105 protein-coding genes, 3 tRNA genes and 3 rRNA genes (1 of these 111 running past the window's edge) are annotated in these 112997 nt (G+C 71.4%); 48 read left to right on the top strand and 63 right to left on the bottom strand.

Going from position 1 to position 112997, the window contains the following annotated elements; genetic code table 11:
- Positions 1–47: 47 nt before the first annotated feature.
- The 4 genes from rrf to tyrS form a co-directional block, all read right to left on the bottom strand.
- A 5S ribosomal RNA gene (rrf, locus tag ASG88_RS15235) occupies positions 48–164 on the bottom strand.
- Between the two features lie 200 nt (positions 165–364).
- A 23S ribosomal RNA gene (locus tag ASG88_RS15240) occupies positions 365–3467 on the bottom strand.
- A gap of 372 nt (positions 3468–3839) precedes the next feature.
- Positions 3840–5354, bottom strand: a 16S ribosomal RNA gene (locus tag ASG88_RS15245).
- Together the 16S, 23S and 5S rRNA genes form the textbook arrangement of a ribosomal RNA operon.
- A 670-nt stretch (positions 5355–6024) precedes the next feature.
- The gene (tyrS, locus tag ASG88_RS15250) at positions 6025–7290 is read right to left on the bottom strand and encodes a tyrosine--tRNA ligase (RefSeq protein ID WP_056888309.1); all 1266 of its coding nucleotides are present in this window, start codon (positions 7288–7290) and stop codon (positions 6025–6027) included.
- Positions 7291–7379: 89 nt separating this feature from the next.
- Between tyrS and ASG88_RS15255 the strand changes: the two genes are divergently transcribed.
- Together ASG88_RS15255 and ASG88_RS15260 are read left to right on the top strand one after the other, a co-directional pair.
- Positions 7380–8804 carry a serine/threonine-protein kinase gene (locus ASG88_RS15255; protein WP_056888310.1) on the top strand — a complete coding sequence of 475 codons (1425 nt, stop codon included), beginning with the start codon at positions 7380–7382 and terminating at the stop codon, positions 8802–8804.
- A 31-nt stretch (positions 8805–8835) separates the two neighbouring features.
- A complete protein-coding gene (locus tag ASG88_RS15260) occupies positions 8836–11232 on the top strand; it encodes an ATP-binding protein (RefSeq protein ID WP_056888311.1) in 2397 nt (798 codons plus the stop codon).
- A 14-nt stretch (positions 11233–11246) separates the two neighbouring features.
- Here the strand turns inward: ASG88_RS15260 and ASG88_RS15265 are convergent.
- Positions 11247–11320, bottom strand: a tRNA-Ile gene (locus tag ASG88_RS15265).
- A 428-nt stretch (positions 11321–11748) separates the two neighbouring features.
- Here ASG88_RS15265 and ASG88_RS15270 point away from each other — a divergent pair.
- Positions 11749–12312: a DUF1269 domain-containing protein gene (locus ASG88_RS15270; protein WP_056888312.1), complete on the top strand. Its 564-nt coding sequence runs from the start codon at positions 11749–11751 to the stop codon at positions 12310–12312.
- Positions 12313–12383: 71 nt separating this feature from the next.
- The gene (locus tag ASG88_RS15275; RefSeq protein WP_056888313.1) at positions 12384–13133 is read left to right on the top strand and encodes a thermonuclease family protein; all 750 of its coding nucleotides are present in this window, start codon (positions 12384–12386) and stop codon (positions 13131–13133) included.
- A gap of 6 nt (positions 13134–13139) precedes the next feature.
- Here the strand turns inward: ASG88_RS15275 and ASG88_RS15280 are convergent, their stop codons facing one another.
- The gene (locus ASG88_RS15280) at positions 13140–14168 is read right to left on the bottom strand and encodes a molybdopterin-dependent oxidoreductase (RefSeq protein WP_235534876.1); all 1029 of its coding nucleotides are present in this window, start codon (positions 14166–14168) and stop codon (positions 13140–13142) included.
- A gap of 193 nt (positions 14169–14361) precedes the next feature.
- The gene (locus ASG88_RS15285; protein WP_056888315.1) at positions 14362–15336 is read right to left on the bottom strand and encodes a GNAT family N-acetyltransferase; all 975 of its coding nucleotides are present in this window, start codon (positions 15334–15336) and stop codon (positions 14362–14364) included.
- 61 nt (positions 15337–15397) lie between these two features.
- Between ASG88_RS15285 and ASG88_RS15290 the strand changes: the two genes are divergently transcribed.
- The 3 genes from ASG88_RS15290 (at position 15398) to ASG88_RS15300 (ending at position 22496) form a co-directional block, all read left to right on the top strand.
- Positions 15398–16132, top strand: a complete 735-nt coding sequence (locus ASG88_RS15290) for a PIG-L deacetylase family protein (RefSeq protein ID WP_056888316.1) — start codon at positions 15398–15400, stop codon at positions 16130–16132.
- Positions 16133–16224: 92 nt separating this feature from the next.
- Positions 16225–16848: a YdcF family protein gene (locus ASG88_RS23345; RefSeq protein ID WP_268791453.1), complete on the top strand. Its 624-nt coding sequence runs from the start codon at positions 16225–16227 to the stop codon at positions 16846–16848.
- Between the two features lie 194 nt (positions 16849–17042).
- Positions 17043–22496, top strand: coding sequence for a peroxidase family protein (locus ASG88_RS15300; RefSeq protein ID WP_200956470.1), 5454 nt, complete (start codon positions 17043–17045; stop codon positions 22494–22496).
- A 99-nt stretch (positions 22497–22595) separates the two neighbouring features.
- Here the strand turns inward: ASG88_RS15300 and ASG88_RS23130 are convergent, their stop codons facing one another.
- On the bottom strand, positions 22596–22763 hold the full coding sequence (locus tag ASG88_RS23130) for a hypothetical protein (protein WP_157559767.1): 168 nt from the start codon (positions 22761–22763) through the stop codon (positions 22596–22598).
- A gap of 113 nt (positions 22764–22876) precedes the next feature.
- On the opposite strand from ASG88_RS23130, the gene ASG88_RS15305 reads away from it, so the two are divergent.
- Positions 22877–23272 (top strand): phage holin family protein, encoded by a 396-nt coding sequence (locus ASG88_RS15305; protein WP_056888318.1) that lies wholly within the window; start codon positions 22877–22879, stop codon positions 23270–23272.
- A 58-nt stretch (positions 23273–23330) separates the two neighbouring features.
- Here the strand turns inward: ASG88_RS15305 and ASG88_RS15310 are convergent.
- The 3 genes from ASG88_RS15310 to dnaG form a co-directional block, all read right to left on the bottom strand.
- Positions 23331–23406, bottom strand: a tRNA-Asn gene (locus tag ASG88_RS15310).
- A 49-nt stretch (positions 23407–23455) separates the two neighbouring features.
- The gene (locus ASG88_RS15315; RefSeq protein WP_056888319.1) at positions 23456–23959 is read right to left on the bottom strand and encodes a hypothetical protein; all 504 of its coding nucleotides are present in this window, start codon (positions 23957–23959) and stop codon (positions 23456–23458) included.
- On the bottom strand, positions 23956–25860 hold the full coding sequence (gene dnaG, locus ASG88_RS15320) for a DNA primase (RefSeq protein WP_056888320.1): 1905 nt from the start codon (positions 25858–25860) through the stop codon (positions 23956–23958). The genes ASG88_RS15315 and dnaG overlap by 4 nt, the downstream gene beginning before the upstream one ends.
- Before the next feature lie 86 nt (positions 25861–25946).
- Here dnaG and ASG88_RS15325 point away from each other — a divergent pair, with 86 nt between their 5' ends.
- From ASG88_RS15325 to ASG88_RS15340, 4 genes are read left to right on the top strand one after another with little or no spacing between them, the layout of a single operon-like run.
- Entirely contained in the window at positions 25947–26351 is a 405-nt protein-coding gene (locus tag ASG88_RS15325; RefSeq protein ID WP_056888321.1) for a phage holin family protein, read from the top strand.
- Positions 26344–26589: a DUF3618 domain-containing protein gene (locus tag ASG88_RS15330; RefSeq protein ID WP_200956471.1), complete on the top strand. Its 246-nt coding sequence runs from the start codon at positions 26344–26346 to the stop codon at positions 26587–26589. The genes ASG88_RS15325 and ASG88_RS15330 overlap by 8 nt, the downstream gene beginning before the upstream one ends.
- Positions 26586–27674 (top strand): YihY/virulence factor BrkB family protein, encoded by a 1089-nt coding sequence (locus tag ASG88_RS15335; RefSeq protein ID WP_056888613.1) that lies wholly within the window; start codon positions 26586–26588, stop codon positions 27672–27674. The genes ASG88_RS15330 and ASG88_RS15335 overlap by 4 nt, the downstream gene beginning before the upstream one ends.
- Positions 27671–27991, top strand: coding sequence for a hypothetical protein (locus ASG88_RS15340; protein WP_200956472.1), 321 nt, complete (start codon positions 27671–27673; stop codon positions 27989–27991). The genes ASG88_RS15335 and ASG88_RS15340 overlap by 4 nt, the downstream gene beginning before the upstream one ends.
- A 3-nt stretch (positions 27992–27994) precedes the next feature.
- Here ASG88_RS15340 and ASG88_RS15345 read toward each other — a convergent pair whose 3' ends face one another.
- The 6 genes from ASG88_RS15345 to ASG88_RS15370 form a co-directional block, all read right to left on the bottom strand.
- Positions 27995–29263, bottom strand: a complete 1269-nt coding sequence (locus tag ASG88_RS15345) for a deoxyguanosinetriphosphate triphosphohydrolase (protein ID WP_056888323.1) — start codon at positions 29261–29263, stop codon at positions 27995–27997.
- Positions 29264–29395: 132 nt separating this feature from the next.
- Positions 29396–30319 carry a hypothetical protein gene (locus ASG88_RS15350; RefSeq protein ID WP_157559768.1) on the bottom strand — a complete coding sequence of 308 codons (924 nt, stop codon included), beginning with the start codon at positions 30317–30319 and terminating at the stop codon, positions 29396–29398.
- Positions 30320–30526: 207 nt separating this feature from the next.
- A complete protein-coding gene (gene dusB / locus ASG88_RS15355) occupies positions 30527–31678 on the bottom strand; it encodes a tRNA dihydrouridine synthase DusB (protein ID WP_056888325.1) in 1152 nt (383 codons plus the stop codon).
- A gap of 22 nt (positions 31679–31700) precedes the next feature.
- On the bottom strand, positions 31701–32354 hold the full coding sequence (locus ASG88_RS15360) for a hypothetical protein (protein WP_056888326.1): 654 nt from the start codon (positions 32352–32354) through the stop codon (positions 31701–31703).
- Positions 32355–32406: 52 nt separating this feature from the next.
- On the bottom strand, positions 32407–33807 hold the full coding sequence (locus ASG88_RS15365; RefSeq protein ID WP_056888327.1) for a glycine--tRNA ligase: 1401 nt from the start codon (positions 33805–33807) through the stop codon (positions 32407–32409).
- A gap of 89 nt (positions 33808–33896) precedes the next feature.
- Positions 33897–34211 carry an antibiotic biosynthesis monooxygenase gene (locus ASG88_RS15370; RefSeq protein ID WP_056888328.1) on the bottom strand — a complete coding sequence of 105 codons (315 nt, stop codon included), beginning with the start codon at positions 34209–34211 and terminating at the stop codon, positions 33897–33899.
- Between the two features lie 77 nt (positions 34212–34288).
- Between ASG88_RS15370 and ASG88_RS15375 the strand changes: the two genes are divergently transcribed.
- Genes ASG88_RS15375 through ASG88_RS15390 form a run of 4 tightly spaced genes read left to right on the top strand, consistent with a single transcriptional unit; the run spans position 34289 to position 37455 of the window.
- On the top strand, positions 34289–35245 hold the full coding sequence (locus ASG88_RS15375; RefSeq protein ID WP_056888329.1) for a metal ABC transporter substrate-binding protein: 957 nt from the start codon (positions 34289–34291) through the stop codon (positions 35243–35245).
- Positions 35239–36042, top strand: a complete 804-nt coding sequence (locus ASG88_RS15380) for a metal ABC transporter ATP-binding protein (RefSeq protein ID WP_056888330.1) — start codon at positions 35239–35241, stop codon at positions 36040–36042. Before ASG88_RS15375 ends, ASG88_RS15380 begins: the two co-directional genes overlap by 7 nt.
- Positions 36039–37073, top strand: coding sequence for a metal ABC transporter permease (locus ASG88_RS15385; RefSeq protein ID WP_056888331.1), 1035 nt, complete (start codon positions 36039–36041; stop codon positions 37071–37073). The genes ASG88_RS15380 and ASG88_RS15385 overlap by 4 nt, the downstream gene beginning before the upstream one ends.
- The gene (locus ASG88_RS15390) at positions 37060–37455 is read left to right on the top strand and encodes a Fur family transcriptional regulator (protein WP_056888332.1); all 396 of its coding nucleotides are present in this window, start codon (positions 37060–37062) and stop codon (positions 37453–37455) included. Before ASG88_RS15385 ends, ASG88_RS15390 begins: the two co-directional genes overlap by 14 nt.
- Positions 37456–37471: 16 nt before the next feature.
- On the opposite strand, the gene ASG88_RS15395 is transcribed toward ASG88_RS15390, so the two are convergent.
- The 5 genes from ASG88_RS15395 to ASG88_RS15415 form a co-directional block, all read right to left on the bottom strand.
- A complete protein-coding gene (locus ASG88_RS15395) occupies positions 37472–38251 on the bottom strand; it encodes an isoprenyl transferase (protein ID WP_056888333.1) in 780 nt (259 codons plus the stop codon).
- A gap of 28 nt (positions 38252–38279) precedes the next feature.
- Positions 38280–39008, bottom strand: a complete 729-nt coding sequence (gene recO, locus ASG88_RS15400; RefSeq protein WP_056888334.1) for a DNA repair protein RecO — start codon at positions 39006–39008, stop codon at positions 38280–38282.
- 17 nt (positions 39009–39025) lie between these two features.
- A complete protein-coding gene (locus ASG88_RS15405) occupies positions 39026–39883 on the bottom strand; it encodes an alpha/beta fold hydrolase (protein WP_056888335.1) in 858 nt (285 codons plus the stop codon).
- A 29-nt stretch (positions 39884–39912) separates the two neighbouring features.
- A complete protein-coding gene (gene leuA, locus ASG88_RS15410) occupies positions 39913–41649 on the bottom strand; it encodes a 2-isopropylmalate synthase (protein WP_056888336.1) in 1737 nt (578 codons plus the stop codon).
- A gap of 215 nt (positions 41650–41864) precedes the next feature.
- A complete protein-coding gene (locus ASG88_RS15415; protein WP_056888337.1) occupies positions 41865–42623 on the bottom strand; it encodes a class I SAM-dependent methyltransferase in 759 nt (252 codons plus the stop codon).
- A gap of 92 nt (positions 42624–42715) precedes the next feature.
- Between ASG88_RS15415 and ASG88_RS15420 the strand changes: the two genes are divergently transcribed.
- The 4 genes from ASG88_RS15420 (at position 42716) to ASG88_RS15435 (ending at position 45240) form a co-directional block, all read left to right on the top strand.
- A complete protein-coding gene (locus tag ASG88_RS15420) occupies positions 42716–43201 on the top strand; it encodes a flavodoxin family protein (protein ID WP_056888338.1) in 486 nt (161 codons plus the stop codon).
- Between the two features lie 15 nt (positions 43202–43216).
- On the top strand, positions 43217–44059 hold the full coding sequence (locus ASG88_RS24085; protein ID WP_056888339.1) for a septum formation family protein: 843 nt from the start codon (positions 43217–43219) through the stop codon (positions 44057–44059).
- A gap of 171 nt (positions 44060–44230) precedes the next feature.
- Positions 44231–44713: a GNAT family N-acetyltransferase gene (locus tag ASG88_RS15430; RefSeq protein ID WP_056888340.1), complete on the top strand. Its 483-nt coding sequence runs from the start codon at positions 44231–44233 to the stop codon at positions 44711–44713.
- Positions 44714–44808: 95 nt separating this feature from the next.
- A complete protein-coding gene (locus tag ASG88_RS15435; RefSeq protein ID WP_200956473.1) occupies positions 44809–45240 on the top strand; it encodes an HIT family protein in 432 nt (143 codons plus the stop codon).
- A gap of 12 nt (positions 45241–45252) precedes the next feature.
- On the opposite strand, the gene era is transcribed toward ASG88_RS15435, so the two are convergent.
- From era to ASG88_RS15465, 6 genes are read right to left on the bottom strand one after another with little or no spacing between them, the layout of a single operon-like run.
- Entirely contained in the window at positions 45253–46242 is a 990-nt protein-coding gene (gene era / locus ASG88_RS15440; protein ID WP_082600528.1) for a GTPase Era, read from the bottom strand.
- Positions 46239–47015, bottom strand: coding sequence for a siderophore-interacting protein (locus ASG88_RS15445; protein WP_056888342.1), 777 nt, complete (start codon positions 47013–47015; stop codon positions 46239–46241). Before ASG88_RS15445 ends, era begins: the two co-directional genes overlap by 4 nt.
- A complete protein-coding gene (locus tag ASG88_RS15450) occupies positions 47012–47338 on the bottom strand; it encodes a hypothetical protein (protein WP_056888343.1) in 327 nt (108 codons plus the stop codon). The genes ASG88_RS15445 and ASG88_RS15450 overlap by 4 nt, the downstream gene beginning before the upstream one ends.
- Entirely contained in the window at positions 47331–48638 is a 1308-nt protein-coding gene (locus ASG88_RS15455; protein WP_056888615.1) for a hemolysin family protein, read from the bottom strand. Before ASG88_RS15455 ends, ASG88_RS15450 begins: the two co-directional genes overlap by 8 nt.
- The gene (gene ybeY / locus ASG88_RS15460) at positions 48638–49105 is read right to left on the bottom strand and encodes an rRNA maturation RNase YbeY (protein ID WP_056888344.1); all 468 of its coding nucleotides are present in this window, start codon (positions 49103–49105) and stop codon (positions 48638–48640) included. Before ybeY ends, ASG88_RS15455 begins: the two co-directional genes overlap by 1 nt.
- A complete protein-coding gene (locus ASG88_RS15465) occupies positions 49102–50121 on the bottom strand; it encodes a PhoH family protein (protein ID WP_056888345.1) in 1020 nt (339 codons plus the stop codon). Before ASG88_RS15465 ends, ybeY begins: the two co-directional genes overlap by 4 nt.
- A gap of 148 nt (positions 50122–50269) precedes the next feature.
- On the opposite strand from ASG88_RS15465, the gene ASG88_RS15470 reads away from it, so the two are divergent.
- Both ASG88_RS15470 and ASG88_RS15475 read left to right on the top strand, forming a co-directional pair.
- The gene (locus ASG88_RS15470; protein WP_056888346.1) at positions 50270–52426 is read left to right on the top strand and encodes an aryl-sulfate sulfotransferase; all 2157 of its coding nucleotides are present in this window, start codon (positions 50270–50272) and stop codon (positions 52424–52426) included.
- Positions 52427–52476: 50 nt separating this feature from the next.
- Positions 52477–52752 (top strand): hypothetical protein, encoded by a 276-nt coding sequence (locus ASG88_RS15475; protein WP_056888347.1) that lies wholly within the window; start codon positions 52477–52479, stop codon positions 52750–52752.
- A gap of 19 nt (positions 52753–52771) precedes the next feature.
- Here the strand turns inward: ASG88_RS15475 and ASG88_RS15480 are convergent, their stop codons facing one another.
- The gene (locus ASG88_RS15480) at positions 52772–53971 is read right to left on the bottom strand and encodes a hypothetical protein (RefSeq protein WP_157559769.1); all 1200 of its coding nucleotides are present in this window, start codon (positions 53969–53971) and stop codon (positions 52772–52774) included.
- Entirely contained in the window at positions 53968–54327 is a 360-nt protein-coding gene (locus ASG88_RS15485) for a histidine triad nucleotide-binding protein (protein ID WP_056888349.1), read from the bottom strand. The genes ASG88_RS15480 and ASG88_RS15485 overlap by 4 nt, the downstream gene beginning before the upstream one ends.
- 75 nt (positions 54328–54402) lie before the next feature.
- Between ASG88_RS15485 and ASG88_RS15490 the strand changes: the two genes are divergently transcribed.
- Positions 54403–55335 (top strand): Gmad2 immunoglobulin-like domain-containing protein, encoded by a 933-nt coding sequence (locus ASG88_RS15490; protein WP_056888350.1) that lies wholly within the window; start codon positions 54403–54405, stop codon positions 55333–55335.
- Between the two features lie 3 nt (positions 55336–55338).
- Here the strand turns inward: ASG88_RS15490 and ASG88_RS15495 are convergent, their stop codons facing one another.
- Genes ASG88_RS15495 through hrcA form a run of 3 tightly spaced genes read right to left on the bottom strand, consistent with a single transcriptional unit; the run spans position 55339 to position 58293 of the window.
- Positions 55339–56079 (bottom strand): 16S rRNA (uracil(1498)-N(3))-methyltransferase, encoded by a 741-nt coding sequence (locus ASG88_RS15495; RefSeq protein ID WP_056888351.1) that lies wholly within the window; start codon positions 56077–56079, stop codon positions 55339–55341.
- Positions 56080–56092: 13 nt separating this feature from the next.
- Complete coding sequence (gene dnaJ / locus ASG88_RS15500) at positions 56093–57268, bottom strand: molecular chaperone DnaJ (RefSeq protein ID WP_056888352.1); 1176 nt, start codon at positions 57266–57268, stop codon at positions 56093–56095.
- The gene (gene hrcA, locus ASG88_RS15505; RefSeq protein ID WP_056888353.1) at positions 57265–58293 is read right to left on the bottom strand and encodes a heat-inducible transcriptional repressor HrcA; all 1029 of its coding nucleotides are present in this window, start codon (positions 58291–58293) and stop codon (positions 57265–57267) included. The genes dnaJ and hrcA overlap by 4 nt, the downstream gene beginning before the upstream one ends.
- A gap of 82 nt (positions 58294–58375) precedes the next feature.
- Here hrcA and ASG88_RS15510 point away from each other — a divergent pair, with 82 nt between their 5' ends.
- The 3 genes from ASG88_RS15510 to ASG88_RS15520 all read left to right on the top strand — a co-directional run bounded on the left by ASG88_RS15510 (position 58376) and on the right by ASG88_RS15520 (position 60576).
- Positions 58376–59236 (top strand): MBL fold metallo-hydrolase, encoded by an 861-nt coding sequence (locus ASG88_RS15510; RefSeq protein ID WP_056888354.1) that lies wholly within the window; start codon positions 58376–58378, stop codon positions 59234–59236.
- Positions 59237–59284: 48 nt separating this feature from the next.
- On the top strand, positions 59285–59635 hold the full coding sequence (locus tag ASG88_RS15515) for a hypothetical protein (RefSeq protein ID WP_056888355.1): 351 nt from the start codon (positions 59285–59287) through the stop codon (positions 59633–59635).
- An 83-nt stretch (positions 59636–59718) separates the two neighbouring features.
- A complete protein-coding gene (locus ASG88_RS15520) occupies positions 59719–60576 on the top strand; it encodes a DUF3097 domain-containing protein (RefSeq protein WP_056888356.1) in 858 nt (285 codons plus the stop codon).
- Between the two features lie 89 nt (positions 60577–60665).
- Here the strand turns inward: ASG88_RS15520 and hemW are convergent, their stop codons facing one another.
- The 5 genes from hemW to ASG88_RS15545 form a co-directional block, all read right to left on the bottom strand.
- Complete coding sequence (gene hemW / locus ASG88_RS15525) at positions 60666–61883, bottom strand: radical SAM family heme chaperone HemW (protein ID WP_056888357.1); 1218 nt, start codon at positions 61881–61883, stop codon at positions 60666–60668.
- An 83-nt stretch (positions 61884–61966) separates the two neighbouring features.
- Entirely contained in the window at positions 61967–62896 is a 930-nt protein-coding gene (locus ASG88_RS15530) for an intradiol ring-cleavage dioxygenase (RefSeq protein ID WP_056888358.1), read from the bottom strand.
- Between the two features lie 127 nt (positions 62897–63023).
- Complete coding sequence (locus tag ASG88_RS15535) at positions 63024–64844, bottom strand: AMP-dependent synthetase/ligase (RefSeq protein ID WP_056888359.1); 1821 nt, start codon at positions 64842–64844, stop codon at positions 63024–63026.
- A 126-nt stretch (positions 64845–64970) separates the two neighbouring features.
- A complete protein-coding gene (locus ASG88_RS15540) occupies positions 64971–66173 on the bottom strand; it encodes an NAD(P)/FAD-dependent oxidoreductase (RefSeq protein ID WP_056888360.1) in 1203 nt (400 codons plus the stop codon).
- Between the two features lie 115 nt (positions 66174–66288).
- Positions 66289–67218, bottom strand: a complete 930-nt coding sequence (locus ASG88_RS15545; protein WP_056888361.1) for an aminoglycoside phosphotransferase family protein — start codon at positions 67216–67218, stop codon at positions 66289–66291.
- A 23-nt stretch (positions 67219–67241) separates the two neighbouring features.
- Between ASG88_RS15545 and argS the strand changes: the two genes are divergently transcribed.
- Positions 67242–68966, top strand: coding sequence for an arginine--tRNA ligase (argS, locus tag ASG88_RS15550; RefSeq protein ID WP_056888362.1), 1725 nt, complete (start codon positions 67242–67244; stop codon positions 68964–68966).
- 3 nt (positions 68967–68969) lie between these two features.
- On the opposite strand, the gene ASG88_RS15555 is transcribed toward argS, so the two are convergent.
- On the bottom strand, positions 68970–69386 hold the full coding sequence (locus ASG88_RS15555; protein ID WP_056888363.1) for a MerR family transcriptional regulator: 417 nt from the start codon (positions 69384–69386) through the stop codon (positions 68970–68972).
- A 64-nt stretch (positions 69387–69450) separates the two neighbouring features.
- On the opposite strand from ASG88_RS15555, the gene ASG88_RS15560 reads away from it, so the two are divergent.
- Positions 69451–70287, top strand: a complete 837-nt coding sequence (locus ASG88_RS15560) for an NAD(P)/FAD-dependent oxidoreductase (protein ID WP_056888364.1) — start codon at positions 69451–69453, stop codon at positions 70285–70287.
- A 169-nt stretch (positions 70288–70456) separates the two neighbouring features.
- On the top strand, positions 70457–70906 hold the full coding sequence (locus ASG88_RS15565; RefSeq protein WP_157559770.1) for a hypothetical protein: 450 nt from the start codon (positions 70457–70459) through the stop codon (positions 70904–70906).
- A 26-nt stretch (positions 70907–70932) separates the two neighbouring features.
- Here ASG88_RS15565 and ASG88_RS15570 read toward each other — a convergent pair whose 3' ends face one another.
- Positions 70933–71331, bottom strand: a complete 399-nt coding sequence (locus ASG88_RS15570; protein WP_056888366.1) for a PGPGW domain-containing protein — start codon at positions 71329–71331, stop codon at positions 70933–70935.
- A gap of 76 nt (positions 71332–71407) precedes the next feature.
- Positions 71408–72241: a helix-turn-helix domain-containing protein gene (locus ASG88_RS15575; RefSeq protein ID WP_056888367.1), complete on the bottom strand. Its 834-nt coding sequence runs from the start codon at positions 72239–72241 to the stop codon at positions 71408–71410.
- A gap of 51 nt (positions 72242–72292) precedes the next feature.
- On the opposite strand from ASG88_RS15575, the gene ASG88_RS15580 reads away from it, so the two are divergent.
- Entirely contained in the window at positions 72293–72868 is a 576-nt protein-coding gene (locus ASG88_RS15580; protein WP_082600531.1) for a TIGR03086 family metal-binding protein, read from the top strand.
- A gap of 38 nt (positions 72869–72906) precedes the next feature.
- Positions 72907–73992, top strand: coding sequence for a DNA glycosylase AlkZ-like family protein (locus tag ASG88_RS15585; RefSeq protein ID WP_056888368.1), 1086 nt, complete (start codon positions 72907–72909; stop codon positions 73990–73992).
- Between the two features lie 3 nt (positions 73993–73995).
- Here the strand turns inward: ASG88_RS15585 and ASG88_RS15590 are convergent, their stop codons facing one another.
- From ASG88_RS15590 to ASG88_RS15610, 5 genes are read right to left on the bottom strand one after another with little or no spacing between them, the layout of a single operon-like run.
- Positions 73996–74514: a HutD family protein gene (locus ASG88_RS15590; RefSeq protein ID WP_056888369.1), complete on the bottom strand. Its 519-nt coding sequence runs from the start codon at positions 74512–74514 to the stop codon at positions 73996–73998.
- Positions 74514–76433, bottom strand: coding sequence for a translation elongation factor 4 (lepA, locus tag ASG88_RS15595; protein WP_082600533.1), 1920 nt, complete (start codon positions 76431–76433; stop codon positions 74514–74516). Before lepA ends, ASG88_RS15590 begins: the two co-directional genes overlap by 1 nt.
- 30 nt (positions 76434–76463) lie before the next feature.
- Positions 76464–77603: an RNA polymerase sigma factor gene (locus tag ASG88_RS15600; RefSeq protein WP_056888370.1), complete on the bottom strand. Its 1140-nt coding sequence runs from the start codon at positions 77601–77603 to the stop codon at positions 76464–76466.
- 5 nt (positions 77604–77608) lie between these two features.
- A complete protein-coding gene (locus ASG88_RS15605) occupies positions 77609–78022 on the bottom strand; it encodes a YciI family protein (protein WP_056888371.1) in 414 nt (137 codons plus the stop codon).
- Positions 78023–78056: 34 nt separating this feature from the next.
- Positions 78057–78644 (bottom strand): GNAT family N-acetyltransferase, encoded by a 588-nt coding sequence (locus ASG88_RS15610; protein ID WP_056888618.1) that lies wholly within the window; start codon positions 78642–78644, stop codon positions 78057–78059.
- 40 nt (positions 78645–78684) lie between these two features.
- Here ASG88_RS15610 and ASG88_RS15615 point away from each other — a divergent pair, with 40 nt between their 5' ends.
- From ASG88_RS15615 to rpsT, 4 genes are all read left to right on the top strand, one after another.
- Positions 78685–79089, top strand: a complete 405-nt coding sequence (locus tag ASG88_RS15615; RefSeq protein WP_056888372.1) for a hypothetical protein — start codon at positions 78685–78687, stop codon at positions 79087–79089.
- Positions 79090–79108: 19 nt separating this feature from the next.
- Complete coding sequence (locus tag ASG88_RS15620; protein WP_056888373.1) at positions 79109–80047, top strand: phosphotransferase; 939 nt, start codon at positions 79109–79111, stop codon at positions 80045–80047.
- Positions 80044–81027: a hypothetical protein gene (locus ASG88_RS15625; protein ID WP_056888374.1), complete on the top strand. Its 984-nt coding sequence runs from the start codon at positions 80044–80046 to the stop codon at positions 81025–81027. Before ASG88_RS15620 ends, ASG88_RS15625 begins: the two co-directional genes overlap by 4 nt.
- 188 nt (positions 81028–81215) lie before the next feature.
- The gene (rpsT, locus tag ASG88_RS15630) at positions 81216–81476 is read left to right on the top strand and encodes a 30S ribosomal protein S20 (RefSeq protein WP_056888375.1); all 261 of its coding nucleotides are present in this window, start codon (positions 81216–81218) and stop codon (positions 81474–81476) included.
- A gap of 99 nt (positions 81477–81575) precedes the next feature.
- Here the strand turns inward: rpsT and ASG88_RS15635 are convergent, their stop codons facing one another.
- The 5 genes from ASG88_RS15635 to ASG88_RS15655 form a co-directional block, all read right to left on the bottom strand.
- Positions 81576–82760, bottom strand: a complete 1185-nt coding sequence (locus ASG88_RS15635; RefSeq protein ID WP_056888376.1) for a delta-60 repeat domain-containing protein — start codon at positions 82758–82760, stop codon at positions 81576–81578.
- A 119-nt stretch (positions 82761–82879) separates the two neighbouring features.
- Positions 82880–83866, bottom strand: coding sequence for a DNA polymerase III subunit delta (holA, locus tag ASG88_RS15640; RefSeq protein WP_056888619.1), 987 nt, complete (start codon positions 83864–83866; stop codon positions 82880–82882).
- A gap of 13 nt (positions 83867–83879) precedes the next feature.
- Positions 83880–86150, bottom strand: coding sequence for a ComEC/Rec2 family competence protein (locus ASG88_RS15645; protein WP_235534877.1), 2271 nt, complete (start codon positions 86148–86150; stop codon positions 83880–83882).
- Positions 86151–86157: 7 nt separating this feature from the next.
- Positions 86158–87066 carry a ComEA family DNA-binding protein gene (locus ASG88_RS15650; RefSeq protein ID WP_056888377.1) on the bottom strand — a complete coding sequence of 303 codons (909 nt, stop codon included), beginning with the start codon at positions 87064–87066 and terminating at the stop codon, positions 86158–86160.
- Positions 87067–87169: 103 nt separating this feature from the next.
- Complete coding sequence (locus ASG88_RS15655; protein ID WP_056888378.1) at positions 87170–88021, bottom strand: DegV family protein; 852 nt, start codon at positions 88019–88021, stop codon at positions 87170–87172.
- 76 nt (positions 88022–88097) lie between these two features.
- Between ASG88_RS15655 and ASG88_RS15660 the strand changes: the two genes are divergently transcribed.
- Both ASG88_RS15660 and ASG88_RS15665 read left to right on the top strand, forming a co-directional pair.
- On the top strand, positions 88098–88979 hold the full coding sequence (locus ASG88_RS15660) for a helix-turn-helix domain-containing protein (RefSeq protein ID WP_056888379.1): 882 nt from the start codon (positions 88098–88100) through the stop codon (positions 88977–88979).
- 89 nt (positions 88980–89068) lie between these two features.
- On the top strand, positions 89069–90643 hold the full coding sequence (locus tag ASG88_RS15665; RefSeq protein ID WP_056888380.1) for a S8 family peptidase: 1575 nt from the start codon (positions 89069–89071) through the stop codon (positions 90641–90643).
- Between the two features lie 138 nt (positions 90644–90781).
- Here the strand turns inward: ASG88_RS15665 and leuS are convergent, their stop codons facing one another.
- Positions 90782–93256, bottom strand: a complete 2475-nt coding sequence (gene leuS / locus ASG88_RS15670) for a leucine--tRNA ligase (protein WP_056888381.1) — start codon at positions 93254–93256, stop codon at positions 90782–90784.
- Positions 93257–93448: 192 nt separating this feature from the next.
- Entirely contained in the window at positions 93449–94075 is a 627-nt protein-coding gene (locus ASG88_RS15675) for a TetR/AcrR family transcriptional regulator (protein ID WP_056888382.1), read from the bottom strand.
- Between the two features lie 209 nt (positions 94076–94284).
- Between ASG88_RS15675 and ASG88_RS15680 the strand changes: the two genes are divergently transcribed.
- Genes ASG88_RS15680 through ASG88_RS15690 form a run of 3 tightly spaced genes read left to right on the top strand, consistent with a single transcriptional unit; the run spans position 94285 to position 97753 of the window.
- Complete coding sequence (locus ASG88_RS15680; protein WP_056888383.1) at positions 94285–95079, top strand: SDR family NAD(P)-dependent oxidoreductase; 795 nt, start codon at positions 94285–94287, stop codon at positions 95077–95079.
- Positions 95080–95084: 5 nt separating this feature from the next.
- Positions 95085–96212, top strand: coding sequence for a DUF5938 domain-containing protein (locus tag ASG88_RS15685; protein ID WP_056888384.1), 1128 nt, complete (start codon positions 95085–95087; stop codon positions 96210–96212).
- Positions 96209–97753, top strand: a complete 1545-nt coding sequence (locus ASG88_RS15690; protein WP_235534878.1) for an acyl-CoA synthetase — start codon at positions 96209–96211, stop codon at positions 97751–97753. Before ASG88_RS15685 ends, ASG88_RS15690 begins: the two co-directional genes overlap by 4 nt.
- Position 97754: 1 nt before the next feature.
- Here ASG88_RS15690 and ASG88_RS15695 read toward each other — a convergent pair whose 3' ends face one another.
- Positions 97755–98204: a DUF4870 domain-containing protein gene (locus tag ASG88_RS15695; protein WP_056888386.1), complete on the bottom strand. Its 450-nt coding sequence runs from the start codon at positions 98202–98204 to the stop codon at positions 97755–97757.
- A 179-nt stretch (positions 98205–98383) separates the two neighbouring features.
- Between ASG88_RS15695 and ASG88_RS15700 the strand changes: the two genes are divergently transcribed.
- The 3 genes from ASG88_RS15700 to ASG88_RS15710 all read left to right on the top strand — a co-directional run bounded on the left by ASG88_RS15700 (position 98384) and on the right by ASG88_RS15710 (position 100985).
- A complete protein-coding gene (locus ASG88_RS15700; protein ID WP_200956474.1) occupies positions 98384–98914 on the top strand; it encodes an ArsR/SmtB family transcription factor in 531 nt (176 codons plus the stop codon).
- Complete coding sequence (locus ASG88_RS15705; RefSeq protein WP_082600538.1) at positions 98911–100158, top strand: MFS transporter; 1248 nt, start codon at positions 98911–98913, stop codon at positions 100156–100158. Before ASG88_RS15700 ends, ASG88_RS15705 begins: the two co-directional genes overlap by 4 nt.
- Before the next feature lie 65 nt (positions 100159–100223).
- Positions 100224–100985 carry an SDR family NAD(P)-dependent oxidoreductase gene (locus ASG88_RS15710; RefSeq protein WP_056888387.1) on the top strand — a complete coding sequence of 254 codons (762 nt, stop codon included), beginning with the start codon at positions 100224–100226 and terminating at the stop codon, positions 100983–100985.
- An 89-nt stretch (positions 100986–101074) separates the two neighbouring features.
- On the opposite strand, the gene ASG88_RS15715 is transcribed toward ASG88_RS15710, so the two are convergent.
- From ASG88_RS15715 to ASG88_RS15725, 3 genes are read right to left on the bottom strand one after another with little or no spacing between them, the layout of a single operon-like run.
- A complete protein-coding gene (locus ASG88_RS15715; protein ID WP_056888388.1) occupies positions 101075–102445 on the bottom strand; it encodes a DUF6226 family protein in 1371 nt (456 codons plus the stop codon).
- 9 nt (positions 102446–102454) lie between these two features.
- Entirely contained in the window at positions 102455–103129 is a 675-nt protein-coding gene (locus ASG88_RS15720; RefSeq protein WP_056888389.1) for a response regulator, read from the bottom strand.
- A complete protein-coding gene (locus ASG88_RS15725; RefSeq protein WP_056888390.1) occupies positions 103126–104094 on the bottom strand; it encodes a sensor histidine kinase in 969 nt (322 codons plus the stop codon). Before ASG88_RS15725 ends, ASG88_RS15720 begins: the two co-directional genes overlap by 4 nt.
- Before the next feature lie 177 nt (positions 104095–104271).
- Between ASG88_RS15725 and ASG88_RS15730 the strand changes: the two genes are divergently transcribed.
- From ASG88_RS15730 to ASG88_RS15745, 4 genes are all read left to right on the top strand, one after another.
- On the top strand, positions 104272–104676 hold the full coding sequence (locus tag ASG88_RS15730; RefSeq protein ID WP_056888391.1) for a hypothetical protein: 405 nt from the start codon (positions 104272–104274) through the stop codon (positions 104674–104676).
- A 199-nt stretch (positions 104677–104875) separates the two neighbouring features.
- Positions 104876–105574, top strand: a complete 699-nt coding sequence (locus ASG88_RS15735) for a response regulator (protein ID WP_056888392.1) — start codon at positions 104876–104878, stop codon at positions 105572–105574.
- 31 nt (positions 105575–105605) lie between these two features.
- Complete coding sequence (locus ASG88_RS15740; protein ID WP_056888393.1) at positions 105606–106967, top strand: sensor histidine kinase; 1362 nt, start codon at positions 105606–105608, stop codon at positions 106965–106967.
- Between the two features lie 162 nt (positions 106968–107129).
- On the top strand, positions 107130–107984 hold the full coding sequence (locus ASG88_RS15745; RefSeq protein WP_056888394.1) for an AfsR/SARP family transcriptional regulator: 855 nt from the start codon (positions 107130–107132) through the stop codon (positions 107982–107984).
- Between the two features lie 110 nt (positions 107985–108094).
- On the opposite strand, the gene ASG88_RS15750 is transcribed toward ASG88_RS15745, so the two are convergent.
- The 6 genes from ASG88_RS15750 to ASG88_RS15770 form a co-directional block, all read right to left on the bottom strand.
- A tRNA-Ala gene (locus tag ASG88_RS15750) sits at positions 108095–108167 on the bottom strand.
- Between the two features lie 48 nt (positions 108168–108215).
- The gene (locus ASG88_RS15755) at positions 108216–108872 is read right to left on the bottom strand and encodes a histidine phosphatase family protein (RefSeq protein ID WP_056888395.1); all 657 of its coding nucleotides are present in this window, start codon (positions 108870–108872) and stop codon (positions 108216–108218) included.
- Positions 108869–109309 carry a ribosome silencing factor gene (gene rsfS, locus ASG88_RS15760; RefSeq protein ID WP_056888396.1) on the bottom strand — a complete coding sequence of 147 codons (441 nt, stop codon included), beginning with the start codon at positions 109307–109309 and terminating at the stop codon, positions 108869–108871. The genes ASG88_RS15755 and rsfS overlap by 4 nt, the downstream gene beginning before the upstream one ends.
- Complete coding sequence (gene nadD, locus ASG88_RS15765; RefSeq protein WP_056888397.1) at positions 109306–109932, bottom strand: nicotinate-nucleotide adenylyltransferase; 627 nt, start codon at positions 109930–109932, stop codon at positions 109306–109308. The genes rsfS and nadD overlap by 4 nt, the downstream gene beginning before the upstream one ends.
- On the bottom strand, positions 109932–110081 hold the full coding sequence (locus ASG88_RS23565; RefSeq protein WP_199907456.1) for a hypothetical protein: 150 nt from the start codon (positions 110079–110081) through the stop codon (positions 109932–109934). Before ASG88_RS23565 ends, nadD begins: the two co-directional genes overlap by 1 nt.
- A gap of 77 nt (positions 110082–110158) precedes the next feature.
- A complete protein-coding gene (locus ASG88_RS15770) occupies positions 110159–111436 on the bottom strand; it encodes a glutamate-5-semialdehyde dehydrogenase (RefSeq protein WP_056888398.1) in 1278 nt (425 codons plus the stop codon).
- Positions 111437–111510: 74 nt separating this feature from the next.
- On the opposite strand from ASG88_RS15770, the gene ASG88_RS15775 reads away from it, so the two are divergent.
- Positions 111511–112997, top strand: partial view of a hypothetical protein gene (locus ASG88_RS15775; protein ID WP_157559771.1) — the 5' portion only. It continues 73 nt past the right edge of the window; 1487 of the gene's 1560 nt are visible here — the first part of the coding sequence; it begins with the start codon at positions 111511–111513; its stop codon lies off the right edge, out of view.

A 112997-nucleotide genomic window follows, 5' to 3' on the forward strand; every position in this document is an offset into this window, starting at 1 on the left:
AAATGGGAAAGAGGGGCCGCCTGGTGGCGGCCCCTCTCCCAATGTATGTCCGGCGGCGTCCTACTCTCCCACAGCCTCTCGGTTGCAGTACCATCGGCGCTGAAAGGCTTAACTTCCGGGTTCGGTATGGGACCGGGTGTTTCCCTTTCGCTATGGCCGCCGTAACTCTGGCGGAACACACACACCCCGTGATGCTTCGTGGGGGGTGTTCCAAGCTCTTGGTGTTTCGTATTCAGTTAACAGTCGGGTTCCCTGGCATTGACCAGTGTTGACCTACAAACGCCCCGATGGGGTGTGTGGTCTGGGAACTACATAGTGGACGCGGTCACCGAAAAACCAGTGTGTGATGTGTTTTGAACGGTGTTGGGACAAGCCCTCGGCCTATTAGTACCGGTCGGCTAGGCATTGCTGCTGTACACCTCCGGCCTATCAACCCCATGTTCTGTGGGGGGCCTTACCCCATAACGGGTGGGAAACCTCATCTTGAAACGTGCTTCCCGCTTAGATGCATTCAGCGGTTATCACTTCCGAACGTAGCCAACCAGCCGTGCCCCTGGCGGGACAACTGGCACACCAGAGGTTCGTCCATCCCGGTCCTCTCGTACTAGGGACAGCCTTTCTCAAGTTTCCTGCGCGCGCGGCGGATAGGGACCGAACTGTCTCACGACGTTCTAAACCCAGCTCGCGTGCCGCTTTAATGGGCGAACAGCCCAACCCTTGGGACCTACTCCAGCCCCAGGATGCGACGAGCCGACATCGAGGTGCCAAACCATCCCGTCGATATGGACTCTTGGGGAAGATCAGCCTGTTATCCCCGGGGTACCTTTTATCCGTTGAGCGACGTCGCTTCCACATGCCGACGCCGGATCACTAGTTCCGACTTTCGTCCCTGCTCGACATGTCTGTCTCACAGTCAAGCTCCCTTGTGCACTTACACTCAACACCTGATTGCCAACCAGGCTGAGGGAACCTTTGAGCGCCTCCGTTACATTTTAGGAGGCAACCGCCCCAGTTAAACTACCCATCAGGCACTGTCCCTGATCCGGATTACGGACCTAGGTTAGACATCTAGTACGACCAGAGTGGTATTTCAACGTTGACTCCACACTCACTGGCGTGAATGCTTCACAGTCTCCCACCTATCCTACACAAGCCGAACCAAACACCAATACCAAACTATAGTAAAGGTCCCGGGGTCTTTCCGTCCTGCCGCGCGTAACGAGCATCTTTACTCGTAGTGCAATTTCGCCGAGTCCATGGTTGAGACAGCGCCCAAGTCGTTACTCCATTCGTGCAGGTCGGAACTTACCCGACAAGGAATTTCGCTACCTTAGGATGGTTATAGTTACCACCGCCGTTTACTGGGGCTTAAATTCTCCGCTTCGACTTGCGTCTAACAGGTCCTCTTAACCTTCCAGCACCGGGCAGGAGTCAGTCCGTATACATCGTCTTACAACTTCGCACGGACCTGTGTTTTTAGTAAACAGTCGCTTGGGCCTGGTCTCTGCGGCCCTTCACGCTTCCCCACGCAAGGTGGTTCACGCTCCGGGCCCCCCTTCTCCCGAAGTTACGGGGGCATTTTGCCGAGTTCCTTAACCATGGTTATCTCGATCGCCTTGGTATTCTCTACCTGATCACCTGAGTCGGTTTGGGGTACGGGCGGCGCATAGCTCGCTAGAGGTTTTTCTCGACAGCATAGGATCACCCACTTCACCTAACGGCTCCGTGTCACATCTCAGACATATGGAATCCGGATTTGCCTAGATCCCGTCCTACATGCTTACCCGTGGACTACCATCGCCACGGCTGGGCTACCTTCCTGCGTCACCCCATCGCTTGACTACTACCAGATCGGGTCCCACGCTCCACCAGATCGCCTTCCCCGAAGGGTCGGTCAACCTGGCTTAGGGTGGTTAGCATCACCGGGTTCGTCATGGGCGCTACTTTGCCGGTACGGGAATATCAACCCGTTGTCCATCGACTACGCCTGTCGGCCTCGCCTTAGGTCCCGACTTACCCAGGGCAGATTAGCTTGACCCTGGAACCCTTGATCATTCGGCGGACGTGTTTCTCACACGTCATTCGCTACTCATGCCTGCATTCTCACTCGTGTGGCCTCCACACCTGGATCACTCCGGCGCTTCACTGCCCACACGACGCTCCCCTACCCATCCACACACCTGAACACCGATCAAGTCGATGCTAGATACACGCGTGAATGCCATAGCTTCGGCGGATGACTTGAGCCCCGCTACATTGTCGGCGCGGAATCACTTGACCAGTGAGCTATTACGCACTCTTTCAAGGGTGGCTGCTTCCAAGCCAACCTCCTGGTTGTCACTGCGACTCCACATCCTTTTCCACTTAGTCACCGCTTAGGGGCCTTAGCTGATGGTCTGGGCTGTTTCCCTCTCGACTACGGAGCTTATCCCCCGCAGTCTCACTGCTGCGCTCTCACTTACCGGCATTCGGAGTTTGGCTAACGTCAGTAACCTGGTCGGGCCCATCGGCTATCCAGTGCTCTACCTCCGGCAAGAAACACGCAACGCTGCACCTAAATGCATTTCGGGGAGAACCAGCTATCACGAAGTTTGATTGGCCTTTCACCCCTATCCACAGGTCATCCCCTCAGTTTTCAACCTAAGTGGGTTCGGTCCTCCACGTCGTCTTACCGACGCTTCAACCTGCCCATGGATAGATCACTTCGCTTCGGGTCTTGAGCGCGCTACTGAATCGCCCTATTCGGACTCGCTTTCGCTACGGCTTCCCCACACGGGTTAACCTCGCAACACACCGCAAACTCGCAGGCTCATTCTTCAAAAGGCACGCCGTCACCCTTACAGGCTCCGACGGATTGTAGGCACACGGTTTCAGGTACTATTTCACTCCCCGCCAGGGGTACTTTTCACCTTTCCCTCACGGTACTTGTCCGCTATCGGTCATCAAGGAGTATTTAGGCTTAACGGGTGGTCCCGCCAGATTCACACGGAATTTCAGGGGTTCCGTGTTACTTGGGGTAACGCTACGGAGCTTGTGTTTTACGTCTACGGGGCTATCACCCTCTACGGCCCGGCTTTCCAACCGGCTTCAACTTCCACACAAGTTTCTTACTCCGTGCAGGTACGGCAGCACCTGCCAAGCGGCCCCACAACCCCCCATACGCAACCCCTGCCGGGTATCACACGTACGAGGTTTGGCCTCATCCGATTTCGCTCGCCACTACTCTCGGAATCACTTTTGTTTTCTCTTCCTGTCGGTACTGAGATGTTTCACTTCCCGACGTTCCCTCCACACACCCTATGTGTTCAGATGTGGGTAACTGGACATGACTCCAGCTGGGTTTCCCCATTCGGACACCCCCGGATCACAGCTCGGTTGCCAACTCCCCAGGGCTTATCGCAGGCTCCTACGTCCTTCATCGGCTCTTGATGCCAAGGCATCCACCATGTGCCCTTCATAGCTTGTCTCAACAACGTCAAAACAAATCACTACAAAAGATTAATTAATGCTCGCGTCCACTATGCAGATCTCAAACAACAACCCCACCAACCCCCCACACGCCACCAACAGGTGACAAGCAGGGCAAAGGGAGGAACCAGAACCACCACTCCMCCACCACACACGCCGAAGCGCTMGAGCGGGAGGCCTGATGCTTCAGGACCCAACAGTGTGCCAACCCAACCCCCACCAACCAGACCCAACGTTCCACGCCCCAGCAAGCTGGAGTAGTACTAGCCAGACCCGGCCCRTGAAGGCCAAGCATCATCGACGATTCCACTAGTGAGACACCACCAACGCTGGACAGACATTCGCTGCCAGTCAGGGTGTGTGCTCCTTAGAAAGGAGGTGATCCAGCCGCACCTTCCGGTACGGCTACCTTGTTACGACTTCGTCCTAATCGCCAGCCCCACCTTCGACGGCTCCCTCCACAAGGGTTGGGCCACCGGCTTCGGGTGTTGCCGACTTTCATGACGTGACGGGCGGTGTGTACAAGGCCCGGGAACGTATTCACCGCAGCGTTGCTGATCTGCGATTACTAGCGACTCCGACTTCATGGGGTCGAGTTGCAGACCCCAATCCGAACTGAGACCGGCTTTTTGGGATTCGCTCCGCCTTACGGCATCGCAGCCCTTTGTACCGGCCATTGTAGCATGCGTGAAGCCCTGGACATAAGGGGCATGATGACTTGACGTCATCCCCACCTTCCTCCGAGTTGACCCCGGCAGTCTCCTATGAGTCCCCACCATGACGTGCTGGCAACATAGGACGAGGGTTGCGCTCGTTGCGGGACTTAACCCAACATCTCACGACACGAGCTGACGACAGCCATGCACCACCTGTACACCGACAAAAGGGGCCTCATCTCTGAGGCTTTCCGGTGTATGTCAAACCCAGGTAAGGTTCTTCGCGTTGCATCGAATTAATCCGCATGCTCCGCCGCTTGTGCGGGCCCCCGTCAATTCCTTTGAGTTTTAGCCTTGCGGCCGTACTCCCCAGGCGGGGCGCTTAATGCGTTAGCTGCGGCACGGAATCCGTGGAATGGACCCCACACCTAGCGCCCAACGTTTACGGTGTGGACTACCAGGGTATCTAATCCTGTTCGCTCCCCACACTTTCGCTCCTCAGCGTCAGGTAATGCCCAGAGAACCGCCTTCGCCACCGGTGTTCCTCCTGATATCTGCGCATTTCACCGCTACACCAGGAATTCCGTTCTCCCCTGCATACCTCTAGTCTGCCCGTATCGGAAGCAAGCACTGAGTTAAGCCCAGTGTTTTCACTCCCGACGCGACAAACCGCCTACGAGCCCTTTACGCCCAATAATTCCGGACAACGCTCGCACCCTACGTATTACCGCGGCTGCTGGCACGTAGTTGGCCGGTGCTTCTTCTGTACCTACCGTCACTTTCGCTTCGTCGGTACTGAAAGAGGTTTACAACCCGAAGGCCGTCATCCCTCACGCGGCGTTGCTGGATCAGGCTTCCGCCCATTGTCCAATATTCCCCACTGCTGCCTCCCGTAGGAGTCTGGGCCGTGTCTCAGTCCCAGTGTGGCCGGTCACCCTCTCAGGCCGGCTACCCGTCGAAGCCATGGTAGGCCATTACCCCACCATCAAGCTGATAGGCCGCGAGCACATCCCCCACCGAAAAACTTTCCACCCACAACCATGCAGTCAAGGGTCATATCCGGTATTAATCACCGTTTCCGGTGGCTATCCCAAAGTGRGGGGCAGATTACTCACGTGTTACTCACCCGTTCGCCGCTCGAGTACCACCGAAGTGGCCTTTCCGCTCGACTTGCATGTGTTAAGCACGCCGCCAGCGTTCGTCCTGAGCCAGGATCAAACTCTCCATCGAAAAACAAACCCCACACCAACCCAAAGGCCAGCACAGGAAAAGAGAGCCACATCCCCTAGCATCGAACAATCACTGACAAATATGTCAGAAATTATCGTTAACCAAAGAAACCACCACCACAACTTCAAAAGCTAGGAAAAGAGAGCCACATCCCCTAGCATCGAACAATCACTGACAAATATGTCAGAAATTATCGTTAACCAAAGAAACCACCACCACAACTTCAAAAGCYATGGTGACGGGGCATAACAAACTAATTCGTCGACTATGACACACTGTTGAGTTCTCAAACATCAGACGCATTACCGTGCTGCAACCAACTGGCTACGAGCTGCGGTGGCTTGTCCAACATTAGGCGGTGTATTTCCGGCGATGCAAATCGCTGGCTTTTCCCGCCTGTCCGCAGCGTTACGATCTGGTTTGCTCTGCACTCAGTGCGGAGCCGCCTCGATCGAGGTGGTGCGGTCGGTCTGCCCGGGGCCGGAAGCCCGGCCTTCTGGCCTTGCTCCCCGCCGCTCCCTGGCGACGAACAGAACATTAGACCGGACCCCACGATCGCGCAAATCGAAACCGTGTGACGGGGCGCACAATCACGTTTCCGCAGGTCAGAGGCCCTTTTGGGCGTGGACACGTGCGTGTCGCGCCCGTCAGGACCGGTGCTGCAGGCCCCTCAGACCACCTCGACGCCCGCGAAGTTCTTCTTGCCGCGGCGCAGCACGAGCCACGTACCGCCCAGCAGGTCGGCCTCCGACGGCACCCGGTCCGGGTCCTCGACGCGCTCGTTGTTGAGGTAGGCGCCGCCCTCCGAGACGGTGCGACGGGCTTCGCCCTTGCTCTTGGCCAGGCCGGCCTCGACGAACAGGTCGACGACGGTGGGCATGGCCGCACGGGACACCGACGCACTCCCGGCTTCGCGCACGGCGGCCGCAAGGGTCGACGTACTGATCGAGTGCAGGTCTCCCCCGCCGAAGAGCGCGGCGGCTGCGGCCTTGGCCTGCTCGGTCTCCTCCGCCCCGTGGACCAGCGTGGTCACCTCGTCGGCGAGGCGGCGCTGGGCGGCCCGCTTCCACGGCTCGTCGGCCGTCTGCTTCTCCAGCTCCTCGATCTCGTCGCGGGACAGGAAGGTGAAGATGCGCAGCATCTCCGCGACCTTCTCGTCCTCGACGTTGAGCCAGAACTGGTGGAAGGCGTAGGGCGACATCATCTCTGCGTCGAGCCACAAGGCACCGCCCTCGGTCTTGCCGTACTTGGTGCCGTCGGCCTTGGTGACCAGGGGCGTCGCGAAGGCGTGCGCCTGGTTGCCGGTGGCGCGCCGGATCAGCTCGGCTCCTCCGGTGATGTTGCCCCACTGGTCGGACCCTCCGAACTGGAGCGTCACCCCGTGGTCGCGGTTGAGCGCCATGAAGTCCATCGACTGCAGCAGGACGTAGGAGAACTCGGTGTAGCTGATCCCCGAGTCCAGACGGCGCTTGACGGTGTCGCGCGCCAGCATCCGGTTGACCGGGAAGTGCTTGCCGATGTCTCGCAGGAAGTCGATGACCGACAGCGAGGCCGTCCAGTCGTAGTTGTTGACGACGGTCGCCGCGTTGGGCCCGTCGAACGAGACGAAGCCCGAGACCTGGGTGCGGACCCGCTCGGTCCAGTCCTTGACGGTGTCCAGGCTGTTGAGCGTGCGCTCCCCCGAGTCCTTCGGGTCGCCGATCATGCCGGTGGCGCCGCCCACGAGGATGTACGGCGTGTGGCCGGCGTCCTGGAGCCGGCGCGCGGTGACGAGCTGGACGAGGTTGCCCATGTGCAGGCTGGGCGCCGTCGGGTCGAAGCCGACGTAGAACCGGACGCTCCCCTCACCCAGCGCCTCGCGCAGGGCGTCGATGTCGGTCGAGTGGGCGACGAGTCCTCGCCAGGCCAGCTCGTCGAGGACGTTCGGGGTCGACACGTGGGGTCCTTCCGGTGGGGGTTCACACCTAGCCTGCCAGACGGCGTCCCCACCTAGCATGTGTGATCTCCCCTGATGGAAGGCATGACGTGATCGCAGGCAGGTACACCCTCGAGCGCGAGATCGGTCGTGGCGGCACCGGTGCCGTCCACCTCGGTCGCGACGAGGTGCTCGGGCGACCCGTGGCCCTCAAGCGGATCGGGATGATCCCCGGGGCCGACGCTCCCGACCTCGCCCGTGCCGAGCGCGAGGCTCGACTGGCCGCGATGCTCAACCATCCCCACGTCGTGGGCGTCTACGACCTCGTCGTCGAGGACGACCACCAGTGGCTCGTCATGGAGTACGTCGAGGGCGAGACCCTGGCGCAGCGGATCCGGCGGGTGGGGCGTCTCGGGCACGCCGACGCGGCGTCGTTGATGTGGCAGGCGGCCGACGCCCTCGCGGAGGCGCACGCCCACGACGTCGTGCACCGGGACGTGAAGCCCTCGAACATCCTGGTGACCGCCGCGGGCCAGGCCAAGCTGACCGACTTCGGCATCGCGCGCGCCCAGGCCGATGCGAGCCTCACCCAGACCGGTCTCGTGACGGGCTCCCCCGCCTACCTCGCCCCCGAGGTGGCCTCCGGGTCGACCGCGACGGCCGCGAGCGACGTCTGGTCCCTCGGGGCGACGCTCTTCCACGCCCTGGCCGGGCGACCGCCGTACGACGTGGGCGAGAACCTCATCGGCGGGCTCTACAAGATCGTGCACGAGGACCCGCCGCGTCTCGACGACGCCGGACCGATGGCCACCGTGCTCGAGCACACGATGGTCCGCGACCCCGCCCAGCGCTGGACCATGGTCCAGGTCCGGGACCACCTCGACGCCCTGCGCCGCGGTGAGACGCCGACGCAGGTGGTGCCCGTCCCCGTCCCCGCGCCCGTCCCCCCTGCGTCCGAGGACTCCGCGGCGACGGCCGCACGCCCGACGACCCGGACCACCACGATCGCGCCCACGCCCCGGTCGGCCCGACGCCGCCGCTCTCCGCTCCCCTGGCTCGTCGCCCTGGCGGCCGCGGTCCTGGTGGGGATCCTCGTGGTCGCCGCGCTCCAGGACGATCCCGAGCAGCCGACCGCCGGCACCGACCCGTCCCCCTCGGAGACGACGGGGTCGCAGGAGCCGACGCAGGAGCCGTCGCAGGAGACGCCGACCGAGGAGGCGACCCGGCCGGCGACCCAGCGCGAGATGACCGAGTTCATCACCACCTACCTCTCCACCGTCACCTCGGACCCGGAGGCGACCTTCGAGATGCTGACGCCGGAGTTCCAGGCGGCCAGCAACGGCTTCGAGGGCTACTCGGGCTTCTGGGGGACCGTCGAGTCCGCGACGCCGCGCGACATCAGCGCGGACCCCGAGTCGCTCACGGTGACCTACACCGTGGACTACGTCATGCAGGACGGCGGCCAGAACACCGACGACGTGTCCTTGCAGCTGGTCCGGCAGGACGACACGTACCTCATCGCGGGGGAAGCCTGACGTCGTGACCCGGCCCTCCTAGAGTGCAGGGGTGGCGGACGAGGGGAACGGCATCGACGACGCGTGGTACCGCAGCATCGTCGAGGAGTCCCCGGACGGCATCTGGGTCTTCGACCTCGAGGGCCGGACCATCTACGCGAACGCCGCCGTCGCCGGGCTCGTCGGGATCGACCCGGCCGAGGTCGGGTCGCTGTCGATCCTCGACACGCTCGACGACGAGGGCCGGGCCCAGTTCCGGACGCACCTCGCCGCGCTCCGGGAGGGCCATTTCAACCCGACGGACGTCGAGTGCCAGTGGGTACGACGGGACGGCAGCACGCTGTGGGTGCTCGTGCGGGAGAGCGCCGTGCACGCCGCGGACGGCACCCTGACCGGTGTGCTGCACCGGGTCAGTGACTACTCGCAGCGGCGGGCGACCCTCACCGAGCTCACCCAGGCGCGTGCCGAGCTCGCCGAGAAGGTGTCGCAGTACGACCTGCTCCAGGGCGTGGCCAGCGCGGCCAACGACGCCAACAGCCTCGTGCAGATCCTGGGCCGCGGCCGGGACCTGCTGCTCCTGATGGACGACTGGGAGCGCGCGGTCGCCTTCCTGGTGCAGGGCGGCACCCTCACCCGCCTGCACCCCGTCGCCGACGAGCGGGAGCACGAGGTCGCCGACGACGAGGCCCATCCCGAGCGGGCCACCCGGGAGCTGGCCGTGGCGACGCGAGCGGCGCGCAGCGGCGTACCGGAGTGGGACGAGGACCGTGTCTCCCTGGCCTTCCCGATCAAGCACCTGGGTCGGGTGCACGCCGTCGGGGTGATGACCGCGACGCCCCCGCTGGAGCAGTTCGAGCTGATCGAGGGGATGGTCGCCCACGTCGTCCAGCAGCTCGAGCACGTGCTGGCCCGCGAGCTGGCCGAGCTCTCGCTGGCCGAGGCCCGCGACGCCGCGATGGCGGCCTCCCAGCAGAAGTCGGACTTCCTGGCGACGGTCAGCCACGAGATCCGGACCCCCCTCAACGGGGTGCTCGGCCTCGACGACCTGCTGCTCCGGACCCGGCTCGATCCCGAGCAGCGCCGGCTCGCCGACGGCATCCGCACGTCGGGGCAGCTGTTGCTCTCGCTCATCAACGACATCCTCGACTTCAGCAAGATCGAGGCCGGGCGCGTGGTGCTCGAGCAGATCGACTTCGACCTGCGGGCCGTGCTCGACCAGGTGGCCGGACCGATCGGGGGCGTCGCCGCCGCCAAGGGCCTGGACTTCTCCCTCACGTACGACGCGAGCGCACCGGATGTGCTCCGCGGCGACCCCACCAAGGTGAGCCAGGTCTTCGCCAACCTCGTGACGAACGCCGTGAAGTTCACCGAGCGCGGGAGCGTCCACGTGACGGTGCGAGCACACCGGCTCGGCGATCTGTGGCGCCTCACGGTCCGCGTCGACGACACCGGCATCGGCATCGACACCTCCACGACCGACGTCTTCGCGCCCTTCCGCCAGGCCGACTCCTCGACCACCCGGATGTTCGGCGGGACGGGGCTGGGGCTCGCCATCTCGCGGGAGCTGGCCCAGGCCATGGGCGGCGACGTGGGTTACACGAGCACCGCGGGCAGAGGGAGCAGCTTCTGGTTCACCGGGATCTTCCGCCCCGCGTCCGGGGCGGACCCGGTCACCCTCGCCGGGGCGGTCGCCCCGGAGCCGTCGGTGCCGGTGGCCCCGCTGCGGGTGCTCGTCGTCGAGGACAACCGGGTGAACCAGCTCGTCGCCACCGGCATGCTCACCGCTCTCGGTCACGCGGCGGACACCGCCGAGGACGGGCTCGCGGCGCTCGCGGCGCTGGACGACGCGTCGTACGACCTGGTGCTCATGGACGTGCAGATGCCGCGGATGGACGGCTACGCGGCCACCCGGGCCCTGCGGGCACGCGAGGGCGACGGGGAGCGGACGCTGGTGATCGCGATGACCGCCAACGTCGTCGCCGGGGAGCGCGAGCGGTGCCTGGCCGCGGGCATGGACGACTTCCTCACCAAGCCGGTCGACCTCGAGCACCTCACGCGCACCCTGGCCCACTGGTTCGCCGGCGAGGGAGCGCTCGACCTCGCCCGCCTCGACCTGCTGCGCGACATGGACCCCGACGACACGTCGTACCTCGAGCGGGTGACCGGGCGGTTCGAGGAGACCACCGCGTCGGCGGCCGACGACCTCCGCTGTGCGGTCGAGGCGCGGGACCCCGACGCGCTGCGTGCCCACGCGCACAAGCTCGCGGGCGGCGCGGCCAACCTCGGCGCCGTCGAGGTGGTCGCCCTGGCGCGGGAGCTCGAGGCCCTCGGCGACGCCGGTACGACCGCCGGGGCCGCGCCGCTGCTGCCTCGCCTCGCCACCGCGCTGGACCGGGCGCGAGCCGGGATCAGGGCCTACCGCGAGCGGTGGCTGGGGTCCGCGCCGTAGGACACGGACCGTCGTAGGGCGGGTGGGGCTCGAACCCACGACCCAAGGATTATGAGTCCTCTGCTCTGACCGACTGAGCTACCGCCCCGCGTTCACTGTCCCGCAGGTCGGACGCCGTCCTGAGCGTCCCCTTCGGGTCCAGTCGGAGTGGTCGACACGTCGTCGGTCCGCCGACAGTCCGCACGGGTGGCGAGCGCGACCTCTCCGAGCCGGTCGACGTAGACGTGCGCGTCGCCCGGGTAGAGGGACCATATCGGTCCAGCGTGACGGCGACGGAGGCGTGCCCCCACATGGCGGGGAGAACCGTCGGCGGGGCGCCGTGCTCGATGTGGGCGAGGCGCAGGTGGAGCGCAGGTCGTGGGTCGGAGCTTGTCGCCGCACAAGCCCCCAGGCACTCCTCGACCACGGCGCCACCCGACCACTGACGAGCTCGCAGGCGACCGCCCCACCCGGACCGGGTGAGGCCGTCGAGGTCCTGTCGTTCGACAGTGAAGGCCCCACCAACAAGGAGCGCCCATGTCAGACGACAGCAACACCCCCGACCGGGAGATGAAGGCTGCCGCCGTCTCCGACGGTGCCTACACCCTCCTCGTCGCCGACTTCAGCGACACCAGCACCGCGTGGGAGGCGTACGAGGCCCTCAAGTCCGTCGAGGACGGCCGCACCGTCGAGATCGAGGGCGTCATCGTGGTCAACCGCTCCACCGACGGCACGCTGGAGATCCAGAAGGCCACCGACCACAGCACGAAGTCCGGGCTCAAGTGGGGCGTGGTCGGCGGCATCGCGCTAGGCGTCATCTTCCCACCCTCGATCCTCGGCAGCGCCGCGGTCGTCGGCTCCGCCGGTGCGCTCGCCGGCAAGCTGCGCCAGCGCCACCACCACGGCGAGCTGGAGCAGCAGCTCGAGAACGCCATCCCACCCGGGCACTCCGGCCTGCTCGCGCTGGTCTCCGACCCCGGCGAGGTCAAGATCCGACGAGCGCTCGAGCGGGCCGAGGCCATCGTCGAGTCCACCATCGCCAAGGTCGAGGCCGACGACATCAAGGCAGCAGCCAAGGAAGCCCAGGAGAGCGACTCCTGACCGGGGAGCAGCGCTGAGCAACTTGCGGGTTCGCCGGACGCAGGCACCCCGACCGGGTGAGCATTCGACCCATGAGCCGCCTGCCCACCACCCTCACCCTGCTGCTCGCCGTCACGCTGTCGACGCTTGCCGGGAGCGTCGTGCCCGCGCAGGCGTTCGTCGACAAGGACTGCACGGACTTCGCCACCCAGGCCGAGGCACAGGCGTTCTTCCTGGCGGCCGGGCCGGGCGACCCGCACCGTCTCGACGCGGAGGGCGACGGACTGGCCTGCGAGTCGAACCCCTGCCCGTGCACGGGGTCCGCGCCGGTGCCTCTCGTGGGGCAGACGACCAGCCCGACGCCTACCCCGACACCTACCGCGACGGAGACGAGTGACACCGGCGGCTCCGTCAGCAGCGGTCCCGTCCAGCGGCACGCCGGCGTGGTCGTCAAGGTCACCGACGGCGACACCCTCAAGGTCCGCGTACGCGGCGTCGGGGTGCGCGACGTACGCATCCTGGGCATCGACACCCCCGAGGTCCACGGCCAGCGCGAGTGCGGCGGCGCTGACGCCTCGGCACGGATGTCCCGCCTGGCGCCGGTCGGCTCACGCGTCGTGCTCGTCTCCGACGCCAGCCAGGCGGACCGGGACCGCTACGGGCGCTGGCTGCGGTACGTCGCTCGCGCCGGCCGCGACGTCGGCAAGGCGCAGGTCCGTGCCGGGCTCGCGACGACGTACGTCTACCAGGGCAACCCCTTTGCCCGCACGCGGGAGTACCGCCGCGTCGAGGCCCGCGCCGAGCGGACCGGTCGGGGCAGCTGGTCGCGCTGCTGGTCCTGACCGGGGTCAGGCCACCCGCACCGGGTGGCGCACCACCGCGTCGAAGAAGTAGCCGTTGTCGTTGTACGCCGCGACGAGCGGCTGCGTGCGGCCGGCCGCGTCGATGGCGCGAGCGAGCAGCTCGTGGCTGCCCGGACGGGGACGGGCCCACTGGATCGACCACCGGGTCCAGCCCTGGTCCTGCCGTCCGGCGCGGTCGAGGACCGCAGGTCGCCACGACCGGCCGCCGTCGAGGCTCACGTCGACCCGACGGACGGGTGCCGCGCCGCTCCACGAGCGCCCGGTCAACCGCACGGGCTCGGCCGGCAGGGTCGCATCCCAGGCGAGCTCCCAGGCGGAGCGCACCGGGTTGACGTCGAGCGGGGGCGCGTCGGCCGGGAAGTCACCGCCGGTCATCCGGTACCACTTCGTGTTCCAGGGCGAGGTGAGCTCCGTGGTGGAGACCTCGAGGGAACCGAGCCACTTGATGCTGGCGATCCCCACCCATCCCGGGAGCACGAGTCGCAGCGGGAAGCCGTGGTCGGGGAGCAGCGGGTCACCGTCGACGCCCCACGCCAGGAGCGCGTCGTCGAGCGCCTTGGTGACCGGGAACGGTCGGCGTACACGGCCGTGGTCCACTCCCCCGGTGACGTAGGGGTCGTCGAGGCCCGTCGCCTGGATCGTGAGCGCCCGCGGGTCCAGCCCGACGGCCGCGAGCACGTCGCGCAGCCACACGCCGTCCCACCGGACGGTCCCGACGGAGCCGAGCGACCACGGCGTGCCGGCGGCGGGCTGCCCCTGCTGTGCGGCGAAGAAGCGGCGGCCGTTGCCGGTGCACTCGTGCACCGCGGTGAGCGACGCCTGCGGCAGGGTCTTCAGCTCGGCCAGGGAGATCGACACCGCCCCGCCCTCCGCGCGCGGGGTCGCGAGGCCGTCGCCGAAGATCCGCAACCGGTACGACGACGCGTCGATCGTCGGCGTCGACGTGTGGTTGCGCACGAAGAGGCGCTCCTGCGTGGTGCGGTAGCGGCGCGGGTCGACCGACTCCCAGCGCATCTCCGCGTTGGTGCCGAACGGCACGAACCACGCGGGCGGGATCGGCTTGAGGATGGGGCCGGTCGTGCCACGGCCAGCGAGGGACGCGCCACGGCGACGGCAGCGGCCGCCGAGGTGAGCGTGAGGAAGCCGCGGCGGCTGAGGGAGGCACTCGTCATGCCTCGTACTTTAGATGATCAAGTCAATCATTTCACTACACATTGCCGTCCGAGAGCTGCATCTCGTGCATCCGCTCGACGGCGCGGTAGCCGAAGGCGGTGTTGGTGCGGTACATCGCGTGGTTGTCGGGGTCGGTCCAGGTGTGGATCGCCACGCGCTCGGGGTGCTCGGCCAGCACGATCCGGAGCGTCGCTGCCTTGAGGGCCGCGCCGAGGTGGCGGCCGCGGTGCTCGGGCATCACCAGCGTGTCGTCCTGGATGGCGTGGTCGGTCCCGTGGCCGAGGTAGGTGAGCGAGTAGCCGCCGAACACGCCGTCCTCGCGCCGCCGGGCCGCCGCGACGATCGAGGAGTAGGAGCGTCCGGTGCGCTCCTCCCCCACCCGCAGCCGCTCGACGGTCATGTCCACCGGCTCGAGGTCGAGCTCGCCGACCGGCACGTCGTGGTTCATCCGGGTCCGCATCTCGCAGTAGGCGTCGACGTGCTCGTCGGGGCACCGGTCGCGCCAGGTGACGATCTCGTAGCCGCCGGGGTCCACCGCCGGCGGGGTCGCGGGCAGCGGGAGCAGCAGGTGGTCCTCCTCGTGCATGCTCCGGTAGCCCAGCCCGGTGGCGAACGCGAGCCCCGGCGAGTCCACACCCGGGACGGCGTACACCTCGCCGCAGGCGCTCGTGCGCCCCTCCGCTCCCCGGAGCCGGCTGGCCCCCTCGTGCAGGGCGCGACCCACCCCGCGACGGCGGTGCGCGGGCAGCACCGAGATCTCCAGGTCCGCGAGGTGGGTGTTGTCCTGGAGCGAGAACCCGAGGTCCGCGGACCCCACCACCTCCCCGTCGACGACCGCGACGAGCGGGAGGTAGCGGCGGTAGGCGCTGGGGTTGCGCCACGTGTTGAGGAGCGCGTCGTACGTGCGGGTGACGGCGTGCGGACGGTCGTGGCGGGCCACCGCCTGCTCGACGTCGTGGAACGCGCGGGTCGCGGCGTCGTCGTGCACGTCGAGCTGCTGGATCTCCATGCGCCCATCTGACCGCGTCGGGCCGGTCGCCCGCCACCGGTTTGAGTGCCATGCTCGACGCATGACCGACGTCGAGCAGCTCCCCGAGGACTGGCAACGCGCGCTGTGCATCGTGGCGCACCCCGACGACCTGGAGTTCGGTGCCGCGGCCGCTGTCGCCCGCTGGACCGGGCAGGGCAAGGAGGTCGCCTACTGCATGGTGACCAGCGGCGAGGCCGGCATCGACGGGATGCATCCCGACGAGTGCCGGTCGGTCCGCGAGGCCGAGCAGGTCGAGTCCGCGCGCCTCGTGGGGGTCTCGACCGTGGAGTTCCTGGGCCTGCCCGACGGCATCCTGGAGTACGGCGTACCGCTGCGGCGCACCCTGGCGGAGGTGATCCGCCGGCACCGTCCCGACGTCGTGGTCACCGGCAACTTCCGGGACACGTGGGGCGGGCAGTCGCTCAACCAGGCCGACCACATTGCCGTCGGTCGCGGCGTGCTCGACGCGGCCAGGGACTCCGGCAACCGGTGGATCTTCCCCGAGCAGCTCGACGGTGCCCTCGAGCCCTGGGGCGGCGTCCGCGCGGTGTGGGCCTTCGGCTCGCCCGAGGCCCGGCACGCGGTGGACACGACCGGGACCTTCGACGCCGGAGTGGCCTCCCTGGAGGCCCACCGCGCCTACATCGACGGCCTGGGCTGGGAGCACTTCGACCCCCGCGAGTTCCTCGAGGGCATGGCCCGCCAGACGGGCCAGGGCCTCGGGGTCGCGTTCGCCGCGCCCTTCGAGGTCTACCCGCTCGGCTGGGGCGACTGATCGCCGCTCCGTCCCGGACGTCGCTCGACGCGCTCGGCGTCGCGTCCGCCTGGCTGGCCCGTCGCGACCCGGAGGCCCTCCCCGACGTCGTGGTGCTGTGCGGCAGTGCCGTGCTGCGCTCCCTCGACGTGGCGGCCGACCTGATGGCCGAGCACCCGCGGGCCCGGCTCGTCGTCACGGGCGGGCGGGGCCACTCGACCCCCACCCTCTTCGCCGCCGTCCGGTCGTGGGGCATCGCCGACGACGGCTCGTCGGAGGCCGCGGTGCTCGCCGCACTGCTGGTGTCCCGCCACGGTGTCGACGCCGGACGGATCACCCTCGAGGAGGCGTCGGCGCACTGCGGAGAGAACGCCAGCCTCACCGCACCACTCCTCCCCGACGGCCACGCGGTGGTGGTCCAGGACCCGACGATGCAGCGCCGGACGCACGAGTCCTTCCTCCGCGCGCTGGCCGGTCGCGACGTGACGATCTCGAGCCGCGCGCCCTTCGTGCCCGTCGTGCGTCCCGACGGCGGGTACGACGACGCGGGACACCGCGCGTGGGGCATGGACCGCTTCGTGGACCTGGTCCTCGGAGAGCTGCGGCGGCTGCGCGACGACGAGCGGGGCTACGGACCGCGCGGCACCGGCTTCATCGGGCACGTCGACGTGCCGCCGGAGGTGGAGGCCTCGGCGCGCCTGCTCGGCGAGGCGTTCCCGGAGGCCGCCCGGGGCTGAGCCCGGACACCACCCCAAGCGGACAGCAAGCGGGGAGGTGGACCTTGTGAGCCTCACGTCCTCTCTCAAGGTGGTGCCTCATGAGTCGGATCCTGCGCAACGCGCCTGTCTCGGAACCAGACCCCAGACGGTCCGGTGCGGGAGGCCCACCCCGGCGGCGGTCAGGGAGTGGTCGCTTGCGCAGGTGGGTGTCGGTGGGAGCCGTCCTGGCCATCCCGGCGTCGTTCATCCTGCCCGTCACCCTCGCGCCGGCGGCTGACGCCGCCGCCGCGGAGGTCGGACAGGGCTTCACGGTGTCGCCCTCCGACCTCGCCTTCATCCTCAAGCAGATCAAGATCGCCGAGAAGCACGTCGCCGACACCACGCCGGCGACCGGCGCCTGTGGGGCCCTGCGCTCCCAGCTCGCCAGCCCGCTGGTGTCCTTCGGCCTGCGCACCGTCGACGGGTCGTGCAACAACCTGGTCGCCGGCAAGGAGCGCAGCGGCGCCGCGGACGAGGAGTTCCCGCGGCTCGCCGCACCCGTCTTCAAGCCGGCCGAGGACGCGCCGGCCGCCTTCGGAGGTGGGAGCACGTCGTACACCCAGAAGACGGGCAACGTCTTCGACACCCAGCCCCGCACGGTGAGCAACCTGATCGTCGACCAGACGTCGACGAACCCGGCCGCTATCGCCGCGGCGGGTTTCCCGGTGCGCACCCAGGGCAACCCGGGCGTCGTACCGTGCACGACGGACCCGGACCCGCTGGCCGACCCCCCGATCGCTGCCGTCCCGACGGACTGCACACCGTCCTTCGAGACGCTCTTCATCCCCAACGTGACCACGGACGTGGGCCTGTCCCCGCCGTACAACTCGCTGTTCACGCTGTTCGGCCAGTTCTTCGACCACGGCGTCGACCAGACGGTCAAGGGCGGCGGCACGGTCTTCGTCCCGCTCAAGGACGACGACCCGCTGGTGGCCGGCAAGGACCACAGGTTCGGCACCGTTGACGACCTGAACCCCAACCTGCGCTTCATGGTCCTCACCCGGGCGAAGAACCAGCCCGGCGCGGACGGCGTCATGGGCACCCCTGACGACGTCCAGAACGCCGACAACACCGACTCGCCGTGGGTGGACCAGAGCCAGACCTACACCTCGCACGCGTCCCACCAGGCGTTCCTGCGGGAGTACACCCCCAACGCTGCGGGACGACCGGTCCCCACCGGCAAGATGCTGGGTGGCGTGCTCGCCGCTGACGCGGTGGCCGGTGTCGACTCCGGCATGGCCACCTGGGCCTCGACGAAGGAGCAGGCCGCGACCCTCCTCGGCCTGCAGCTCACCGACAAGGACGTGCTCAACGTCCCGATGCTCGCCGTGGACGCCTACGGCAACTTCGTCCCCGGACCGGCCCGCGGCCTGCCGCAGTACGTCACCGACTCGGGTCTCGTGGAGGGCGACACCGCGTCACCGGTCCCGGTGCCGAGCGACGTGAAGTACTTCGACACGCCGTTCCTCACCGACATCGCGCACAGCGCCGAGCCCACGGCTGCCGCACTGGCCGTCGGGCCGGACAGCAACACCACCGCGGGTGAGCAGCTCGACGTCACCGTGCCCGCCGGGTCGTACGACGACGAGCTCCTCGACGCGCACTTCATCGCCGGCGACGGTCGCGTGAACGAGAACATCGGGCTCACCGCCATCCACCAGGTGTTCCACTCGGAGCACGACCGACTGGTCGACGACATCAAGAACACGCTCGCCACCGACACCACCGCCAGTGGCGTCGCCGCTCTCGCGGAGTGGCAGTCGACGGCGGGGGCGGACGGGTGGAACGGCTCGCGGCTGTTCCAGGCGGCGCGCTTCGTCACCGAGATGGAGTACCAGCACCTGGTCTTCGAGGAGTTTGCGCGCAAGGTGCAGCCGGGGATCAACCCCTTCGAGCCCTTCGCCTTCACCCAGACCGACCTCAACCCTGCCGTGCGCGCGGAGTTCGCCCACGCGGTCTACCGGTTCGGGCACTCGATGCTGACCGAGACCATCTCGCGTCGCAACGCGGACGGTAGCGACAACGACATCTCGCTGCTCGACGGCTTCCTCAATCCCCCGGCCTACACGGACGGTGGGAGTGCGGGCACGTTGAACGCCGCTCAGGCGGCCGGCAGCATCGTCATGGGCATGACGGACCAGACCGGCAACGAGCTCGACGAGTTCGTGACCGACACGCTGCGCAACAACCTGCTCGGCCTGCCCCTGGACCTCGCCAGCATCAACATGACGCGAGCACGGTCCGAGGGCGTGCCTCCGCTGAACGTCTTCCGTCGTGACGTCTTCGCCAGGACGAACGACGGCCAGCTCAAGCCCTACACGAGCTGGGTGGACTTCGGTGAGAACCTCAAGCACCCCGAGTCACTGGTCAACTTCGTGGCGGCGTACGGCCTGCACCCGACGATCCTCAGGGACGTCGACGGGCCTGACCAGATCCTCGTCGACGACCCGACCACGGCCGTCGACGAGTCGGCCGACAACGACGGCCCGGCGACGCTGAAGTCCCGAAGGGCCGCCGCGACCCGGCTCGCCAACCCGGTGCTCGGCGACACCGAGACCCCGGCGGACGCTGCTGCCTTCATGAACAGCACGGACGCCTGGGCGAACAGCGGCAGTCGCTCCATCACCGGTCTCGACGACGTGGACCTCTGGGTCGGCGGCCTCGCCGAGACGACGACTCCCTTCGGGGGCCTGCTCGGCACGACGTTCAACTACGTGTTCGAGAACCAGATGACCGACCTGCAGAACGGTGACCGGCTCTACTACCTGGCCCGGACGCCCGGCATGAACCTGCGCGCCCAGCTCGAGGGGAACTCCTTCGCCGAGCTGATCGAGCGCAACACGGACGGAACCCACACCCTCAAGGCGGACGTCTTCGCCACGTCGGACTGCAAGTTCCAGCTCGCGAACCTCGCGGGGACCCCGGCCGGCTTCACGCAGTTCGGGAACACGGTCGCCAACGACCCGACCACGGAGTGCGACGAGACGGCACTGCTCATCCGCCAGCCCAACGGCACGATCCAGTACCGGGCACGCAACACCGTCGACCCGCCCGGCATCAACGGCCAGAGCGTCTACAACGGGACGAACAACGTCGACCGCATCTATGGCGGCAACGACAACGACACCTTCTGGGGCAACCTGGGCAACGACATCATCGAGGGCGGTGGCGGAGCCGACGTGGCGCTCGGTGGCGAGGGCAGCGACATCATCACCGACCTCGCCGGTGACGACGTGCCCAAGGGTGGTCCGGGCAACGACGCGATCGACGCCGGGCCCGGTCTCGACATCATCATGGGTGGCAACGGCAAGGACTTCACGAACGGTGGGGCCAACGCCAACGAGACCTTCGGTGGCGCCGGTGACGACTTCATCATGCTGGGCCAGAGCCTCGACGCAGCATTCGGTGACAGCGGCCACGACTGGGAAGAGGGCGGTGACCAGCCGGACCTGATGCAGGGTGACAGCGGCAACCTCTTCTTCCTCGACGACTCGCAGGCTCCGGGCTCGGACGTCCTCATCGGCCAGGGCGGCGATGACGACTACGACATGGAGGGTGGCGACGACATCGGCGTCGCCGGTCCGGGCATCGAGAAGGTGGCGGCCGCCTCCGGCTACGACTGGCAGATCGCCGGCAGTCCCGGTCAGGGCGACCCGATCGCCCAGGACCTCGACCTGGCCCTGCCGATCGCACCGCTGGACATCCTGCAGGTCGGTGTCCGTGACAAGTTCAACGAGGCCGAGGCCCTCTCGGGAGGGGTGCTCGACGACATCCTGCGGGGTGACGACGTGGTCCCCAGCGCCGTGGGCGGCGGAGGCTTCATCGGCTGCGACGCGCTCGACCAGGACGGCCTGGACCGGATCTCCGGTCTCGACGACCTGGTGCCGCCGCTGGCCACACCGCGCACCGCCGTGGTCGCGGCATCCGCCTCCAACGACTGCCCGATCCTCAGCGGCACCAACGTGTGGGGCGACGGCAACATCCTCCTGGGTGGTGCGGGCAACGACCTGATCGAGGGACGGGGCGCCGACGACATCATCGACGGCGATGCCTACGTCAACGTCAGGCTCAGCGTCCGGACCAACCCGGCGGACGCCTCGACCGAGATCGGTACCACCGACCTCATGGAGAACCCCTACCTCACGGGAAGCACGACGACGCTGCAGGAGGCGGTCTTCAACGGGACCGTCGACCCGGGCAACATCGTTCTGGTCCGCGAGGTGCTGCCCAGCACGGGAGCCAGCGACGACACCGCGTTGTTCTCCGGTCCTCGTGCGGACTACGACGTCACCTTCGGGGCCACCAGCATCACGGTGGCACACACCCGGGGGGCGGCGACCGACGGGACGGACACGCTGCGCGGCATCGAGAAGCTGCAGTTCTCCGACACCACCATCACCCTGCTCACGCCCGCGGCCCCGGCCGCTCCCACGGCGGTCGCAGGGAACGCCTCGGCGACGGTCACCTTCGCCGCCCCGGCGGCCAACGGTGGTCCCGCACCGACCAGCTTCACGATCGTCGCCACACCGGCGACCGTGAGCGCGACCACCCCGGTGGTCACGGTGACGGGCATCGCGGCGCCGGGCAGCCGGGTCGTCACGGGCCTGGTCAACGGCACGGCCTACACCTTCCAGGTGCAGGCGGTGAACGAGTTCGGTCCCGGGGCCCTGTCCGCGGCCTCCAACACGGTGACGCCCACCGCTCCGGTGGTCACCACGGTCCCGGGGGCACCCACCATCGGGACCGCCACGGCCGGCAACGCCTCGGCCACGGTGACCTGGACGCCTCCCGCCAGTGACGGCGGCTCGGCGATCACGTCGTACCGCGTGCAGGTGCGGGTGGGGACCACCCTGATCCGGACGGTGACCGGCATCGCCCCGACGGCGACCAGCACGGTCGTCACCGGGCTGACCAACGGCACCGGGTACAACTTCCGGGTCCGGGCGGTCAACGCCGTGGGCGTGGGAGCACTCTCGGCGGCCAGCAACACGGTGACCCCGCAGGCCGCCACGACGGCACCGGCAGCCCCGACCATCGGGACGGCCACGGCCGGCAACGCGTCGGCCACGGTCCGGTGGACCGCCCCCGCCGACAACGGCGGTTCGGCGATCACGTCGTACCAGGTCGTGGTGAGGACCGGGACCACGGTGGTCAGGACTGTCACCGGCATCGCAGCCACGGCGACCAGCACGGTGGTCACCACGCTGACCAACGGCACCGCGTACAACTTCCAGGTGCGGGCGGTCAACGCCGTCGGCCCGGGTGCGTTGTCCGCAGCCAGCAACACGGTCACCCCGACGGCGGTCACGGCGACGGCGCCGGGAGCTCCCACGATCGGGACCGCGGTGGCCGGAGTGGCAGGAGGAGCGATCACGGCGACCGCCAACTGGGCGGCGCCGGCCAACACCGGCGGCTCGGCCATCACCGGGTACCGCGTGTTCGCCCTCCGGATGAGCGCCGCAGGCGCGGTGCTGCAGACGACCCAGTCGGCAGTGCTCGCCTCGACCGCCCGCTCGCTGGTGATGACCCTGCCGCAGACCGGCAACTACCGGTTCCAGGTGGTCGCCATCAACGCGATCGGCACCAGTCCGAGATCGGCCAGGTCCAACCTGGTCGCAGGGAGGTAGCCGGCGACACGACAAGGGCACCGGAGGCGAGGGACCCGCCTGACCTGCACGCAGGTCAGGCGGGTCCTCCGCGTTCCCGGACGGGCACGAGGTCCACTGTCAGCCGTCGCGGAGGAGCAGGTACGCCGACACGTACGCCGCCAGCGCGGCGGGCAATGCCTCGAAGTGCTCCGTGAGGGCCAGCGCGACCACCGTCGCCGCGCCGACCAGGGGAAGCGCGGCAGGCAGGTCGGTCGCCCCGCCCCCCGCCTCTCCCTGCCCGCTCATGGAAGTAAGTCTACTAACTTGCTCTTGTTGAGGCGAGGGGCCTCGCTGGAGGGCCGAAGGGTCACCCGAATCGGCCCACCCCGCGCGGCCGTCGCCGCCCCTAGGCTGCCGCCATGATCCGGTTCCTGGTGCGCACAGCCATCTTCATCGTCTCCGCGGCCGTCGGCCTGCTGGTGACCGCAGCCGTGGTGGACGGCTTCGACGTCACGGCCAGCGGGTTCCTCACCGCGGTCCTGATCTTCGCGGTGATCCAGAGCGTCCTGTCGCCCTTCATCGCCAAGGTCACCGCCCGCAACGCCGCGGCGTTCCTCGGAGGGGTCGGCCTGCTCTCCACGTTCGTGGCGCTGTGGCTCACGACCCTCATCGGTGATGCGCTCACCATCGAGGGCGGTGCGACCACGTGGCTCGCCGCCACCGTCATCGTGTGGCTGGCGACGGCGCTGGCCACCCTGTTGCTCCCGATCATCCTGGTCAAGACCGGTGTCGAGGCGGCCCGCGCCCGCAACTGACCGACCGGAATGCAGAAGGGCCCCCGACCCGTGTGGTGACGGATCGGGGGCCCTTCGCTGGCTCCCCCGGTTGGACTCGAACCAACAACCCTCCGGTTAACAGCCGAATGCTCTGCCAGTTGAGCTACAGGGGACCGCTGAGCGGCGTGAGAACCCTAGCAAGCCCCCCGCGGCGTTGAGAAATCAGGCCAGCCCCACGTCGCCGCGGGCCGCGACGAGGGCCTCGGCCGCGGCGGTGCGCACCGCCGGGTCGCCGGGGTCGACACCCTCGTCGTACTCGTAGAGCCACTCGATCGGCGCGTCGCCCCGCGGGGCACGACGACCGATGACGCGTACGCCGCGGCGCCCGTCGATCGGGACGTGGCGCTGCAGCACCACACTCGCGGTGACGCGCTCGCGGACGAGCTCGAGCAGCCGGCCCGGCTCGGTGAGCGAGAGGTCGTGCTCGACGCGCTGCTCGCCCCACGAGCCGACGAGCGAGACGCGCAGGACGTCGGTGTCGGCATCCCAGTCGGCGGCCTCGACCTGCTCCCAGGGGATCCGGATGACGTCGCCGCCGACGTCGAGGTACAACGCGTCGCGGGTGCCCGCGAGGACCCCGTCATCGACGGTGCGACACCAGGCCAGCACGCGCTCCCCCGGGCCGACGACCAGGTCGGGGGCGGACGAGCGCCGCAGCGACCTCACTGGGCCGTCACCTGCTGGTCACGCAGGGTGCGGCGGTGCTGCTCGAGAGCGACCAGCTCGCCGAACATCTTGTTGTAGTCGGCCTGGTGCTCGACGGGGTTGGTGCGCTGGAGGCGCGACTTGAGGTCGGCGATGCGCCGCATCGTGGTGAGCTCCTGGAGCCGGTAGACGTGCTTGGCGACGTAGGCCGCCTCCGGCGCGGCCGGCGTGAGGACCGGCTCGACCCCGAGCTCGGAGATGGCGGACGAGACGTGCGGGTCGGCCACTCCGGAGCGCAGCCGCGTGCTCCAGCCGTCGTCGCCGGCGGCCGCCGCCGGTCCGCCTGCCGCCGCGACGGCCTCCCAGACCGCACGGTAGACGGGGTGGCTGAAGTCGTCGGGCCCGAGCCCGTTGATCACCCGGCCCGTCGAGCCGGGGTGCTGGATGACGATCTTGAGCGTCTCGCGCTCGATGGAGAAGCGCGGGTCGCGCAGGCTCGGCAGCTGGGGTCGCTGCGGGGCCGGGGCCGCCTCCTGCTCGGGCGTCGTACGCCGGGAGTCCTGGCGCGAGTCGCTGCGGGCGGTGCCGGGCGCGGGCCGGTTGGCGGCGCGGCGTACCTCCGCACGGGCATCTTCGACGTCGACTCCGATCATCCCGGCGATCTCGCGGGCGAAGGCATCGACCTTGGACTTGTCGCGGATGCTCGAGACCAGGGCGGCCGCCTCCCGCAGGGCGTCGACCCGGCCGTCGGCCCGGTCGAGGTCGTACTTGGTCAGCACGTTGCCCATCACGAAGCGGTAGAGGGGCTTGCGCGTGGCGATGAGCTCGCGCACGGCGGCGTCACCCTTCTGCAGGCGCAGGTCGCAGGGGTCGAGGCCGTTGGGCTCGACGGCGACGTAGGTCTGGGAGACGAAGTTCTGGTCGCCGCCGAAGGCGCGCAACGCGGCCTTCTGCCCGGCGGCGTCGCCGTCGAAGGTGAAGATCACCTCGCCTCGGAACTCCTCGTGGTCGTGCAGGAAGCGCCGCAGCACCCGGGCGTGGTCGTCGCCGAAGGCGGTGCCGCAGGTGGCGACGGCGGTCTGGACGCCGGCCAGGTGGCAGGCCATGACGTCGGTGTAGCCCTCCACCACGACGGCCTGGGAGGACCGGGCGATCTCGCGGCGCGCCAGGTCGAGGCCGTAGAGGACGGTGTTCTTCTTGTAGATCGGCGAGTCGCCGGTGTTGAGGTACTTGGCGTCGATGCGGTCGTCGTCGAAGATGCGCCGCGCGCCGAAGCCGATGGTCTCGCCACTCCCCTCGCGGATCGGCCAGAGCAGCCGGCCGCGGAACGCGTCGTAGTGGGAGCGGCCCTGCTTGACGAGCCCGGCGGTGACGAGCTCCTCGTTGGTGAAGCGCCGACCGCGCAGGTGGCGCAGCAACGCCTCGCCGTCGCGCGGGGCGAAGCCGACACCGAAGGTCTCGGCGCTGGCCTGGTCGAAGCCCCGCTGGCCGAGGAACTGCCTCGCGACCAGGGCGTCGGGGGTGGCGAGCTGCTCGGCGTAGTACTCCTGGGCGATCTTGTGCGCCTCGATCAAGCGGCCGCGGGCGGGGCCGCGCGGGCGCTCCGCCTCGTCTCCGTCCTCGCGGCGCAGGACCACGCCGTACTTGTCGGCGAGCCGCTCGAGGGCCTCGGCGAAGGAGAGGCCGTCGATCTTCATCAGGAAGGAGATGACGTCACCGCCTTCCTGGCAGCCAAAGCAATGAAAGAATCCGCGCGAGGCGTTGACGTTGAAGGACGGGGACTTCTCGTCGTGGAACGGGCACAGGCCCTTGAGCGACCCGCCACCGGCGCGCTTGAGCGTGACGTACGACGACACGACGTCGTCGATGCGCGCCTTCTCGCGTACTTCGGCGATGTCGTCGTCGCGGATCCGGCCTGCCACGTGGCGGAGTCTACGTCCGCACAGCGCGCCACCCCCACGGGTGCGGCCCAGTTCCCATCCGGCCCGTCCTGGGGCACGTTGGAGGCATGACAGATCCACGGACGAACGACGACCCGACCCTGGGGGCGCTGGTCCACCAGCTCACCCAGCAGGTCCCCGACCTCATCCGTTCGGAGATGCGGCTGGCCCAGGCCGAGGTGGCCGAGAAGGGCAAGCGCGCCGGCGTCGGGATCGGCATGTTCAGCGTCGCCGGGCTGCTCGCGTTCTTCGCGATCGGCACCCTCATCGCCACCGCAGTGCTGGCGCTCGCGCTCGTCGTGGACGCCTGGCTGGCGGCCCTCCTCGTGGCGCTCGTGCTCCTCGCCGCGGCCGCCGTCGCCGGACTGATCGGCAAGAGCAAGGTCGCCTCCGCAGGCCCTCCCAAGCCGGAGCGCGCCATGGAGGGCGTCAAGGAGGACATCGCAACCGTGAAGGGTGGACACCGTGCCTGACAACAGGACTCCCGAGCAGATCGAGGCCGAGATCGAGGCCCAGCGGGCCCAGCTCGCCGACACCGTCGACCAGCTCACCGCCAAGCTCGACGTGAAGTCGCAAGCCCGGGCCAAGGTCGCGGACGTCAAGCACCGCGCCACCAGCGACGACGGCGCCCCGCGCCCCGAGGTGCTCGCAGCCGCCGGCTCGTTGCTGGCCATGGCCCTCGTCCTGGTGTGGTGGCGCCACCGCTCATGAGCGGCGACACGCGCACGTCGCGCCATGAGGCCACCACCCCGGACCCCGAGGACGACCGCAAGCCCGACAGCCCGGCGGACCTCGAGAAGCGGTCCTGGATGTACGTCGCGCGCAAGACGTGGCGTGAGTTCAGCGACGACCAGTGCACGGACCTGGCCGCCGCCCTCACCTACTACGCGGTGCTGTCGATCTTCCCGGCCGCCATCGCCCTGACCTCCCTGCTCGGGCTGGTCGGCCAGGCCGAGGAGTCGGTGGACACGGTCCTGGAGGTCCTGGACCCGCTCGTGTCCGAAGACATGTTGGGGACGATCGAGCCCGCGCTGAGCACCATCTCGCAGTCGCAGAGCGCCGGGCTCGCCCTGCTCCTCGGCCTCGCCGGCGCACTGTGGACGGCCTCCGGCTACGTCGGTGCCTTCGGACGGGCGATGAACCGCATCTACGAGATCCCCGAGGGTCGTCCGTTCTGGAAGCTGCGGCCGATCATGCTCATCATCACCGTGGTCGCCCTGGCCCTGATGGCGGCCGTGCTGCTGATGCTCGTCGTCTCCGGACCCGTGGCCGAGTCCATCGGCAACGTGATCGGGCTCGGCGACGCGGCCCTGACGGCGTGGGGCATCGCCAAGTGGCCGGTGCTGGGTCTCACCGTCGTGCTGATCGTGGCCCTGCTCTACTACGCCACGCCCAACGTGAAGCAGCCCAAGTTCCGGTGGATCTCCGTCGGTGCTCTCGTGGCGATCGTCGTGTGGGTGCTCGCGTCGGTCGCGTTCGGGTTCTACGTCGCCAACTTCGCGTCGTACAACAAGACCTACGGCTCCCTGGCCGGCGTCATCGTGGCCCTGCTCTACCTGTGGTTGACCAACCTCGCGCTGCTCTTCGGCGCCGAGGTCGACTCCGAGCTCGAGCGCGGCCGACAGCTCCAGGCCGGCATCGCCGCCGAGGAGGAGCTCCAGCTCCCGGCCCGCGACACCCGCACCATCCGCAAGGCGGAGAAGAAGGAGGCCGAGGACATCGCCCGCGGCCGCCGGATCCGCGAACAGCACGATGACACTCCCCCGCATGACCCCCACCGAGAGGAAACACCATGAAGAAGCTGTTGGTACTCGTCGCAGGCGGGATCGGCTACGTGCTCGGCACGCGAGCAGGCCGTGAGCGCTACGAGCAGATCAAGGGCATGGCCGTGAAGGTCAAGGAGGACCCGCGCGTCCAGGACGCCGCCCACCAGGCGGCGGACACCGCCAAGGCCCAGGCACCCGTCGTCAAGGACAAGGTCACCGCGGCGGCCAGCGCTGCCGCCGACAAGGTCAAGCCCTCGGGCAGCCACGACTCCGACCTGGAGTCGCAGCTCAACCCCGACAACGTGGCGCTGCAGGACAACCCGTACCCCCAGGGCAACCTGCCCTGACGGTCAGCCGACCAGGACGGCGTGGCGCGACACCGCGCTCGCATCGGTGAGCGACGCCACCTGGTCGACGACCACGCGGCGGCGGGCGGCATCGTCGTCCGCCGCCGCCCAGTCGTCGGCGAACGGACGGTCGAGCGCGTCGGCCCCCCGCTCCCACAGCGCCGCGAACAGCTCGGCCAGCAGCAGCCGCTGACGCTCCATGAGCGACAACCGGTCGGTGGCCTGCATGACGTAGTGGGCCGCGATCCCCTTGAGGATGCCGATCTCCACCAGGGTCGCGTGCGGAACCACGAGCTCGGCCCGGTGGCGCCCGAGCGGGCCGTCGGCCGCCGCGAAGGTGGCGGCCTGGACGCTGCCGCAGAAGCGGCCGATCAGGTCGCTGGTGAGGTTCTTGATCGCGGCGAGGTCGCGCCGCGTCCCGGCGTAGGCCGACGTGGGCCAGCTCTCCTGGCGTCGCATCGAGGCGAGCGCCGCGGACAGCTCGTCGTCGGTGGAGTCCGGGAGGTACCACGCACGGACCGTCTCCCAGAGCGCGTCGAGGTCGAGCCGGGTCAGCTCGAGGCGCCCGGCCACGATCCCGTCCTCCACGTCGTGCACGGAGTAGGCCACGTCGTCGGCGAGGTCCATGACCTGCGCCTCCACGCACTGGCGGCGTCCGGTGACGCCCTCGCGCACCCAGTCGAAGACCGGGGCGTCGTCGTCGTAGACACCGAACTTGACGACGAAGCGCGGCGTGCCGTCGGCGTGCACCCCGCCGGGACCGGGGGCCCCGTCACGGGACCACGGGTACTTGGTGCAGGCGTCGAGGGTGGCCCGGGTGAGGTTGAGCCCCACCGAGGCGCCCGAGGCGTCGAAGGTCTTCGCCTCCAGGCGCGACAGCAGCCTCAGGGTCTGGGCGTTGCCCTCGAAGCCGCCGCAGTCCTGGCTCAGCTCCGCGAGCACCCGCTCGCCGTTGTGGCCGAACGGCGGGTGGCCCAGGTCGTGGGCCAGCGCCGCCGTCTCGGTGATGTCGGGGTGGCAGCCCAGCGCGCGGGCCAGGTCGCGGGCGACCTGCGCCACCTCGAGGCTGTGGGTGAGCCGGTTGCGGACGAAGTCGTCGGTCTGCGGCCCGACCACCTGGGTCTTGGCCGCGAGCCGGCGAGACGCAGCGGCGTGCACCACCCGGGCGCGGTCGCGCTCGAAGGCGGTGCGCACGGGGGCGTCGACCCGCTTGGGCGGCTCGTCCACCACGCGGGCGCGGTCGTGCTCGTCGTACAGCTCGTCGGGTGTCATCGCCCGCGAGCCTAGTGACAACGACCGACGGGGCCCGACCCCGCTCCACCAGCGGCGTCGAACCCCGTCGTCACGTGCGGGTCGTGCGTGCGGCAGCGTGGCGCCGAAGGCGACACGCTCGCACCAAACAGATCAGTACACGGTGACGTGGACGTGGTCGTAGTGGTTGGCGGTCGTGGAGCCACGGTCGGACATGTAGCGCCAGCCCTCGCCGCTCCGCTCGACCGACCACATCTTCTGGGAGTAGATGATGTACTCGATGCCGAGCGAGGAGTAGTTGGCCCGAAGGAACTCGGCGATGGCCCAGCCGGTCTCGCCGCTGACCATGATGTCGATCGCGCGGCCCTCGCCGTGCTCGCCGTCGCTGCGCCACGTGCCGTACGACGTGATCTCGGGCCAGTTGGCACAGACCACGTCGTGGATCTCGTACAGCGAGGGGCTGCCGGCGTCGATGACCGAGCCGTTGGTGCACTGGCCGCCGAGGGCCGGGCCGGTCTCGGGCTTCTCGTCGGCGAGGTAGCCGGCGGTCACCCACCGGGACTGCCCACCGACGACGACCTCGACGCGGTCACCGTCCTTGCGGCCGGTCACGAGGACCTTCTCGAGGCCCTCGACGAGGCCGACGTTGCGGGCGTCGCCGTCGGCACTCGTCCACAGGTTGAGCTCGGTGGTCGTCCAGAGCCGGGTGTCGGCGCTCCGGACGGCCCGGAGCGTGGCCTGCTGCTCCTGGCGGGCCTCGCGCTTGGCTTCCTGCTTGGCTTCTCGCTTGGCGTCTCGGCGCGCCTCCTGGCGGGCCTCGGCACGAGCGTCCTGACGACGCTCGGAACGCGACACGACGTCACCGCGCGGGGCGACGCCCGAGGCGGAGATGCCGGCGGCGGCACTGCTCGACGAGGCGAGCAGGTCCTCCGCTCCGGGGACGGAGGGGTTGGAGGTCATGACACCCACGGCGACGGCGGAGAGGGTCGCGAGAACTGCGACGGGTCCGGCCACCTGGATGGCTGAGGGCATGGTGCGGCGGGCATTGGCGTCCCGCGTGTGGCGATGCTGAGCCACAGCGTTGATCCTTTGCTGTTGCGTGCAGGGGGATGCTGACCGACTCTCGAGCCTGTGAGGGCCTCGGGGGGAGAGGCGGGCAGAACGACGAGTGAAGCACAGGATTTCTGGCCTGTCCCAATTCTCGGTTGAGATTTCTACCGTGTCCCCGGTCACCGGGCCGACACCGCACCGCTTTCCCGCCGACACCACTCCGACACCGGAGCGTTATCCCCCCGTGACCTCGAGCGCGTCCTCGCGGACGTGGAGGTCGCGTCCGTCTGCGTCGTCGAGCCACCCCTCGGGCAGCACGACCCGCTTGCGCGGCGCCCCCTGCCGACCCCGTGGCGTGCCCAGCTCTCCGACCGGGAACCCCTCGTCCGGGTCGAGGTCGGCGAGCAGGTCGTCGAGGGTGTCGAGCGACGAGACCAGCGCCAGCCGGTGCCGGAGGTCGCCGCCGGCCCGGAAGCCCTTGAGGTACCACGTGACGTGCTTGCGGAACTCCTTGCAGCCGCGCTCCTCCCCCATGTGCTCGCTCAGCAGCTCGGCATGGCGGCGCATCATCGCCGACACCTCGCCGAGGGTGGGCAGGGTCGCCACCTGCTGCCCGGTGAAGGCGGCGGCGAGGTCGCGGAAGAGCCACGGCCGTCCGAGGCAGCCGCGACCGACCACCACACCGGCGACACCGGTCTCCTCGACCATGCGTACCGCGTCGGCGGCCTCCCAGATGTCGCCGTTGCCGAGGACCGGGATGTCGACGCTGGCCGCCAGCTCGGCGATGGCGTCCCAGTCGGCCTGGCCGGAGTAGGCCTGCTCGACGGTGCGACCGTGCAGGGCGATCGCCGCCACGCCGGACTCCTGGGCGATGCGGCCGGCGTCGAGGTAGGTGAGGTGGTCGTCGTCGAGCCCCTTGCGGGTCTTCATCGTGACCGGCACGTCGTACGGCGTGGCGGCTGCCACCGCCGCCTTGAGGATGTCGGCGAGCAGGCCGCGCTTCCACGGCAGCGCGCCCCCGCCGCCCTTGCGGGTCACCTTGGGGACCGGGCAGCCGAAGTTGAGGTCGACGTGCGCGACGCCGTACTCCTCGCACAAGACCTGCACGGCCCGGCCGACGTAGTGCGGGTCGGTGCCGTAGAGCTGGACGGACCGGATCGTCTCGAGCTCGTCGAAGACGAGCATCTTGCGCGTCGTCTCGTCGCCCTCGACGAGGCCACGCGAGGTGATCATCTCGCAGACGTACAGCCCGGCCCCCTGCTCCGCGCAGAGCCGCCGGTAGGCGGCGTTGGTGATCCCGGCCATCGGCGCGAGCACGACGGGGGTGTCGACGGTGACGGCCCCGCCGCCCGGGGAGCGCAGGGTCAGGGACGACGGCAGGGACATGGCCCCATTGTCGCGCGTGGGATCAGGGCCGGCGACGGGAGGGGCGCTCGCGGTCCGCGGGCTCAGGCTCGCCGGTCCAGGTGATGGCCTCCACGTCGGGGGTCGGCTGGAAGGCCATGGCGTCGTACGTCGACCCGGCGCGCGCGAAGAAGACGAGGCACTTGCTGCGGCTGTCCCCCGGCGTGAAGGCCCGGGGCAGCGGCCGGGACCGGCACGAGGCGAACGGCTCCTCGAAGCCCCACGGCGGCCCCAGGGTGTCGGAGGTGTCGAGCAGGTAGAGCGGCACGTCCAGCCCGCCGAGGTCGGTGTCGCCGACGTTGGCGACCGTCACGTCCACGTAGTAGGGCTGCGCCCCCGCGACGGTGCCGGACGCGACCAGTCCGTCGAAGTCCGCGGTCGCGGCCTCACGAACGGCGTCGACCCGCAGCTCGAGCACCCCCTCGAGATCCGCCGAGGACCTCCACACGACCGTCGCAGCGTCCCCGAGGGCGAGCACCGTGCCGGGCTCGGTGGTGGCGACGTCGGCGGCGGCCGAGTCGGCGGTCGGCTCGCCGGCCGGGGTCGATGCCCCGGCGTCCGGCGTACGGTCCCCGGGCGTCCCGTCGTCGGACGAGCACGCCCCGAGCGCGACCAGCGCGCCGGTGCACGCCCACGCGACCAGCCCGAGACGCCTCATGCGGGCATTGTGCACCCGCACTCCGGCCGGCGGTCCCGGGAACCGCCGCGGGTCAGCAGCCGATGAGCCGCTCGGCGAACCAGCGCGTGATGCCGTCGAGGCTGACCCGCTCCTGGGTCATGGTGTCCCGCTCGCGGACGGTGACCGCGTTGTCGTCGAGGGTCTCGAAGTCGACGGTGACGCAGAACGGCGTACCGATCTCGTCCTGGCGGCGGTAACGACGGCCGATCGCGCCGGAGTCGTCGAAGTCGACGTTCCAGTTCTGGCGCAGCTCGGCGGCGAGGGCCTTGGCCTTGGGCGAGAGGTCGGCGTTGCGGCTCAGCGGCAGGACCGCGACCTTGACCGGGGCCAGGCGCGGGTCGAGCTTGAGCACGACGCGCTTGTCGACGCCGCCCTTGGTGTTGGGGGCCTCGTCCTCGGTGTAGGCGTCGATGAGGAACGCCATCAGGCTGCGGGTGAGGCCGGCCGCCGGCTCGATGACGTAGGGCATGTAGCGCTCGTTGCTGGCCTGGTCGAAGTAGGACAGGTCCTTGCCGGAGAACTCGCTGTGCTGCTTGAGGTCGAAGTCTGTGCGGTTGGCGACGCCCTCGAGCTCCTCGAAGTCGCGGCTGGAGAAGCCGAAGCGGTACTCGATGTCGACGGTGCGCTTGGAGTAGTGCGAGAGCTTCTCGGCCGGGTGCTCGTAGTGGCGCAGGTTGTCGGGGTTGATCCCCAGGTCGACGTACCACTGCGTGCGCTGGTCGATCCAGTGCTGGTGCCACTCCTCGTCCTCGCCGGGCTTGACGAAGAACTCCATCTCCATCTGCTCGAACTCGCGGGTGCGGAAGATGAAGTTGCCGGGCGTGATCTCGTTGCGGAAGCTCTTGCCCATCTGGGCGATGCCGAACGGTGGCTTCTGGCGGCTGCTCGTCACCACGTTGGCGAAGTTGAGGAAGATGCCCTGCGCGGTCTCGGGGCGCAGGTAGTGCAGGCCCGACTCGTCCTCGATGACGCCGAGGTAGGTCTTGAGCATCATGTTGAAGTTGCGCGACTCGGTCCACGCGGCGCGGGTGCCGCAGTTGGGACAGGCCACCGACTCGTTGATGTCGACCGTGTCCGGGTCGTCGATGCCCTTCTTGGCCGCGTAGTCCTCCTGGAGGTGGTCCTCGCGGAAGCGCTTGTGGCACGACTGGCACTCGGTGAGCGGGTCGCTGAAGGTGCTGAGGTGGCCCGAGGCCTCCCACGTGCGCGTCGGCAGGATGACGCTCGAGTCGAGGCCGACGACGTCCTCGCGACGGGTGACCATGAACTTCCACCACTGCCGCTTGATGTTCTCCTTGAGCTCCACGCCCAGGGGGCCGTAGTCCCAGGCGGACCGGGTGCCGCCGTAGATCTCACCGCAGGGGTAGACGAAACCGCGACGCTTCGCGAGGGAGACGACGTTGTCCAGGGCGGTGGGGGCGGGCTTGGCCACGATGAATTCCTTGGGAGAGAGGACAGGCCGGCTGGCTGCCGGTCGGTGTCACCACCCTATCGACGGCCGGCCACGGGATTTCGCGGGGCTCAGGCGCGCGGGATGTCGACGTTGAGGTCGCTGCCGGGCTCGACGACCTCGTAGGCGCTGGGCTCGTCCAGCGCGCGGCTCAGCGTCGGCACGGCGTGCAGCTTGACGTCGTACGACGACAGCGCGCGGCGGTAGGCGCCCACGTGCTCCCAGCGGGTGGTGAGCACCCAGAGCTCGGGGTCGTCGACGTTGCGACCGACCGTGCCGGCGAGGTAGCCGGGCCGGGCGGCCAGCGCAGCATGGGCGGCGTCGATGCCCGCCCGGAAGTCGCCGGAGTCGGCGGTGGGGACACGGAACCTCGAGACGACCAGCACCCGCCGATCATAGGGACCGTGACCACGAGCGGTTCGCGGAGTTGACAATCATTCTCATTGTGCTGAGAATCGTTCTCATGTTGCCGTTCGCCACCCGTTCCCGTGTCCTCCCGCTCGTCGCTGCCTCAGCCCTCCTCCTTGCCGGGTGCGGCGGCTCGGACGGTGCGTCGGACGTGGGGTCCGACCGCCAGGCCGTGGCCGCGTTCTACCCCCTGGCGTGGGTCACGGAGCGGGTGGCGGGCGACGACTGGGAGGTCACCAACCTCACCCAGCCCGGCGGAGAGCCGCACGACCTCGAGCTGGGCATCACGCAGACGGCCGACCTCGACGAGGCCGACGTCGTCGTCTTCGAGCACGAGTTCCAGCCGGCCGTCGACGAGGCCATCGACAACGTCTCGGACGCGGTCGTCGTGGACGCCGCCGAGGCGGTGGAGCTGCGCACGTTCGAGGAGCAGCACGCCGACGACGAGCACGCCTCGGAGGAGGAGCACTCCGAGGGCGACGGGCACGACCACGGCGCCTCCGACCCGCACTTCTGGCAGGACCCGCTGCTGATGGCCGACCTGGCCGACGCGGTCGCCGACGGCCTGGCCGAGGTCGACCCGGACGGTGCCGCGGCCTACCGCGGCAACGCCGAGGCCCTGCGCACCGAACTCGAGGCCCTGGACGACGACTTCTCCGAGGTCCTCGCCTCGTGCGAGCGCGACACGGTCGTCGTGAGCCACGAGGCCTTCGGCTACCTCGAGCGGTACGGGTTGCACTTCGAGGGCATCGCCGGTCTCTCCCCCGACGCCGAGCCGACGCCGGCCGTGCTGGCCGAGCTCGAGGACCTCATCGCCGACGAGGGCATCACCACCGTCTTCTCCGAGCGCCTGGCCTCGCCGGCGATGGCCGAGAGCCTCGCCTCCGACACCGGGGTGGAGACCGCGGTGCTCGATCCGATCGAGGGACCCGGGGAGGGTGACGACGCGAGCGACTACGTTGCTCTCATGCAGCAGAACCTCGCCGCGCTCCAGCGAGCCAACGGATGCTGAACGCCGCGGGCACCCCGGTCGTCGAGGCACGCGACGTCACCGTCGCGATCGGCGGCCGGCCGGTGCTGCGCGGCAACGACCTGATCGTCCGGCAGGGTGAGTTCGTCGCCCTGATGGGGGCGAACGGGTCCGGCAAGAGCACGCTGGTGCGTGCCCTGATCGGCCTGCGCCCCCTGACCCAGGGCTCCGTCCTGCTCTTCGGCACCCCGCTGCACGACTTCGGGGACCGGCACCGGATCGGCTTCGTCCCGCAGCGGGGCACGGCCACCGGCGGGGTGCCGGCCAGCGTCCGCGAGGTGGTGTCCTCGGGCCGCCTGAGTCGCCGCCGCCTGCTGCGCCCCGCGGGCCGCGCGGACCGCGTCGCCATCGAGGACGCCCTCGAGGTCGTGGGACTGGCGGACAAGGCCGGCGACGGCGTCTCCACCCTCTCCGGCGGCCAGCAGCAGCGGGTGCTCATCGCCCGCGCGCTCGCGGGCGAGCCCGAGCTCTTCTTCCTCGACGAGCCGACCGCCGGCGTCGACCTGCCCAACCAGCTCGCGCTCGCCGACGCCCTGCGCACCCTGTCGGGCCGCGGCGCCACCGTCGTCCTGGTCGCCCACGAGCTCGGCCCGCTCGAGCCGCTCGTCGACCGGGCGGTCGTCATGCGGGACGGCCGGATCGCGTACGACGGCATCCCGCTCTCGCACGAGGACGTGCACGGCCACCACCACCCGGTCGACGCCCGGCACGACCACGCGCCCCACGTCGGCTCCCCCTTCGACACGATGTCGCACGACCCGCAGGAGGGTGGCCGATGAGCCTCGCCGAGCTGGCCGACCTCCTGGGTCGCGACTTCATGCAGCGCGCGCTGCTCGCGGCGCTGCTGACCGGACTGGCGGCGCCCGCCATCGGCACCTTCCTCGTGCAGCGCCGGCTGGCCCTGCTGGGAGACGGGATCGGCCACGTGGCCGTCACCGGTGTCGCGCTCGGGCTGCTCACCGGGGCCTCCCCGACGTGGACGGCGGTGGTCGTGGCGATCCTGGGCGCCGTGCTCATCGAGGTGATCCGCGAGCAGGGACACACCAACGGAGACGTCGCGCTCGCACTGCTCTTCTACGGCGGCCTGGCCGGCGGCGTGCTCATCACCGGCCTCGCCGGCGAGGGCGCCGCCAGCCTGCAGGTCTACCTGTTCGGCTCCGTGACGAGCATCAGCTCCACCGAGGTCTGGTACACCGCCGGGCTGGCGGTGGTCGTCCTGACGCTCACCCTCGGCCTGCTCCCGCAGCTGTTCGCGGTCGCCTCCGACCCCGACTTCGCCCGGGTCATGGGGCTGCGCGTGCGGTTCTACAACCTGCTCGTGGCGGTGCTGGCCGCGGTCAGCGTCACCGTCGCGATGCGCACGGTGGGGCTGTTGCTGGTCTCGGCCCTCATGGTCGTGCCGGTCGCCACGTCGCAGCAGCTCGCCCGGTCCTTCCGCACGACGCTGCTGGCCGCGATGGTCCTCGGCGCGGTCGCAGCGGTCGGCGGCCTGGTCATCAGCGCCTGGCTGTCCGGGCAGGCCACCGTGGCACCCGGCCCCTCGATCGTCCTGCTCGCGCTGGCGATGTTCGTCGCCACCTGGCCGGTCGGCGTGTGGTTGCGCCGGCGTCGTCGCCTCGCCGAGCCGTTCCCGATCCTGGCGGTCGACTCCCCCGACCAGCACCGGGTCGCCGGCCACACCGACGACGAGCACCCCCACGAGCACGGCGACGACTGCGGGCACCCCGCGGTCCGGCACGGCGACCACGTCGACTACGTCCACGACGGCCACCGGCACGCGCCCCACGGAGAGCACTATGACGAGCACTGACCGCCAGCCGCTGCGCCCCACCCGGCAGCGGATCGCCGTGACCGAGGCCCTCGCCTCGTTCGACGACTTCCGCAGCGCCCAGGAGATCCACGACCTCCTCGACCGGCGCGGCGCCAAGGTCGGGCTCGCGACGGTCTACCGGACCCTCCAGCGGCTGAGCGAGTCGCACGAGGTCGACATGCTGCGGACCGAGGACGGCGAGGCCGTCTACCGCCGCTGCTCCGACACGCACCACCACCACCTCGTCTGCCGCGAGTGCGGGGCCACGGTGGAGATCGAGGGCCCGGCCGTCGAGCGCTGGACCACCGCGATGGCCGCCGAGCACGGCTTCGCCGACGTCTCGCACACGCTGGAGATCTTCGGCACCTGCCCGCGGCACTGACCCCGCGGCGTACGCCTCAGGTCGCGTTGGGCAGCGCGCCACCGTAGCGGCGGTCGCGACGCGCGTACTGCTCGACGGCCTGCCACAGGTGGCGCCGGTCGACGTCGGGCCAGAGCACGTCGGTGAAGACGAGCTCGCTGTAGGCCGCCTGCCAGAGCATGAAGTTGGACAGCCGCTGCTCCCCCGACGTGCGCCACACGAGGTCGGCGTCGGAGAGCTCGGGCACGTAGAGGTGCCGGGCGAAGGTGCGGGCGTCGATCTTGTCGGGATCGAGGCGCCCCTCGGCCACGGCCCTGCCCATCGACCGGGCGGCGTCGACGAGCTCGGAGCGGCCGCCGTAGTTGACGCACATGGTGAGGGTGAGCACGTCGTTGTCGCGGGTCATCTCCTCGGCGACCCGGAGCTCCTTGACCACCGACTTCCACAGCCGCGGCGCCCGGCCGGCCCAACGGACCCGCACGCCGAGCTCGTGCATCTCGTCGCGGCGGCGGCGGATGACGTCGCGGTTGAAGCCCATGAGGAACTTGACCTCGTCGGGCGAGCGCGACCAGTTCTCGGTGGAGAAGGCGTAGGCGGAGATCGCCTTGACACCGATCTCGATGGCGCCCTCGACGACGTCGAAGAGCGAGCTCTCGCCCTGCTCGTGCCCCTTGGTGCGTGGCAGCCCGCGATCCTTGGCCCAGCGGCCGTTGCCGTCCATCACGATGGCGACGTGGCGCGGCACGAGGTCGGCGGGCACGGCAGGGGGCCGGGCGCCGCTGGGGTGCGGGGTCGGCGGTCGGACGCTTCGCTTCACGGGACGAACCCTAGTCAGGCGCGACGCGTCAGCGCTCGACGTACGCCATCGAGCGCAGCCCGCGCTCGACGTGCCAGGCGAGGTAGGCCGCGACCAGCGAGCTGGCCTCCTTGAGGTGGCGCGGCTCGGCGGCGTGCACCAGCGGCCAGTCGCCGGTGAGCAGGGCCGCGCCGAGGAGCAGCGTCTCCTCGGCCGGGGTGGCCGATCCGGGCAGCTTGCACAGCCGGCACAGCACACCGCCCGCCGACGGGTTGAAGTAGCGGTGCGGGCCCTCGACGCCGCAGGAGACGCAGTGGTCGAAGGACGGCGCCCAGCCCGCCACCGACAGCGAGCGCAGCAGGTAGGAGTCGCGCACCTGGCCGGCCTCGTGCTCGCCTCCCGCCATCGCGCGCAGGCCGCCGACGAGGAGCAGGAACTGCTGGACCGCGGGCTCCTTCTCCTCGGTGACCAGCCGCTCGGCGGTCTCGAGCATCACGGTGCCCGACGTGTAGCGCTCGTAGTCGAGCCCGAGCCGGGAGTGGAAGGGGTCGATCGTCTCGGCCTGGGTGATCGTGTCGAGGTTGCGGCCCTCGGCGAGCTGGAGGTCGACGTGGTTGAAGGGCTCCAGCCGCGAGCCCCAGCGCGACGACGTACGCCGCACCCCGCGCGCCACCGCACGGACCCGGCCGTGGTGGCGGGTCAGCAGGGTGATGATGCGGTCGGCCTCACCCAGCTTGTGGGTGCGCAGCACGACCGCCTCGTCGCGGTAGAGGGGCACCCGGCCATTCTGCCCCGTCAGGGGGTACGACGCCGCGCGCCCCGCGGGGAGTCCCAGCACGAGCGCGCGAAGCCGGCCGCCAGGGTGTTGAGCCGCTCGGGCGCAGACCGCCACTCCAGGATGCTGCGGGCCCGGACGAACTGCGCGTTCGGCATCTCCGCCGCCAGCATGGCGGCGTCGGCGGCCGGGTGGATCGGGTCGGCCGGGTGGCCGACGACCAGCGCCGGGACCTGGATGGCCCGTCGCTGCGCCGATGACGGCGCGACCCGTCCGAAGAAGATCCCGTGCACGGCGGCGGCCATCGGAGCCGCCTGCTGGTTGCAGGTGTCGAGCCCGATCCCCACCCAGAACGGCACCAGACCGCGCGGGACGGGCCGGGTCACCCAGCGCAGCGCCGAGACGGTCAGGGGCATGAAGCGGGCGGCGAACAGCAGCGGCGCGAAGGCCATGATCCCGGCCTCGAGGGCGTTGTCGAGGACCGGCATCTCCAGCAGCAGCCCGCGGACCCGCCCGGGGGCCAGCACCGCGACCTCGAGCGACACGTTGGCCCCCAGCGAGGTGCCGCCGATGATCGCCTGCTCGGCACCGAGGTGGTCGAGCAGGGCGACCACCTGCTCGCCGAAGGCGGTCATCGAGTAGGACAACGGGTCCGCCGGCCGGTCGGAGCGGCCGTGCCCGAGCAGGTCGAGGGTCACCACGTGGAGACCCTCGGCGGCGAGGGCGCGCGCGAGCGGCTGGTGCATCCGGCGCGGCATCAGCTGGCCGTGCAGGAGCACCACCCAGGCGTCGCCCGAGCCGTACTCGGTGTACTCGAGCCGGTCGCGTCCCCCGGCGTGCTCGAGGAAGAACTGGCCGATCCGCTCGCTGACCAACATGGCGGGCAATCTAGGGCATCCCGCGAGTGTCAGGCGCGGTTGACCGCGGAGATGACCGCCTTGAGGGACGCGGTGACGATGTTGGCGTCGAGCCCCACGCCCCACAGGACCTTCTCGCCGACCGCGCACTCGACGTACGCCGCAGCGATGGCGTCGCCGCCCGAGGACAGGGCGTGCTCGTGGTAGTCGAGCACCCGGACGTCCCAGCCCCGCTCGGCGGCCTGCGGGAGGCCGTTGATCGCGTCGACGAACGCCGCGATCGGGCCGTTGCCCTCGCCGGAGAGGCTGGTGAGCTCGCCGTCGACGAAGACCTGGGTGGTGAGCTGGTCCTTCTCGCCGGCGGCGCTGCTCGTGTGGACGGAGTCGAGCCACAGCGGGCGCTCGCGGTCGAGGTACTCGCTGCGGAACGCCTCCCAGATGGCGGCAGGCGCGACCTCGCCACCCTCGGTGTCGGTGCGCTGCTGGATGACGCGGCTGAACTCGATCTGGGCCCGGCGGGGCAGGTCGAGCTTGTGCTCGTGCTTGAGGATGTAGGCCACGCCGCCCTTGCCGGACTGGCTGTTGACCCGGATGACCGCCTCGTAGCTGCGGCCCACGTCCTTGGGGTCGATGGGCAGGTAGGGAACGGCCCACTCGTGGTCGTCGACGGGTACGCCGGCGCGCTCGGCGTCGGCCTCGAGGGCCTCGAAGCCCTTCTTGATGGCGTCCTGGTGGGAGCCGGAGAACGCGGTGTAGACGAGGTCGCCGCCGTACGGGTGCCGCTCGTGGACGGGCAGCTGGTTGCAGTACTCGACCGTGCGCCGGATGTCGTCGATGTCGGAGAAGTCGATCTGCGGGTCGATGCCCTGGGTGAGCAGGTTGAGGCCCAGCGTCACCAGGCAGACGTTGCCGGTGCGCTCGCCGTTGCCGAACAGGCATCCCTCGATGCGGTCCGCGCCGGCCAGGTAGCCGAGCTCGGCCGCCGCGACCGCCGTACCGCGGTCGTTGTGCGGGTGCAGGGAGAGGATGACGTGCTCGCGGTGGTGCAGGTGGCGGCCCATCCACTCGATGGAGTCGGCGTACACGTTGGGGGTGGCCATCTCGACCGTCGCCGGCAGGTTGATGATGACGGGGCGCTCGGCGGTCGGCTCGAAGACGTCGAGGACGGCGTTGCAGACCCGGACGGCGAACTCGAGCTCGGTGCCGGTGTAGGACTCGGGCGAGTACTCGTAGAAGACGTCGGTGCCGGGGACCAGCTCCTCGTACTTCTTGCAGATCTCCGCGCCGCGGACGGCGATGTCCTGGATGCCGTCCTCGTCGAGGCCGAAGACCACGCGGCGCTGCAGGGTCGACGTCGAGTTGTAGAGGTGCACGATCGCCTGCTTGGCGCCGCGCAGCGACTCGTAGGTGCGCTCGATCAGCTCCTCGCGGGCCTGGGTCAGCACCTGGATGACGACGTCGTCGGGGATCAGGTCCTCCTCGATGAGCATCCGCACGAAGTCGAAGTCGGTCTGGGACGCGGCCGGGAAACCGACCTCGATCTCCTTGTAGCCCATCTTCACGAGGAGCTCGAACATCTCGCGCTTGCGGGCCGGGCTCATCGGGTCGATGAGCGCCTGGTTGCCGTCGCGCAGGTCGACCGCGCACCAGCGGGGCGCCTGGGTCATCCGCTGGGTCGGCCAGGTGCGGTCGGTCAGGTCGACCGGGAGGAACGGCACGTAGCGCTCGTGCTTCATGCCGCTGGGCTGCTGGGGGTTCCGCTCGTGGGGCGGGGTGCTGATGATCATGAGGTCCTCGATGTCGCTGGTGACGGGCGCCGGTGCACAGCACGCTCTCCGCAGCGAGGAGGCCGGCTGGGTCAGGCCTCGCTGCGGCAGCGAAGAAGGAGGCTGCGCGTCATGATGCGTCCAGCGTAGCCCGGTCCCGTCGCGTGCGCCTCCCCGTCCTCCCGCCGTGAGACGCCACGCCGTGACGTACGACGTCGAGCGCCGGCGTACGACGCTCAGGCGCGGCCGCGGGCCGCGAAGGCGACCGCGGTGAGGTCGAAGGGGCCTGGCCCGAGCCGCTCACGGCAGGTGGCCCTCAGCTGCTCGCGGCGGACCGGGCCCAGGGCCGCGACGGACTCGCCCACCGGACCCACCCCGTGGAGGTAGGGCTCCCACCACTCCTCGAAGCTCGGGTGGGTGACGGTCACGGCCATCTCCGTGCCCTCCACGTCGCGCAGGCCCGCTCCCTCGAGGATCTCCACGAGCTGGCCCTCCCTGCCGCCCGGCAGCCCGCGCTCGCCCGGATGGTCGGGGTCGAGCTCGGCCAGGGCGCTCCACAGCGGCGCCATCGGCTCGCGCCGGCCGTGCAGGTCCCACACCGTCGCGCCCACCCGGCCGCCCTCACGGGTCACACGGGCCATCTCGGCGAGCCCACCGACCGGGTCCTGCATGAAGTGCACGACCAGGCAGGAGCCGGCGACGTCGAAGGACCCGGCGTCGTGCGGCAGCGCCTCGGCCGAGCCCTCGCGGACGTCGACACCGGGGAACCGGGACCGGCAGGCCTCGACGAAGGGCGGCGACGGGTCCACGGCCGCCACCTGCGCTGCGGAGAGACGCTCGACGAGGTGGCCGGTCAGGGCGCCCGGGCCGCAGCCGACGTCGATGGCCCGCTGCCCCTCGGACACCTCGAGCCAGTCGACGAGCATCCCCGCGAGGGGACGCGAGTAGCGGCCCATGAACCGGTCGTACGCCTCGCCCGCCACCTCGAAGGTCATGTCCCGCCACGCTACTCCTCGCGAGACCCGCCGTCGCCCCTCGACGGGCACATCCCGGCGCGGGCCCGCGACCGGCGCCGTAGCCTCGGCCCATGGCTCGCCTGCTCGTCGTCCACCACTCCCCCACGCCCCTGGTGCGGTCGCTGACCGACGCGGTGCTGGCCGGGGCGCGGGACGACGCGATCACCGGCGTCGAGGTCGTCGAGCGGGAGGCGTTGGCGGCCACTGCCGACGACGTCCTCGGCGCCGACGGCTACCTCCTCGGGACGACGGCCAACTTCGGCTACATGTCGGGAGCGCTCAAGCACTTCTTCGACACGATCTTCCTCGAGGCCGGCGGCGCACTGACCGACGACGGGTCCGCCTCCGGCGGCACCGGCGGCCGGCGGCCGTTCGGGTTGTGGGTGCACGGCCGCTACGACACGACCGGCGCGGTCAGGTCCGTGGAGTCCATCGTCCGTGCGCTGCCGTGGCAGCAGTCCGCCCCGGTGCTCGAGGTCCTCGGCGAGGTCGGCGACGCCGAGCGCGAGGCGGCGTACGAGCTCGGCGGTACGATCGCCGCGCTGCTGAGCGACTGAACGGACGGACAGGGTATGGCGCACCGCGGGCTCGTCACCGCCCTCCTCGCGACCGTCCTGGGCCTCGTCGTGACGGGGTGCAGCGGGTCGCCGCCCGCCCCCACGCCCTCGCCCTCGTCCACGCCCTCCGCGACGTCCTCTGCCTCGTCACCGTCGCCGACCGCGGTCGTCCAGCCGGAACGGCCGACCAAGGACGGCTGCCACCTCCTGACGTATGACCAGGCGATCGCGCCGGTCGTCGCCGGCGCCGACGTGCCCTGCGGGCAGCGGCACACGGCGCAGACCTTCAAGATCGGCCGCCTCGACCTGGTGAGCGACGGGCACCTGCGGGCGGTCGACTCCCCGGACGTCCAGGCCGAGGTCGCCCGGACCTGCACCGGGCTGCTCGGTGGGCACGTGGGCGGCTCGGTCGAGGACCGTCGCCTGAGCATGGTGCAGGCGGTGTGGTTCACCCCGTCCGTGGAGGACGCGGCCGCCGCTGCCGACTGGTTCCGCTGCGACGTCGTCGCCCTCGCCTCCGCCGGGGAGCTGCTCCCCCTCCCGCCGGACTCGCAGGGCCTGGTCGCGTCGTCCGACCGCTTCGACATGTGCGGCACCGCCGAGCCCGGCGCGGCGTCCTTCGAGCGCGTCGCCTGCAGCGTCGGCGACCCCGCGTGGCGGGCGATCTCGACCGTGGACCTGCCGGGGTCGGCGTACCCCACCGCCGCCCAGGCGGCGACGCGGATGGAGTCGGCCTGTGGCTCGGCGGCGCGCGCGCAGGCGGACGACCCGCTCGACTTCACCTGGTCCGAGGAGCGACCCACGCAGGAGCAGTGGGACGCGGGTCAGCGGTACGGCATCTGCTGGGTCCCGGTCTGACCTCGCCCCCGGTGGTCGCTCGGTGAGAGGTCGCGTCGAGTGTGCGTGGATGCACGGTCCGGCGCCTCCCGTCCGTGCTTCCACGCACAGTCATGACCGGCAGCACGGGACAGGCCCGTCGGGGACCGAATTCGGTGGCCCGGGCTCCCGCCGTTTGGCAGGGTCACACCCATGGCGACCATCGAGCGGCTCGGGCCCGACGACTGGCAGGAGTTCCGGGAGATCCGCCTGCGGGCGCTCGCGGACGCACCCACCGCCTTCGGGATGACCCTGGCCGACGCCGAGCACCAGCTCGACGAGGCCTGGAAGGCCCGACTCGACCAGGGCGACCCGATCCTGGCGGTGCGCGACGGTGACCGACTCGTCGCCATGGGCGCCGGCTGGCACCCGCCCGAGGACCCCGACCGGATGATGGCCTGGGGGATGTGGACCGCCCCCGAGGCCCGGGGCCATGGTCATGCCCGCGCCCTGCTCGGCTGGCTCGTCGAGCACGCGCGCACCCGCGGGGTGACCACCGTCGAGCTGCACGTCACGGACGGCAACGACACCGCCCGCCGTCTCTACGAGGAGCAGGGCTTCGTCCCGACCGGTGAGTGGACGCCGTTGCGCGAGGGGTCCGACCTCCGGATCGAGCTGCTCCGCCGACACCTCTGAACGCCGATCCCCCTCGGATCCCGCGGGCATCGGGCGGCAGGATGGGCACGGTGTGGAACCACGAACCAACCGGTTATGACTGCCCCTTCTGCCGCATGCAGGCGGGTCACTTCAACGAGCGCAACCAGCCGACCGACGTCGTCGCGGTGACCGGTCTGGCCTTTGCGCGGATCTCACCGAAGTGGTGGCCGGACAACCCCGGCGGCGCGCTGGTGATCCCCCGCGCCCACCACGAGAACCTCTACACGATGCCCACCGATGCGGGCCACGAGGTCTGGGACCTCACCCAGCAGGTCGCGACGGCCATGCGGTCGACGTACGGGTGCGACGGGGTCTCCACCCGGCAGCACAACGAGCCGGCAGGCAACCAGGACGTCTGGCACCTCCACGTGCACGTCTTCCCCCGCCACGACGACGACCGGCTCTACGGCCGGCACCGCGAGGCACGCTACGTGGACGCCGCAGCGCGTGCGCCGTACGCCGACCGGCTGGCCGCCGAGATCGGCCTGCCGCGCACCTTCGGGTGAGGGACGGTCCGGTCAGAAGCCGAGCTTGCGGAGCTGGCGCGGGTCGCGCTGCCAGTCCTTGGCGATCTTGACGTGGAGGTCCAGGTAGACCGGCGTGCCGAGCAGCGACTCGATCTGCTTGCGGGCGGCGGTGCCGACCTCACGCAGTCGGGCGCCCTTGTGGCCGATCATGATCCCCTTCTGCGAGTCGCGCTCGACGTAGAGGTTGGCGTAGATGTCGAGCAGCGGCTTGTCGTCGTCGCGGCCCTCGCGGAGGTTCATCTCCTCGACCACGACGGCGATCGAGTGCGGGAGCTCGTCGCGCACGCCCTCGAGCGCGGCCTCGCGGATCAGCTCGGCGACGAGGATCTCCTCGGGCGCGTCGGTCAGGTCGCCGTCGGGGTAGAGCGGCGGACCCTCCGGCAGCTGCGCGAGGAGCAGGTCCGCCAGCAGTCCGACCTGGTCGCCGGAGACGGCGGAGACCGGCACGATCTCGGCCCACTCGGTGTCGGTCTCGGCGCCCAGCTTGGCGATGTCGAGCAGGTGCTCGCCCAGCTGCTCGGGCGTGACCAGGTCGGTCTTGGTCGCCACCGCGATCTTGATGGTGCGGCGCACCTTGCCGAGCTCCTTGACGATGAACCGGTCGCCGGGACCGATCTTCTCGTTGGCGGGGAAGCACACGGCGACGACGTCGACCTCGGCCCAGGTCGTCTTCACCAGGTCGTTGAGGCGCTCCCCGAGCAGCGTCCGCGGGCGGTGCAGGCCGGGTGTGTCGACGAGGATCAGCTGGCCGTCGGCCCGGTGCACGATGCCGCGCACGACGGTGCGGGTCGTCTGCGGCTTGGAGGAGGTGATGACGATCTTGCTGCCCACCAGCGCGTTGGTCAGCGTCGACTTGCCGGCGTTGGGACGTCCGACGAAGCTCGCGAAGCCGCTGCGGAACCCCTCCGGCCGGGTGCCGTAGATCGGCCCGGCCGGCTCGACGCCACTGACGTCGAAGTCCTTGTCGTGCTCGTTGCTCATTCGATCTTCTCTCGCGCTGCGTCGTAGTCGGCCCAGATCTGCTCGTCACTCTTCCCTGCCGCCTTGCCGGCGCGCCAGATGGGTCCCGGATCGACTGCACGGGGCTGTCGCTGCTGGCCCCCGCCGCGCCAGTAGCCCATCACGTCGTACGCCGCCGTCGGCAGCGCCCGCTCCCGCATCAGGTGCTTGCGGATGGCCCGCATCTGGGCGGACTCCCCCGCCATCCAGAAGTAGCCCTCGCCCTCGGGCCAGTCGATGGAGGTGACGACGTCCGCCGTCGCGGTCTCGACACCCTCGGGGGGTGTGGTCCAGGTGACGTCGCCGCCCACGTAGCCGCGGATCGGCTCGTCCGGCGTCTCCACCCAGGCGGTCACGGGCACCGAGACCGTCTCGATGATCCGGGCGATCGCGGGCAGCGCGGTCAGGTCGCCGACGAGCAGCAGCCAGGCCGCGTCGTCCGGCATCGCGAACGACCCCTTGGGCGCGCTCACGGTCACCGTGTCACCGACGCAGTCCGTGGAGGCCCACTCGGTCACCAGGCCGATCTCGTGCACGACGACGTCGAGCACCAGCTCGCCGCCGGCCCAGGACCGCACGGTGTAGTAGCGGGTCTGGAACTGCCCGGGCACCGTGAGGGCCACCCACTCGTCGGGCACGCCGGTCGACGTGAAGCCGTCGAGACCGGGACCGCCGAGCACCAGTCGCACGAAGTGCGACGAGAGCTGCTCTCGGCGCAGGACCTGGGCGGCGTACGTCGCGGCGCGGACGCTCACCGCAGCGTCCCCCGGTGGTCGCCCACGTGCACGACGACGTCGGTGCCGGCGAACTCGTGGACGGCGGCGAGGTCGGGCGTCCCGTCGGCCGCGGTCAGCACGACGGCGGCCTCGAGGCCCCGCGAACCCGACGCGATCGCCATCGCGACGCAGACCTCGAGCGCGGTCAGGGACAGCGACTCCAGCGCCACCGTGGCGGCCGCGTAGGTCCGGCCGTCGAGGTCGCGCACCGCCGCGCCCTCCGCGGCACCGGTGCGGGCCCGGGTGGCGCGGGCCAGGGTCACGAGCTTGGCGTCCTCGGGAGGCAGGGGGGCGTCAGTCATCGTCGCGGGCTTCCTCGTCGTGGTCTTCGTGGTCACGCTCGGACACCGGGCTCACGAGCACCGTGCCGATCTTGTTGCGGCGTCCGGACACCCGCTCGGCCTCGAAGCGCAGTCCGTGCGCCTCGACGATCGAGCCGGGGATCGGGACCCGACCCAGCTGCTTGGCCATCAGCCCGCCCACGCTGTCGACGTCCTCGTCGTGCACGGAGATGCCGACCAGCTCGTCGAGGTCGTCGACCGGGTAGCGCGAGGAGACGCGGTAGGTGCCGTCCTCGAGGTACTCGACGTCGGTCTCCTCCTCGTCGTACTCGTCGGTGATCTCGCCGACGATCTCCTCCAGGACGTCCTCGATGGTGATCAGGCCGGCGGTGCCGCCGTACTCGTCGACGACGACCGCGATGTGCTGGCGCCGTGCCTGCAGCTCGGTCAGCAGGGCGTCGACCGGCTTGGACTCGGGGACCCAGTAGACCGGCCGCATGACCTCGTCGACGCGCTGGGTGAACTCCACGTCCGGCTGCTCGAAGTCGCGCCGGACCAGGTCCTTGAGGTAGGCGATGCCCACGATGTCGTCGAGGTTCTCCCCCACGACCGGCACCCGGGAGAAGCCGCTGCGCAGGAAGAGCGACATGGTCTGGCGCAGGTTCTTGTAGCGCTCGATGTAGACGACGTCGGTGCGGGGCACCATCACCTCGCGGGCGATGGTGTCGCCGAGCTCGAAGACCGAGTGGATCATCTTGCGCTCACCCGACTCGATGACCGCGGAGGCCTCGGCGAGGTCGACCAGCTCGCGGAGCTCGGTCTCGGTGGAGAACGGTCCCTCGCGGAAGCCCTTGCCGGGCGTGATCGCGTTGCCGAGCTGGATCAGCAGCCTGGGCAACGGGCCGAGCACGGTCGTCACGAAGGACAACGGGCCGGCCGACAGGGTCGCGACCCGTTGGTCGTGCTGGCGACCCACGGTGCGCGGGGCGACGCCGATCACGACGAAGGACACGACCAGCATCGCGCCGACGGCGGTGGCGTAGGCCGGCCAGAAGTCGCCGTCGTACAGGTCGTGGACCCAGAGGGCGACGAGCACGATGGCCGCGGTCTCGCACAGGAGCCGCAGCAGCAGCGCGGTGTTGAGGTAGCGGGCAGGGTCGTCGAGGATCGTCAGCAGGCGCCTGGACCCTGACGCGCCCTCCGCCACGAGCTCCTCCGCGCGGGCGCGCGAGAAGCCTCCGATGGCCGCGTCGGCGGCGGAGAAGAGCCCGGCCAGCACGACGAGCGTGGCTGCCACCAGCAGCAGCCAGATGTCACCGATCACTGGGGCTGATCAGGGGCCGAGGCCCGCCACTCCTCGAGGATCCGGGCCTGGAGGCCGAACATCTCCTCGTGCTCCGCCGGCTCGGCGTGGTCGTAGCCGAGGAGGTGGAGGATGCCGTGGACGGTGAGCAGCTCGATCTCGGCGACGGTGCCGTGCCCGGCCTCCGCCCCCTGGCGCTCCGCCACCGTCGGGCACAGCACGAGGTCGCCGAGGACCCCCTCCTCGGGCTCCTCGTTGACCTTGCCGGGCCGCAGCTCGTCCATCGGGAAGGCGAGCACGTCGGTGGGACCGTCCTTGTCCATCCACTGCCGGTTGAGCAGCGCCATGGTGTCCTCGTCGACCGCCTTGATGCACAGCTCGGCGAGGGGGTGGACGCGCATCCTGTCCATCGCGAAGCGCGACAGGGTAGAGAGCCGGCGTACGTCGAGCTCCTGCTCGGACTCGTTGAGGACCTCGATGCTCATCGGGTGGTCCCCCGCGGTCGCGAGTCGCGCTGGTGGCTCGGTCGCTCGGGCTGGGTGGCGTCGAACGCGTCGTACGCCGCGACGATGCGGCCCACGAGCCGGTGCCGCACCACGTCGTTGGCGGTCAGCCGGTTGAAGACCACGTCCTCGACGCCGTCGAGGATGCCCTCGACCACGCGCAGGCCGGACTGGACGCCGCCAGGGAGGTCGACCTGGGTCACGTCGCCGGTGACGACGATCTTGGAGCCGAAGCCGAGCCGGGTCAGGAACATCTTCATCTGCTCGGGCGAGGTGTTCTGCGCCTCGTCGAGGATGATGAAGGCGTCGTTGAGCGTCCGGCCGCGCATGTAGGCCAGCGGGGCGACCTCGATGGTGCCCGCCGCGAGCAGCTTGGGGATCGTCTCCGGGTCGAGCATGTCGTGCAGCGCGTCGTACAACGGGCGCAGGTAGGGGTCGATCTTCTCCGAGAGCGTGCCGGGCAGGAAGCCGAGCCGCTCGCCCGCCTCGACCGCCGGGCGGGTCAGGATGATCCGGCTGACGTCCTTGGCCTGCAGTGCCTGCACGGCCTTGGCCATCGCGAGGTAGGTCTTGCCGGTGCCCGCGGGGCCGATCCCGAACGTGATCGTGTGCTTGTCGATCGAGTCGACGTAGCGCTTCTGGTTGAGCGTCTTGGGCCGGATCGTGCGGCCGCGGTTGCTGAGGATGTTGAGGGACAGCACGTCGGCGGGACGCTCGGTGGTCTCGGCGCGCATCATCGAGATGATGCGCTCGACCGTCTCGGTGGTGACCCCCTGACCGGTGCGGATGATGGTCACGATCTCGTCGAGCAGGCGCTCGGCGAGGGCGACCTCCGCCGGCTCGCCGGTGAGGGTGATGCGGTTGCCGCGGACGTGGACGTCGGCCTTGAACGCGCGCTCGATGAGGCCGAGGTGCTCGTCGCCGGGGCCGAGGACGCTGACCATGTCGATGCTGTTGGGCACGACGACGGTGTGGGAGGGGTAAGGAGTCTCAGTCATGGGTGGCTCCATGCTAGCGAGCGCGGGCCAGAGCGCCCACCGAGAACCCCTCGAGCACGCCGGTCCTCCCCGCTCCGCCCTCGCGGCGGGCTGCCCGACCTCGCGGAAGCGGGTCCCGCCAAGGACGCCTTGACGTAGCGTGACGCCGGTGAAGCGACCTCTGTCGGGGCTGACGTGCCTCGTGATCCTGCTCGGCCTGCTGCTCGTCTCCCCCATGGGACCGGCAGCCTCGGTCGTCGAGGCACCGGTCCACACCGTCGCCGTGACGGGCACCGGGACGACCACCTACCCGTCCTTCTCCCACGGCACCACGCGCTACGGCATCCGGACGACCGCCGACACCGGCGGCGTCGTGACGGTGACGGCGTCGACGAGCGACCCCGCCGGCCGGGTGTTCGTCGACGGGTCACGTGCTGCCGGGCCCGTCGAGGTGCGGGACCTCGACAGCGGTGACGAGGTCTCGGTGATCGTCCGGGACGCGTCGGGCAGCACCGCATACTCCTTCGTCTACCTGCCGGCGCGCTTCCCGGTCCTGAGCGGCACGGCCGACGCAGGTATGCAGCCCGGGCACACGTTGATGACCCTCAACCCGTTCAGCGGCGTGCCGGCGCGGTTCATGACGGCCGTCGACGGCAACGGTGTCCCGGCCTACCTGTCGCCGTACACGGGCAACCGCCACGACTTCAGGCGTCACGCCGACGGCACGTTCTCCGTCAGCCAGGACGTCGCCCTGCCGGCCGGCAACGTCATCCTCGAGCTCGACGAGCAGATGCAGGAGGTCGCGCGTCGCACGACCGTCGGGCTGGTGAACACCGACTTTCACGACTACCTGCGGCTGCCCGACGGCAACCGCGTGATGATGGCCTACGAGCCCCGCGACGACGACTCCGGTCTCTTCGACGCGGTGGTCCAGGAGATCGAGCCGGACGGCGACGTCGCGTTCGAGTGGAACAGCGGGGACCACATCGACATCGCCGCCGAGGGCGTGGGAGACACGGATGGGGACTACGCCCACATCAACTCGGTGGAGGTGATGGACGACGGCGACTACCTGATCTCCATGCGCCACCTGAGCGTGGTGCTCAAGGTCGCGAGGACGGCCCACGACGGGTTCGCCCAGGGCGACATCGTCTGGCGGCTCGGTGGTCGCCTCAGCGACTTCGACCTCTCCTCCGACCCCCTGCTGGGACCCTGCGCCCAACACACGGCCAGCGAGGTCACGCAGCCCGGCGGCCCGACCACGATCATGGTCTTCGACAACGGGTCCTTCGACGTCTTCCCGCTCTGCGTCGACCCCGGGGACCCGGCGGGCCCGGCCGTGGGCCGCACCCAGAGCCGGGTGGTCGAGTTCGTCCTCGACGAGGAGACCGGGACCGCGACCGTCGGTCGTCAGTACGCACCAACGGGACGCTTCGCCCACTTCGCCGGCTCTGCCGAGCGGATGCCCAACGGCAACACCCTGGTCGGGTGGACCAACGCCGCCGACGGCATCGCGACCGAGCTCGACCCGGACTTCCGCCCCATCTGGGAGCTGGACTCCGACAACGGCTACGGCAGCTACCGCGTCCACCGCGCGACGGTCCCCGACACCACCGCCCCGACCGCGGGACTGACGTCGCCCCCATCGGGGGCCGTCTACGAGCACGGCCAGTCCGTCGTGAGCGACTACGGGTGCACGGACCGGGGCGGCTCCGGCCTCCAGGACTGTGTCGGAACCGTCGAGGAGGGCTCCGTCGTGGACACCCGGACGTCGGGCCGGCACAGCTTCACCGTCACCGCGACCGACGGGGCCGGCAACCGCGTCACGACCACGAGCTCCTACACCGTCCTGCCCGCGTCCGCGCCGAGCTCGACTCCCCTGCCCTCCCCGACCCCGACGCCCGATCCCGCACCGCGATCGGCACGCCCGGACGCGATCCTGGCCGTCGGCACGACGGTCGTGGGCGACGACGTCTACGGCGCCGGGCAGCGCGGTCGGGTCCGGCTGACCGATCGGCGCGACGTACGGAGGGTGCGGGTGCGCATCCAGAACGACGGGGAGGCCTCCGACCGCTTCACCCTGTCGGGGCCGCGATCGCGTCGGGGCCTGCTGGTGACGGTGACGATGGGTGGTCGCGACGTCACCCGTGCGCTGCGACGCGGCACGCTGCGGACACCGTCCGTGGCGCCCGGGCGACAGATGACACTGCGCGTCACGGTCGCGTGGGGACAACGGCGTCCGCCGGTCCGCGGCCGGGTGCTGCGGTTCAGCGGCGAGGCGGACGGCACGTCCGACGTCGTCCGGCTCGGGGTCACCGCCCGCTGACCGAGCGTCTCGGCCGCCCGCCGTGGGCACTGCGCAAGTACGGTGTCCCCATGCCGGGTGCCGACCGCGACGTCCACGAGTGGTACGACGAGGACCCCGACGACCACGACGACGACACCGAGCCGATGTGGTTCCCGGGCCAGCACCTCCCCGAGGACGCCCGCCGGATGGGGCTGACGCACCACACGGTCGAGGGCGCCCTGCTGGACTTCGGTGGCCGCCTCGACGCCTCCAAGCCGTGGCACCGGGTCACGGCGTGGGCGATGCTCGTGGTGTTCGGGATGCCGGTGGTCTTCGCCGTGCTCCGGCTGCGTTACCTCTTCTGAAGCCGTCCGGGCAGGGCGCTCAGGGCTTGCTGACCTGCAGCATCCCGAGGCACATCTCGTCGGTCGTGCCCTCGCCCCACACGACGTACCGGTCGGGCTGTCCCTCGAAGGACGGCAGCTCGTCGCGCAGCCACTGCACGTGCTTGCACGTGACCTCGACCGTGTCGCCGGGCTGGAGCGAGACCGGCTCGATGTCGCGGGCGCCCTGGTCGTCGAAGTCCCACACCGGGATGTCGAGCACCGTCTCGGCACGGTCGGTGCCGGGGTTGGTGACCACGCTGATCTCGCGGCCGAGCAGGTGCATGTGGCCGCCGGAGGCGTGGATGGTCATCGGCTCGTGCACGGTGCGGGTGCAGCTCTGCACCTGGCCGGGGTCGGGCTCCCCACCGCACAGCAGGTAGAGCACGTTGGCGGTCCGCGAGCCCTCGGCTCCGAAGCGCTGCATCACGTCCATCATCGCGGCGTCGCGGTCACACAGCGGCCCGTCGGCGTACGCCGCGCGGCACGGCAGCTCGACCGGCGCGGGGAGCAGCATGGTGTGCAGCTCCTCGAGGTCCCGGTCGCCGGGGGCGAGGCGCAGCTGGGCGGCCGAGGTGTCCGGCTGGGTGCCGGCGAGCAGGTTGTAGTGCACCTGCATGACGATCCGGGAGCCGCGGGCGAGCTTGACGCCGTAGCCCGGCTTGCGGACCGACTCCTCGCCGCCGGGCGCCCACGCCCCGATCCACGCGGCGTCGTCGACCTGCTGGAAGGCGTCGAGACCGGTGCCGCCGAAGCAGGTCCAGCCCTCGCCGTCCTCCTGCGCGTCCTTCTCCTCCGCGGCGTCGACCTGCTCCGCGGGGACCTGGAACAGGATCACGTGGTGGACGACCTCCGGGTTGCCCGGCTGCACCGTCGTGCCGGTCAGCCAGGTGTCGCGCTCGAGGCCCGGGTCCAGCAGGAAGCAGCGGTAGTCGTCGGTGCCCGTGCCGTACGGCGCGGAGGGGGTGTACGCAGCCGGCATCGTCAGGGTCTCGCGGCGCTCGCCCTTGCGCAGCGGCACCTCGGCGGCCGGCTCGGCGGACGCATGGTCGTCGTGGCCCGAGTCGGTCGAGGGCTCGGTGGCGTCGGCGCCGGCGGTGTCGGTCGCCTCATGGCCGGCCGGGTGCTCGTCGTCGGTGCTCGAGCAGCCCGCCAGGACGAGGACGACGGCGGCGACCAGCGCCGCGAGCCGGGTGCTCATCCGGGAGGCCACTGCAGCGAGCGCCCGCCGAGCACGTGCAGGTGGGCGTGGAAGACGGTCTGCCCGGCGCCCGCGCCGGTGTTGAAGACGGCGCGGTAGCCCTCGGTGAGACCCTCCCGCTCGGCGATGTCCGCGGCCGCCCGTAGCACGTCGGCGAGCCCGGCCGGCTCGTGGTGGGCCAGCTCGGCAGCGTCGGCGTAGTGGCTGCGCGGGACCACCAGCACGTGGGTGGGCGCCTGGGGGTTGATGTCGCGGAAGGCCACCGTCGTCTCGTCGGCCCGCACGATCTCGGCGGGGACGTCGCCGGCCACGATCTTGCAGAACAGGCAGTCGTCGGGACGTGCGGGCGCGGTCATGGCTCCCACCTTAGATCTGTGGTCCCCGGCGTGTAACCGAAACCGGTCGCCGTACGTCCCACTAGCGTGAAACGCATGCGCACCGCTTCCCTGGCCCTGTACGCCGCCCTCACCGTGGGGCTGGCCTCGGGCCTGTCCGCCTGCTCGGAGGACGAGCCCACCGACGACCCGGCACCCGCGGGGGCCACGGCGACCGAGACCCCGACCGACGAGCCGACCCAGGAGCCGGGCGACGAGGGATCGGAGTCCCCCACCGAGGGCGAGGGGGAGGCATCGGGCGAGGCCGCCGGGAGCGCCGTGCCCGTCTACTACGTCGGCGACACCCCCCAGGGGCCGCGATTGTTCCGGGAGTTCCAGCAGGTCTCGGGCGACCCGCTGCTGGAGGCGGCCGGACTGGTCGACGGCGGGACGCCCCTGGACCCCGACTACCGCACCGAGTGGCCCGGCGTGGGCATCGAGAGCGTGCAGGCCACCGACGGCGTGCTGCTCGTGACGATCCCCGGCGACGGCTTCACCGACCGGCCCGACGGCATGTCGAAGCGCTCGGCGCGGCTGGCGGTCCAGCAGCTGGTCTACACGCTCCAGGGGGTCCAGCAGGAGCGGGTGCCGGTGCAGGTCCAGCGCACCGGCAGCGACCCGGTGCTCTTCGGGATCAGCACCGAGGCTCCCTTCACCGCCGCCGACCCCATCACGGTCTCCGGCCTGGTCAACGTCACCACCCCCGAGCAGGGCGCCACCGTCGAGGGCGACACGCTCGAGGCGAGCGGCGTGGCGTCGTCCTTCGAGGCCACCGTGCCGTGGGAGATCCTGCGCGGCGACGAGGTCGTCCTCGACGGCTTCGCGACGGCGTCGGGCTGGATGGGCAAGCTCTACCCCTGGCAGGCGTCGATCGACGTCTCCACCCTCGAGCCCGGGGACTACACCTTCGTCGCCCGCACCGACGACCCCTCCGGCGGCGCCGAGGGTGCCGGGCCGCACGAGGACACCAAGGACTTCACCCTGGGCTGACGGTCAGCGCCAGCGGTCGGTGCGGGACAGCAGGGCGGCGACGGCGACGACGCCGGCGGTCGACGTACGCAGCACCTCGTCGCCGAGGCGGACGGTGAGGGCCCCGGCCGCCTCCAGCACCTCCAGCTCCTCGGGGGCGATGCCGCCCTCGGGGCCGACCACCACGACGACGCGCCCCTCGACGGGGACCTCCACGCTCGACAGCGGGGTCGTCGCGTCCTCGTGGAGCACCACGGCCAGGTCGGCCGCGGCCACCAGGTCGCGGACGGCGTCGGTCGACGCGAGCGGGGACACGGTCGGCAACCACGAGCGCCGGGACTGCTTGCCGGCCTCGCGGGCGGTGGCCTGCCACTTCGTGTGGGACTTGACGGCGCGCTCGCCCTTCCAGACGGCCACCGACCGGGCGGCGGCCCACGGCACGACCACGTCGACGCCCACCTCGGTGAGCACCTCCACGGCCAGCTCGCCCCGGTCGCCCTTGGGCAGCGCCTGCACCACGGTGAAGGCCGGCGACGGCCTGTCGGTGGCGGACACGGAGGCCACCTCGACGGCGAACACCCGCTTGCCCGTGGACCTGACCTCGCCGGTCACCGAGCGGCCCTCGCCGTCGGTCAGCACCACCCGTTCGCCGACGCGCAGTCGGCGTACGGCGACGGCGTGGTGGGCCTCGTCGCCGGTGACCTCGACGGCCGCGCCGACCACGACGCCGTCGAGCGACGGGACGAGATGGACCGGGAGGCTCATGCGACCGGGACCGTCAGTGCTGGTTGAAGGCGTCGCGCAGCCGGCCGAACATCGACTTCGCGGGGGCCTGGACGGCTCCGTCGGGAGACTCCTCGCCCCGGATGGCGGCCAGCTCGCGCAGCAGCTCCTCCTGGCGGGCGTCGAGGCGGGTCGGGGTGTCCACGGAGACGTTGACGATGAGGTCGCCACGGCCACCGCGGAGGCCCGGGACGCCGAAGCCGCGCAGCACCTGCTCGCTGCCGGACTGGGTGCCGGGCCGGATCTCCAGCTCGTAGTCGGTGCGGACGTCCGAGTCGTCGGCCGTCTCGAGGTCGGCCTCGAGCAGCGGCAGCGTCAGCGTCGTGCCGAGCGCGGCGGCGGTCATCGGCAGCGTGACCGTGCAGTGCAGGTCGTTGCCGTGCCGGGTGAACGTCGGGTGCGCGTCGACGTGGATCTCGACGTAGAGGTCTCCGGGCGGGCCACCGCCGGGACCGACCTCGCCCTGGTCGCTGAGCTGGACGCGGGTGCCGTGGTCGACCCCGGCCGGGATCTTGACGGTCAGGTTGCGGCGCGAGCGGACGCGGCCCTCGCCGGAGCACTCGCGGCAGGGGTCCGGGATGATCTGGCCGAAGCCGCGGCAGGCCGCGCAGGGGCGCAGGGTGCGGATCTCGCCGAGGAACGAGCGCTGCACCTGGGCGACCTCGCCGGCGCCGCGGCAGGTCTCGCAGGTGATCGGCGTGCTGCCCGGGGACGCACCGTCGCCGTGGCACGTCGTGCACACGACGGCCGTGTCGACCTTGAGGTCCTTGGTCGTGCCGAACGCCGCCTCGGCCAGCTCGACGTCGAGCCGGATGAGGGCGTCCTGCCCGCGTCGTACGCGCTGGCGGGGACCGCGGCCCTGACCGCCGCCGCCGGGAGCCCCGCCCCCGAAGAACGCGTCCATGATGTCGGTGAACGAGAAGCCCTGGCCCTGGCCGAAGCCGGCCTGGCCGCCGCCGAAGGGGTCGCCGCCGCGGTCGTACGCCGCCCGCTTCTGCGGGTCGGAGAGGACCTCGTAGGCGCGGGAGACCTCCTTGAACTTCTCCTGCGTCGCCGGGTCGGGGTTGACGTCGGGGTGGAACTGACGGGCAAGGCCCCGGTAGGCCTTCTTGATGGCAGCCGCGTCGGCATCGCGGGAGACGCCGAGCAGCTCGTAGAGGTCCTGGGTCACTGGTGTCCTTCGTCGAGGATCCGGGAGACGTACCGTGCAACGGCACGCACGGCAGCCATGGATCCGGGGTAGTCCATGCGGGTGGGGCCCACCACGCCGAGCGTGGCGAAGGCCTGGTCTGCGGGGCCGTAGCCGGTGGCCACGACGCTGGTCGAGGAGAGCTCGGAGTAGGGGCCCTCGTGGCCGATGCGCACCGTCACCGAGTCGCCGGTGGTGGCCTCGCCGAGCAGCTTGAGCAGCACCACGTGCTCCTCGAGGGCCTCGAGCAACGGTCGGACCGCGGTGTCGAAGTTGTCGCCGAAGCGGGCCAGGTTGGCGGCCCCGCCCACGGCGACGCGCTCGTCGTTGCGGTGGTCGGACATCGCCTCGGCCAGCGACGTGACGACGTCGCGGGTGATGGCGGCGGTCTCCGGGGTGACCTCGTCGGGGAGCCGGCCGAGCGCCTGGGTGGCGTCGGCGATCCGCTCCCCCGCGGCCGCCTGGTTGACCCGCGCCCGCAGGTCGGCGAGCTGCACGTCGGTCACCTCGGCGCCGAGCTCGACGAGCCGCTGCTCGACCCGCCCGGTGCTGAGGATCAGGATGAGCATCACCCGGGTGGGCGTCAGCGAGACGAACTCGACGTGGCGCACCGTGCTGCGCGACAGGGTGGGGTACTGCACGATCGCGACCTGCCGGGTGAGCTGGCTCAGCAGTCGCACCGAGCGGCGTACGACGTCGTCGAGGTCCACCGCCCCGTCCAGCAGGGTGGTGATCGCCCGGCGCTCGGCCGCGCTCATCGGCTTGACGCCGGTGAGCCGGTCGACGAAGAGCCGGTAGCCCTTGTCGGTGGGCACCCGGCCGGCGCTGGTGTGCGGCTGGTGGATGAATCCCTCGTCCTCGAGGGCCGCCATGTCGTTGCGCACCGTCGCCGGCGAGACGCCGAGGCTGTGGCGCTCCACGAGCGCCTTGGAGCCCACGGGCTCCTCGGTGGCGACGTAGTCCTCGACGATCGCGCGGAGGACGGCGAGCCTGCGGTCCTCGACCATCGCGTCCTCCTCCGGGTGGGTGCCGTGGTGCCGTGACTGGCACTCGCTGAGCGTGAGTGCCAAGCCTACTAGGGTCGCTCCCATGACTGACACCAGCGAGCCGTCCTTCGTCGAGGTCGCGCCCCGTGTGTGGGTGGCGCACCACGCATGGATGCAGGTCAACGTCACCCTGGTGGGTGGCTCCGACGGCATGGTGATGATCGACACGCACGGCTCGGCGCACGCGGCGCGCGAGGTCGCGGACGCCGTACGACGCCTCGGCGCCGGCCCCGTCACGGCCCTGGTCAACACCCACGACCACTGGGACCACTGGTTCGGCAACGACGTGCTCGCCGCCGGGGCGGGCGACCTGCCGATCCACGCCACCGACTTCGCGCTCGAGCAGATGGTCCGCGCCGGCGCACGCCCCGACCCCGCGCAGGTCGGCGACAACCCGCGGGCAGCCGAGATCCTCGACACCACCCTGCGACCGGCGACGCACGGCTTCTCCTCGGCGTACGCCCTCGACCTCGGTGACCGCATCGTCGAGCTGATCCACCCCGGCCGCGGCCACACCGCCGGGGACCTCGTCGTCCGGGTGCCCGACGCCGACGTGATGGTCGCCGGGGACCTCGTGGAGGAGTCGGACAAGCCGTTCATCGGCGACGACTCCTTCCCGCTCGAGTGGCCGCTCACCCTCGACCTGGTCCTCGGGCTCACCACCGACGAGACCGTCGTGGTCCCCGGCCACGGACAGCTCGTCGACAAGGACTACGTCCACGAGCAGCGCAACGAGCTCGGCGTCATCGCCGAGACCATCCGCGACCTCGCGAGCCGTGGTGTCCCCGTCGGCCGGGCGCTCGACGAGGGCGAGTGGCCGTGGGACCGGGCGCTGCTCACCTCGGCCGTACGGCTCGGCTACGAGCACCTGCCCCGCAGCCAGAAGCGGCTGCCGCTCATCTGAGTCCCTAGGGGGGTGTACGCGGGCCCGGTGGTCGCGTAGGAACGAGGCATGAGCGAATCCAGCGACCTGCCCCAGGCCAGCGCGACCACCAGCGAGGCCGACGCCGACCACGAGGGCGGCACCCAGTCCCCCGACGACCAGCAGCTCTCGGGCGTCTCCGACGAGCAGCTCCCCGAGGACCTGCAGCCCGGGGAGGACAACCCCCTCGCCGAGCCCCTCGACCCCGACGACGAGGCCACCAAGGACTCCGACGAGCTCGGCATGCAGGACACGCAGGACGACACCACCGGCACCTACGAGTCCTCGGGCGAGACGCCCAGCACCGAGGACGGGGACGACGAGACCGACCCCGAGTCCGTGAGCGGCGACGGGGCCCAGGGCGCCGGCATCTCCGGCTGATCTCGGACTGATCGCCGACTGAGCGACGACGCCCGGCGGCGTGGCACCCCCACGCCGCCGGGTGCTCCACCTAGCGTTGTCCGGTGCCTTCCCCCGCAGACCGCTACGGCTCCGACGTCCTCAAGACCGACTGGCGCGCCCCCAAGAACGGCCGGGCCACCGAGACCCCGGCCGACCTCGGCCAGGTCGTCGAGGAGGTCACCACCGACTGGTGCGGCGAGATCGTCGCCGTGGACCGTGACCTCGACACCGTGACCCTGGAGGACCGCCGCGGCAAGCGGCGTACCTTCCCCCTCGGACCCGGCTTCCTGCTGGAGGGCCGACCGGTCGTCCTCGTCCCGCCCGCTCGGGGTGGACCCGCCCGGAAGACGCGTACGGCGAGCGGCTCGGTCGCCGTCCACGGCGCCAAGGCCCGGGTCGCCCGGGCCAGCCGGATCTTCGTCGAGGGCCGCCACGACGCCGAGCTGGTCGAGAAGGTCTGGGGCGACGACCTGCGCATCGAGGGCGTGGTCGTGGAGTTCCTCGGCGGGGTCGACGACCTGGCCGACCACCTGCGCGACTTCAAGCCCGGACCGCAGCGCCGGGTCGGCGTGCTCGTCGACCACCTCGTCCGCGGCTCCAAGGAGAGCCGGATCGCCGCCAACATCGCGAAGTCCCCGGTCGGCAAGCACGTCCTGATCGTCGGCCACCCCTTCATCGACGTCTGGCAGGCCGTCAAGCCCCAGCGGCTCGGCTTCGAGCGCTGGCCCGACGTGCCCCGCTCGATCGACTGGAAGACCGGCACCTGCCAGCAGCTCGGCTGGCCGCACCGCAACCAGACCGACATCGCGATGGCCTGGAAGCACATCCTCGGCGGGGTCCGCGGCTTCGAGGACCTCGACCCCGCGCTGCTCGGCCGCGTCGAGGAGCTCATCGACTTCGTGACCGCCCCCGGGGCCTGACCCGCCCGGGGTAGTCCGTGACGAACGGACCCCGGGATGTCGCTGTCAGGGGTCCGATCGTCACGGACTACCCCGAGAAGGCGCGTGAGTCAGGCGGTGAGGTCGCGCACGACCGCGTCGGCGAGCAGCCGACCGCGCCGGGTGAGGACGAGCCGCTCGGTGAGCAGCTCGACGAGGCCCTCCTCCATCAGCCGGGCGACCTCGCCGCGGCCGTGGCGACCCAGCGCCAGCACGGGCAGCCCGTCGCGCAGCCGGATCTCGAGGAGGATCCGCTCGAAGCGGCGGTCGGCCTCGGAGAGGTACTCGCGCCCGTGCGCCGGGCTGAGGCCGGCGGCCAGCCGGTCGGCGTACGCCGCGGGGTGCTTGACGTTCCACCACCGCACGCCGCCGACGTGGGAGTGGGCACCGGGGCCGGCGCCCCACCAGTGGCCGCCGGTCCAGTAGAGCATGTTGTGGCGGCACCGGCTCTCCGGCCGACGCGCCCAGTTGGAGACCTCGTACCACTCCAGCCCGGCGGCGGTGAGCCGCTCGTCGGCGAGGTCGTACTTGTCGGCGGCGTCGTCCTCGTCGGGCATCGGCAGCTCGCCGCGGCGGACCCGCCGGGCCAGGGCGGTGCCCTCCTCCACGATGAGCGAGTACGCCGAGACGTGGTCCGGCTCGCAGGCCAGCGCCGAGTCCAGGCTGGTCTCCCAGTCGGCGAGCGACTCCCCCGGCGTGCCGTAGATGAGGTCGAGGCTGACCTCGTCGAAGCCGGCGGCCCGCGCCCACTGCACCGCGGCCGGCACCCGCAACGGGTCGTGGGTGCGGTCGAGGACGGCGAGCACGTGGTCGACGGCCGACTGCATCCCGAAGCTGATCCGGTTGAAGCCCGCCGAGCGCAGCTCCTCGAGGTCCCAGGCCGCGACGCTGTCGGGATTGGCCTCGGTGGTGATCTCGACGTCATCGGCCAGGCCGAACTCCGCGGCCGCGCTCGCGATCACCGCGCCCAGGTCGGCCGGGCGCAGCAGCGTCGGAGTGCCGCCGCCGAAGAAGATCGTCTCGATCTTGACGTCGCGGTGGCCGAGCACCCGACGGGCCAGACGGATCTCGTCGATGACCGCTCCGGCGTACGTCGAGCGGGAGGCGCCGGGGGTGTCCCCCAGCTCCTCGGCGGTGTAGGTGTTGAAGTCGCAGTAGCCGCACCGCACCGTGCAGAACGGCACGTGGACGTACAGCCCGAAGGGTCGCCGGCCGAACTCGGCGTAGGCGTCGTCGGGTATCGACCCGTCCTCGGGCGCGGGGTCGCCGACGGGTTGAGCAGGGGGCACGCGGCCATCCTGTCACCACACCGCCCCCGGCGGACCCCGGGACCGGAACGCGCCCGGACGGGATGCTCCTGGATGGGCTCCGATCAGATGGGCACCGAGAGGGTGGCGACGTAGCCCTCCTCCACCGATCCGGTCACCTTCGCCATCTGCAGCGAGTAGCCGTCGGCGAAGATCCCGTCGGAGTCCAGGCTGACGCCGGCCAGGTTGGCGACCGAGTCCTCGTAGCCCTCGGTCGCGTAGACCGTCTCGCAGACGTCCTGGGGGAACGCGAGCTGCGAGGTGCGCAGCTTGGTGGTGGCGCTGGTGGCGGAGTCGAGCGACTCGTAGACCTCGAAGTGCACGTGCGGCCAGCGACCGGCGTAGCACCCCGGGAAGATGGTGGTGAACTCCACCCAGCCGTCCGCGTCGGTCTCCTGCACGCCGCGCAGGTAGTTCTCCTGCATCGCGTCGCCGTCGTACATCGAGTAGGCCCCGTCCCGGTCGCAGTGCCAGGCGTAGAGCGCGGCGCCGGCGAGCACCTCGACGTCGTCGCCGGTCAGGTCGTAGACCTTGAAGCGCAACGTGAGCGGCACACCCTGGGCCACCCCGGTCGCAGTGCCGAAGCTGGTGGTGATGTCGGAGCGGACGACGCCGCTCTCGCTCAGCACGTTGGGGCCGTTGGAGCCGTCGCCCGGGTAGGGGCCGGCGGTCTCCTCCGGGATCTCGCCGTCGGCCACCTCGACGCTCGTGTCACCCCCCATCGCTCCCCCGGCTCCGGGCCCACCGCCGCCCGCCGGCGGCTCGGGGCGGGTCGAGGTGGAGGTGGCGGTGGACGAGGTGTCCGCGCCGCACCCCACGGCCACCGCGGCGACCCCCAGGCCGCCGAAGATCCCGAGCATCCCGCGGCGGCCCAGCCCGCGGCGGCGCAACGTGCCCAGGTCGTGCTGCAGGCCCAGGTCGTGCTCGTGGACCTCGCCCTCGTCGTGGCGGTGGTCGTGGGCGGGGTCGTGGACGGGGTCGGGACGGTGGCTCATCAGATCTCCTCGGAAACGCGAACGGGTGCCGGTGGTCTCCCACCGACACCCATTCAGCGTCGCGTTGCTGTGCGCCCCCTGTGAGGAGACCGTGACCCGGGTCCGAGGACCGGCCCGGGTCCGAGGATCAGGCGTACAGCCGGTCGATCGTGTCCTTGTAGTTGTCCTCGACGACGTTGCGCTTGACCTTCATCGACGGCGTGAGCTCACCCGACTCGACCGTGAGGTCGTGGTCCAGCAGCTCCCACTTCTTGATGGTCTCCCAGCGGTTGAGGCGCGTGTTGAGCTCGTCGACGTAGCCGCCGACCATCGCCTTGACCTCGTCGCTGTTGACGATCTCGGTGTAGGACCTGCCCTCCATGCCGTTCTCGGCGGCCCAGCCGGCCATCGCGTCCGGGTCGAGGGTGACCAGGGCGATGACGTAGTTGCGCTCGTTGCCGAAGACCATGAACTGGCTGGCGTAGGGGCAGATCGCCTTGAACTTCGACTCGATCGCCGGCGGGGCGATGTACTTGCCGCCGGAGGTCTTGAAGAGCTCCTTGATGCGCCCGGTGATGGTGAGGAAGCCGTCGGCGTCGAGCGAGCCCTTGTCGCCGGTGTGCAGCCACCCGTCGGCGTCCAGCGCCTTGTGGGTCTCCTCGGGGAGGTTGTGGTAGCCCTCCATGATGTGCGGTCCGCGCAGCAGCACCTCGTCGCCGTCACCGATCCTGACCTCCGCACCCGGCAGGGCGCGGCCGACGGTGCCGATGCGGTTGTCGTCGGGGTGGTTGACGGTGGCCCCGGCGGAGTTCTCGGTCATGCCGTAGCCCTCGAGGATCACGATGCCGGCGGCGTTGAACCACTCGGCGATCTCCCGGTTGAGGGCGGCGGCACCGGAGATGAAGAACCGGACGCGTCCTCCGAAGCGCTCACGCACCTTGCTGAAGACCAGCTTGTCGAAGAGCCCGTGCTGGACCTTGAGCCCGATCGGGACCGACTTGCCCTCCCGCTTGAGCGCCTCGACCTTGAGGCCGACCTCGAACGCCTTGTTGAAGATCTTCTCCTTGGCACCGCCCTCGGCGGCCTGCATCGTCTGGATCCGGCCGTAGGCCTTCTCGAAGATGCGGGGCGCGGCACCCATGAAGGTCGGCTTGACGGTGGCGCAGTTGTCGACGATCTTCTCGACCCGGCCGTCGACCGCGGACGCGAAGCCGCAGGCGAGCTGGGCCGAGAGCAGGACCTTGCCGAACGAGTGGGCCATCGGCAGCCACAGGAACTGCAGGTCGCTCTCGTCGAGGATGTTCTGGACCCGGATCGACTCGCCCTCGTAGACCCACGACTTGTGGCGCAGCCGCACGCCCTTGGGGCGACCGGTGGTGCCCGAGGTGTAGATCAGGGTGGCGAGCTGCTCGGGCGCGATCGCGGCGGCCTTGTCGGCGATGACGCCGGGGTGCTCGGCCAGGTAGGCGGCACCGAGCTCGGCCAGCTGGTCCAGGGAGATGACCCAGTCGCCGTCGGCGGTGCCGTCGAAGGTGACGACCTTGGCCAGGTGCGGCAGCTCGTTCTTGCGCTCGCGCAGCTTGGCCACCTGCTCGTCGTCCTCGGCGAAGACGAAGCGGGACTCGGAGTCGCTGAGGATGTACGCCGTGTCCTCGGCGTTGGTGCTCGGGTAGACGGTGGTCGTGGCGCCCGCGGCGCACATCACCGCGAGGTCGGCCAGGATCCACTCGTAGCGCGTGCCGGACACGATGCCGACCCGCTGCTCCGACTCGAGGCCGAGCGAGAGCAGCCCCGCCGCGAGGGCCTCGACCCGGTCACCGGCCTGCTGCCAGGTGATGGACTCCCACGCGTCGCCCTTCGGGTAGCGGAAGGCCTCGCTGGAAGGGGACTTGGCGACGCGGTCCAGGAACAGGACCGCCACGTTCGGCTTGAGGTTGTCGACGAAGCTCGCGTCGTACTGGATCGGCATGGGACTCCCTGCGCTGAGTCGGGTGGGGGTGACGTGCTTGGGGAGTAACCTAGATCACTCGGTTACGCGGCGGTAGCAAACTCGCGGGACTGGTCGCTCCCGCCCCACCCGGACAGGGATTCCGGCTCACGGGAGCTGGGTGTGGCCGTGCTTCATCTTCCACAGGAAGTACTTCTCGAAGCCCAGCTTCATGAGGTGCGCCTGGGGGCCCGGGATGAGGATGCCGTGCTTGCGCGGCGGCAGCATCTTGTCGGCCAGGATGATGACGCCGTTGTTGCCCGCGTCCATCACGCACACCGCCGGGATGTCGCCGAACTCCTTGTGGTCGCCCGGCTCCTCGCCGCGGACCTGGGCGGCGATGTTGCGGGCCGCGACGTGCGCCTGGGTCTCGGTCGGGTAGCCGGTCTTGGGGATCCCGACCGGGGTCGGGGTCTGCCACGGCACGTCGACCGCGGCGGCGACGCCGACGGCGTACACGTCGTCGTACGACTCCGACTGGTAGGTGTCGCGGACCTTGACGTAGCCCTTGGCGTCGACGAGGTCGGTGCTGGCCAGCAGGAACTCCTGGCCGAGGAACGGCGGGACGACCATGCCGAAGGCGAACGGCAGCACCTCGCCGTCCCCGAGGACGAGCGCGCCGTCGTCGACGTGGTCGATGGGCGTCGCCAGCCGGGTGCCGATGCCCTCCTTCTTGAGGAACATGCCGAGCAGGGACTCGCCGTGCGGCAGCCCGCCGATGCCGAAGTGGCCCAGGAAGGGCTCGGCCGTCACGTAGGTGAGCTTGACGTCCTTGTGCAGCCCCGCCTTGCGGAGCTGGTAGGAGGTGTTGAAGAGGAACTCGTACGCCGCGCCGAAGCAGCCGGCGCCCTGGGTCGCGGCGACGACCACGTCACCCGGGTTCTCCAGGAACTTCTGCCACGCGACGGCGGTGCGCTCGGCCTCGGCCAGGGTCGTGATGGTGACCGCGTGCTCGGCGAAGCCGGGGACCACGTCGGTCTGGTTGCGGTAGCCGGTGGCGATGACGAGGTAGTCGTAGCCGAGCACCTGGCCGTCGTCGAGGGTGACCCGGCGGGCCACCGGGTCCACGTGGGTCGCGGCGGCGTGCTCGAACCCGACGCCGTGGTCCTCCAGGGTCTCCACCACGTCGAAGGTGATGTCGTCCCGGTCGCGCTTGCCGAAGGGCAACCAGATCAGGCTGGGGGTGAACAGGAACTTCCGGTCGGGGCTGACGACGGTCACGTCGACGTCCCCGTGCAGCTCGTGCCGGACGGCCAGCGCTGCCGTCAGGCCGGCGAAGTTCGTGCCGAGGACCAGGACCTTCTTGCGCATCGCGCACCTCCGGAGTGGGAATTGACCTACTCCCTTGATATCGGTCCGGGGGGCCACGGAGGAGGGCAGATGTGCCCCCGGCCGGGCGCCGAAGGTCCCTCCCGGTGCGGCGGGACTACTCCTGGACGGCCTTGGCGATCGCGATGCAGCGGGTGATCCACTCGCGCTCGTCGGCGTCGAGGTCCCGGCCGGCGCGCTCGGCGTCCTCGACCGACCAGTGCGCGTTGAGGACCATCCGGACCACCACCCAGTCGCGGGCCCGGTCCTCGTCGAGCCCGGCGGCGTCGACGACGGTGTGGAAGCGGCGCCGCACCCCGTCGCGCACCGACCCGCCTCCGGTCGTCAGCTCGTCCCAGCGGTTCCACAGCAGGGGCGCCGGCTCGTAGTGGGGGTCGCCGTCCATCGGCTTGGGGTCGATGGCCAGCCACGGCTCGCGGTCGGCGGCGAGCACGTTGGCGTAGTGCAGGTCGCCGTGGACGAGGGTCCCGGTGCTGGCGTCGTCGGCCACCAGGTCCCGGGAGAGGGCGAGGGCCTGCTCGACCAGCCGGCGCGGGACGGGTGCGTTGCGCGGCATCCGCGCGAGGGCGGCGGCCCACCTCTCGACGTACGACGTGACGGTGCGCAGCTGCGGCAGGGCCGGGACGTGCAGCCGGCCGTAGAGCCCGGCCACGACCTCGCACGCCTCGACGTCCCACAGGTCGCCGAGGTCCTCGGTGTGGAGACGCTCGAGGAGGAGCGCGCGCCGGTGGGGGTCGGCGCGCAGCAGCGAGACCGCGCCGTCACCGTGCCAGCGCTGCAGGGCGATCCCCTCGTGCAGGGACTCCTCGTCCCCGTCGAAGGACACCTTGAGCACCGCAGGTCGCCCACCGGCAGTGCGCACCGGCTGGGCCAGGGACGCGTAGCCGTGCATCGGGGCGCCGTCGAGCACCAGCTGCCACTCCTCGACGACCTCCGCGGCGAGCCGCGGGAGCCGGTCCAGCCAGGCCACCCAGGCGGGGCCGAGCCGCCGCTGCTCGTCCAGGCCGGGAGGAATGGGGAGCGGCATGCCCGCAACCCTAGGCTTGTCCCATGGCTTCCCCGCGCGACCTCCTCTCCCCCGCCGTCTCCGCCGCGATCGCGCGTGCCCTCGGCCCGGAGTTCGAGGGGACCGACCCGGTGCTGCGACCGAGCCAGTACGCCGACGTGCAGGCCAACGCGGCCCTCGCGCTCGCCAAGCGGGTGGGCTCCTCGCCCCGCGACGTGGCCACCCGTGTCGTCGCCGAGCTGGGTGACCTGCCCGCCCGGATCGAGATCAGCGGGCCGGGATTCCTCAACATGACGTACGACGACGCGTGGATCACCTCACTGCTGGCCGACCTCGCCGCCGACCCGCGGCTCGGGGTCCCGACCCAGCCCGCGCAGGTCGTCCCCATCGACTACAGCGCCCCCAACGTCGCCAAGGAGATGCACGTCGGTCACCTGCGCACGACCGTCGTCGGCGACGCGCTGGCCCGCACCCTCGAGCACCTCGGGCACCGGGTGGTGCGGCAGAACCACATCGGCGACTGGGGCACCCCGTTCGGCATGCTCATCGAGCACCTGCTGGCCGTCGGTGAGGACTCCGACGAGGCACGGCTGCTGGAGAGCGACCCCAACGCGTTCTACCAGGCGGCCCGCGCCGAGTTCGACGGCGACGAGGAGTTCGCGACGAGGGCCCGTGCCCGGGTGGTCTCCCTGCAGGCCGGTGACGAGGAGACGCTGCGGCTGTGGGCCGAGCTGGTCGAGCTGTCCCGCCACTACTTCAACCGGATCTACTCGACGCTCGGCGTGACGCTGACCGACGACGACCTGGCCGGCGAGTCGACGTACAACGCCGAACTGGCCGGGATCTGCGACGAGCTCGAGGCGGCCGGGCTGGCGACGATGAACGACGGCGCGCTGTGCGTCTTCCTCGACGGCTACACCGGCCGGGAGGGCAAGCCGGTGCCGCTCATCATCCGCAAGTCCGACGGTGGCTACGGCTACGCGACCACCGACCTCGCGACCATCCGGCACCGGGTCGAGCGGCTCGGTGCCGACCGCTGCCTCTACGTCATCGGGGCACCGCAGGCGCTGCACCTCGAGATGGTCTGGGAGACCGCACGGCTCGCCGGCTGGCTGCCCGACCACGTGGAGGTCGTGCACGTGAAGATCGGCAACGTCCTGGGCGAGGACCGCAAGATCCTGCGCACCCGCTCCGGCGCCCCGTTGCGGCTGATGGCGCTCCTCGAGGAGGCCGAGGCCAACGCCCGCCGCGAGATCGACGCCAGCCGGCCCGAGCTGCCCGAGGAGGTGCGCGCCGCGATCGCACCGATGGTCGGCATCGGTGCGGTGAAGTACGCCGACCTGTCGGTGGGCCACGACTCGGAGTACGTCTTCGACCTCGACCGGATGCTCGCCTTCGTCGGCAACACCGGCCCCTACCTCCAGTACGCCACCGCCCGGATCCACTCGATCTTCCGCTCGGCGGGTGTCGAGCCGGCCCACGCCGCGGCCATCACCCTCGGCGAGCCGGCCGAGCGGGCGCTGGCCCTGCGGCTGCTGGGCTTCGGCACCGTCGTCGCGGAGGTGGGCGACACGCTCGAGCCGCACCGGCTCTGCACCCACCTCTTCGACCTGGCGCAGGACTTCTCGACGTTCTACGAGCACTGCTCCGTGCTCAAGGCCGCGACGCCGGAGCTGCGCCGGTCACGGCTCTCGCTGGCCGCGCTCACCCTCGCCGTGCTCTCCCAGGGGCTCGAGCTGCTCGGGATCGAGACGCCCGAGCAGATGTGAGCCTCACGCCGGCGGGTCGAAGGCGGCGACCAGGTCGCTGACGTGGCGCTGGAAGCCGGGGCAGGCGGAGATGTCGTGCGCCCGGCAGCTGAAGGCGTGCTCGGTCATCTCCTTGGAGATCCGCATCTGCTCCATCCGCCGGTCGAGGTCGTCGAGGTGCGCCCGGAGCACCGCGTGCCGCTCCGGGGCACCGGCGTCGAGGAGCACCGCGATCTGGTCGAGGGTCATCCCGGCGTCCTTGCTCCGCTGGATCGCGGCCACCCGCGAGACGTCGTCGAGCACGTAGCGACGACGCCCGGCGCTGTCGCGCGCCGGCTCGAGCAACCCCACCGACTCCCAGTGCCGCAGCACGTTGGTGGGCAGCCCGAAGCGCTCCGCCACCTCTCCGACGGACCAGCTGCGACCACGACTTGACTTCATCCCAACATGAAGTCACAGGCTGGTCCCACCTGGCAAGCCCGACACCGAGAACCGTGGGAGAGACATGTACGACGCACTCGTCATCGGAGGCGGCCCCGCCGGCCTCCAGGCCGCCCTGACCCTGGGCCGGATGCACCGGCCCACCCTGCTCCTCGACTCGCGGACCTACCGCAACGCCCCGGTCGACGCCATGCACAACATCGTCACCAACGACGGCCGGGACCCGGCCGAGTTCCGCGCCATCGTCCGCGGTGAGATCGCGGCGTACGACTCCGTGGAGGTGCGCGACCTGGCGGCCGCCTCGGTCGACCGGCGTGAGGACGGCACCTTCGCGACGTCCCTCGCCGACGGGTCGGTCGTGGAGTCGCGCACCGTGGTGCTGGCGACCGGGCTGCGCGACGTGATGCCGGACGTCCCCGGCTTCGCCGAGCAGTGGGGGCGTACGGTCCACATGTGTCCCTTCTGCCACGGCCACGAGCTCAGCGGCCGGCGGGTCGCCATCCAGGACTCCCCCGCCGTCGGCCACCTCGTCACGATGCTCGGCCCGATCGTCGGCTCGGTGGAGGTGGTCCCGCCGGTGACGTCGGTCGAGATGACGCCGGCCGGCCTGCGCGTCTCGTCGGGCTCCGCCTCGGTCGTCGTGGACGGCCTCTTCGCGCACCCGGCCTACGAGCAGGCGGCGCCCTTCGCCGCCCAGCTCGGGCTGGAGATGCGCGAGAGCGGCTGCATCGCCGTCAACCTCTTCGGGCAGACCAGCGTCCCAGGTGTGTACGCCGCCGGCGACCTCGCCCACGTCGCCGACCTGCCGATGCCCATGGCGTCGGTGCTCGCAGCGGCGTACGCCGGGCAGATGGCGGGGGCCTCGGCCCTGCGGGACATGGTGATGCCCGCGTCATCGTGATGCGGTAAAGGAACGACCCGGGGCCCCGCGAGGCGCCCTCACGCCCCACCATGGGGTCGACAGGACACCTTCGTGGACGGGGACGCGCATGCACGCAACGAGGTGGACCCTCCGCGGGTTGTCCCTGGGGATGCTGGGTGTGTTGCTGACGGCCTTGCCGGCGCCGGGGATGGCGGACACCAGGGTGTTCGACGACCCCGTCGGGGACTCGACCTCCGTGGACATCTCCCGCGTGCGGGTCGTCCACCGGGACTCGGTGACCGTGCGCGTCCGGTCGGTCGTCCCGCTGGCGGCGGGCCAGGTCTATGCCTTCTGGATCGACACCGGCCCCCGCCCCCGCCCCAACTACCACGTCTCGTTCCGGGCCAACTCGGACTTCGACGACTCGCTGGGCCTCGTGCGCTCGTTCGGCGATCGTCCCTCCCGGTCGGTCCGGTGCCGAGGGATGCGGGCTCGAGCCGACATCTTCTCCGACGCGCCGGTGTCGCTCCGGATCCCGCGACGCTGTCTCGAGGACCCGAGGAAGGTCCGGGTCGCCGTGCGGTTCGAGGACGAGACGACGGGCGCCACGGACTGGGCGCCGGACCGCCGCACCTTCGGGCCCTGGGTCAGGCGGTAGCCCGCATGCTCGTCGACGTGGGTCCGTCAGACCAGCGTCGTCCCGACGTACGTCGAGAACGCCGCGGTGATGCCGGTCGTCGCGACCAGCACGGCCACCGTGGTGGCCACGCCGAGGGCGCGACGGCCGGCGGAGGCGTCCTTCGGGAGCACCGCGCGGCGCCCCCGGTCGAGGAGACGTCCGCAGGCCACCAGGGCGCGGCGGGCCCAGTCGTACTCGAGGGCCAGCAGGGCCGTCCCCAGCGCCATCACCACGAGGCCCGGTCCGGGGAGCACCAGCATCGCCACCCCGGCCAGCACCACGAGGGGGCCCAGCACGCTCACGCCGACCTTGACGACGACGGCACGGACGGGACCCCGGTGCGCCCACTCCTCGATGCGGGTGAGGAGCTGGTGGGCTCGGGGGGTGAGTGAGGTGCTGGTCATGGGTGCTCCCTGCTGGTGCCGACCACCAGTGTGGGTGGTCCGGCTGAGGGGAGTCTGAGGACGCCTCCCGGGCGGGTCACGACCGGGGCTGGTCACGCAGGTAGTCGCCCGGGGTCATCCCGGTGACGGTGCGGAAGTCGTGGGTGAAGTGGGCCTGGTCGGCATAGCCCAGCCGTGCGGCCATGTCGGCCAGGGACGACTCCCCGGCCTTGAGCGCCTCGACGGCGTCGTGCAGCCGCCGGCGCTGGATCAGCCACTTGGGGCTGAGGCCCACGCGCTGCTCGACCAGCCGCTGGAGGCTGCGCTCGGACAGTCCGGCGTGCTCGGCCAGGTCGGCGACGCGGGTGACCTCCGGGTGGTCGCGCAGCCAGGCGACCAGCTCGTTGACGAGCAGGCCCTGCTCGTCGACCGGGAGGTGCTCCTCCAGCCGCTGCTCGACCGCGGCGATCGCGCGCGCGTGGGCGGACGGGTCGCGGGCGTCGGCCGCCATCGCGGCCCGCACCTCCGTCGTCAGCGCCTCCGCGTCGAGGGTGCCGACCTCGCCGAGGTCGAGATGGGCGTCGGTGACCGTGGCCACCGACCGACCCAGCAGGAGGCGACCCGCGGCCGGGGTGAGCATCGTGCCGACGGCCCAGCCGTCGCCCTCCAGGGTGACGCTCGACCTCCCCCGCACCACGCCGTACAGGCGGGCGTAGGTGTTGCTCACCACGACCAGGCAGACCGGGTGCTGCAGCGTGCTCTGCGTCGAGGGCTCCGGCAGCGACCACACCGGGATCCAGTAGCGGTCCACCAGGTCGACGAGGTGCGGTGACGGCGCGTAGCGGTGGATGGGCGGCGACGGTCGGGTGACGCCGGTCAGGTGGGCCCGGTCGACCGGGTCGACGGGTCGCGCGCTCCCGGTGGTTGCCATGTGTCGGATTATCACAAGCGCCACCGACATCCGGCCTGCGAGCGTGGGGCCATGACCGAGACAGCGACGAACGCGACAGCCCAGCACTTCACCGACCGCGCCGATGCCTTCGCGGCGATCCTCGAGGCCGCCGACCGGCAGTGGGACGCCCCCACCCCCTGCGAGGGGTGGACCGTGCGGGACGTGGTGGCGCACACGATCGAGACCGAGCGCGACTTCCTGGCCCGGCAGGGCCACGAGGTGGGCGAGTCCCCGGACGGGTCCGACCCCGCCGCCGCCTGGCGTGCCCACGCCACCGCCGTCGCCGGTGTCCTGGCGCAGGACGACGTCGCCGAGCATGAGTACGACGGCTACTTCGGCCGCACGACGATCGCGGCCACCATGGCCGACTTCTACGGCTGGGACCTCGTCGTCCACGGCTCCGACGTGGCGCGGGCCACCGGCCAGGACTGGTCCGTCAGCGAGGAGGAGGCGGCGTCCCTGCACGCCACCGCCGACGGCTGGGGCGACGCCCTCCACTCCGAGGGCGTCTGCGCCGACCCCGTGCCCGTGCCCGACGACGCCTCCACCACCGACCGCCTGCTCGCGCGGCTGGGTCGCGACCCGGGGTGGCGACCCTCCGCCTGAGGACAGCGACGGTCCGCCTCGCCCCCTAGCGTGGGGCCGTGGCACTGACGTGGGAGGACCTGGCCGGGCGGGCGCTGGCGCGCCAGTTCCCGGAGCGACCGACCGACGTCTCCGGGATGCTCGACGCCATGGGGCCGGTCCAGTCCCAGACGGCGCGCTCGCCGTTCCTCGGCCTCGCCGCCCGCTTCCCGGGCGTGACCCGCGACGCCGTCAGCGCGGCGTACGAAGCAGGGACGGTCGTGCGGGGCAGCACCATCCGCGGCACGGTCCACACCGCCACCCCCGAGCAGTACGCCGCCCTCGGCGCCGTCACCCGCGTCGGCCAGCGCACCCTGTGGCAGCGACTCCTGCAGCTCGAGCGGAGCAGGCTGGAGGACCTCTGGTCCGACACCGAGACCTTCGCCGCCGACTGGCGCAGCACCGACGAGCTGCAGGCGCACCTCCACGCGTGGCTGCTCGCCCACGAGGGGCGTGACGAGGTCGCCGGACAGCAGGTCGGGCGCTACCTCGCCTTCGGCCACGGCGGGCTCGTGCGCCGACCGGTCAACGGTGACTGGGCCGGACAGGGTGCTCCGGCCTACCGCACCCTGGCGCCCCGGGTGCCTGCGACCCCGACCGACGCCGTCCTGCTCCACCTGCGCTGTCACGGCCCCGCCTCGCGGCACGACCTCGCCTGGTGGTCCGGCCTGGGCCTCCGGGTCGTCGACGAGGTCCTCGACGGGCTCGGCCTGGTCGGCGAGGAGGGACCGGACGGGCGCACGTACGTCGACCTGCCCGATGCCCCCGCCCCCACGTCCCTCGGCGGGGTGCGGCTGCTGCCGGAGTTCGACGCCCTCATGTGCGCCTACGAGCCGACGGCCCGCGAGCGCTTCGCCCATCCAGACCACCTGCGCCGGTTGTGGAGCGGGGCCAACGGGATGGTGCTGCCACCGCTGCTCGTCGACGGCCGCATCACGGGCTACTGGCGAGCCACCGGATCCGCCCGGCGGCGGCCGATGGAGGTGGTGTGGTTCGCCGGCACCCGCCGGCCCCGGCGGGCCGAGCTGGACGCACCGGTCGCGGCCCTGGAGGCCGGGCTGGGGATCACGGTCACCGACGTGACCCTCACCCGCGAGCAGGTGTAGCGATCAGCCCCGCTGCAGGGTGACGACGGCCAGCGTGCAGCGACCGGTCACGACCGCGGGCCCCACGACCAGGTCGTACGCCAACGCCTCGTCCCCGTGCACCGACGCGCGGCCCTGGAGCACCAGCGCGGCCTGGTCCTCGGCCAGCGGGATCGACGAGGTGCGCCCGAGCTCCAGCACGGTCACGAAGGCGTCCACGGCCGGGTCGGCGATCACGTTGAGCACCCGCACGGGTCCCTCGGGGACGGACGCGACCACCTGGGCATCCCCGTCGAAGGCGAACGGGCGACGCGGCTCGACCACCTGCTCGACGCCGTCGACCACGAGGGCGAGCCCCGGGCCTTCGACGACCGTGAGCAGCCGGTGCTTCCCGGGGAAGGGCGAGAACGGACCGTCCGCGTCGATGCCGGCGAGGCTGACCCGCCAGGCGTCGTCGTCGGCGCGCAGCAGCCCGCGCGTCGTACCGCCGCCGTTGGCCCAGGGCTGCGGGGCGACGTCGGCGCTGCGGACGATGGAGACCACTACTTCTTCGTCTTCTCCGTCGGCTGCGTGGTGGAGAGCGCCGCCACGAAGGCCTCCGGCGGCACCTCGACGGTGCCGATGTTCTTCATCCGCTTCTTGCCGGCCTTCTGCTTCTCCAGCAGCTTGCGCTTGCGGGTGATGTCACCGCCGTAGCACTTGGCGAGGACGTCCTTGCGGATGGCGCGGATGTTCTCGCGGGCGATGACGCGCGCGCCGATCGCGGCCTGGATCGGCACCTCGAACTGCTGGCGCGGGATGAGGTCCTTGAGCTTGCCGGCCATCATCACGCCATAGGCGTACGCCGCGTCGCGGTGCACGATCGCGGAGAACGCGTCGACCGGCTCGCCCTGGAGGAGGACGTCCACCTTGACCAGGTCGGCGGCCTGCTCGCCGGAGCGCTCGTAGTCGAGGGAGGCGTAGCCCTTGGTGCGCGACTTGAGCTGGTCGAAGAAGTCGAAGACGATCTCGCCCATCGGCAGGGTGTAGCGCATCTCGACCCGGTCCTCGGAGAGGTAGTCCATCCCCTGGAGGGTGCCGCGCTTGGTCTGGCACAGCTCCATGATCGTGCCGATGTAGTCGCTGGGGCTGAGGATCGTGGCCTTGACGACCGGCTCGCGGACCTCGGCGATCTTGCCCTCGGGGTATTCGCTGGGGTTGGTCACGACCTGCTCGGAGCCGTCCTCCATCAGCACCTCGTAGACCACGTTGGGCGCGGTCGAGATGAGGTCGAGGTTGAACTCGCGCTCGAGGCGGTCGCGGGTGATCTCCATGTGCAGGAGCCCGAGGAAGCCGATCCGGAAGCCGAAGCCGAGCGCGCCGGAGGTCTCCGGCTCGAAGGTGAGGGCCGCGTCGTTGAGCTGGAGCCGCTCGAGCGCGTCGCGCAGCGTCGGGTAGTCGTCGCCGTCGATCGGGTAGAGGCCCGAGTAGACCATCGGGTTGGGGTGCTTGTAGCCGCCCAGTGCCTCGGTCGCGCCGTGGTGCTGGCTGGTGACGGTGTCACCGACGCGGGACTGACGGACGTCCTTCACACCGGTGATGAGGTAGCCCACCTCGCCGACCCCGAGGTCGCCGGCCTTGACGGGCTCGGGGCTGATGACGCCGACCTCGAGCATCTCGTGCACGGCGCCGGTCGACATCATCTTGATCCGGTCGCGGTGCGTGAGCTTGCCGTCGATGACCCGGACGTAGGTGACCACGCCGCGGTAGGTGTCGTAGACGGAGTCGAAGATCAGGGCGCGTGGGGGCGCGTCGGCGTCTCCCACGGGGGCCGGGGTCTGTCGCACGATCTCGTTGAGCAGGCCGGCGACGCCCATACCGGTCTTGGCGCTGACGCGCAGCACGTCCTCCGGCTCGCAGCCGACCAGGCCGGCCAGCTCCGCGGCGTACTTGTCGACCATGGCGCCGGGCAGGTCGATCTTGTTGAGCACCGGGATGATGTGGAGGTCGGCGCCCATGGCGAGGTAGAGGTTGGCGAGCGTCTGCGCCTCGATGCCCTGAGCTGCGTCGACCAGCAGCACGGCGGCCTCGCAGGCCTCGAGGGAGCGCGACACCTCGTAGGTGAAGTCGACGTGGCCCGGGGTGTCGATCATGTTGAGGACGTACTGCCCCGGCTCGGCGGCCTCGCCGTTGTCGACGGGCACCGTCCACGGCATCCGGACGGCCTGGCTCTTGATGGTGATCCCGCGCTCGCGCTCGATGTCCATCCGGTCGAGGTACTGCGCCCGCGCAGCACGCTCGTCGACGACACCCGTCAGCTGCAGCATCCGGTCGGCCAGCGTCGACTTGCCGTGGTCGATGTGGGCGATGATGCAGAAGTTGCGGATGATCGCCGGATCGGTCTGGCCCGGCTGGGGCGCGTTCTTCAGGGACACGGGCGACTTTCTGCGCGACGACGTGAGCGGGTACGACGGTCCCGGCATTCTTCCACGCTGGGCCCGCGCTCCACGAACCTACGACCGCAGCGCCGCCGCACTCCGGGTGAGGTGGTCACGCTCGGGCGCGCTGGTCGCGAGGCCCGCAGCCCGGGCGTACGCCGTCGCTGCGGCGTCGCGGTCGCCGGCCAGCTCGAGCAGGTAGCCGCGCACGGCGTGGTGCTGGGCGGTGTCGCCGGACTCCGCGTCGAGGCCCGCGAGCTCGGCGAGGGCCGCCTCCGGCCCCTCGACGTGGCCGAGCGCGACGAGGCGGGACAGCCGGGCGATCGGGTTGCCCGCGAGCGCCACCAGGTCGTCGTACCACCCGAGGACCTGGTGCCAGTCGGTCTCCTCCCACGACGCGGCGTCGTCGTGGAGCGCCGCGATCGCGGCCTGCATGCGGTACTCCCCCGGCTCCCCGTGCCGCAGCGACTCCTGGAGGATCGCCACTCCCTCCGCGACCTGAGCGGCGTCCCAGCGGGAGCGGTCCTGACGGTCCAGCGGCACCAGCCTGCCCTCGTCCCAGCGGGCGGCGTCGCGGGCGTGGTGCAGCAGCATCAGCGCCAGCAGCCCCCGCACCTCGGGCTCCGGGCTGGCCAGGGTCAGCTGGCGGGTGAGGCGGATGGCCTCGGCGGCCAGGTCGACCTGGCCGCGGTGGCCGGTGTGGAAGACGAGGTAGAGAACCCTCAGCACGGCGGCGAGGTCGCCCGGCCGGTCGAGCGGGACGTCACGGATCGTCGCCTTGGCCCGGCTGATCCGCTGCGCCATGGTGGCCTGCGGGACGAGGAAGGCGTCGGCGACCTGCGCCGTCGTGAGGCCACCCACCGCGCGGAGGGTGAGCGCCACCGCCGACGTGGGCGACAGCGACGGGTGGCAGCACAGCGTGAGCAGGAGCAGCGCGTCGTCGGCCTGCTCGACCGGACCCGGTGCGGGCTCCTCGGCGTCGGACTCCTCGCGCCGGCGCCGGGCGGCCTCGCTGCGGCGTACGTCGACGAGCCGGCGCTGGGCGACCGTGACCAGCCAGGCGCGCGGGTTGGCGGGCGGAGCCTGGGGCCACACCCGGACCGCCTCGACGAGCGCGTCCTGGACGGCGTCCTCGGCCGTCGCGAAGTCGTTGCCGCGACGGACGAGGACCCCGATCACCTGGGGCACCAGCGCCCGCAGCAGGTCCTCGTCCATGCGGGTCAGTCCTCGTCGGGGACGCCGTCGTCCATGACCTGGCGGACCTCGATCCACTCGTGCATCGGCCCGCCGTGCTGGTCGGGACCCGAGGACACGAACGCCGCGATCTCCAGCGCCCGCTCGCGGGACTCGACGTCGACCATGTACCAGCCGGCGGCGAGGTCACTCGTCTCCGGGTAGGGGCCGTCGGTGGTGACCGGCGGCGCGTCCTTCCCGGCGTACTGGACGTAGACGCGCTCCTCGTGGAGCGCCTGCGCGTCGACCAGCTCGCCGGTCTCCTCGAGCATGCGTCCGCACTCGCGCAGGAACGCCATGTGCGCGTCGACGGCCTCGGGCGCCCACCGGTCCATCGGGATGACCTCGTGGTGCTGCTCCGGGCCCCCGCGGTAGTGCTTGAGCAACAAGTACCTGGGCATCTGTCTCCTCCTTCGGCGGGCCCGTCCGGGCCCTTCACTGGTGGGACGGAGCCGATCGCGCTGCCTCGACATCCGTCGCCGGACCTCCCGGTGCTGTGGGCACCCAGTAGCGGAGCTTGATGCCGCGCCGGTCCTGGAGCACCCCGCCTGCCGCCTCGATGACACGAGCCGAGGCGACGTTGTCCTCGTCGCAGGTCAGCAGGGCGGAGTCGATCCCCAGCGAGCGGGCGTGCGGCAGCACGTCGCGCAGCATCTGCGTCGCGTGTCCGCGGCGCCGGGCGGTGGGTCGCACCTCGTAGCCGATGTGCCCGCCGTACTCACGCAACCACTCGGTCAGCTCGTGACGCACCGAGATCCTCCCGAGGTACTCCCCGCCGTCCACGAGCCACCACGTGCTCTGCGGGACGTGGCCCGTCGGGCGCTCGGAGTCGGGTCGCGCGTCGGCGTCGAGGTAGGCGACGAACTCGGCGAACCCCTCCTCGGTGTGCCACCGGTCGGAGAACAGGTCCATCCAGCGCTTGAGCATCGAGCCCTCGCCGGTGCGCCCCTCGGCGACGAGCTCCTCCACGGCAGCGAGGAAGGACAGGTGTACGACGGGGGTCGGGGTGACGAGATCGGGCATGTGCACCATCCAACCCTCTCCCCGCCGCTACTGTCCCGCCATGACGACTCGGGCGACCCACCTGACCCTGCTGGCGGAAGAGAACCACTCCGCCGAACTGATGCTGCCGGGCGTTCCCGCCCTCTTCCTGGTCTTCTTCATGCTCGCGGCGGTGATGCTCGTCGGCAGCATCGTGTGGCGGATCCAAGCCGCCCGCTCGATGGCGCGTCGGGCCGGGCTGGACGAGGGCGAGGCCGTCCGGATGGCCCTCACGTCGGAGGACGGGCTCACCGCGACCTACCTCGCCTCGTCGCTGCGCGGCCCGTCCGCCGGCGCTCCCGGCCACGACCACGCCGTCCGCGACACGGCCAACCGGCTCCGCGAGCTCGACCGGCTGCTCTCCGAGGGCCTCATCACGCAGGACGAGCACGCCTCGCGACGGGCCGGGATCCTCGACGAGGTGTGAGCCGGGGAGGATGGCGCCCATGCACCTCGAGCCCGGCGCCTACCCCGCCCCTCCCGGAGCGACCTCGCGACGCCTGGAGTGGACCTTCCTGCCGCCCCACCTGCGGGCGTACGTCGAGCGCCGCTGCGGGTCGCCGGTGGTGGAGGCGATCTCCCAGACCTCCGGTTTCACGCCCGGCTTTGCCTCGGTCCTCGTCTGCGCGGACGGCTCGCGGCACTTCGTGAAGGCAGCCTCGGTCAAGGCGCAGCGGCTGTTCGCCGACTCCTACCGCGAGGAGGGCCGCAAGCTGGCCGCGCTGCCCGCGTCGGTGCCGGCCCCGCGCCTGTTGTGGATGCTCGACGACGACTGGGTGGTCCTGGGCATCGAGCACGTCGAGGCCACGATGCCGCGCCGGCCCTGGCGGCGCGCCGACCTCGACGCGACGCTGGACGCGCTGGAGGTCGTCGCCGACGAGCTGACCCCCGCGCCGCTGGAGCTCGACACCTTCGCGGGCGAGTTCGCGTCCTTCCTCGACGGCTGGGCGCACGTCCGTGCCACCCACGACCTGCCGCACCTCGACGAGGCCGAGGCGCTCGCCCGCCGCTACGCCGAGGTCTGCACCGGCGACACCCTCGTGCACACCGACATCCGCGCCGACAACGTCCTCGTGGACGCCACCGGGAAGGCCTGGCTGGTCGACTGGAACTGGCCGGTCCTCGGGGCCGCCTGGCTGGACTCCTTCTTCACCCTGATCGGCCCGCGGGGCGACGGCCTCGACGTGGACGCCGTGATCTCCTCGCGACGACTGCTGCGCGACGTACCGGCCGAGTCGCTCGACATCGCCCTGGCCCTGGTCGTCGGCTACTTCCTGTCCGCGTGCGACCAGCCCGTGCCCCCGACCTCGCCCCACCTCCGTGACCACCAGCGGTGGCAGGGTCAGGTCTGCTGGGACTGGCTGGCCGAGCGCCGCGGCTGGTGAGCGCCCCCCGCGCCGTCGGGGTGCGGGCGGCGTACCCCACGATTCCCGCGCACGTCCGCGCCTGGGTCGACTCCACCCTCGGGTCGCCCGTCGTGGAGGCGCGCGAGCAGGTGGGCGGGATGTCGCCCGGGTGCGCCACGCGTCTCGTCTGCGCCGACGGGACCCGGGCCTTCGTCAAGGCGGTGGGCGCCGGGCTGAACCCGCACACCCCGGTGCTGTTCCGCCGCGAGGTGCTGGCGCTCGAGCTGCTGGGACGGCACCCGTTGTGGGCGGGCCTGATCGCGTCGTACGACGACGGCGACTGGGTCGCCCTGCTCCTCGAGGACGTCGAGGGATCGCACCCCGACCTGTCGCTCGACCAGGAGATGCAACGCCTCGTCCGGCAGACCGACGAGCTCTCGACCACGATGAACGCTCGCGTGACGTCCCTGCCCACATCGGCACACGGTGGCGACGGGCAGGCGCTCTACCGACCCGGGCCCACGGACTTCGCATCCGTGGCCCGCGGGTGGGTGGATGCCTTCGACCGCCTGCACCAGGTCCCACCCGACCTGCTGCCGCGATGGGTGCTGGACCGGCTCGACCCGCTGCGCGAGCAGGTGTCCATGCTCCTCGACGAGACCACGGACACCGTCGTGCACGTCGACATCCGCAACGACAACCTGATCCAGCGGCCGACGGGCGAGCTGGTCTTCCTCGACTGGGGTGCCTTCGGGCGCGGCCCCGCATGGCTGGACCCGCTCGTCGCGCGCCTCGAGCGCGTGGACAGTCCGTGGTTCGACACCTCACTCGCCTCCTCGCCCGCGCTGCGAGCCGCCGGTGACGAGGTGGTCACGGCCTGGCTGGTCGGGATGGGGACGATCCTGGCCTGGCGGGCCCACAGCGCGGTGGACGTCAACCTGCCCACGCTCGCGGCCTTCCGGCGCACGGAGTCGGCGCGGTTCCTCGGCGCTGCCGCCCGTAGACTGGGCCTCGCCTGACAAGGGCTGGTGCGGTCGCCGTACGCGATTTGGGCGGTCCCGCGCGTGAGCGGTAGTGTCTCCCCTTGCATGTCCGGCGCCGCCCCTCACCTCGGGATCCATCCCGTCGAGGGCAGTCGGCAGCCGACACACCAGTCTTCATGACATGCGGCTTTCCCTGACCAGCACGAGCGAGCAAAGGTTCACCTGTGGCCAACATCAAGTCCCAGATCAAGCGCAACAAGCAGAACGAGAAGGCTCACGAGCGCAACAAGGCCGTGAAGACCGGTCTCAAGTCCGCCGTGCGCAAGTTCCGCGAGGCCGCCGAGGCCGGCGACAAGGACGCAGCCGTCGCTGCGGGCGCCGTGGCGGCCCGCAAGCTCGACAAGGCCGCCTCCAAGGGCGTCATCCACAAGAACCAGGCGGCCAACCGCAAGTCGTCCATCATGAAGAAGGCCGCCTCGCTCTGAGGTGACCCGCTCTGCTCGACCCGTCAGGTGACACCTGGCGGGTCGAACTCATTTGACCCTCGAGCCCACAGTCGCATGCGGGTGCAGCGCGCAGGGGCGTCAGAAGAGGAACCGCGTCACACCGCGCCGCGCGAGTCCTCCCGCGCGCGTGAAGTCACCGCCGATCGTCAGGGCGGCGGGCTCGCCAGGACTGACGGGAGTCCTGGTCAGCGCCAGGGCCCAGACGCCGAACGACCCGTTCGCTCCCGGGTTCCACGCGGTGGGTGTGCCGTCGGAGGGCCGGAACGAGGCCAGCGCCAGGCGGTTGAGCTTGGACTCCGGCATCGTGTTGAAGTGCCCGCCGATGTAGACCTCGTCCGTGGTCGCCAGGATCGCCTGGACGTCGCCCCCGGTGCGGATGCGGTAGTCAGGGGTGCCGCCCTTCACGGGGTCGTAGGCCCACGTCCGGTTGGAGGTCGTGCCGAAGTAGAGGTGCCCGTCGACCCCCGGCGCCACGTCCATGGAGATCACCACGCCACCGTCGGTCGGCGCGAACGACGTGGCCGCACCCGTGGTCGGGTCGAGCTGCGCCACGCCGGGACGGCCCGCGCCGCCGATCGTGGTGAAGCTGCCGCCGGCGTACACCTGTGACCCGTCGTCGGACAGGGCCAGAGTGCGCACCGTCCCTCCCGGGTCGGGGACGAACGCCTCGTCGACGGTGCCGGTGGACTGGCTCACCGCTCCGAGGCGCGGGACCACCTTGCCACCGATGCGGCCGAAGTTGCCGCCCACGTAGAGCCGGTCGGCGGAGTCGGCGACCAGCGCCCGCACGGCGTTGTTGTTGACCGTGGTGCGCCACGTGCTGATGAGGGCCCCGGTGTCGGGGGTGACGGCGGCGAGCCGGCTGCGGGCCGCTCCAGCCACGGTGGTGAACGTCCCGCCAAGGTAGATCTTCGTGCCGTCGGAGGACGCAGCGAGGGCGTAGACGATGCCGTCGGTGGAGGGGTTCCAGGTCGGGTCGAGCGTGCCGTCTGTCCCGAGCGCGGCAACGTTGGAGCGCGGTGCGCCCGCTACAGAGGTGAACTGCCCGCCGATGTAGGTCCGGTTGCCGGCCTGGGTGATCGCGTAGACCACGCCGACCACGGCACACGTGCCCGCCGCGTCGTAGGCCACGCAGTCCACCTTGGCGGTGTTCTGCGGCGTCGACGACGGGCTGGCGGCTGCCGGGACCGCGGTGGCGAGCACCGTGGCCGCGGCCACGCCCAAGGTGGTGAGGATCCGCGAGCGCCTGCAGACAGGTGACATGGACCGACCTCCGCGCATGGGTGGACGCGGAGATGACCCGCGCTCGACGGGGTGACCGTACGAGCGGCCAGTGCGGGAGGCATTCGGTGCGCCCGACTTTCCCCGCGATTGGGGAGGCCTCAACGGGGGGTGCGCAGCCTCGTGACCGTGAGGACCAGCCGTTCCAGTGTGTAGGACGCGTCGTGGGCCTGGCCCTTGATGTCGGCGTCGGCGGTCGCGACGGCGCGCAGCGCGGTGGCGATCGCGTCGGGGGTCCATGAGCGGGACTGGTCCCGGACCTGCTTGACCTTCCACGGAGGCACGCCGAGGTCCCGGGCCAGGTCGTTGTCGCGGGCACCCCGAGCGGCACCGAGGTAGCGCGCGAGGCTCCGCGCCGAGCTGGCCATCGCGGAGGTGATGAGGACGGTGGCCGTGCCTCCGTCCAGGGCCCAGCGCAGCTCCTCGAGGGCGACCTCACGGCGGCCGGAGAAGGCGGCGTCGGCGACGGCGAAGGAGGTCGCCTCGGCCCGCCCTCCGAAGTAGCGCTTGACCTTGTCGACGGTGATCGGCTCGCCCGGGAAGTCGTTGGTCAGCTGGTGGGCAGCCGCCGCGAGGGAGCGCAGGTCCTGGCCGACGGCGGTGACGAGGAAGGCCGAGGCGTCCTGGGCGATCCTGGCGCCGTGGGCGGCGAACTCGGACGTCACGAAGCCGGTCAGGTCGCCCCGCTTGATCTCCTCCGACTTGACCTCGGTCACGGCGGAGAGCTTGCGCAGCTTGGTGAGGACACCGCTGCCCTTCGGCCCACCGCCGTGGACCAGCACCAGGGAGATGTCGTCGGCGGGCGCAGCGGCGTAGTCCAGCAGGCCGTCGACCGACTCGTCGGGGAGGTTCTCCAGGCCGCGGACGACCACGCAGCGGGTGGTGGAGAACAGCGAGGGCGCGGCCATCTCGCCGAGGGTGGCCAGGGTCAGGTCGGACGCCGTCGCCTCACCGATCTCGGCCTCCGCGTCGTGCGATCGCACCGCGTCGCGGACCGAGACGACCGTGCGCTCGCTGAGGTACTCCTCCTTGCCCGTCACGAGGATGACGCGGCCGAGGACCTGCGCGGCGGTGGGGGTGCGACTCATGGTGGGCCCCACCCTAGTCGCGGGCACGGACACCCAGCGCACCGTCGTCGAGGGTCACGAGCACGTCACCGTCGAGGTCGGTACGACGCACCTGCGCCCCCGTCGCGGTGAGCGCGGCCAGCAGGTCGGAAGACGGGTGGCCGTAGTCGTTCTCGGCGCCCACCGACACCAGGGCCAGTCGGGCGCGCACCCCCAGCAGGAGGTCGAGGTCCTGGTGCCTGGACCCGTGGTGCGGCACCTTGAGCACGTCGACCTCGACGCCCGCCAGCACCCGCTCCAGCGCCGCCTGTGCGGGCGGCTCCACGTCGCCGGTCAGCAGCACCCGCACGCCTCCGACCTCCACGAGCAGCACCACGCTCGCGTCGTTGGCAGCGCTCCCCTCCCCCTCCTCCCCCGGCACCGTCCCAGCGACCGAGGCCGGCCAGACCGTCTGCACCGTGGCCTCGCCCACCTGTCGGGTGAGGCCGTACGTCGCCACGACCGGCCGCAGCCCGGCGCGCGCCATCTCCCGCTGGACCAGGTCCACCCCGGAGGCCGGGTCCGGGAGGCCGGTGACCACCACCTCCCCGACCTCGCGGTCCTCGAGCACCCCGGCCAGGCCGCCGACGTGGTCGTCGTGGAAGTGGGTGAGCACGACGAGCGGGACCGAGGTGATCTCGAGGCGGCGCAGGCACTCGTCGATGAGCACCGGGTCGGGGCCGGCGTCCACGACGATCCCGGCCCCGGGACCGGCGCGGACCACCAGGCCGTCGCCCTGCCCGACGTCGCACATCGCGAGCACCCAGCCCTCCGGGGGCCAGCCGGGCGACGGGGGTCGAGTCAGGACCGTGACGACGAGCAGCACCGAGCAGCCGATCCCGGTGCTCCGGTGCCGCAGGACGCGGGGCGCGACCGCCACCAGGGCCACGCACGCCACGGTGACCGCGACCAGGGCGAGGGGGCCGGTGCCCCACGTGATCGACGCGGTGGGCAGGGCCGCCCCACGCTGGGCCACGACCACGATCCAGCACACCGACCACGCGGCGGGTGCGGCGACGACCTGCCCGAGCGGCGTCCACACCAGGCCGACCAGGCCACCGGCCAGCCCGAGCACGGTCGCCGGCGCGATCGCGGGTGCAGCCAGCAGGTTGGCGATGACGGCCACCAGGCTGATCTCCCCGGAGAGGGCGGTGACGACCGGGGTGCAGGCGACCTGGGCGGCCAGCGGCACGGATACCGCCTCGGCCGCCCACCGGGGCAACCACGCCATGAGGGCGTCACGCCACGCCGGGGCCAGGAACAGGATCCCGCCGGTCGCCAGCACCGACAGCGCGAAGCCCGCAGACACCGCGAGGTCGGGGACCACCAGCAGCAGGCCCAGGACGGCCACGCCGAGGCACCGCGAGCCGCGCTCGCGACCGTTGGTGCCCATGCCGACCAGCGCCACCGTGCCCATCGCCGCGGCGCGCACCACACTCGGCTCGGTGCGGGCGATCAGCACGAAGCCGACGATGCCGACCGCCGCCACGGCGTACGTCCAGCGGCCACGCACCCCCAGCCAGCGGGCCACGACGAGCATGAACCCGACCAGCAGCGTGAGGTTGGTGCCGCTCACCGCGAGCAGGTGGGTCAACCCGGTGGTCCGGAAGTCGTCGGCCAGCGCGGGATCCAGCCCGCTGTCGTCGCCCACGACCAGGGCCGGCACGAGCTCGCGCGGGTGCTCGGCGCGGGGCGCGACGGACTCCCGGATCGAGTGCCGGACCGCGGCCGCCGCCCGCCACCACGGGTCGGGGCCCGCGACGACCTCGGGGCGACCACGCACGCTCATCAGCGCGGCCACCCCGTCGTCCGCCGGGCCGAGCCGTCCGGAGACACGGACCCGCTCGCCGAGGGCGACGTCGCGCCACTCCTCGTCCGCGAGCAGGACCACCGGGCTGCGGACGTCGTACGCCGCGCCGCGACCCGCGACCGTGCGCACGTCGCCCCGCACCACCACGACGTCCCCGAAGCGTCCGCGGCTGACGCGCGGGTCGCTGGTGACCGTCACCTCGGCGGTGACGACGGCGCGCTCGGACGCCAGGTCGTGCACCGGGCCGCCGGTGATCCCGCTGGTGTGCAGGAGGGCGACCCCCGCCACCGCGGCGGCCGCGACGGACGCCCCCACCGCGGCCGCCTGCCTGCTCACCAAGGCCGCGACGAGCACGGTCCCGACCAGCGCGAGCGATGCCCACAGCGGCAGCACTGCGGCCGTGATCCCCCCGAGCCACGCCCCGGCCCCGAGCATCGGGGTCCGGAGGTCGCGCACCCCGGACTCAGATCGTCACGTGCGGCGCGATCTGCGCCAGCGTGGCATCACCGATCCCGTCCACCTCGAGGAGCTCCTCGACGGCCGAGAAGCCGCCGTGCTGGTCGCGCCAGCTGATGATCGCCCCGGCCGTCACCGGTCCGACGCCCGGCAGCGTCTCGAGCGTGGGCGGGTCCGCGGTGTTGAGGTTGACCAGCGCACCGGCGGTGGTGGCGGATCCCGGGTCGCCGACCGTCGCCGGCACGCCCGCGGCTGCGGTCACGCCCACCAGGATCTGCTCGCCGTCGACCAGCGGGCGGGCGAGGTTGAGCGAGGTGAGGTCCACCCCTCGTCGTGCACCACCCGCCGCCTCGAGCGCATCGACCACGCGCGATCCCGGCGGCAGCACGGCAATCCCGGGGCTGCGGACCTTGCCCGCCACGTCGACCGTGAGGTCCTCCGTGGTGGAGCCTGCGGCGCCCCCCGACGTCGCAGACCCCTCCGCGGAGGCGCCGGTGCTGACTGCCCCGGACCCGGCCGCCGCCGCCGAGCCGTCGACCGCGGGCACGTCGGCCAACGGCTCCGAGACCGGCGTCAGCGGGGCGACCGGCACCGGCTCGGCCTGGCTCCGCACGGCCAGCCACGCGGCGATCCCGACGCCGAGCGCGACGACCACGGCCACCACGGCGAGGTGGGCGGGCGTCAGCCGCACCCGGTCGGCCAACCTCCGGGAGGCGTGCCGGCCCGGCACCGGGACCGGCGGCACCTCGGCCGCGACGTCCCACGGGGAGGACTCCGCGACGGGCTCCTGGCGGATCCGGGTGTGCTGGTGACCCGCCACGGGGTCGCCCCGCACCGAGGCCAGCTCGGCGCTCAGCGTCGCGAGACGACGCGAGACGGCCTCGGCGTGCTCGGGAGTGGGTGGGCGGCGTCGCATGCATCGAACCTAGGAAGCGGCATGGCCGACCGCCACCCACGTCCGCGGACCTGTGGACAACCACCCGACGCAAACCGCACCGGGACGACAGGTGGCCCGTCCCTCAGCGGGGCGCCACGCAGACCGCGACCATGCCGGGCCCGACGTGGGCCCCCAGCACGGCACCCAGCTCGCCGCACCACACGTCACGACCCTCGAGCTGGTCCGCCAGTCGCACCGACAGCTTGTCCGCCAACGCGGCGGCCCGCTCGGGGTTGGCGAGGTGCGCGACGCAGACGTCGACGGACGACTCCCCCGCGGCCTCGACCGCGAGGTCCTCCAGCCGGCTGAGCGCACGGGCGGCGGTCCGCACCCGTTCGAGGTTGGCCACCTTGCCGTCCTCGATGCAGAGCAGCGGCTTGACCGCGAGGGCACCGCCGAGGATCGCGGCGGCGGCCCCGATCCGCCCGCCGCGGCGCAGGTACTCCAGCGTGTCGACGTAGAACAGCGACGACGACGCGGCCGCCCGCTCCCGGGCCACCTCGGCCGCCTCCTCCGCGGTGGCCCCGGCACGGAGCGCCTCCACGGCCGAGAGGGCTGCGAAGCCGGTCGCCACGCCCACCTGACGGGAGTCGACGCAGTGCACGGGGACCTCGACCTGTTGCGCGGCGAGCTGCGCCGACTCGAAGGTCCCGCTCATCTCCCCCGACAGGTGGATGGACACGATCTCGTCGGCCCCGTCCCGCGCCAGGCGCTCGTAGACCTCGACGAGCGCAGCCGGCGAGGGCCGCGACGTGCTGACCGGGACGAAGTCGCGCAGCGCCTGCGCCACCACCTCGGGGGTCGCCCCCTCCGAGCCCTCGTCGTGCACCTGGGCACCGATGACGACCTGCAGCGGCACCACCACGATCCCCTGCTCCTCCGCGAGGTCGGCAGGGAGGGTGGCAGTCGAGTCGGTGACCACGACGACGGACATGGCGGAAGGCTAGTCCTTCGTGACCACGACGGACGCTCCTTGCCCGGCGCGGGCGGCGGACGGTTGGATGTCTCGGGTGTCCGACGCTTTCGGGAGCTTCGCCGATGCGCTGCGCCGCGCCATCGACGACCGCGGTCTCGCCCTCGAGCGCGTGCGGGACCACCTCGCCCACCGCGGTGTCTGCGTGAGCGTGGCGACCCTTAGCTACTGGCAGTCCGGCCGCAGCCAGCCCGGGCGCAAGACCTCGCTGGCGGCGATCCCGCACCTCGAGCAGGTCCTCGGCCTGGATGCGGGCACGCTGCTCCGGACGCTGCCCGCCACGCGCGACCGGATACGTCGTACGCCGGTCCGCGAGCTGGGCGCGCTGTGGCCCGAGCCGTCCCGGATGGACATGCTCGGCCGGCTCGACACCCGCTGGGACGCCGACCTCGACCGGGTGACGTTGCACGACGTGCTCCGGATCGGGCCAGACCGCCGTCAGGTCGGGCTCACCGTCCGCCAGGTCCTGCGTGCCCGGGTCGACGGACCGGACCGCCGGGTGGTGATGCACAGCCAGGACGACACCACCGCGGCCCTCCCGGAGATCGAGGTGCTCAAGGGCTGCGAGCTCGGACGCGTCGAGTGGAGTCCCCAGGACGGGGTGGTGGGCGCCGAGCTGGTGTTCTTCCGACCGCTGCGGCGAGGAGAGACGGCGATCGTGGAGTACCAGCTGGTGTCACCGAGCCCCGGCGCCCTGGACACCGAGTACGTCAGGCGTCTCCGCTCGCCCCTGCGCGAGTACCTCCTCGAGGTGGAGTTCCACCCGGACGCGCGCCCGGCCTCGGTCACCGGCTTCACCGAGCAGCGCCGCACCCCCGTCGACCTCGACCGGAGCCATCGAGGTCACCTCGCCCACACCGACGCCACCCCGGGCACCACCGGCATCACCTGGTCCTGGCCGACCACGACTCCGCCGTGAGTTAACTGTTAACGGTGCCCACACCCTTGCCGCGGCGTGGGCGGAGGACGAGGGTCGTCCGCGTCCATCTGTCTCGGGAAGGATCCTCGATGAACCACACCCCCCAGCGCCTCGGAGCCGGCGTCGCCGCCTCCCTGGTCGCCGCGACCCTGGCACTCGCCCCGGTCGCGTCCAGCGCGGCCGACACGCCCGCCGACCGGACGGCAGCCGATGCCGCCCGGGCCGACGACGGCCGCGCACCCCTGGTCGGCACCTCCGCCGACGACCGCTACATCGTCGTCTTCGACAAGGACGCGGCCCCCGCCCAGGTCCGCTCCGCACGCTCCGACGCCCGCGCCGACGGGGCGCAGGTCACCCACACCTACGGCACCGTCCTCGACGGCTTCGCCGCCCGACTCTCGCCGCAGGCCCTGCGCGGGCTGCGCAACAACCCGCACGTGGCCTACATCGAGGCGGACCGGCCGGTCCAGGTGGCGGAGACCCAGTCCCCGGCCACGTGGGGCATCGACCGCATCGACCAGCGGGACCTGCCGCTGTCCGGCTCCTACACCTTCACCCAGTCGGGCGCGGGCGTCACGGCGTACGTCATCGACACCGGCATCCGTCTCGCCCACAGCGAGTTCAGCGGCCGGGCGGTGTCGGGCTACAGCGCGATCGCCGACGGACGTGGCGTCGACGACTGCAACGGCCACGGCACCCACGTCGCCGGCACGGTCGGCGGCGAGACGTACGGCGTGGCGCAGGACGTGCGCCTGGTCGCCGTCAGGGTGCTCGACTGCAACGGCAGCGGCTCCAACTCCGGCGTCATCGCGGGCGTCGACTGGGTCACCCAGAACCACGCAGCAGGCGCCCCCGCCGTGGCCAACATGAGCCTCGGTGGCGGCATCTCGACGGCTCTCGACACGGCCGTCAGCAACTCGATCGCCGACGGCGTCACCTACGCCCTCGCAGCCGGCAACGACTCCGGCGCCAACGCGTGCAACAGCTCCCCCAGCCGGGTCGCGGCAGGCCTGACGATCGGCTCCACCACCAACACCGACGCCCGCTCGAGCTTCAGCAACATCGGCTCCTGCCTCGACATGTTCGCGCCCGGCTCCAACATCACCTCCGCGTGGATCACCAGCAACACGTCCACCAACACGATCAGCGGCACGTCGATGGCCACCCCGCACGTCGCGGGCGCTGCGGCCCTCTACCTGCAGGCCAACCCGTCCGCCACCCCGGCGACGGTCGGCAACGCCCTGGTCTCCTCCTCCACCCCCAACAAGGTCACCAACGCCGGCAGCGGCTCGCCCAACCGGCTGCTCTACGTCGGCTCCGGCACCACGCCGACCCCGACCCCCACCCCGACCGGCTGCAGCTCCCTCCCGGAGACGGCGTCCGGATCGCTGACCAGCGGCGGGATCGCCTACCAGCCCGCCCCGAGCGGCTACTGGTACGCCGTCGCGGGCACGCACCAGGGCTGTCTGAGCGGGCCGTCGGGCACCGACTTCGACCTCTACCTCGAGAAGTGGAACGGCTCCTCGTGGGTCGTCGTCGCGCAGAGCGTGGGGTCGGCCTCGTCCGAGCAGATCACCTACACCGGGACCGCCGGCAACTACTCGTGGCGGATCCAGTCCTACGCGGGCTCCGGCACCTACGGCTTCGGCTTCGACCGGCCGTGACGACCACCGCCTGACAGCCCCTGCAATGCACCGGCCCCGTGGCAGACGCCACGGGGCCGGTCGCGCGCTCGCGCCTCAGACGACGATGCCGAACGGTCGCTTCGCAGCTCGCCCGCTCGTTCCTCGCGCGCTCGCGCTTCAGACGACGATGCTGACCAGCTTGGGCGCCCGCACGACCACCTTGCGGACCGGACGCCCGTCGATGGCGCGTACGACGCCCGCGTCGGCCATCGCGGCCGCCTCCAGGTCCGCCTCGCTGATGTCCGGGGAGACCTCCAGGCGGGCCTTCACCTTGCCCTGGACCTGGACGACGGCGATCACCGAGTCCTCGACCAGCAGCGCCTCGTCGACGACCGGCCAGCCGACGCGGGCGACGGTGGGCTGGTGGCCCAGCCGCTCCCACATCTCCTCGGCGGTGTAGGGCGCGACCAGCGACAGCAGGATCGCGACCGCCTCGACGGCCTCGCGGACCGCCGGGTCGGAGCCGCCCGGACCGGAGTCGATCGCCTTGCGGGTGGCGTTCACCAGCTCCATCGTGCGCGCGACCATGACGTTGAAGCGGTGGCTCTCGACCAGGGTCTCGGCCTCGTGCAGCGTCTTGTGGGTGACCTTGCGCAGGGCGGTGTCACCGGTGGACGGGTCGACCCCGGGCTCGCTGGTGACGTCGCCGCTCAACCGCCAGGCACGCTGCAGGAAGCGCACCGAGCCACCGGGCGAGACGTCCGCCCAGTCGATGTTGTCCTCCGGCGGGCTCGCGAAGACCAGCGTCAGGCGCACGGCATCGACCCCGAACTCCTCCAGCTGGTCGCCCAGGCTGACGCCGTTGCCCAGCGACTTGCTCATCTTGCGGCCGTTGTTGATGACCTTGCCCTGGGACAGGTACGACGAGAACGGCTCGTCCCAGCTGACCAGGCCCATGTCGCGCAGCGCCTTGGTGAAGAAGCGCGCGTACAGCAGGTGCAGCACGGCGTGCTCGTCGCCGCCGACGTACAGGTCGACGGGACCCCACGCGTCGGCCAGTGCCTTGTCGAAGGCCTGGGTGTCGTCGTGCGGGGAGACGTAGCGGAAGAAGTACCAGGACGAGTCCACGAAGGTGTCCATGGTGTCCGTGTCCCGCTTCGCCGGTCCGCCACAGGTCGGGCACGCGACGTCGACCCACTCGGCCGCGCCACCCAGCGGCGAGGTGCCCTTGGGCTTCAGGTCGGCACCGCGCAGCTCGGGCAGCTCGACGGGCAGCTGGTCCTCGGGGACCGGCACCTCGCCGTCGACCGGGCAGTGGATGATCGGGATCGGCGCGCCCCAGTAGCGCTGGCGCGACAGCAGCCAGTCGCGCAGCCGGAAGTTGACCGTGCCGCGGCCCAGGCCCTGGTCCTCCAGGAACGCGATGGTCGTGGACTTGGCCTCGGCCACCGCCAGCCCGTTGATGTCCAGCGGCGCCGACCCGCCCTCGGCCGGGGAGTTGATCGCCGGCCCCTCCCCCGAGAAGGCCTCACCCTCGAAGTCGGCGGGCGGCTGGGTGGTGCGGACTATGGGCAGGCCCATCACGGTGGCGAACTCCCAGTCGCGCTGGTCGCCGCCGGGCACGCCCATGACCGCACCGGTGCCGTAGTCGGCCAGCACGTAGTCCGTCGCCCACACCGGCATCTGCTGGCCGGTCACCGGGTTGGTGGCGGTCACGCCCAGGTCGACGCCGGTCTTGGGGCGGTCGGTGGACAGCCTCTCGATCTCGGTCTCCCTGCGAACCTCCTCGCGGTAGGCCTCGAACTCCGCCCGGCGCTCGTCGGTCACCAGGTCGGAGGCCAGCGCGGAGTCGACGGCGACGACCATGAAGGTCGTGCCGAAGATCGTGTCGGGGCGCGTCGTGTAGACGGTGATCGGCTCCTCGCGGCCCTCGACGACGAAGTCGACGTGGGCGCCCTCGGAGCGTCCGATCCAGTTGCGCTGGGAGTTGACGACCTTGTCCGACCAGGTCGGCTGCAGGTCGTCCAGGCAGTCCAGCAGCTCCTGCGCGTACGCCGTCGTGCGGAAGTACCACTGGGTCAGCTCACGCTTCGTGACTTCGGCGCCGCAGCGCTCGCAGGTGCCGTCGACGACCTGCTCGTTGGCCAGCACGGTCTGGTCGTTGGGGCACCAGTTGACGGGGCTGTTCTTGCGGTAGGCCAGCCCCTTCTCGTGGAACTTCAGGAACAGCCACTGGGTCCACCGGTAGTAGGACGGGTCCGAGGTGTTGAACCGGCGCGACCAGTCGAAGCTCACGCCGTACCGCTGGAAGGACTCCAGCTGGGTGGCGATGTTGCCGTAGGTGTAGTCGGCCGGGTGCGCGTCGTTGCGGATCGCTGCGTTCTCGGCGGGCAGCCCGAAGGAGTCCCAGCCCATGGGGTTCAGGACCTCGTAGCCCTTCTGCCACCAGTAGCGCGCGATCACGTCGTGCAGCGCGGTCACCTCGGCGTGGCCCATGTGCAGGTCACCGCTGGGGTAGGGGAACATCGTGAGCGCGTACTTCTTCTCGCGCGGGCTGTCGTCGTCGGCCCGGAAGGGCTGCAGGTCGTCCCAGACCGCCCGCCACTTGGTCTCGGTGGCCGCGGTGTCGTAGGTCTCGCGCTCGTCGCTCATCGTCGTCTTCCTTCGTGTGGCCGTGCTCCGGACATGAAAAAACCCCTCGCAGGGAGGGGTGGCCGCGCGACTCGTGGAGTCAGCGCGGCTGGCCAAGAAGCAGGGACTGCGTGCACATGTCAACCATGCTACCGCCGTACGACGACCGGCGGCGACCCGGTTGCCGGGTCGAGGGCGCCGCTCACCGCCCGCTCAGTCGCGCGCCAGCAGCAGCGGCATCAGGGCGTGCACCTGCCCCGACAGCTCCTCGAGGGCCGTGGCGCTGCCCGACAGGTGGGCCAGCAGGCTCTGCTGGAAGAGCCCGTCGAGCACGGCGTACGCCGGGGCGCTCGCCATCGCGGGCGCCCGTCCCGCGAGCTCGGCGTAGCGGGAGACCACCCGCCAGATCATGTCCTCGAGGGTCTTGTCGATGACCGCCACGGCCTCGCGCAGGGGTTCCTCGAACATCGCCTGGGTGCGCAGGTCGTACCAGAGGCGGTGCATCGGCGCCTCCTCGCGGATGGTCTCGGCGAGCTTCGCGGCGAACGCGTCGAGCAACCCCTCGGCCGTCGTGGAGTCGGCGACCACCCCGTCGTACCGGGTCACGCACTGCGCCTTGTAGTAGCGCACCGAGTAGAGGATCAGCTCGAGCTTGTCCTGGAAGTAGTAGTGGACGACCCCGTGGCTGAACTCGGAGTTGTGGGCGACCTCGCGCAGGCTGGTGCGGGCGTAGCCCACCTCGCCGAGGGTCTTCAACGCCGACTCGGCGAGCTGGTTGCGGCGCGCGTCGTGCTTGTCCGCGGGCGAGCGACGGGGCGGAGCACTGGTGGAGCTCGACACGGGTCCTCCCCTCCTGGTGGGCGCTGGCGTCGTCATCGTACGGCGGGCGGCGGCGCATGACGTGCGTCCGCGAGCCGCCCCGGCGCCGAGTCTCGCGCATTTTCTTGACAGGTGTCCAGTTTTGTCTTGACAGGTGTCAAGAACAGGTCTTGTCTGTGACCACCGACACACTTCGACCCCGGAGCGCGGCAAGGATGAGGAGCACGGCAATGACCGATCTGGACCTGACGGGCCGCAAGGCCCTGGTCACCGGCGGAGCCCAGGGGTTGGGCGAGGGGATGGCACAGGCCCTCGCGGACGCCGGCGCCCACGTCGTCGTGGCCGACCTGCAGGACGACCTGGGCGCCAAGGTGGCAGAGGGCCTGGGCGAGGGACACGGCTTCGTCCACCTCGACGTCTCGGACGACGCCAGCTGGGAGGCCGCGGTCGCCTCGGCCGTCGACCAGCTCGGCGGCCTCGACATCCTGGTCAACAACGCCGGCATCGAGATCACCAGCCTGCTCGTCGACCTCGATGCGGCCGCCGTGCGCAAGCAGCTCGAGGTCAACCTGCTCGGCACTGCGCTCGGCATCAAGCACGCGTTCCGCACGATGCGCCCCGAGGGCGCGGCCGGCCAGGGAGGAGTCGTCGTCAACGTCGCCTCCGTCGCCGCGACGATCGCCTTCCCGGGCATCTCGGTCTACTCCGCCACCAAGTCGGGCGTCGACCGGCTGACCAGGGTCGCGGCCATGGAGTCGGGCAAGCTCGGCTACGGGGTGCGCGTCAACTGCATCTACCCGGGGCTGGTGCCCACCGCGATGGGAGCCGGGCTGGCCAACGACGTCGCCTCGATCGGGCTGTTCGGCTCGCCCGAGGAGGCCGTCGGCGCGGTCATCGAGCTGACCCCGTCGGGTCGTCTCGGCGAGGTCTCCGACATGGCCGACGCGGTGGTCTTCCTTGCCTCCGACGCCGCCCGCTTCGTCAACGGCGTCGGCCTCCCGGTCGACGGCGGGATGGGGATGTGAGCGCCATGACCGACAAGCCCGTCGTCGTCTACGGCGCCTCCGGCTACACCGGCCGGCTCATCTGCGAGTACCTGCGCGAGTACCGCGTCCCCTTCGTGGCCGCCGGCCGGGACGCCGACAAGGTCAAGGCCTCGATGGAGATCAACGTGGCCGGCATCGAGACCGCCGACTACGAGGTCGTCGAGGTCAGCCACGACGTCGAGGCGCTGACCCGGCTGTTCTCCGGCGCCTCCGTGGTGCTCAACACCGTGGGCCCGTTCAGCAAGTGGGGCCCGGAGGTGGTCGAGGCCTGCCTCTCCGCGGGCGCGCACTACACCGACACCACCGGCGAGCAGGACTGGCTGATCACCTGCGACGAGCAGTACGGCGCGGACTTCGCCGCCGCCGGGCTGCTGCTGGCCCCCGGCATCGCCCAGATGTACACGACCGGCGAGATCGCCGCCGAGGTCGCACTCGAGACACCGGGTCTCGACACCCTGGACATCGCGGTCTTCTGGGGCGGGAGCCCGACCATCGCCTCGACCCAGACCATCCTGTTCAACGCCGCCCTGTCCGGGGCGCACTACCTCGAGCAGGACACCTACGTCCCCTTCGACCCCGAGGCCGGGCACTACCAGCTGGCCATCCCGGGCCAGCACGAGCTGGCGCTGGCGCTGCCGTGGGGCGGGACGTCGCACCCGGTCTGGTACCGACGCGACCCGCGCGTCGCCAACGTCAAGGCCCTCGGTGGGGTCTTCAACAAGGCGCTGATGATGGGTGTGCCGCAGATCGTGGCCGGCGCCATCGAGGCGACCAAGGACATGGACCCGGACGAGAAGTACGCCGCACTGGCCGCGACCGCAGCCCAGGTGATGAACGTGATGCCGCCCCGGGAGAACCCGCGCCTCAACAAGTCCCTCGACTCGGTGCACGCCTCGGGTCCCCTCGGCCGGGCGCACTGCGTGATCCACGGCAACCAGAACTACAAGCAGACGGGGCTCCTGCAGGCCTTCGCGGCGTACTCCCTGCTCCAGCAGGCTCCGCGGCGGGTGGGCTTCGCGTCGGGGTGCCAGGCCTTCGGGCACCGCGAGCTGCTGTCGGTCCTGCGCAGCTTCGGGCTGGTGTCGCCGCCGGTCCTCACCGTGGAGGGATGAGGCCGGTGCGGCTGGTCGACTACCTCGACAAGGGCGCGTCCCTGGGACCGGACGCACCCTGCCTCACCACCGACGGCGTCACGAGGACGTACGCCGAGGTGCAGGAGCTCGCCGGTCGGGTCGCCGGCGCTCTCCGCGCGCGCGGGGTCGCACCCGGCGACAAGGTGGCGATCCTGTCGGCCAACGACCCGGTGGCGTTCACCTGCGTCTTCGGGATCAGCCGCGCGGGCGCCGTCTGGTGCCCGGTCAACCCGCGCAACGAGGCGGCCGAGAACCGCGAGCTGCTGGAGCTCTTCGACTGCACGGTGCTGGTCTTCCAGGAGCACTTCGCACCGCTGGTCGACGCCATCCGGGGCGACCTGCCGCGGCTCACCACGCTGGTGTGCCTCGACGGGGGCGTGGAGTGGGCCACCTCCTGGGACGACTTCCTCGACGCCGGGACGGCGTCGTACGCAGCGGTGGACCCCGTCGACGACGTGGCCATGATCGTGGGGACCGGCGGCACCACCGGGCGGCCCAAGGGGGTGCAGCTCACCGGCACCAACCTCGAGACGATGACCGCCATCACGTTGATGAGGTACCCGTTCGAGGGGCGCCCCGTCTACCTGGCCCTGGCGCCGCTCACCCACGCGGCGGGCGTGCTCTGCTTCCCCGTGCTGGCCCTCGGCGGGGAGGTGGTGGTGATGCGCTCCCCCGACGTGGGCGCGTTCCTCGGACTCATCGAGGAGCGCCGGGTGACGCACACGTTCCTGCCGCCCACCGTGATCTACATGGTGCTGGCGCACGAGCGGCTGGCGAGCACGGACACCTCGTCGCTCCAGTGCTTCTGGTACGGCGCCGCCCCGATGTCGGCGGCCCGGCTCGAGGAGGCGCTGATGCGGATCGGGCCGGTCATGGCCCAGCTCTTCGGGCAGACCGAGGCACCGATGATGATCTCGACGATGGCCCCCCGCGACCACTTCCTGCCCGACGGCACGGTCGCCCACGCACGGCTGTCATCGGCGGGGCGCCCCGCTCCGCTGGTGACGGTCTCCATCATGGGCGCGGACGGGACCCTGCTCCCCCGCGGCGAGACCGGCGAGATCGTGGTGCGCAGCTCCCTGGTGATGGCGGGCTACTACCGCGACCCCGCGGCGACGGCCGAGGCGTCGGCACACGGCTGGCACCACACCGGCGACGTGGGCTACCTCGACGACGACAACTTCCTGTTCATCGTCGACCGGGCCAAGGACATGGTCATCACCGGCGGGTTCAACGTCTACTCCACGGAGGTCGAGCAGGCGCTGATGGCCCACCCGGACGTCCAGGACTGCGCGGTCGTCGGTCTCCCCGACGACCGCTGGGGCGAGCGGGTCACGGCGGTGCTGCAGCTGCGCGAGGGGCACGACGTCGACACCGAGGAGGTCGTGGCCTTCGTCAAGGCGCGCATCGGGAGCGTCAAGGCGCCCAAGCAGGTCGAGGTGTGGCCCGACCTGCCGCGCTCCAAGGTGGGAAAGGTGCTGAAGACGGACATCAAGGAGCGCCTCCAGCACCACCCGTGAGTCAGCGCACGAAGCGGGGCGTCATCGGCGGGTCCCACCACTCGCCGTTGTTGGCCTTGATCGCGCCGAGCAGGTGCATCACGAAGGCGAAGACGAGGGCGATCGCGTAGGTGGCGAAGCCGACCAGGATGAGCATCAGCGGGATCGAGATCAGCAGCACGATGCCGGTGATGATCTGGACGTTGAGCGAGTTGGCGGCGTGCTGGCGCACGAACGGGCCGCGGTCCTTGTACATCAGGTAGATCACCAGCGACCCGACGAAGCCGAGCAGGCCCGCGGAGAGCACCATCGCGATGAGGGGCACCCCGTGGGCGACGGCGCCGAGGGTGCGCTCCTGTGCCGGCGAGATCGACGACTGCGGGGCGGTGTAGTCGGGCTGCTGGTGCGACGGCGGCTCGTAGGCGGGCCGGTCGCCGTAGGGGTTCACCGGGTCCTGGGGTGTCTGGCTCATGGGGGACCTCCTTGGTCTGTGACTCCCACTCAACCACGCGATCGGGTGGAATCCACCGGGTTTCGGGGGTGGTTCAGGGTCGACTCAGGGGCCGACCCGGGTCGACCCCCCAAGAACTGCTTGACAGTCCGTTCCGGTCCGGGTCACGATGACCCCCCAACGACTGGTGGAGGGTTGACGTGGAGGGCACGGACAAGGACGCGATCTCGTCCCTGCGGTCAGTGGCGCACCCGGTGCGGCTGCGGATCCTCTCGATGCTGACGGCGCAGCCGATGAGCGCCGCCGAGGTGGCCCGCGAGCTGGACCTCACGCACGCCAACGCGTCGTACCACCTGCGCGTGCTCCACGACGCGGGCGAGCTCGTGGTGGAGAGCGAGGAGAAGATCCGCGGGGGGACCGCCAAGCGCTACCGGTACGTCGTGGGCGGCGACCCGACGCGCCCGCCCGGTCCCCCGAGCGTCGAGGACGGCATCGCCTGGCAGCAGGCGACACACACCGAGGTGATCCGCCGGATGACCCATCGCGTGAAGGGACCCTCGAGCTCCTCCGACATCGAGACGTGGGTGACGCCCGAGACGTGGCGCGCGGCCATCGATCTGGTGTCGCAGGCCATGGTGCTGCTCCACGAGCAGGCACGGCCCGCGCGCACGGAGGGCACCCTCCACGTCAGCGCGTCGTCGCAGGCTTTCGTGATGGGCGACCCGGAGTGACCTGGGCCGACGGCCTGGCGCCCCTGCGCGAGCGCGGCTTTGCGTGGTACTTCGCCTCGCGGTTCACCAACACGCTCGGCTCGACGATGGCCAACATCGCTCTGGCCTTCGCGGTGCTCGACCTCACCGACTCGGCCTCCGCGCTGGGGCAGGTGCTCGCCGCGCACACGATCCCCATGATCCTGCTGCTGCTGTGGGGCGGCGTCATCTCGGACCGGTTCCCCCGCACCCTCGTGCTGCAGGTGTCCAACGTCGCGTCGGCCGCCTCCCAGGGCTTCCTCGCCTTCCTGGTGATCACCGGCACCGCCGAGCTGTGGATGCTGATCGTGCTGACGGCCGTGCACGGCGCGGTCTCGGCGATCTCCTTCCCGGCGATGGCGAGCATGGTCCCCCAGCTGGTCCCCCGGTCCCAGCTCCAGCCCGCCAACGCCCTCCTCTCGCTCACCCGCAACGGACTGACCGTCCTCGGACCGACGACCGGTGCCCTGCTGGTCGTCACCATCGGCTCGGGATGGGCCCTGGCCGTCGACGCGGCGATGTGGCTGCTCTCCGCGCTGCTGCTGCTTCCGGTCAGGATGCCCGCGCGGGAGAAGAAGCAGTCGTCCAGCACCGTCGCCGAGCTGCGCGAGGGATGGCAGTTCTTCTGGTCCACCACCTGGCTGTGGGCGGTGGTGCTCGGCTTCGGCGCGCTCAACATGATCCACAACGGCGCGCTCTTCACCCTCGGACCCGCCGTCGCCCAGGAGACCATCGGGCGCCAGGGCTGGGGCTACGTGCTCTCCGCCGAGGCGGTCGGCCTGCTCGCGATGGCGGTCGTCATGCTGCGGGTGCCGCTGCGACGGCCGCTCTTCTGGGGCATGATCGCCATCGCCTTCGCGGGGCTGCCGATGGTCATCCTGGGCGTGGACCCGACCCTCGTCGCGCTCGTGGTGAGCGCCTTCGTGGCCGGTGCCGGCATCGAGGTCTTCTCGATGGGCTGGAACCTCGCGATGCAGGAGAACATCGACGACGACATGCTCTCGCGCGCCTACTCCTACGACGCGCTCGGATCCTTCGTCGCGATGCCGATCGGTCAGCTCGCGTGGGGCCCGCTCGGCGTCGCGTTCGGCAACTCCCGCGTGCTGGTCGCCTCCGGCATCGCGTACGCCGCCATCTGTGCGCTCGTGCTCTGCTCGCGGTCGGTGCGCGACCTGCCCCGGCGTACCGCGGAGGACCCGGACCCTGCCCTCACCGCGACGTCATGAGGACCGGTTGCCCGGGCGACCACTCCTCATGACCTCGGGCGCGCCCGCTGGGTAGGGTCGCGGCCATGACGACTCCCGAGATGTTCCGCCTCGACGACAAGGTCGCCATCGTGACCGGCGCCTCCAGCGGCCTGGGCGTGGCCTTCGCGAAGGGCCTGGCCGAGGCCGGTGCCGACCTCGTGCTCGGCGCCCGTCGGGCCGACCGGCTCGAGGAGACGGCCCAGCTGGTCCGCGACGCCGGCCGCCGCGTCCTCACCGTGCAGACCGACGTCGCCGACCCGGACCAGTGCCAGGCGCTCGTGGACGCGGCGATGGCGGAGTTCGGCCACGTCGACGTGCTGGTCAACAACGCCGGCGCCGGCACCGCCGTCCCCGCCACCCGCGAGACGCCCGAGCAGTTCCGCTCCGTCATCGACGTCAACCTCAACGGCTGCTACTGGATGGCCCAGGCCTGCGGCCGGGTCATGCAGCCGGGCTCCTCGATCGTCAACATCTCCTCGGTCCTCGGCATCACCACCGGCGGCCTCCCGCAGGCGGCGTACAGCGCCTCCAAGGCCGGGCTCAACGGCCTGACCCGCGACCTGGCCCAGCAGTGGACCGAGCGCAAGGGCATCCGGGTCAACTCGATCGCGCCGGGGTTCTTCACCTCCGAGATGACCGACACCTACCCCGACGGCTACCTCGACCTCGCGATGCAGCGGGTGCCCGCCCGGCGCAAGGGCGACCCGGCCGAGCTCGCCGCCACGGTGGTCTTCCTCGCCTCCCCCGCCGCCGGCTACATCACCGGGCAGACGCTCCCGGTCGACGGCGGCATGACGATCGCGTAGACACGCGGACGCAACCACTGGCGTCGTGGACACGCGAGCCTGCGGTGGCGCCGTTCACCTGACCAATGTCCGCGTGTCTACGTGTCGCCTCAGAGCCAGGGCTCACCTAGGACGACGCCGGTGGTACGCCGCCCCGCGGCCGCGTCCGCAAGCCACCGCTGCTCCTCCCCCGGCGCGAACACGCCCGTGGCGCCCCAGCCGTTCAACGCCCGGGTGACGACCCGGTCGCCCTCGTGCACGACGTACACCCCGCCGCCCAGCGCCAGCAGGAAGGCGTCGTCGACGGTGGAGAGCAGGTCGGCAGAGCCGGTGTCGCAGGCGTCGCAGCCGCAGTCGGGCTGCCGGTCGAGGACGTGGGTCGGCTCCCCCACGCCCACCAGCACGAAGGCGTCGTCGGCGTCGTCCACCGGCGCCCAGGCCACCACGACAGGCACGGTGCCGTCGCGGCCACGGAGCACGGTCGCCCGGGTCGGGCGCAGGTGCGGGTCCCCCGCCCAGGTGAGCTCCTCCGGCGGCACCGGCGTCGAGGTGCCCAGCCCGGCCGCCACGACCGCCTCCACCCAGGCGTCGGCCCGCACCCCGAGCAGCCGGTAGCGGTCCGGGTGGAGCACCCGCGAGTACTCCTCCTCGAGGGCGGGCTCACCACCCGGGCGCGGGTTCGGCCAGTCGGCCAGGTCCCCACGACGGCGCTCGTACGCCGCGTCGACGGCCGGGAGCAGCGCGGCCGCCCCGAACCGACGCCGGTCCGGCACCACCGTCACCGCGACCTCGTCCAGGTGGAGCTGGACGACCTCCGGCACCGGCAGCTCCAGCGCGAGCGAGGTCGCCGGGCCCTCCCACGACGACACGCCGCCCTGGCCCGGCACCTCCACCGGGAGCAGGGTGATGCCCACCCCGTCCGGATCGCGGAAGACCCGTCGCGGCCAGTGCGACACGGCGACGAACCCCAGGGCCAGCAGCAGGTCGGCCACCCGGTCGGCGTCGGGCGGTGCGAGCGTGACGTACCGGACGACCGGCCCGTCGGCCGGACCGGGAGGCATCGGGGTCGTCCACTCGATCAGGAACGGCAGCCCCGCGTCGTACGGGCCGGAGCCGACGTCGCACATCCGCCACGCGACGGTGTCGCCGTCCGGGGTCAGGCGGGATCCCTCGGTCACCGGTCGCGGCTCGAAGCCCGCGTCGACCAGGAGCGCGCGTGCCACGTCGACGTCGTCGACCGCCACGGCCCACGAGATCGGACCGGACGCCGACCGGACCCGGTCCAGCCACGGGTTGGACTCGTCGCGACCGGGGGCGATGAGCTCCAGGTAGGCCGCACCCGGACCGCGGACGAGCGCGTTGACGGTGCCGACCGGGTGCGCTCCCCCGCGGGCGGCGGGGACCCCGACCTCGGTCCAGCGCGCCACCGCCTCGTCGAGGTCGGCGACGGCGATCACGAGGTGGTCGAAGCGGGCCGGCATGGCGCGAGCCTAGGGATCGATCAGCCCCACGCGCACCGCATACCTGGTCAGCTCGGTGCGGTCGCGCATGCCGAGCTTCTGGAGCACGTTCTCCCGGTGCCGCTCGACGGTGCGGACGCTGATCGTCAGCTCGCGGGCGATCTCGCGGCTCGAGTGGCCCTCGGCGATCAGCTTGACCACCTCGTCCTCGCGCGGCGTGAGCGCGGCCGGGGGCAGCCGCTCGCCCCGGCGCAACCGCTCGAGGTAGTCGCGCACCAGCCGTCGCTCGGAGCCCGGGTAGAGGAACGGCTCGCCCCGCAGAGCCGCGTGGCACGCGTCGACGAGGTCGCGGTCGGCGACCGACTTGAGCACGTAGCCCGACGCCCCCACCTTGAGGCTCTCGAAGAAGTACTGCTCGTTGTCGTGCATCGACAGCATCAGGATGGTCGGCGGCGTGCGCATCCGGGAGATCTCCCGGGCCGCCTGCAGCCCGGTGAGACGCGGCATCGCGACGTCGAGGATGGCGAGGTCGACGGCCAGGTCGCTCGCCGGGTCGCGCAGCAGCGCCACCGCCTCCGCGCCGTCCCCGGCCTCGGCGACCACCTCGAGGTCCGGCTGCGCGTCCAGGATGAGCCGTACGCCGCGGCGTACGAGCGCGTGGTCGTCGGCGAGCAGGATGCGGGCCGGCGTCCCGGGACCGGTCACCGGGGCACCACCGGCACGACCAGGGTCACCACGGTCCCTCCGCCCCCGCGCCGCGCGACGTCGACGGTGCCGCCCACGAGGCCGGCACGCTCGCGCATGCCCCGCAGCCCGGTGCCGTCGTCACCGGACGCGAGGCCGCGACCGTCGTCGCTGACCGTGAGCACGACGTCCTCCCCGCGCGGCGAGAGCCGCACCTCGACCGACGACGCGCCGGCGTGCCGGGCGACGTTGGTCAGCGCCTCCTGCGCCACCCGGAAGACCACGAGCTCCACGGTCTCGTCGAGGTCGGGCAGCGCCGGGCTGATCGCACGCCGGGCGTGGGTGCCGCCGTGCTCGAACAGCTCGGTGGTGAGGGCCGCGAGGGCGCTGCGGAGCCCGAGGTCCTCGAGCACGTGGGGGCGCAGCTGGCGCGCGACGCGGCGTACCTCGTCGAGGCTGTCACGGGCCACGTCCCGGATGCGCCCGACGTCCGCGGGCTCGACCCGTGGCGCGTCGGCGAGCCGGCCCGCCTCGAGCAGGATCGCCGTCAGCGACTGGCCCACACCGTCGTGCAGCTCCTGGGCGATCCGGGCGCGCTCCCCCTCCTGGCCGGCGAGCGCCGAGGCCCCCGCGGCCCGCTGCTCGCGCTCGATCCGGCCCAGGAGGTCGTTGACGGCGGCGGTGACCCGGCCGGCGATCCCGTCATCGCCCTCGGGCAGGAGCTGGATCGGATCGGCCGACAGCTCGTGGTCGAGCCGGTGGACGAGCTGGTCGAACGGTCGCACCAGCGAGCGGACGACCAGACCGTTGGCGACCGCCATCACCGCGAGCCCGATCAGCAGGACCACGACCTCCGAGGCCAGCGGCCGCGCCGACACCGTGGCCGGGGAGAACGCCAGCGCCGCCGTGCCCACCGCGAAGACCAGCAGGTTGACCACCACGACCCGGCGCCACAGGGGGCGGTGGGCCGTGCGGAGCGAGGTCATGGGGGCCAGTCTGTCAGCCGGGTCGCGCCCGTCCGGGGGTCGCGAGGCGATGTGGGTGGCACTCCCCATGGGCCCCCGGAGGCTCCGTGGCGAGACTGGACGTGCGGCGGCCCGACCGTTCCCGAGGCGGCCGGGCCGACCGCGCCACGCGGCCACCGGGTCACCCCAGGAGTTGCCATGGCCTACCTGCTGCTCGTCATCATCGTCCCGCTCGTCGCCTACACCGTCTGGTCGGTACGCCGGGTCACGGAGCCGTGGTTCGACGACGCCCCGCGCCACGCCTGGGCCAGTGCCCGGGCCAGCAGCGCGGACGGTGCCCTGGCCCGCCTCGAGGCCGAGGTGACCTACCGGATCACCGATGCCGGCGTGCGCTCGCCGGAGGACCAGGCCGCCCAGGTCGGCGAGGACGCGCTCCGGCGCGCGATCGTCACCGGCCGGGTGCTCTCGCTCCCCGGGATCGGTGACGAGGTCGCCCTCGGCTCCGATCCTCCGGCTGCCGGCATCGCGGTCGACTCGGTCGTGGTCACGGCCGCCGACGTCGAGATCACCCGGGAGCTGCGCCGGCTGGTCGGCGGACCCTAGGAGCCCCTCGCAGTGCCTACCCAATCTGGGCGGAAAGGCGTCCACCGGGCCGGGGCCGGGGCGTCCGCGGTGGGAGCCTGCAGCATCGCCATGATCTGGACGTCCACCACGCCCGGTCCGGCACGCCGGCCCGGTTGCGGGTGCGCCCGGCCCATCGAGCCGCTCTCGGATCCGACGAGGTCTCATCAGGGGGGATGACATGCAGACCGGGGCGAGGGGGGACGGGACCGGGCAGGTCGACCACGTCCGCACGGCGCGGGCGCGCACCGTCCTCGTGGTCGACGACCACCGCACGGTGGCCGACCTGCTCCGGTTGGCGCTCGACACCGACCAGCGGACACGGTGCATCGGTGTCGCCTACGACCTCCCCACCGCCCGCGAGCTGGCATCGACGATGCTCCCGGACGTGGTCGTCTCCGACATCCAGTTCGCAGGTTCCGACGAGGACGGGGTCGACTTCGCCGCGCACGTCTCTGCCCGGCATCCCGGGACCCTCGTGGTGCTGCTGACCGGCGCCTCAGGGCCCATCGACCTCGTCAAGGTGGCGGCCTCGGGGGTCAGCGCGCTGCTCGCCAAGGACGGGGACCTGGCCGGGCTGCTCACCGCGATCTCCACCACCTCGGGCGGGCAGCTGCAGGTCGACCCCCGGCTGCTGCACGCGTTGACGCGTCCCGTTTCGCCGCCCCCGGTCGAGCTGACCGCCAGGGAGTCGCTGGTGCTGCTCCGCCTGGCCGAGGGGGTCAACGCCCAGCGCATCGCCCGCGACCTGGGGATCCGGACCAGCACGTGTCGCGGCTACATCAAGTCGCTCCTCCACAAGCTGGGCGCCCACTCCCAGCTCGAGGCCGTCGCTCGGGCACGCGCGATGGGACTCCTGGTCGAGGACCATGCCAGGTAGAGGTCAGCGATGGCCGCGCCTGTGGCCGGGGGTGGACGACCCCGCGATCCGGAAGGCACAACGCAGGTTCCTGGGACTGAGCGCGTCCGCCCTGGCCGTTGTCGCCGCCGCGGTGGTGCTGGTGAGCCAGCACGTCGCCGAGGAGGAGGCTCGTCGCGATGCCGCGTCCCGCGCCACCGGCATCGCCCACGGTGTGGCCGGACCCTTCGTGGACGAGCGGGTCCGCGACGGGAGTCCGCGAGCCCTCGCGCATCTCTCCCGGGTCCTGGACGCGAGGATCGCCGAGGGGGGCCTCACGCACGTCGTCCTGTGGAGCACCGACGGCCGCATCCTCTGGGCGGACACCGGGTCGCTGATCGGGCAACGGAGCACCCCCTCGAGCGGCGCGATCGAGGCCCTGCGGACCATGGACAGCGTCGTCCACCTTCCCGGCGAGCGGGAGGAGGCGGCGGAGCAGCGCGAGTACGGCGAGGAGAGCCAGCTCGAGGTGTACGTCGGGATCCGCGACGCCGACGGCGTGCCCCTCGTCTTCGAGGCGTACCTGCCCCCGGACCGGATCGCGGTCGACCGGGCGGCCGTGCTGCCCCAGCTGTTGACGGTCGGCCTGGGGTCCCTGCTCCTCTTCCAGCTGGCGCTCGTCCCGATCGCCTGGCTGCTCGTGCGCCGGGTCGACGACGCACAGCGGGCACGACACCGGATGCTGACGCAGTCGGCTGCGACGTGGGGACATCAACGACGGGTGCTGGCCCAGGACCTCCACGACGGGGTCATCCAGGACCTCGCCGCCATCGGGTACGGCCTGTCGGCGATCGAGGCCCGGGTCTCGGAGGAGCCGGACCTCGGCAACATCACGACCCGGCTGCGGGAGGCCGTCGGCCACGCGGAGGAGGCGTTGCGCACCATGGTGCTCGACCTGATCCCGCCCGACCTGGGTGGCGACGGCCTCGCCCTGGCCGTCGAGGACCTGGGCCAGCGTCCCCGCGCCGCGGGCCTCGACGTGACGATCGACGTCCCGGACCAGCTCCCCTCGTCGGAGACGACCCTGCGCCTGGCCTACCAGGTGGTGAGGGAGGGCCTGCGCAACGTGGACAAGCACGCGACCGCCAGCTGCGTCACCGTGCGGGTGGTCGAGCACGAGTCCGGCCTCCTGGTGGAGGTGGTCGACGACGGCCGCGGCCCGGTGGCAGACGGCGGGACCGCCCCTGCTCACGGCCACGGCCTCGCCCTGCTCGGCAGCGCCCTCGTCGATGCCGGCGGGTGGCTCCGGCTCGAGCCTGCGGAGGGCGGCGGGACCGCCCTGCGCGCCGGCGTACCGCTGCTCACCGACACCGGACCGGAGGCCTGGGAGGGCGCCGGGGTGGCGGAGACGGTCTCCCCGGGTGCCGAGTCCTGACCGTGGCCGGCGTCGTCGCGGTGGCCGTCGGCCTCCGGTCCACCCAACGGGACTCATCGGGCGGCTCACTGAAAATTGGGGGGGCGCACCGTCGCATACGAGGCTGGTGACCGCACCCGCCGACTGTCAGGGTCGTCCGTGAGGACCACGGGGAGGAAGACCATGAAGAGTCAGGTCAGGCTGTTCGGTCCCACCAGCGTTCGACTCGGGGAGCGGCGGGTGGACGGGACAGCCTTCGGAGGCAACAAGCCACGCCAGGTGCTCGCGCTCCTGGCCCTGTCCGAGGGGCGGCCGCTCGGCCGGGACGAGCTCGCGGACCAGCTGTGGGAGGGCCGTCCCCCGGCCGGCCACGTCACCACCCTGCAGGGCTACGTGTGCCTCCTGCGGCGGGCGCTCGCAGCGATCGACGCCGGGCCCTGCCTGGTTACCACCCACGGCGGCTACCTGCTGGACCCCGACCACGTGGAGGTGGACCTCACGACGGCGCGACGCCTCATCCGGGACGGGGGGCTGGTCGGCGTGATGGACGGGTTGGAGATCGCGTCGGCGGGGCTCCTCCCGGGCGACCACTGCACCGCCTGGGCCGATCGGGCCTGCGAGGAGTGGGACCGGGAGCTCGCCCAGGCCGCGCGGGACGCCGCGGCGGGCGCGAACCGCGCCGGGGACCACCTGGCGGCGATCCGCCTCTCCCGAGCAGCGCTGGCGAGGGCGCCGTACTCGGAGGGGGCGCTGCGCGAGCTCATGGTCGCGCTGGGGGCCGTCGGGCAACCCGCGGAGGCGCTCCGGGCGTTCCACGTCACCCGGCAGCAGCTGCGCGCGGAGCTGGGAGTGGAGCCGCAGCAGGCGACCAGCGACCTCTACGTCCGGCTGCTGGGCACGACGAAGGGCTGCACCGCGGACGCACCTCTCCTCGTCACTTTGCTGATGGACGCGCTGCGCGACGTCTCACGGGCGTCGGCGACCGAGCAGGAGACCTGGACACGGGTCGGCCGGATGCTGCTGAGCCGTGCCGGCTGAGCACGATGCGTCGGCCGGGTCACCACGACCTCGGGTGGGCCCGCACGCGTCGGGCCTCCGCACAGACAGATCAGGCCGGGCCCTCACGGGCCCGGCCTGATCGTCGTCGGTGGAGGTGAGGGGACTCGAACCCCTGACCCTCTGCATGCCATGCAGATGCGCTACCAGCTGCGCCACACCCCCAACGGGTGCGTCCTCCGGAGCGGGCTCCGTCGGACAACTCGCAGAATATTAGCCAACCGACTCCCGGGGTGCGAAATCGGGGGTCCTGTTCCACGCGACGAGCCGCAGCGAACCGTCCGGACCGGCGTCGTCGAGCAGCGTGTGTCCGCAGTTGTCCATGCCCCGCAGCGAGGTGGACGCGGTCCGGTCCCACCCGAGCAGCGCGATCGTGGCGACCTTGAGCGCGGCCCCGTGGCCGACCACGCAGGCCGTTCCTCCCGGTTCGACGGACGCGAGCACCTCCCGCAGGGCGGGCAGGATGCGGCCGAGGACGTCGGCGGTCGACTCGGCCCCGGGCACCGCGTCGGCGTGCTCGAAGGAGCCGCCCGCGGCGGCCCACGCCGCGTGCTCGGCAGGGTAGGCCGCCGCGAACTCGGGGATCGTGAGTCCGGCCCGCTCCCCCACGTCGTACTCCCGCAGGCGCGCGTCGTGCCGCACCTCGAGACCGCAGGCCTCCGAGACCGCGGCCGCCGTCGTCGCGGCACGCGCGAGGTCCGAGCTCCACAGGACGTCCGGTCGCAGGGCCGCCACGGCCGGCGCCACGGCCGTGGCCTGGGCGCGACCGAGGTCGTCGAGGCCGATGTCGAGGTGCCCCTGGGCGCGCCCCTCGGCGTTCCAGGCGGTCTGCCCGTGGCGCAGCAGGACCAGGGTGCGAGGAGGGGTCACTCCTCGTCGGGGGGCGTGGTGTCCGTCGTGCCGGTGGTGCCCGCGTGGGCCGCACCGGGGACGTCGGTGACCGCCGGGGTCGTGACGTCGACGGAGATCACCGGGCAGTCGCGCCAGAGCCGCTCGAGGGCGTAGAACTGGCGCTCCTCCTCGTGCTGCACGTGGACGACGATCTCGCCGTAGTCGAGCAGCACCCAGCGACCCTCGCGGTGGCCCTCGCGGCGGATCGGCTTGGCGCCGTGCTCGCGCAGCTTGTCCTCGACCTCGTCGACGATGGCCTTGACCTGGCGCTCGTTGGTCGCGGAGGCGAGCACGAAGGCGTCGGTGATGGCCAGCTGCTCGCTGACGTCGAAGGCGATGACCTGCTGGGCGAGCTTGTCGGCGGCCGCGGCAGCGGCGACCTGGACGAGCTCGATGGCGTGGTCGGTGGCAGTCATGCAGGCTCCTTGGCGGACGTGTCGTCCGCGGTGGTGGTGTAGAGGTCGTGCTTGGCGATGTACTGCACGACGCCGTCCGGCACGAGGTACCAGACGGGTTCGCCGCGACGCTTGCGCTCGCGGCAGTCGGTCGACGAGATCGCCAGGGCGGGGATCTCGACCATGGTGACCTTGGCGGAGGGGATCTTGTCGAGCGTGGCCGGGTCCATCTCGTAGCCGGGCCGGGTGCAGCCGACGAACTGGGCGAGCTCGAACAGCTCGTCCGCGTCACGCCACGTGAAGATGTCGGCCAGCGCGTCGGCACCGGTGATGAAGTAGAGCTCCGCGTCCGGCATCTCGGCGTGCAGATCGCGCAGCGTGTCGATCGTGTACGTCGGTCCCGTGCGGTCGATGTCGACGCGCGAGACCCGGAAGCGCGGGTTGGCCGCCGTGGCGACCACCGTCATCAGGTAGCGGTGCTCGGCGGGCGAGACGTCGCGGTCGGCCTTCTGCCACGGGTCACCCGTCGGCACGAAGACGACCTCGTCGAGGTCGAACCAGGCCTGGACCTCGGACGCCGCGACGAGGTGGCCGTGGTGGATGGGGTCGAACGTGCCACCCATCACGCCCACACGACGGGGCATCAGGAGTGCTCGCGCCCGCCGCCGAATGCGACCAGGGCCACCAGCAGGCCGAGCAGGATCGCCAGGGCGATGGCACCCACGAGGTAGGGGTGGATGGCGGGCGCGTCGTGCGACTCGGCGGCCAGGATCGTCAGGGCGTTCAGCGACATGCCGCGATCCTATCGCCCTGCGGCCTCGCGGCCCGCCTCGGCGCCCGCCCCGTCCGGCCGCCGATCGACACCGGCGATCAGCGCACGTGGCCCTCGCCGACGACGACGTACTTGGTGGACGTCATCTCCGGCAGCCCCATCGGGCCACGGGCGTGCAGCTTCTGGGTGCTGATGCCGATCTCGGCGCCGAAGCCGAACTCGCCCCCGTCGGTGAAACGGGTCGAGGCGTTGACCATCACGGCCGCCGAGTCGACGGCCGCCACGAAGCGCCGGATGGTCGCCTGGTCGCGGGCCACGATCGCCTCGGTGTGCCCCGAGGAGAAGCGCCGGATGTGGGCGATGGCGGCCTCGACGTCGGCCACCACGGCGGCGGAGATGTCGGAGGAGAGGTACTCGGTGGCGTGGTCCGCCTCGGTCGCCGCGACCACGTCGTCGTACTCCGCGAACGCCTCGTCGCCGTGGATGGTGACGTCGTGGGCCCGCAGGGCGTCGATCACCGTCGGCAGGAAGTCGTCCGCGACGTCCTCGTGCACCAGGAGCGACTCGGCGGCGTTGCACACGCTGGTGCGGTGGGTCTTGGAGTTGACGACGATGGCGAGCGCCTGGTCGAGGTCGGCCGACGCGTCGACGTAGACGTGGCAGTTGCCGACGCCCGTCTCGATGACGGGGACGGTCGACTCCTCGACGACGCTGCGGATCAGCCCCGCTCCCCCGCGCGGGATCAGCACGTCGACGAGGCCGCGGGCCCGCATCAGGGCCTTGACCGAGTCGTGGCTGTCGCCGGGGACCAGCTGGACGACGTCCGCGGGCAGCCCCGCGGTGACCACGGCGTCGCGGAGGACGTCGACGATGGCGGCGTTGCTGGAGCGCGCACTCGAGGACCCGCGCAGCAGGACGGCGTTGCCCGACTTGAGGCAGATCCCGGCCGCGTCGGCGGTGACGTTGGGCCGGGCCTCGTAGATCATCCCGACGACGCCGAAGGGCACCCGCAGCTGGCGCAGCTCGAGCCCGTTGGCCAGCGTCGAGCCCCGCACGACCTCGCCCACCGGGTCGGCAAGCCCGGCGACCTCGCGCAGCCCGGCCGCCATCGCCTCGAGCCGGTCGTCGGTGAGGCGCAGCCGGTCGATGATGTGGGCGGGCGTGCCCGCCTCGCCGGCGCGACGGACGTCCTCGGCGCTGGCGGCCAGGACCGCCGGCGCCTGCGCCAGCAGCCCGTCGGCCATGGCGTGCAGGGCGGCGTCCTTCGTCGCGCGGGTGGCCAGAGCCAGGTCGTGGCTGGCGGTCCGCGCCCGGGTGGCGACCTCGCGGACGCCGGCCTCGTGGTCCGCCCGGTCGTCGGCGTGCTCGGTGCTCATGCGTCGAGCGTAGGTCGGTCCCGGCCCCCTCGCAGCCCCGTCTCAGCCGCCGGTGCGGGGTTACGCTGCCCGGCATGACGGGGACTCGGGGACGACTCATGCCCAGGCTGGTCGGCGGCTGCGTCGCCGTCGCCCTGCTCGCCACCACGCTGACCGGGGCGCGTGCCCTCGAGGCGCCGGCACCGGCGGCCGCCGACCTGCCGCGGGAGACGGCGCGCGGGGTCGTGGTCCAGCTCGCCGACGGCGACCGCTTCGAGGTCCGCGTGTCGCGCAACCTGCGGGAGGTGCGAGGCCGGCGGTACGACGCCGCCACCGGCACGTGGGGCGAGCGGACGGTCGTGCTCAGGAGGAAGAACCTCTTCTGCGGCGACGTCGATGCCCGGGCGGCGGGGACGTCGGTGGCGGTGATCGCCCAGTGCGACCGGTTCGGCTACGCCGAGGACACGGCCCCCACCCACTCCCAGGCCCTCTGGTCCGACGACCTGGTGTCCTGGCGGGTGCACCGGCTCCAGGGCGAGGCCTACGAGGAGCCGGGCATCTCCCCCGACGGCCGCTCCGCCGTCTGGCCCCAGTACCAGGGCTACCTCACCCTCACCCCCGCCGAGGGATTCGTCGCCCGGACCATCTCGCTGCCCGGCCAGGAGTACTCCGAGACCGCCACCATCGACGACGACGGCCGCGTCTCGATCCTGTACGGCGCCAACGGGCGTCGGGAGGCGGACTGCCGGTTCGTCGTGGTCACCCGCCTCGGCGACCAGGAGCCCGTCCGGCAGGAGCTCGACGTCCCCGACGCGTGCAGCGACTCGTCCCTGGTCAACGTCGACGCACTCACCGCGGTGTTCGGGGACCGCATCTCCCCCGCCTACGTCACGACGATCGGCCGCCCGGACCCGGCCTCGCCGTGGTCGGTCACCGCGGTCGCACCGGCGTACGCCCCCGGCCTCGTGGAGCGCAGCCGACCGATCGAGACGCTGTTCGTCTCCGCGCCCGGGCTGCCCCTCGTCGCGCTGTCCTCGGCGGACCGCCGAGCCTTCGACGTGCAGGACTACGACCCGGTGGCGCAGCGCTGGGGTGCCGCCCGGCGCCTCGTCGACCTTCCTGGTCCCTGCACCTGGTCGGAGACCTACTCACTCGGTGCCTTCGGCATCCTCGTCGCCCAGCTCAACTGCCAGGGCCGCGGCCGCGCGCTCATCTCGACGGACGGCGTCGCCTGGGCCGACGTCGCGCTGGGCCACCGGCCCCTGGGCGTCTCCCCGGACCGACGGTGGGTGTCCACGAGCACCCGGACCACCACCTCGGTCTTCTCGCGGGAGCTCGGCCGCACCGTGCTGCCGGTGGGGTCTCCGCGCCGGTGCGACGCGGTGGTGCCGTCGGGTCCCGCGGGTGCCCTCCGGCTCACCACCACGCGGAGGTCCGGCTGGCCGTCCCGGCTGCAGGAGTCCACGCCGTCCGGATGGCGGCGTACCGGTGTCGCCGTCCCCCGGGCCCGGGCCCGCAACGACGTCTGCCGCGACGTCAGGCTCGAGCTCTACGACGTGCGACCGGACTACAGCTTCGCCGG

The sequence above is a fragment of the Nocardioides sp. Soil777 genome (assembly GCF_001428425.1).
Taxonomy (GTDB): Bacteria; Actinomycetota; Actinomycetes; order Propionibacteriales; family Nocardioidaceae; genus Nocardioides; species Nocardioides terrigena.

Excerpts from the sequence above, each read along its gene's own strand:
- ASG88_RS15270 (WP_056888312.1), top strand. The coding sequence starts at position 11,749 with ATGTCAGACGACAGCAACACCCCCGACCGGGAGATGAAGGCTGCCGCC.
- ASG88_RS15275 (WP_056888313.1), top strand. The coding sequence starts at position 12,384 with ATGAGCCGCCTGCCCACCACCCTCACCCTGCTGCTCGCCGTCACGCTG.
- ASG88_RS15280 (WP_235534876.1), bottom strand. The coding sequence starts at position 14,168 with ATGCGCTGGGAGTCGGTCGACCCGCGCCGCTACCGCACCACGCAGGAG.
- ASG88_RS15285 (WP_056888315.1), bottom strand. The coding sequence starts at position 15,336 with ATGGAGATCCAGCAGCTCGACGTGCACGACGACGCCGCGACCCGCGCG.
- ASG88_RS15290 (WP_056888316.1), top strand. The coding sequence starts at position 15,398 with ATGACCGACGTCGAGCAGCTCCCCGAGGACTGGCAACGCGCGCTGTGC.
- ASG88_RS23130 (WP_157559767.1), bottom strand. The coding sequence starts at position 22,763 with ATGAGCGGGCAGGGAGAGGCGGGGGGCGGGGCGACCGACCTGCCTGCC.
- ASG88_RS15305 (WP_056888318.1), top strand. The coding sequence starts at position 22,877 with ATGATCCGGTTCCTGGTGCGCACAGCCATCTTCATCGTCTCCGCGGCC.
- ASG88_RS15325 (WP_056888321.1), top strand. The coding sequence starts at position 25,947 with ATGACAGATCCACGGACGAACGACGACCCGACCCTGGGGGCGCTGGTC.
- ASG88_RS15335 (WP_056888613.1), top strand. The coding sequence starts at position 26,586 with ATGAGCGGCGACACGCGCACGTCGCGCCATGAGGCCACCACCCCGGAC.
- ASG88_RS15340 (WP_200956472.1), top strand. The coding sequence starts at position 27,671 with ATGAAGAAGCTGTTGGTACTCGTCGCAGGCGGGATCGGCTACGTGCTC.
- ASG88_RS15345 (WP_056888323.1), bottom strand. The coding sequence starts at position 29,263 with ATGACACCCGACGAGCTGTACGACGAGCACGACCGCGCCCGCGTGGTG.
- dusB (WP_056888325.1), bottom strand. The coding sequence starts at position 31,678 with ATGTCCCTGCCGTCGTCCCTGACCCTGCGCTCCCCGGGCGGCGGGGCC.
- ASG88_RS15360 (WP_056888326.1), bottom strand. The coding sequence starts at position 32,354 with ATGAGGCGTCTCGGGCTGGTCGCGTGGGCGTGCACCGGCGCGCTGGTC.
- ASG88_RS15375 (WP_056888329.1), top strand. The coding sequence starts at position 34,289 with ATGTTGCCGTTCGCCACCCGTTCCCGTGTCCTCCCGCTCGTCGCTGCC.
- ASG88_RS15380 (WP_056888330.1), top strand. The coding sequence starts at position 35,239 with ATGCTGAACGCCGCGGGCACCCCGGTCGTCGAGGCACGCGACGTCACC.
- ASG88_RS15385 (WP_056888331.1), top strand. The coding sequence starts at position 36,039 with ATGAGCCTCGCCGAGCTGGCCGACCTCCTGGGTCGCGACTTCATGCAG.
- ASG88_RS15390 (WP_056888332.1), top strand. The coding sequence starts at position 37,060 with ATGACGAGCACTGACCGCCAGCCGCTGCGCCCCACCCGGCAGCGGATC.
- ASG88_RS15405 (WP_056888335.1), bottom strand. The coding sequence starts at position 39,883 with ATGTTGGTCAGCGAGCGGATCGGCCAGTTCTTCCTCGAGCACGCCGGG.
- leuA (WP_056888336.1), bottom strand. The coding sequence starts at position 41,649 with ATGATCATCAGCACCCCGCCCCACGAGCGGAACCCCCAGCAGCCCAGC.
- ASG88_RS15415 (WP_056888337.1), bottom strand. The coding sequence starts at position 42,623 with ATGACCTTCGAGGTGGCGGGCGAGGCGTACGACCGGTTCATGGGCCGC.
- ASG88_RS15420 (WP_056888338.1), top strand. The coding sequence starts at position 42,716 with ATGGCTCGCCTGCTCGTCGTCCACCACTCCCCCACGCCCCTGGTGCGG.
- ASG88_RS24085 (WP_056888339.1), top strand. The coding sequence starts at position 43,217 with ATGGCGCACCGCGGGCTCGTCACCGCCCTCCTCGCGACCGTCCTGGGC.
- ASG88_RS15430 (WP_056888340.1), top strand. The coding sequence starts at position 44,231 with ATGGCGACCATCGAGCGGCTCGGGCCCGACGACTGGCAGGAGTTCCGG.
- ASG88_RS15435 (WP_200956473.1), top strand. The coding sequence starts at position 44,809 with ATGCAGGCGGGTCACTTCAACGAGCGCAACCAGCCGACCGACGTCGTC.
- era (WP_082600528.1), bottom strand. The coding sequence starts at position 46,242 with ATGAGCAACGAGCACGACAAGGACTTCGACGTCAGTGGCGTCGAGCCG.
- ASG88_RS15450 (WP_056888343.1), bottom strand. The coding sequence starts at position 47,338 with ATGACTGACGCCCCCCTGCCTCCCGAGGACGCCAAGCTCGTGACCCTG.
- ybeY (WP_056888344.1), bottom strand. The coding sequence starts at position 49,105 with ATGAGCATCGAGGTCCTCAACGAGTCCGAGCAGGAGCTCGACGTACGC.
- ASG88_RS15465 (WP_056888345.1), bottom strand. The coding sequence starts at position 50,121 with ATGACTGAGACTCCTTACCCCTCCCACACCGTCGTCGTGCCCAACAGC.
- ASG88_RS15475 (WP_056888347.1), top strand. The coding sequence starts at position 52,477 with ATGCCGGGTGCCGACCGCGACGTCCACGAGTGGTACGACGAGGACCCC.
- ASG88_RS15480 (WP_157559769.1), bottom strand. The coding sequence starts at position 53,971 with ATGAGCACCCGGCTCGCGGCGCTGGTCGCCGCCGTCGTCCTCGTCCTG.
- ASG88_RS15485 (WP_056888349.1), bottom strand. The coding sequence starts at position 54,327 with ATGACCGCGCCCGCACGTCCCGACGACTGCCTGTTCTGCAAGATCGTG.
- ASG88_RS15490 (WP_056888350.1), top strand. The coding sequence starts at position 54,403 with ATGCGCACCGCTTCCCTGGCCCTGTACGCCGCCCTCACCGTGGGGCTG.
- ASG88_RS15495 (WP_056888351.1), bottom strand. The coding sequence starts at position 56,079 with ATGAGCCTCCCGGTCCATCTCGTCCCGTCGCTCGACGGCGTCGTGGTC.
- hrcA (WP_056888353.1), bottom strand. The coding sequence starts at position 58,293 with ATGGTCGAGGACCGCAGGCTCGCCGTCCTCCGCGCGATCGTCGAGGAC.
- ASG88_RS15510 (WP_056888354.1), top strand. The coding sequence starts at position 58,376 with ATGACTGACACCAGCGAGCCGTCCTTCGTCGAGGTCGCGCCCCGTGTG.
- ASG88_RS15515 (WP_056888355.1), top strand. The coding sequence starts at position 59,285 with ATGAGCGAATCCAGCGACCTGCCCCAGGCCAGCGCGACCACCAGCGAG.
- ASG88_RS15530 (WP_056888358.1), bottom strand. The coding sequence starts at position 62,896 with ATGAGCCACCGTCCCGACCCCGTCCACGACCCCGCCCACGACCACCGC.
- ASG88_RS15535 (WP_056888359.1), bottom strand. The coding sequence starts at position 64,844 with ATGCCGATCCAGTACGACGCGAGCTTCGTCGACAACCTCAAGCCGAAC.
- ASG88_RS15540 (WP_056888360.1), bottom strand. The coding sequence starts at position 66,173 with ATGCGCAAGAAGGTCCTGGTCCTCGGCACGAACTTCGCCGGCCTGACG.
- ASG88_RS15545 (WP_056888361.1), bottom strand. The coding sequence starts at position 67,218 with ATGCCGCTCCCCATTCCTCCCGGCCTGGACGAGCAGCGGCGGCTCGGC.
- argS (WP_056888362.1), top strand. The coding sequence starts at position 67,242 with ATGGCTTCCCCGCGCGACCTCCTCTCCCCCGCCGTCTCCGCCGCGATC.
- ASG88_RS15555 (WP_056888363.1), bottom strand. The coding sequence starts at position 69,386 with ATGAAGTCAAGTCGTGGTCGCAGCTGGTCCGTCGGAGAGGTGGCGGAG.
- ASG88_RS15560 (WP_056888364.1), top strand. The coding sequence starts at position 69,451 with ATGTACGACGCACTCGTCATCGGAGGCGGCCCCGCCGGCCTCCAGGCC.
- ASG88_RS15565 (WP_157559770.1), top strand. The coding sequence starts at position 70,457 with ATGGCGGACACCAGGGTGTTCGACGACCCCGTCGGGGACTCGACCTCC.
- ASG88_RS15570 (WP_056888366.1), bottom strand. The coding sequence starts at position 71,331 with ATGACCAGCACCTCACTCACCCCCCGAGCCCACCAGCTCCTCACCCGC.
- ASG88_RS15575 (WP_056888367.1), bottom strand. The coding sequence starts at position 72,241 with ATGGCAACCACCGGGAGCGCGCGACCCGTCGACCCGGTCGACCGGGCC.
- ASG88_RS15580 (WP_082600531.1), top strand. The coding sequence starts at position 72,293 with ATGACCGAGACAGCGACGAACGCGACAGCCCAGCACTTCACCGACCGC.
- lepA (WP_082600533.1), bottom strand. The coding sequence starts at position 76,433 with ATGCCGGGACCGTCGTACCCGCTCACGTCGTCGCGCAGAAAGTCGCCC.
- ASG88_RS15600 (WP_056888370.1), bottom strand. The coding sequence starts at position 77,603 with ATGGACGAGGACCTGCTGCGGGCGCTGGTGCCCCAGGTGATCGGGGTC.
- ASG88_RS15605 (WP_056888371.1), bottom strand. The coding sequence starts at position 78,022 with ATGCCCAGGTACTTGTTGCTCAAGCACTACCGCGGGGGCCCGGAGCAG.
- ASG88_RS15610 (WP_056888618.1), bottom strand. The coding sequence starts at position 78,644 with ATGCCCGATCTCGTCACCCCGACCCCCGTCGTACACCTGTCCTTCCTC.
- ASG88_RS15615 (WP_056888372.1), top strand. The coding sequence starts at position 78,685 with ATGACGACTCGGGCGACCCACCTGACCCTGCTGGCGGAAGAGAACCAC.
- ASG88_RS15620 (WP_056888373.1), top strand. The coding sequence starts at position 79,109 with ATGCACCTCGAGCCCGGCGCCTACCCCGCCCCTCCCGGAGCGACCTCG.
- ASG88_RS15635 (WP_056888376.1), bottom strand. The coding sequence starts at position 82,760 with ATGTCACCTGTCTGCAGGCGCTCGCGGATCCTCACCACCTTGGGCGTG.
- holA (WP_056888619.1), bottom strand. The coding sequence starts at position 83,866 with ATGAGTCGCACCCCCACCGCCGCGCAGGTCCTCGGCCGCGTCATCCTC.
- ASG88_RS15650 (WP_056888377.1), bottom strand. The coding sequence starts at position 87,066 with ATGCGACGCCGCCCACCCACTCCCGAGCACGCCGAGGCCGTCTCGCGT.
- ASG88_RS15655 (WP_056888378.1), bottom strand. The coding sequence starts at position 88,021 with ATGTCCGTCGTCGTGGTCACCGACTCGACTGCCACCCTCCCTGCCGAC.
- ASG88_RS15665 (WP_056888380.1), top strand. The coding sequence starts at position 89,069 with ATGAACCACACCCCCCAGCGCCTCGGAGCCGGCGTCGCCGCCTCCCTG.
- leuS (WP_056888381.1), bottom strand. The coding sequence starts at position 93,256 with ATGAGCGACGAGCGCGAGACCTACGACACCGCGGCCACCGAGACCAAG.
- ASG88_RS15680 (WP_056888383.1), top strand. The coding sequence starts at position 94,285 with ATGACCGATCTGGACCTGACGGGCCGCAAGGCCCTGGTCACCGGCGGA.
- ASG88_RS15685 (WP_056888384.1), top strand. The coding sequence starts at position 95,085 with ATGACCGACAAGCCCGTCGTCGTCTACGGCGCCTCCGGCTACACCGGC.
- ASG88_RS15690 (WP_235534878.1), top strand. The coding sequence starts at position 96,209 with ATGAGGCCGGTGCGGCTGGTCGACTACCTCGACAAGGGCGCGTCCCTG.
- ASG88_RS15695 (WP_056888386.1), bottom strand. The coding sequence starts at position 98,204 with ATGAGCCAGACACCCCAGGACCCGGTGAACCCCTACGGCGACCGGCCC.
- ASG88_RS15710 (WP_056888387.1), top strand. The coding sequence starts at position 100,224 with ATGACGACTCCCGAGATGTTCCGCCTCGACGACAAGGTCGCCATCGTG.
- ASG88_RS15715 (WP_056888388.1), bottom strand. The coding sequence starts at position 102,445 with ATGCCGGCCCGCTTCGACCACCTCGTGATCGCCGTCGCCGACCTCGAC.
- ASG88_RS15725 (WP_056888390.1), bottom strand. The coding sequence starts at position 104,094 with ATGACCTCGCTCCGCACGGCCCACCGCCCCCTGTGGCGCCGGGTCGTG.
- ASG88_RS15730 (WP_056888391.1), top strand. The coding sequence starts at position 104,272 with ATGGCCTACCTGCTGCTCGTCATCATCGTCCCGCTCGTCGCCTACACC.
- ASG88_RS15735 (WP_056888392.1), top strand. The coding sequence starts at position 104,876 with ATGCAGACCGGGGCGAGGGGGGACGGGACCGGGCAGGTCGACCACGTC.
- ASG88_RS15745 (WP_056888394.1), top strand. The coding sequence starts at position 107,130 with ATGAAGAGTCAGGTCAGGCTGTTCGGTCCCACCAGCGTTCGACTCGGG.
- rsfS (WP_056888396.1), bottom strand. The coding sequence starts at position 109,309 with ATGACTGCCACCGACCACGCCATCGAGCTCGTCCAGGTCGCCGCTGCC.
- nadD (WP_056888397.1), bottom strand. The coding sequence starts at position 109,932 with ATGCCCCGTCGTGTGGGCGTGATGGGTGGCACGTTCGACCCCATCCAC.
- ASG88_RS23565 (WP_199907456.1), bottom strand. The coding sequence starts at position 110,081 with ATGTCGCTGAACGCCCTGACGATCCTGGCCGCCGAGTCGCACGACGCG.
- ASG88_RS15770 (WP_056888398.1), bottom strand. The coding sequence starts at position 111,436 with ATGAGCACCGAGCACGCCGACGACCGGGCGGACCACGAGGCCGGCGTC.